Genomic DNA, 112,291 nt, shown 5'->3' with positions numbered 1-112,291 from the left:
CGGGACGGGCAGTCGGCGGGGAAGGCGACGTTGAAGAAGCTGTCACCGCATTCCCAGCCCTCGACGAAGCCGGGGTGGTCGCGGAACTCCTGGGCGCTCTGCAGGGGGCTGCCGACGACGTACCGCAGGCCCTTGGGGAAGGGCCGCACGCTGGTGTAGTCGGTGACGCCGGCCTTGTAGTAGATGGTCTGCGGACCGACCGGCAGCACCGGCTCGTCACCGTTGAACATGGTCGGCATCCAGTACCCCGACCGGTCGCCGGGGGCGCGGCACGTGGTGGGCCCCGCGTCGAGCGAGGCCGTCGTGCTGTACGCGTTCGTCGTGGTGTTGCCCATGAAGGTGTGGTCGTGGGACGTGCCGGGCTGCTGCGGGTAGACGATCGGATCGTCGGGCGCCGTGTGGGTCACCGAGCAGTTGGCCTGGAACTCGTGGAAGTAGCGGTGCGGCGGCTCCTTCGTGGACGGGCTGACGCCGGTGACCTGCGGGTTCGCGGGGATGTAGCCGTCGCCGTCCGGGTCCTCGGGCGAGGAGGCGGTCGAGGCGGCCATGGGGTGTCCGGCGCCGGCCCCATGGGCGTGCGCGGCCGGTGCCGGGGTGTCCGCGGCGACGGCGAGCGTGCCGACGCCGATCGAGGTCAGCAGTAACGCGCTCGCGACGAGGGTGCCGGACAGAACTTTCGATCTCCGTGGCATGGAGACCTCCTGGGAAGGTCGGTGGGATCTCGGAGAGCGCTCTCCCGACTGGGAGTGTTGGGGGCGCGACGGGAGGGTGTCAAGGGAACCGGCAGAAGGATCAACGGGCCCGACGTACGCACTGGTTGAACTCAATGCCACAGAACTGCCCGCAACCGTTGACGCGTTGTGCACGTGGATGAAGCATGCACAGCCGGAGAGCGCTCCCCCCGTCCCCACTACGTTCACTTCCCGAACAAGGAGGGCCGCCCCCCATACCCCCTTCTCCCACGCCCCCGCCGCGCCCGAGCCCTCCGGAGTACGTCGGCGAGTACGTCGTCGACGAGACCGGCGCGCCCACGTCCGCACCGTCGACCGTGCCGTCGACGGTGGTGTCGTACCCCTGACGGCGCCTGCCGGGGACGGTCCCCTCCCGCTCGGGGAGGGAACCGTCCGGTGCCCTACGGCACCCGGGTCACGGCCGGCGCCGGTGCGTAGCCGGTGGGCCGGGCGGTGAAGGTGCCGCGGCCCTGGGTACGGCTGCGCAGCCGGGTCGCGTAGCCGAACAGCTCGGCCAGCGGCACGGTGGCCGTGACGACCGCCGCACCGGCCCGCGTGTCGGAACCGGTGACCCGGCCGCGGCGGGCGGCCAGGTCACCGAGCACCCCGCCGACCGCGTCCTCGGGCACGGTGACCGTCACCTCCACGACCGGCTCCAGCAGGACCATCGCCGAGGCCCGCAGGGCGTCGCGCAGGCCCAGCCGCCCCGCGGTGCGGAAGGCCGTGTCCGAGGAGTCCTTCACATGGGTCCGGCCGTCGGTGAGCGTGACCCGCAGGCCGGTCACCGGGTGCCCGCCGAGCGGTCCCTCGGCCAGGGCGTCCCGGCAGCCGGCCTCGACGGCCCGGACGAACTCCTGCGGTACGTGCCCGCCGACGACCGCCGACCGGAACACGAAACCGCCCTCGTGCCACGGCTCGACGTCCAGCACGACATGCGCGAACTGCCCGGCACCGCCGTCCTGTTTGACGTGCCGGAAGACGAAACCGGCCACGCCTTCGCCGACCGTCTCGCGGTACGCCACACCCGGGCGGCCCACGGCGACCTCGATGCCGTGTTCGCGCCGGACGCGCTCCACCGCGACCTCCAGATGCAGTTCACCCATGCCGGACAGCACGGTCTGCCCGGTCTCCGGGTCGCTCCGCACGGCCAGCGAGGGGTCCTCGTCGGTGAGCCGGGCGAGCGCGGAGGCCAGCCGGTCGGTGTCGGCGGACCGACGTGCCTCGACGGCGACGTGCACGACCGGTTCGGCCACGCCGGGAGGTTCCAGGACGAGCGGGGCGCCCGGCGCGCACAGGGTGGAGCCGGCGCGGGCGGACTTCAGTCCGATCACGGCGACGATGTCCCCGGCGACCGCCCGCTCCAGCGGATCGTGCCGGTCGGCCCGCACCCGCAGGATGCGGCCGATCCGCTCGGTGCGGCGCGTGCCCGCGTCCCACACGGCGTCTCCCTTCTCGATCGTGCCCGAGTACACCCGCAGATACGTCAGCCGTCCCGTCGGGGTCGCGTTGACCTTGAACGCCAGGGCGGCCAGCGGCGCGGCCGGGTCGGCGGCCCGTTCCTGCTCCGTGCCGTCGTGCGTGCCGCGCACCGGGGGGACGTCCACCGGGGAGGGCAGGTAGGCCACCACGGCGTCCAGCAGCGGCTCGATGCCGCGGTTGCGGTAGGCCGAGCCGCACAGCACCACTACGGCGTCGCCGGCGCGGGTCAGGTCGCGCAGCGCCGCGGCGAGGGTGGCGGCGGTCAGCGTCTCCCGGTCGCAGAACTCCTCCAGCGCGGCCGGGTGGCGTTCGGCGACCGCCTCCTCCAGCACCCGTCGCCTGCGCGCCGCCTCCTCGCGCAGGGCGTCCGGCACCGGCTGCTCCTCGGGCGTCTCCGCGCCGTTCGCCCACACGAGCGCGCGCATGCGCAGCAGGTCGACGACGCCGGTGAAGCCGTCCTCCGCACCGATCGGCAGCTGCACGACGAGCGGCGCGGGGTGCAGCCGTTCGCGGAGGGAGGCGACGGCCGCGTCGAGGTCGGCGCCGGCCCGGTCCATCTTGTTGACGAACGCGATCCGCGGCACGCCGTGCCGGTCGGCCTGCCGCCACACGGACTCGCTCTGCGGTTCGACGCCCGCCACGGCGTCGAACACGGCGACCGCGCCGTCCAGCACGCGCAGCGACCGCTCGACCTCGTCGGCGAAGTCGACGTGGCCCGGTGTGTCGATCAGGTTGATCCGGTGGCCGTCCCAGGAACAGCTGACGGCCGCGGCGAAGATGGTGATGCCGCGGTCGCGCTCCTGCGGGTCGAAGTCGGTGACGGTCGTGCCGTCGTGGACCTCGCCGCGCTTGTAGGTGGTGCCGGTGGCGTAGAGGATCCGCTCGGTGACGGTGGTCTTGCCCGCGTCGACGTGGGCGAGGATGCCGAGGTTGCGGACGGTGGTGAGGGAGGTGCTGCGCATGGCCCCATGGCCTTTCGGATGGATGATCCGGAAACGGGCAGCGCGATTCCCCGGGACGCGCGCCGGGCGCGCGCCGTTCCCGCCGGCCCCCTCACGGAGGTCGACGGGATGCGGCGGAGCGTGGTTCAGGCGAACGTCACGGGCATCCGGTGCCGGCCGCGCAGCGGGCACCGGACAGACCGGGACACGAGGATCACCGTGTACCGGGAACGGGGAGCGATGACGGCGGTGCGGTCACGCACGGCGCTCTCCCCTCACTGGTCACGGGCACCCACGGTGAGCGCCCGTCTGCTTTCGTCCGGTGAGTGTAGGCAGTGAGGGAAGGGCGCAGCCACGGATTTTCCGCCGGCGGACGGCAGGGGCCGGAGTGCGCGAAAAGGACCCGGGCCGTCGGCCAGGGTCCTCATGTCGCTTCGTGCGAGTGTCCGAGGGGGGACTTGAACCCCCACGCCCGATAAAGGGCACTAGCACCTCAAGCTAGCGCGTCTGCCATTCCGCCACCCGGACAAGGTGTCTGTCGCTGTGCGGGGTGTTCCCCCCGCGGCGACATGGACAACCATACCAAGGTTTCGGAGTGCCTTTCACCTGCGTTTTCCCTCCCCGGGGCGGCGCTGCGGAGTGTGCGGGCGCGGTGCGCCTAGGGTCGCACCATGAGTGACTGGATGGTTGCGCAGGGCTCGGGCCGGGGGCGTCGGCCGCGGGCGTTGTCGCCGCTCAGGGAGCATCTGCGGGACACGTTCTGGTTCGCGCCCACCGCCGCCATGGTGGGTGTCTTCGCGGTGTGGCTGGTGGCACAGGAGTTCGATGCCACGCTCGTCCGTTCTCTTCGCGAGGACGGCGACTACGAGACCCTCACCGACCTGCTGCGGTTCGCGGACGACGCGAACACGGTGGTGTCGGCGGTCAGCTCGGCGATGATGACGTTCATCGGTGTGGTGTTCAGCATCTCGCTGGTCGCCGTGCAGATGGCGAGCGGGCAGTTCACGCCGCGGGTGGTGCGGCTCTTCGTCCGCAGCCGGATCACCAAGGCGACCTTCGCGGTCTTCCTCGCCACCTTCGTCCTGACGCTGCTCGTCCTGACCTCCCACGACAGTTCCACCGACCCCCGCGTCGTCTCGTCGGTCCCCCTGGTCCAGTCGATTCTCACGCTGGTGATGGTCGCGCTGAGCCTGCTGCTGTTCGTGGTGTACGTGAACGCCACGCTGCGGCTGATGCGGGTCAGCCATGTGATCGCGCGGATCGCCGGGGATGCCTTCCGGGTGGCCGCGGCGATGCCCGTTCCGGCGCCCGGTGAGGAGGCGCCGGCGCTCGGTCCGGTGACGTCGTGGGTGGCGCACGACGGGGCGGCCGGCGTGTTGCGGGACGTACATGTGGCACGACTGGTGCGGGTGGCGCGCAAGCACGGGGTGGTGCTGCGGCTGATCCCGCGAACGGGCGACTTCGTGGTGCCCGGTACTCCCGTACTGGCGGTGCACGGCGGGCCGGCTCCGCCGCGCCGGGTGCTGCGGTACGCCCTGTCCGTGGGGGTGGAGCGCACCTTCCACCAGGACCTGGGCTTCGGTCTGCGGCAGTTGTCCGACATCGCGCTGCGGGCCCTGTCCGACGCGATCAACGACCCGACGACCGCCGTGCACGCGCTGGACCGTGTCGTGCAGATCCTGGCCGCGCTGTGCCGGCGGCCGCTGGACGCCGTCGTGCACCGGGACCGGCACGGGGTGGTGCGGCTGGTGCAGCCCGTGCCGGGGTGGGCCGAGCTGGTGGATCTGGGGTTCACCGAGGTGCGGGGATGCGCGGCGGGGAAACCGCAGGTGACGCGGCGCATGCTGGCCGGGCTGGACGACCTGGTGCGGCTCGCCCCGCCGGAGCGGTGCGAGCCCCTCCTGCGCCACCGCGAACTGCTCCGGCAGGCGGTGGAACGCGTCACGCCGGCCCCGGCGGACCGGTCCTTCGCCCTCCGGCCGGACCGACAGGGCATCGGGTGACTTACAGCACGACTGCGGCACCCGCCCCTCCCCGCAACCGAGGTAACCCCAGGGGCAGCACGGGTGGGCGCTGGGGGTCTCCCCTCTGAGGGAGGCACCCGGCCCGCGACACCCACCCGCACCGGACACCGCCCTGCACGCCCGCCCCGACACCGACACCGACACCGACACCGACACCGACACCGACACCGACACATACCCTCACGGCATGAGATGACCGTCCGGGAAGTTCCCCGGCAGCCTCTCCCCCGCCCGCCCCTGTGTCACCGCGCGCACCAGCAGCTCGCCGCCCACGAAGGCCCCCCGCCAGGAGGCCCCGTGCCCGCCGAACAGCTCGTCGCGGTCGCCGCGCGAGCGCGGGACGCCGTGGCCGACCTTGAAGGCGCGGATCTGCGGCGCGAGCCTGTCGTAGGTCGCCCGGTCGTCCGTCGACAGCGTGGCGACCAGGGCGCCGTTGGAGGCGTTCATCGCGGCGAGCAGCTCGGCCTCGGTGTCGACCAGGACGATGGTGTCGACCGGGCCGAACGGTTCCGCGTGGTGCAGCGGTGAGGACGGGGGCGGGTTGAGGAGCGTGACCGGCTGGACGTAGGCCGAGGTGTCCTGGCCGGGCAGGAACCGCGCGTCGGCGGGGTCACCCCGGTGCAGCGGTACGGCACCGCGGTCGACGGCCTCGGCGACCTGGTCCCGGAGTTCCTTCGCCTTGGCCGCGTTGATCAGCGGCCCGAAGTCCAGTGCCGGGTACGGGTCGTCCGGGTGTTCGACGGCGAGCGGGTGACCGATGCGCAGGGAGCGGACCGCCGGGAGGTAGGCCGCGAGGAACGCGTCGAACCGCTCGCGCTGGACGACGAAGCGCGGGTAGGCCGTGCAGCGCTGCTTGCCGTAGTCGAAGAGCGCCGGGATCGCCGCCGTGAGCGCGTCCCAGTCCGTGAAGTTCCAGACGCCCCAGGTGTTGAGTCCCTCCTGTTCGAGGATGTGCCGTTTGCCGAGGTCGGCGACGGCGGTGGCGACGGCGGCGCCGGTGTCGCGGCCGCCGACGAAGGAGACGCAGCCGATCTCCGGCGCCCGCACCAGGGCGTGCGACAGCTCGCCTCCGCTGCCGCTGACGAGGGTGACCGGGACTCCCTCGCGGGCGGCGAGCGCGCAGGCCAGGGTGAGGCAGGCGACACCGCCGTCGGTCGGGGTCTTGGCGATGACCGCGTTGCCCGCCAGTGCCTGGACCAGCAGGGCGTGGACGAGCACGCTCATCGGGTAGTTCCAGCTCGCGATGTTGGACACCGGGCCGTCCAGCGGGGCCCGGCCCGCGGTCATCTCGTCGATGCGGTCGACGTACCAGCGCACGCCGTCGACGGCGCGGTCGACGTCGGCCTGTGCGAGCCGCCAGGGCTTGCCGATCTCCCAGACCAGCAGCAGGGCGAGGAGTTCGCGGTGCTGGGCGAGGGCGTCGAGGGTGGCGGCGACGCGGGCCCGGCGTTCGGGCAGGGGGAGGTGGCGCCAGGCCCGGTGCTGGTCGAGCGAGGCGCGTACGGCCTGGTGGGCGGTCCGGCGGTCCAGTCGCGGCGGGCCCGCGATCGGGGTGCCGTCGACGGGGCTGGCGGCGGGCAGGACGCGGCCGTCCGCCTGCCAGTTCGCATCCCAGAGGTTGAGCACGCGGTCGTCCCGGAACGCCTCGGGGGCCGCGGTGAGGCAGCGCTGCCAGGCGTCGGTCCAGGAGGTGCCGGCCTTCAGGGTGAGGGCGCCTTCGGTGGGTGTCATGTGAGCGCTCCGTCCCGTGCCTCGCCGCCGAGTACGGCGACGACGTGCCGTGCCGTCTCGGTGGGGGTGCTTCCGACCCGAACGCCGGCCGCTTCCAGCGCCTCCTTCTTGGCCCGCGCGGTGCCGGTGGAGCCGGACACGATGGCGCCCGCGTGTCCCATGGTCCGGCCCTCGGGTGCGGTGAAGCCGGCGATGTAGCCGACGACCGGCTTGGTGACGTGCTCGCGGATGTACGCCGCCGCGCGTTCCTCCGCGTCGCCGCCGATCTCGCCGATGAGGACGATCAGTTCGGTGTCGGGGTCGTCCTGGAAGGCGGTGAGGCAGTCGATGTGGCTCGTGCCGGCGACCGGGTCGCCGCCGATGCCGACGCAGGTCGAGAAGCCGATGTCGCGCAGCTCGTACATGAGCTGGTAGGTGAGGGTGCCCGACTTGGAGACCAGGCCGATCGGGCCGGGCTTGGCGATGTCCGCCGGGATGATGCCGGCGTTGGACTGGCCCGGGGTGATCAGGCCCGGGCAGTTGGGACCGATGACGCGGGTGCCCCTGGCGCGGGCGTACGCGGTGAAGGCGACGGAGTCGTGGACGGGGATGCCCTCGGTGATGACGACGGCGAGGCCGATGCCGGCGTCGGCGGCCTCGGTGACCGCTGCCCTGGCGAAGGCGGGCGGGACGAAGACGACGGTGACGTCCGCCCCGGTGGCCTCGATGCCCTCGCCCACCGAGCCGAAGACGGGTACGGCGCGCTCGTCGAAGTCCACGGTGCGGCCGGCCTTGCGCGGGTTGACGCCGCCGACCACGTTCGTCCCGGCCGCCAGCATGCGGCGGGTGTGCTTCATGCCCTCGCCCCCGGTCATGCCCTGGACGAGGACCTTGCTGTCCTTGGTGAGGTGAATGGCCATGTCGTCCTTCTCCTTATGCCGTGGTGGCGAGCCGGGCGGCACGGCGGGCGGCGTCGTCCATGGTGGTGGCCTGTTCGACCAGCGGGTGGGCGCGGGCGTCGAGCACGGCCCGCCCCCGGGCGGCGTTGTTGCCGTCGAGGCGCACGACGAGCGGTTTGGTCGGCCGGACCTCGTCCAGGGCCCGGACGATGCCGTCGGCGACCGCGTCGCAGGCGGTGATGCCGCCGAAGACGTTGACGAGGACGGATTTCACGTCCGGGTCGGAGAGGACGACCGAGAGTCCGTCGGCCATGATCTGCGCGGACGCGCCGCCCCCGATGTCGAGGAAGTTGGCCGGGCGGGCGCCGCAGCCGGCGACCACGTCGAGCGTCGACATGACCAGGCCGGCGCCGTTGCCGATGACGCCGACCTCGCCGTCCAGCTTGACGTAGTTCAGGCCCTTGGCCGCGGCCCGCGCCTCCAGCGGGTCGTCGGACGCCGCCTCCTCCTCACCCCAACGCGCCCGGCGGAAGCAGGCGTTGTCGTCGAGGGTGACCTTGCCGTCGAGGGCCACGATCCTGCCCTGGGCGGTCCTGACCAGCGGGTTGACCTCGACGAGCAGGGCGTCCTCGCGGACCAGTACCTGCCAGAGGCGGACCAGGACGTCGACGGCCTGCGGGGGCAGCCCGGCGGCCTGCGCGATCTGTGCCGCCCTCGCCGTGGTGACGCCCTCGGCGGGGTCGACGGGGATGCGTGCCACCGCCTCGGGCCGCTCGGCCGCGACCTCCTCGATCTCCATGCCGCCCTCGGCGGAGGCGATGGCGAGGAACCGGCCGGCCGCGCGGTCGAGGACGTAGGAGACGTAGAACTCCTGGTCGATGTCGACGGGTTCGGCGAGCATGACGGTGCCGACCGTGTGGCCCTTGATGTCCATGCCGAGGATCCGGCGTGCCGCCGCTTCCGCCGCGGCCGGGTCCGCGGCGAGCTTCACTCCGCCGGCCTTGCCCCGTCCGCCGGTCTTCACCTGTGCCTTGACGACGACGCGTCCGCCGAGCCGGCGGGCGATCTCGCGGGCCTTCGCGGGCGAGTCGGTGACCTCCGCCCGCGGCACCACGATGCCGTGTTCCTCGAAGAGTTCCCTTGCCTGGTGTTCGTACAGGTCCATCTCGGCTCCTGACTGAAAGTGCCGCACGCCCCCTGGACACCACCCACCGGATGCGGGATAACAAGCTTCATACAGTATTCGTCGACTGTATGCAATGTACCGCGAGAGCGCCCCAACCCCTCGTGAAGGGACAGGACTTCGCCATGCCCGACGACACCCAGGACGTCATTTCCGGCGGTCACCTCGTGGCCAAGGCCCTCAAGGCCGAGGGGGTCGACCGCATCTACACGCTGTGCGGCGGCCACATCATCGACATCTACGACGGCTGCGTCGATGAGGGCATCGAGGTCGTCGACGTGCGCCACGAGCAGGTCGCCGCGCACGCCGCCGACGGGTACGCCCGCATCACCGGCAAGCCCGGCTGCGCGGTGGTCACCGCCGGCCCGGGGACGACCGACGCCGTCACCGGTGTCGCCAACGCCTTCCGCGCCGAGTCACCGATGCTGCTGATCGGCGGCCAGGGCGCGCACACCCAGCACAAGATGGGCTCCCTCCAGGACCTGCCGCACGTCGACATGATGACGCCGATCACCAAGTTCGCGGCGACCGTGCCGGACACGGCGCGGGCGGCGGACATGGTGTCGATGGCGTTCCGCGAGTGCTACCACGGGGCACCCGGCCCCTCCTTCCTGGAGATCCCGCGCGACGTGCTGGACGCCAAGGTGCCGGCGGAGAAGGCGCGCGTGCCGAAGGCCGGGGCGTACCGCGCCTCGACCCGCTCGGCCGGCGACCCGGAGGCCGTGGAGAAGCTCGCCGACCTGCTGGTGCACGCCGAGAAGCCGGCCATCCTGCTCGGCAGCCAGGTGTGGACCACCCGCGCGACCGAGGCCGCCGTCGAGCTGGTCCGCACCCTCAACGTCCCGGCGTACATGAACGGCGCCGGCCGCGGCACCCTGCCGCCGGGCGACCCGCACCACTTCCAGCTCTCGCGCCGCTACGCCTTCTCCAACGCCGACGTGATCGTCATCGTCGGCACGCCCTTCGACTTCCGCATGGGCTACGGCAAGCGGCTCTCCCCGGACGCGACCGTCGTGCAGATCGACCTCGACTACCGCACCGTCGGCAAGAACCGCGACATCGACCTCGGCATCGTCGGCGACGCGGGGCTGGTGCTGAAGTCGGTCACCGAGGCCGCGTCCGGCCGGCTCAACGGCGGCGCGTCCCGGCGCAAGGAGTGGCTGGACGAGCTGCGCGCGGCCGAGCAGACGGCGCTGGACAAGCGGCTGCCGCAGCTCAGGTCGGACGCCTCCCCCATCCACCCGTACCGGCTGGTCAGCGAGATCAACGACTTCCTCACCGAGGACTCGGTCTACATCGGCGACGGCGGTGACATCGTCACCTTCTCCGGGCAGGTCGTACAGCCCAAGTCCCCGGGCCACTGGATGGACCCGGGCCCGCTGGGCACGCTCGGCGTCGGCGTCCCCTTCGTGCTGGCCGCCAAGCAGGCCCGTCCCGACAAGGAGGTCGTCGCCCTCTTCGGCGACGGCGCCTTCTCCCTCACCGGCTGGGACTTCGAGACCCTCGTCCGCTACGACCTGCCCTTCGTCGGCATCGTCGGCAACAACTCCTCCATGAACCAGATCCGCTACGGCCAGGCCGCCAAGTACGGCAAGGAACGCGAGCGGGTCGGCAACACCCTCGGCGACGTCCCGTACGACCGGTTCGCGCGGATGCTGGGCGGTCACGGCGAGGAGGTCCGCGACCCCGCCGACATCGGCCCCGCGCTGCGCCGGGCCCGCGAGTCCGGCAAGCCGTCCCTGATCAACGTCTGGGTCGACCCGGACGCGTACGCCCCCGGAACCATGAACCAGACGATGTACAAGTGAGGTGAAGGCCCATGACAGCCAAGGCTCTTGAGGGCATCCGCGTCCTGGACATGACGCACGTGCAGTCCGGGCCCTCGGCGACCCAGCTCCTCGCCTGGCTCGGCGCGGACGTCGTCAAGCTCGAGGCGCCGACCGGTGACATCACGCGGGGACAGCTGCGCGATCTGCCGGACGTCGACTCCCTCTACTTCACGATGCTCAACTGCAACAAGCGGAGCATCACCCTCAACACCAAGACCGAGCGCGGCAAGGAGATCCTCACCGAGCTGATCCGGCGCTCGGACGTCATGGTCGAGAACTTCGGACCGGGCGCGGTCGACCGGATGGGCTTCACCTGGGACCGCATCAAGGAGATCAATCCACGGATCGTCTACGCCTCCGTCAAGGGGTTCGGCGAGGGCCCGTACACCGCGTTCAAGGCGTACGAGGTCGTCGCGCAGGCCATGGGCGGATCGATGTCCACCACCGGATTCGAGGACGGGCCGCCGCTGGCGACGGGGGCCCAGATCGGGGACTCGGGCACGGGCGTCCACGTCGTGGCGGGCATCCTCGCCGCCCTCTACCAGCGGGAGCACACCGGACGCGGTCAGCGCGTGAACGTGGCCATGCAGCACGCGGTGCTCAACCTCTGCCGGGTGAAGCTGCGCGACCAGCAGCGCCTGGCCCACGGTCCCCTCGCCGAATATCCCAACGAGGACTTCGGCGACGAGGTTCCCCGCTCCGGGAACGCGTCCGGTGGCGGTCAGCCCGGCTGGGCGGTGAAGTGCGCGCCGGGCGGCCCCAACGACTACGTGTACGTCATCGTGCAGCCGGTCGGCTGGCGGCCGCTCAGCGAGCTCATCGGCCGGCCCGAGCTGGCCGACGACCCCGAGTGGGCGACGCCCCAGGCCCGGCTGCCGAGGCTGAACAAGATGTTCCAGCTGATCGAGGAGTGGTCGTCCACCCTCCCCAAGTGGGAGGTGCTGGAGCGGCTGAACGCCCACAACATCCCGTGCGGCCCGATCCTGTCCACCAAGGAGATCATCGAGGACCCGTCGCTGGCCGCCAACGAGATGATCGTCAAGGTCCCCCACCCCGAGCGGGGGGAGTTCGTGACCGTCGGCAGTCCGCTCAAGCTCTCCGACTCGCCGGTACGGGTCACCAGTTCGCCGCTGCTGGGCGAGCACAACGAAGAGGTCTACGTCGGCGAGCTGGGCCTCGGCGACGAGGAGCTGCGCCTGCTCAAGTCGAACGGGGTGATCTGACGTGATGGCCGAGGACCGGGTGCTGCGGGTGCGCCGGCTGCTGGACGCCGTGCGGGCCGAGGGGCGCACCGCCCTGACCGCGCCCGAGGGCAAGGTGCTCGCCGACGCCTACGGGATCGCCGTACCGGGCGAGGAGCTGGCGCGGGACGTGGACGAGGCGGTGGCGTGCGCGGCGCGCTTCGGCGGACCGGTCGTGATGAAGATCGTGTCGCCGGACATCCTGCACAAGACCGACGCCGGCGGTGTGGTCGTCGGGGTGGAGGGCGCGGCGGACGTACGGGCCGCGTTCTGCAAGATCATCGGCAACGCGCGCGCCTACGACGCGTCGGCGCGGATCGAGGGCGTGCAGATCCAGGAGCTGCTGCCGAGCGGGCAGGAGGTCATCGTCGGCGCGGTGACCGACCCGACCTTCGGGAAGGTGGTGGCGTTCGGGCTCGGCGGGGTGCTGGTCGAGGTGCTGAAGGACGTCACGTTCCGGCTGGCGCCCGTGGACGCGGACGAGGCCCTGTCCATGCTGGACTCGATCCGGGCCGCGGAGGTGCTGCGCGGGGTGCGCGGGCGGGCCGGCGTGGACCGGTGGGCGGTGGCGGAGCAGATCCGCCGGGTCTCCGAACTGGTGGCGGACTTCCCGGAGATCTCCGAGGTCGACCTCAACCCGGTGATCGCCACGCCCGAGGGCGCCGTCGCCGCCGACATCCGGGTGATCCTCGCGACCGAGGCGCCCAAGGAGCGCCGCCGGTACACGCGCGAGGAGATCCTCACCTCGATGCGCCGGCTGATGCAGCCCTCGTCGGTCGCCGTGATCGGCGCCTCCGACGAGGCCGGCAAGATCGGCAACTCGGTGATGCGCAACCTCGTCGACGGCGGTTTCGCGGGCGAGATCCACCCGGTGAACCCCAAGGCCGATGACATCGTGGGCCGCAAGGCGTACAAGAGTGTCACCGACGTTCCCGGTGAGGTGGATGTGGCGGTCTTCGCGATCCCCGCGAGGTTCGTGGCGGCGGCTCTGGAGGAGGTGGGGCGCAAGGGGATCCCCAACGCCGTCCTGATCCCCTCCGGGTTCGCCGAGACCGGTGAGCACGAGCTCCAGGACGAGATCGTGGCGGTCGCCGAACGGCACGGCGTCCGGCTGCTGGGCCCGAACATCTACGGCTACTACTCGACCTGGCAGGACCTGTGCGCCACGTTCTGCACCCCGTACGACGTCAAGGGCGGCGTGGCGCTGACCTCGCAGTCGGGCGGCATCGGCATGGCGATCCTGGGCTTCGCGCGGACCACGAAGACGGGTGTGTCGGCGATCGTGGGCCTCGGCAACAAGTCGGACCTGGACGAGGACGACCTGCTGACCTGGTTCGGCGAGGACCCGCACACCGAGTGCATCGCGATGCACCTGGAGGACCTCAAGGACGGCCGCGCGTTCGTCGAGGCCGCGCGGGCGACCGTGCCGAGGAAGCCGGTCGTGGTGCTCAAGGCGGGGCGCACGGCGGCCGGCGCGAAGGCCGCCGGGTCGCACACCGGGGCGCTCGCCGGTGACGACGCCGTGTACGACGACGTCCTCAGGCAGGCCGGTGTCATCCGGGCACCGGGGCTGAACGAGATGCTGGAGTACGCTCGCGCGTTGCCGGTGCTGCCCGCTCCCCAGGGGGACAACGTCGTGATCATCACCGGGGCCGGCGGCAGCGGCGTGCTGCTGTCCGACGCGGTGACGGACAACGGCCTGTCCCTGATGGAGATCCCGCCCGACCTGGACACGGCGTTCCGCGCGTTCATCCCGCCGTTCGGGGCCGCGGGCAATCCGGTCGACATCACCGGGGGCGAGCCGCCGTCGACGTACGAGGCGACGATCCGGCTCGGTCTGGAGGATCCGCGCATCCACGCGCTGGTCCTCGGCTACTGGCACACGATCGTCACTCCCCCCATGGTGTTCGCCGAGCTCACCGCGCGCGTGGTGGCCGAGTTCCGCGAGCGCGGGATCGAGAAGCCCGTGGTGGCCTCCCTCGCCGGGGACGTCGAGGTGGAGGAGGCCTGCCAGTACCTCTTCGAACGCGGGGTCGTGGCGTACCCGTACACGACCGAGAAGCCGGTGGCCGTCCTGGGCGCCAAGTACCGCTGGGCACGGGCCGCGGGGTTGCTGGGGGGCGGTTCATGAGCTGAGGGAGCACGGGACCGGCCGACGGTGCGCGTCGGCCGGCCCCAGGACCCGCGCGCGCACGAAAGGCATGGGACAGGGGGCGCTGGCCAGATCTTTCGAACGCAAGGGGTGCACACGACATGACAACCACCGATGTCACACGGGTCGCCGTCCACCGGGAGGTGACCGACAGGAACGGACGCGTCTATCGCGTGGGCGAGTCCGACATCGACATCATGGGGCGCAAGCGCAAGTGGATGGTGATCCTGCCCTGGATCGGCATGATGGGCATCTCTTCCGCCGAGTACGCGTTCGCGTCCGCCGAGGACACGCTCCACGAGGCCCACCACTGGTCCAGCGGCAGCATCTACTGGATGATGACCGCCTGGATCTTCTGCCAGGCCGCGGTCGCCTTTCCGGCGGGACGGCTGAGGGAGAACGGCAAACTGCCGGCGCGCTGGGCCATGATGCTGGGTTCGGTCGGCACACTGCTCGGCTATCTGTCACTGGCGTTCGCGCCGCATGTCTCGCTCGCCTTCATCGGGTTCGGCGTGTTCAGCGGCATGGGTGCCGGCATGGTGTACGCGACCTGCGTCAACATGGTCGGCAAGTGGTACCCGGAGCGCCGGGGCGGGAAGACCGGCTTCGTCAACGGCGGTTTCGCCTACGGCTCGGTGCCGTTCGTCTTCATCTTCCACGGCTACATGGACGGCTCCAACTTCCGCTGGGTGTTGGTCTGTGCGGGTGTCTTCCTCGCCGCGACGGTGGCTCTCGCCGGCTTCTACTTCCGGGACCCGCCGAAGAACTGGTGGCCGGACTCGATCGACCCGCTGAACCCGCCGGCCGACCCGCGGGCCCGGCGTTCGCTGGAGAAGAACCCCCCGGCCACCAAGCAGTACTCCCCGCTGGAGGCCTGGCGGACCGGCCGGGTGGCGCTGATGTGGTTCTGTCTCGCCTGCACCTCCGGCGTGAACATCTTCGGCATCGCCTTCCAGGTCGACATCGGCGAGGAGGCGGGCTTCGCGGCCGGGATCGTGGCCACCGCGATGTCGCTGAAGGCGATCGTCAACGGCACCGGGCGCGGTGTCATCGGCTGGCTCTCCGACCTCTACGGCCGCAAGCAGTGTCTGCTCTACGTGTGCGCCATCCTGGGCCTCGCCCAGTTCGGCATCATCTTCGCGGCCGAGATCAAGAACCTGCCGCTGTTCCTGCTCTTCTCCGCCGTCTCCGGTTTCGGCGGCGGTGCCATCTTCCCGATGTTCGCGGCGCTGACGGCGGACTACTTCGGCGAGAACAACAACGCCACCAACTACGGGATGGTCTACAGCTCCAAGCTCGTCTCCGGTCTGGGCGCGGGCATGGGCTCCGTGGTCGTCGGCGCCTGGGGCTACAACGGCGCCTTCGGCCTGGCGGGCTGCATCTCGATCTTCGCCGGGTTCGTGGCGCTCTTCCTGCAGCCGCCGGGTCGCTCGAAGGACAAGCGCATCACGCCCAACCCCCGGCCACTCGGTGAGGGATGACCGGACGAAACCTTCTTCGCACGGACCGGGCGGCCCCTCCCGCAGCACGCGGGAGGGGCCGCCCGGTCCGTGTCCGGGTCAGCGGCGGCGCTTGCGCAGGGCCGCGAGGTTGTCGTAGCTGATCTTGGCCTCGCGCAGCGACTGCGCGGGGTCGGTGGCGCTCGGCGAGTTGTCGTCCTCGATCATCGGGTTGTGGTAGTTGCGCTGCCCGACCCGTGAGAAGAACGTCGTGTAGTCGATGACTCCGGTGCCGAAGGGCACCATGTCGTAGCCCATGCCGTTGGTCGTGCTGACGACGCCGTCCTTGGCGTGGAACAGCGGGTAGCGCTTGTTGTTGCGGACGACGAGTCCGGCCGGGTCGAAGACGTTCTTGCGGGTGGAGCCGTCGTGGGCGGTGTAGGTGTGGAACTTGTACTGGGCGACGTGCGCCCAGAAGATGTCCATCTCCAGCCAGACCGCCCGCGGGTCGGTGATCTTGAGGAAGTACTCCAGCTTCCGGATGCCCGAGCTGCGGGTCGGTCGGCCCTGGTCGTCCAGCGGGCCGCCGTCGAGCAGGAAGCCGTACGCGCTGTCGTGGTTGTGGGTGTAGAGCTTGATGCCCTCGCGGCGGGCGATGGCACCGAGGGCGTTCCACTTGTCGGCGGCCACGTCCCAGTCGGCGCGGTAGGAGCTGCCGGTGGGGTCGCCACCGGTGCCCATGTGGTCCATGCCGAGGATGTTGGCGATCTCCAGGTGCTTCTTGAAGGTGTCCAGGTCCGCCGTGGTCAGCGGCCAGGAGGGCGGGATGAAGCCGTGGTTGCCCTGCGCCCGCAGGCCGTACTCGTCGAGCCATGAGCGCAGCAGCTTGGCGCCGGCCACGGATTCCAGGCTGGCTCCACCGGGCGCGTTCGCGTGCTGGTTGTACCCGGCGAACTCCACCTGGCGGTAGCCGTGCCGGGCCAGCTGCTTGAACACCTCGCGGAAGCCGGAGGGCAGGTCGGATGCGAGGGGGTCGCGGGCGGTGGCGTCGCGGACGGTGTAGAGGATGATGCCGCGCCTGTCCGCCGGGACGAGGACGTCACCGCCGTGGTCGTGGCCGTGGTCCCTGTCCCGGTCGCCGGCCAGGGCCGGGCCGGCGCCGAAGACGGGGGCCGCGACGGCACCGGCCGCGACGGCGGTGCAGGTGGTGAGGAAGCGGCGGCGGCCGACGCCGAGGGTGCGGCGCAGGGCCTCGCCGGGGGCGTCGGCGGAGGTCGTGTCGGTGCGGGACGGGTCGGGGAACGGGGTCACGGGTGCCTGCCTTCTGGGTCGTGGCCTGCGCCGATGCGGTCGGGACGGGCCGTTGTCAGTGCCGTGTGTTTCACTCTCGGTAGCTGGATCCCGGGTCTCGTACGCCGTGGTGCGCGGCCGTACGTCACCCGAGTCCGGCGAGCCGGAGCAGGAGTTGCTTGACGTCGGTGGCCGCGACGCGGTCGCCGACTGCGCGGGGGGTGGAGCAGATGAGGAGCGGACCTTCGTCGTCGCTCGCTGGGAGGCGGCCGTGGCTGCCGCGGATAGGTGAGGCGTCCAGGGGCACGACCGCCATGCGGTAGCGCATGCCGAGCTTCTTGCGGGCCACGGCGGTGGCCGCCTTGACCTTGACGTAGGGGTCGAGCGGGTCCATGAACAGCTCGACCGGGTCGTAGCCGGGTTTGCGGTGGATCTCGACGAGCTGCGCGAAGTCGGGCGCGCGGTCGTCGTCGAGCCAGTAGTAGTACGTGAACCAGGCGTCCGGCTCCGCGACGGCGACGAGTTCGCCGGCGCGGGGATGGTCGAGGTGGTGGGCCTTCTTGCCCTCGTCGTCGAGGAGTTGCTCGATGCCGGGCAGGCCGTCGAGGGCGGCGCGGGTGGCGTCGAGGTCCTCGGGGCGGCGGACGTACACGTGGGCGATCTGGTGGTCGGCGACCGCGAAGGCGCGGGAGGCCATCGGGTCGAGGTACTCCATGCCGTCCTGGGTGTGGACCTCCAGCAGTCCGGCGCGGCGCAGGGCGCGGTTGATGTCCACGGGCCGGTTCACGCGGGTGATGCCGTACTCGGACAGCGCGACGACGGTGCGGCCCTCGGCGCGGGCGTCGTCGAGGAGCGGGGCGAGCGCCGCGTCCAGGTCGGCGGCGGCCTTCAGGGAGCGCGGGTCGTCGGGGCCGAAGCGCTGCAGGTCGTAGTCGAGGTGAGGGAGGTAGCAGAGTGTGAGGTCGGGGTGGCGGGTGGCCATGATGTGCCGGGTGGCGTCGATGATCCACTGGCTGGACACCAGGTCGGCGCCGGGGCCCCAGAAGTGGAAGAGGGGGAAGGTGCCGAGTTTCTCGGTGAGTTCGTCGTGCAGGGCCGGCGGCCGGGTGTAGCAGTCGGGTTCCTTGCGGCCGTCGGCGTAGTAGACGGGACGGGGGGTGACGGTGATGTCGGTGTCGGCGCCCATGGCGTACCACCAGCAGATGTTGGCGACGGTGTAGCCGGGGTGGGCGCGGCGGGCGGCGTCCCAGAGTCTGTCGCCGGCGACCAGGCCGTTGTGCTGACGCCACAGCAGGACGTCGCCGAGTTCGCGGAAGTACCAGCCGTTGCCGACGATGCCGTGCTCGGAGGGGTGGGTGCCGGTGAGGAAGGTGGACTGGGCGGCGCAGGTGACGGCCGGCAGGACGGTGCCGAGCGGTGCGCGGGAGCCGGCTTGGCCGAGCGCCTTGAGGTGGGGCATGTGGTCGAGGAGACGGGGGGTGAGGCCGACGACGTCCAGGACGAGGAGCGGGGTCGGTCCGTCGGAGGGGGTCGGTGGGGTCATGGCAGTTCCTTGAGGCCGAGGTCCGTCAACAGGTCGCGGGCGAGGGTCAGCTCGGCGGCGATGCCGTCGGTGAGCTGGGCGCGGGCGCGGGGCCGCAGCTCGGGCGGGAGGGCCTGCCAGGTGTAGGTCTCGACCTCCAGGTGCCGGGTGAGCGGGTGCGGGCCGCCGACGAGCCGGGACAGCGCGGCCTTGAGCACGGGGAGGGTGGAGGTGAGGGGCGCGGCGGGGGCCGCGTGCAGCGGGACGTGGAAGTGGGCCCGCCAGGGCGCGGTGTCGGGCAGCGGACCGTCGGAGGCGAGGGCCTCGTCGAGGTCGTCGGTGCCGTGCAGCGGCACGGTCCCGGACCCGTCGGCGGTGCCGGCGCTGCGGGTCTGGTGCAGGAAGCGGGGTTCGGCGAAGGCCGCGAGTGCTTCGCGGACGTCGGGGAGACGGGGGTGTTCGGCGTGCAGGGCGGCGGAGAGCTGGGACTTGACGACGGGGACGCGGGCCTCGGTCAGGGCGTCCAGGGCGGTGTGCGGGTCTTCGAAGGAGGTCGCGAGGTGGCAGGTGTCGACGCAGATGCCGATGCGGTCGTGGGCGATCGCGGTGAGCGGGACGATGGCGTCGTGGGTGGTCTCCACCACGCAGCCGGGCTCGGGTTCGAGGCCGATGCGGATGGAGCGGCCGGTGAGTTCCTCGAGGGCGTCGAGACGTTCGGCGAGGGTGACGAGGGCGCCCCGGGCCTTGTCGGCGCGGGTCTCGTCGTAGGCGGTGCGCCAGGCCAGCGGCAGGGTGGAGATGGTGCCGTCGGTGACGTCGTCGGGCAGCAGGCCGGCGAGGACGCGGGCGAGGGAGGTGGTGTGGTCGAGGCGCTCGGGGTCGGCCCAGTCGGGCTTGTAGACGCGGTACTTGACCTCCTCGGCGCCGAAGCCCTCGTAGGGGAAGCCGTTGAGGGTGACGACCTCCAGGCCGCGCCGGTCGAGTTCGGTGCGCAGCCCGCGCAGTGCCGAGGGGTCGGTGACCAGGGCGTGGGCCGCGTCGCGGGCGAGCCACAGGCCGATGCCGAGGCGGTCGCGGCCCAGGCGTTTACGGACGGGTTCGCAGTGGTCGCGGAGCTGGGCGAGGACACCGTCGAGGGTCTCGGCGGGGTGGACGTTGGTGCAGTAGGCGAGGTGGACGGTGGAGCCGTCGGGGTGCCGGAAGCGCATCGCTCACTCCCCGCCGCGCAGGATGGAGTTGCCCTCGTGCGTGGCGTCGGACGGGGTCACGTCGAGGCTCAGGCGCCCGCTGAGCCCGTAGAAGGCGACGGGGTTGCGCCACAGCACCCGGTCCACGTCGTCCTCGGTGAATCCCTCGGCGAGCATCAGGTCGCCGACCTTGCGGGTCTTGAGCGGGTCGCTCCTGCCCCAGTCGGCGGCGGAGTTCACCAGGACCCGTTCCGGGCCGTACTCGCGCAGGAGGGCGACCATGCGGATCTCGTCCATCTTGGTGTCCGGATAGACGGAGAAGCCGAGCCAGGCGCCGCTGTCCTTGGCGTCCTTGACGGTGGTCTCGTTGAGGTGGTCGACCAGGACCCGGTCCGTGGGCAGGGCGGACTCGCGGACCACGTCGAGGGTGCGGCGCAGGCCGGCCAGCTTGTCACGGTGCGGGGTGTGCACGAGGGCGGGCAGGCCGTGGTCGGCGGCGAGCTGGAGCTGGGTGGCCAGGGCCGTGTCCTCCGCCGGGGTCATCGAGTCGTAGCCGATCTCGCCGACGGCGACGACGCGGTCCTTGACGAGATAGCGGGGCAGTTCGTCCAGGACGGGCAGGCAGCGCGGGTCGTTGGCCTCCTTGGGGTTGAGGGCGATCGTGCAGTGGTGGGCGATGCCGTACTGGGCGGCGCGGAAGGGCTCCCAGCCCAGGAGGGCGTCGAAGTAGTCGCGGAAGGAGTCGGGAGAGGTGCGGGGCTGGCCGAGCCAGAAGGAGGGCTCGACGACGGCGCGGACGCCCGCGGTGTACATGGCCTCGTAGTCGTCGGTGGTGCGGGAGGTCATGTGGATGTGGGGGTCGAAGATGCGCATCAGGACTCCTTGCCGTGGGGGTCGACCGTGCCGTGCGGGGAGCGCGGGGCGTCGGTCAGGGCCAGGACGCGGTGCAGGTCGTCGGGGACGGGACGGCCCGCGGCGGTGCGTTCGGCGGCGTAGTCGGCGAGCATGCGGGCGAGTTCGGCGTCCGCGCCGGCCCGCCGGTCCAGGTCCGCCACCTGGTCGACGGGGACTCCGGTGAACAGGCACTTCAGCACGGCGTGCCGCCACTGGTGGGCGTCCAGGTGCCGGGCGGCGTACGGGCCGAGGGCGGCGGCGACCAGCCGGGTGTCGTTGGTGCGCAGGGCGTCCTCGACGAGCGGGAGGGCGTCGGGGCCGGGCACGAGGTGGGGCAGCGCCTGCAGGACGGCGCGGCGTTCGTCGGCGGTGCCCTGCGCGTACACCCGGGCCAGGACGGTCGCGTCGGCGTGGGCCGCGTGCAGGATGAGGACGCGGGCGGCGTCGGCGTGGGCGGGGCCGCAGCGGCGCCCTGCCTCGGCGAGGCGCAGCTCCCAGACGGAGATCGGGCCGTGGGCGCCGGGGTGGGCGGCGGCCTCGTCCAGGGCCTGGTCGAGCCAGGCGCGGGCGGCTCCGTCGAGCCGGGAGGTGAGCGTGGCCCGCAGGTCGGCCGGCGCGATGTGGGCGGGGGTGGTGCCCTGGGCGGCCTGCTCGACGCGGGTGCCATCCGTGTCCTGGGTGCGGTGGGTGGCGTGGCTTCTGGTCATGAGGTGGCTCCCTTCAGAGGGTGGCGGACGGCTCGCCCCGGTGGTTCGTGGAGGTGGACGCCGCTGCCGCCGCCCGGCGGAGGAACGGGAGGGAGTGTTCGGCGAAGTGGGGGCCGGCGTGCGAGTGGCGGGGCAGTTCGACGACGGTGAGGCCCTGGTAGCCGGTGGCGGCGAGGGCCTCCAGGACGGGCGGGAAGTCGATCTCGCCGTCTCCGAAGGGGAGGTGTTCGTGGACGCCGCGGCGCATGTCCTCGATCTGCACGTGCCGCAGCCAGGGAGCGGCTTCGCGCACGCAGTCGGCGGGCGGGAGGGGTTCGAGGCACTGGCAGTGGCCGAGGTCCAGGGTGAGGCCGAGGTTCCGGGGGTCGCCGAGGGTGCGGCGCAGGACGTGGAAGTCGGCGAGGGTGGCCAGGAGGTGGCCGGGTTCGGGTTCGACGGCCAGGGGCACGCCGGCCTCGTCGGCGGCGTCCAGGACCGGGGCGAGGGACTCGGCCAGCCGCTTCCAGGCCGTGTCCTCGTCCGTGCCGGGCCGGGTGATGCCGCTGAAGCAGTGCACGGCGTGCGCACCGAGGTCGGCGGCGACCCGGACGGCCCGCACGAGGAGGTCGGTGCGGCGGGCGCGGTCCTCCGGGTCCGGGTCGAGGAGGGACGGGCCGTGCTTGCGGCGCGGGTCGAGCACATAGCGGGCGCCCGTCTCGACCGTGACGTCGAGCCCGAGTGCGTCCAGACGGTGCGCGACCCGGCGGGTGCGGGCGGCGAGGTCGGGGGCGAGCGGGTCGAGGTGCATGTGGTCGAGGGTCAGGCCGACGCCGTCGTAGCCGAGGTCGGCGAGGAGGGCGAGGGCGTCGTCGAGGCGGAGGTCGGTGAGGCCGTTGGTGCCGTAGCCGAAGCGGAGGGGGGACGCGGAGGCCCCGTCCGGCTCCGGCCGCGGGCCGGCGGTCACGGTCACGTCGGCGTTGCCGTTCGGCTTCTGATGCGGGTTCCGGGTCATGTGATGCTCACCTTCCTCATGCCGGCCCTCCTCGCGAAGAGCCGGCCGGCCGGGGCCAGGGCCGCGACCAGGAGGGACGTGGTGACCGCGCCGGAGCGGGCGGCGAGGGCCGCCTGGAGCGGGATCGTGGCCCGGATGCCGCCGCCGACGGCGCGCTGGGTGAGCGGGGGCGAGGGGTTGAGCGTGGCGTGGACGTAGGGGCGGGCGGCCGCGGCCGCGTAGGCGGCGCCCAGGGCGGTGGTGAGGACACCGTCGGCCCGGGGCCGGCGCCCGGCCGGGCCGGGGCCCGGCAGGCCGGGGGCGGCTGCTGCCCGCCGGCCTGCCGGGAGTCGGGTGCGGCGGTGGGTGACCAGCCGGGTCAGCGCCCCCGTCGTGGCGAGGGCCGCGAGCGGAGCCAGGACCGAACCGCCGGTGGTCTCGCGGCGGGAGACGGCCGTGACGGCGAGGGTGTGCGTGCCGAGCAGCGCGGCGGAGGGAAGCGCGGCGCGGGTGCCGCCGCCGGTCGCCGCGGCGCCCAGGAGCAGGTCCAGTCCGCGGGCGGCGGCCATCGCCGCGGGACCGGCGGGCGTGTGCTTCAGGGCGAGGTCGTAGGCCCAGACGGTCGCCGCCAGGGGCGCTGCCACCGCGAGGGCGGGCCGTCCCGCACCGGCGGCGAGCGCCAGCCCGGCGCCGGTCAGGGCACCGGCGGCGGCCAGGGCGGCGGCCGGGCGGACGCGGCCGGACGGGATCGGGCGGTGCGGGCGCTCCACGGCGTCCTCGGCACGGTCCGCCCAGTCGTTCAGGGCCATGCCGGCCTCGTACAGGCACAGGGAGGATCCGATGGCGAGCAGGGTGCGGGGCCCGGGGCGCGCACCGGCCGCGGCGGCGCCGGCCAGGGCGTCGCCGGGGACGGTGAACAGTGCGGGCAGGCGCAGCAGTTCGGCCCAGGCGCCCGCACGGCCGGAGCGGGAGCGTGAGGTGCCGGGCGTCGTGCCACCGGCGGCGGCCGAAGTGGCCGTCTCGGTGGTGGGGCCGCCGGCCGCCGTCGGTCCGGCGGGCGCGGACGCGCCCCGCGCCGTGGCGACCGTGCGGCTCATCGCTGTGCCTCTCGCTCGTCGGCGCCGTCCCGCAGCCGCCCGGCGAAGCGCCTCAGCTCCACGTACTGCTCGGCCAGTGACGACGGGCCGTCCCCGACCGGGTCCTTGAAGTAGAAGCCCAGTTCGCCCAGCGGGCCGGTCAGGCCCTTCTCCTGGGCGCGGACGGCCAGCCGGGCCAGGTCGAGGACGAGCGGGGCGGCGAGCGCCGAGTCGCAGCCCTGCCAGATGGTCTGCAGGATCATGCGGGAGCCGAGGAAGCCGTCGAAGGCGATGTGGTCCCAGGCCGTCTTCCAGTCGCCGAGCGCGGGGACGTCGTCGATGTGGACCTCGCCCTCGGGCGCCGCACCGAGGGTGTCGGCGAGGACGCGTTCCTTGCCGGCGTTCTTGGCGGCGGCGGCCGCGGGGTCGGCGAGGGCGGCGCCGTCGCCGCCGCCCAGCAGGTTGGTGCCGGACCAGGCGCGCACGGCGAGGGCGCGCTGCGTGAACATCGGGCCGAGCACGGAGCGCAGCAGGGTCTGCCCGGTCTTGCCGTCGCGGCCCGCGTACGGCACGCCGGAGGACGCGGCGAGCGGGGCCAGCGCCGGGTGGTGCAGGCCCGTGGAGGGGGTGAAGTTGACGTAGGGGCAGCCGGCGCGCAGGGCGGCCGCCGCGTAGAGGGAGCTGGGCGGCAGGGCGCCGTCGGTGGGCGCGGGCTCCGTGGAGGCGACGTTCACCACGACGGCGCCCGCGAGGCCCTGACGGTGCACGAAGTCGCGGATGTCGGCGGCGAACACGTCGATCCACTCGTCCTGGGTGCGGTCCGGGCCGCCGTCCGTGTCGCCGGGCAGGGGGCCGCCGGGCCTGATCTCCCGGTCGGCGGCGGCGAGTTCGGCGTGCACGGCGGACGGCAGGCCGTGCGGCAGGACACCGCCGGCGGCGAGGTGTTCGGCGCGCTTGGGCAGCGGGCAGTCGACGGTGTCGTGCCCCCCGAAGACGAGGGACGACAGCGGCGGCAGGCCGCACGAGGTGAAGTCGGGGGTCTCGGTGACCATGCCGGCCGGCGGGTGGAGCCCGGCGGCGACGGCGGCGCAGCCCGCGATCGCGGTCGTGGCGACGGATCCGCGCGCCCCGATGAGCCAGACGCCGAAGCGCGGGGCCGGGGAGGGGGTGGGCAAGGACGGTTCGGCGGACATGGGCAGCCTCCTTGTCGTACGCGAACCGGGTGGAAGTGCCGGAGGGGACGAGCGGGGTGCCGGGCGCGTGGCCCGGGGAGACGACGGGCGGAGATCCGGCGTCCTCCGCCCGCCGCCGTTCCGGTTGCCCTACTCGGGCAGTTCCTTCAGCTGGATGTTGCGGAAGGAGACCTGGTCGTCGGCACCGTGGTTCTGCAGGCCGATGTAGCCGTCGGTCAGGCTCCGCTCGGGGTCCTTGTTGGTGAAGTCGTTGATCTTGACTCCGTTGAGGAACACCTGGAGGCGTTCGCCCTGGACCTTGATCTCGTAGGAGTTCCACTGGCCGGGCGGCCGCAGGACCTGGTCACGGGCCTTGATGTTCGCCGCCTTGAACGTATAGACCGAGCCCGTCGTGCGGTCGGGCGCGTCCGTGGCGTCGATCTGGATCTCGTAGCCCTTGTTCACCGCGGACCAGGGGTCGTCGGAGGCCGGGAAGCCCACGAAGACACCGGAGTTGTCGTCGCCCTGCATCTTCCAGTCGAGCTTGAGCGAGTACGACTTCAGCTCCTTGGCCTGGTACCAGAGCAGGCCCATGCCGCCCTCGGACTCCAGGGTGCCGTCCTTGACGTTGAACGTGCCGGGGCCGGCCTGCTTCCAGCCGTCCAGGGTCTGGCCGTTGAAGATCTTCCGGTAGCCCTTGGCCGGCTTGCAGTCGGCCTTGACCTGGCCGGTGGCGTACCGGAGGCCGCCGAGCAGGTGGGCGCGGAACGTCTCGTCGGCGTAGGACTCCTTGGTGTGGCCGAGGCCGGTGTAGAAGGAGCGGCCGCCCTCGTAGGGCTGGCACCAGGCGATCGGGTGGTCGCCCTTCATGGTGCCGCCCTGGTAGGTGGTCTCGTCGAGGGTGGCGAGGACCTTGGCCTGCTCGCGCGGGTTGGTGCGGTAGTTGTACAGCTCGTCGGTGTGCTCCCAGGTGTCGCCCAGGTGCGCGGTGGCCGGGTGGTCGTGGTCCTCGACGCGCACGGTGGCCTTCTGGATGGCCGGGTGCGACTGGAAGTAGGCGCCGACGAGGCCGCCGTAGAACTTCCAGTCGTACTCGGTGTCGGCCGCGGCGTGGATGCCCATGTAGCCGCCGCCGTTCGCGACGTAGTTCTCGAACGCCTTCTGCTGGTCGGCGTTCAGGACGTCACCGGTGGTGGACAGGAAGGCCACCGCGTCGTACTTGGCGAGGTTGGCGGTGGTGAACTGCTTGGCCTCCTCGGTGGCGTCGACCGTGATGCCGGCCGGGGCGCCGAGCTCCTTCAGGGCGGCGATGCCGGCCGGGATGGAGTCGTGCCGGAAGCCCGCGGTCTTGGAGAAGACGAGGACCTTCTTGCCCTGCTTGAAGGGCTCCTTGGAGAACTCGAAGTCGTCCACGTCGTAGAGCGCGCCGTCGCCGCCCCGGAAGACCAGGTAGATGTCCGTGGTGCGCGCGGGCAGGGCCCGCAGCGGCACGTCGACGTTCTGGAAGGTCTCCCAGCTGCCGGTCGGCGGGATGTACGCCGAGCCGTGCAGCGGTCCGTCGGGCGAGCCGGTGCGCAGCTCGATGAAGCCGCCGGAGCCGCCGGAGGAGGCCCGTACGGTCATCTTCTTCTGCCCGTCGAACCTGTAGGGGCTGAAGGAGATCCAGTCGCCGTCGTGGATGTCGCCGACGGTCTTGCCGCCGTTGGCGCCGGCCTTGTCGATGGGCGACACGCCCTGCTGCGCCGTGAAGTGCTCGGCCTGGCGGTGCAGCGGCTGGACCACGGCGCGGGCGGTGCCGGTCAGGGCCTCCTGGCCGTTCGCCCCGCCGTCGGTGTAGCTCGCGCCGACGACGCCGTAGATGTTGGCGTTGGGGTCGTGACCGCCGTCCCCGGCGGGCGGCTTCAGGGTGCCCTCACAGCCCGTCGCGCTGGTCAGCTCGTGGGCGTGGGAGTCGTGACCGAGGCTGTAGGCGACCTTGACCTTGGAGCAGTCGACGGTCCCCTCGGGGTCGGTGACGGTCACCTTGAACGGGACGGGCTCGCCGAAGGCGGCCATGCTGCCGTTGCCCGGCACCTCGATCTTCACCTTGGGCTCGGTGTTGCCGACCACGATCCGGACGCTGGCGTGGCCGGTGTTGCCCTCGGGGTCCTTCGCGGTGAAGGTCGCGGAGTAGGTGCCGACCTTCTTGTACTGGTGCGTGGGCGTGAGCCCCTCGCCCTTGGTTCCGTCGCCGAAGTCCCAGCTGTAGGTGAGGTCCGGGGAGTCGGCGTCCTTGGCGGAGCCGGTGAAGGTGACCTTCAGGCCGGCGGCGCCGGACGTCTTGTTCGCGCTCACCTCGGCGATCGGGGAGAAGCCGTCCGAGGCGTTCTCGATCCGGTAGAGCGCGGAGTCCTTGTCGCCCTGGAACCAGGAGAGGCCGTAGTCGAGGACGTAGAGCGCGCCGTCGGGGCCGAACTCCATGTCCATGATCTGGGTGCCGGTCCACGGGAAGTCGTTGATCTTGGCGACCGAGCCGTCCTCGGTCTGCTCGATCCGCTTGATCCAGCGGCGGCCGAACTCGCCGGCGAAGAAGTCGCCGTCGTACTCCTCGGGGAACTTCACCGAGGATTCGAGGTCCGGGTCGTAGCGGTAGACCGGGCCGCCCATCGGGGACTCGGAGCCGCTGCCGAACTCGGGCACGGAGCCGCCGTCGTACGGGATCCAGGCGGCCTGCGCGGGCGGCAGGTCGACGAGGCCGGTGTTGTGCGGCGAGGTGTTCTTCGGGGCGGCGCAGTCGAACGTCTCGCCGGATGCCTTGGTGGCGAAGTCGTAGTCGACGTAGGGGTCGTTGTCGCCGGTGCAGAAGGGCCAGCCGAAGTTGGCGGCCTTGGTGACCTTGGCGAACTCGACCTGTCCGGCCGGGCCCCGCTTCGGGTCGGCGGCGCCGGCGTCGGGGCCGTAGTCACCGACGTAGACGGTGCCGGTCTTCTTGTCGACGCTGATGCGGAACGGGTTGCGGAAGCCCATCGCGTAGATCTCGGGACGGGTCTTCTCGGTGCCGGGGGCGAAGAGGTTGCCCTCGGGGATGGTGTACGAGCCGTCCTCGGCGACCTTGATGCGCAGGATCTTGCCGCGCAGGTCGTTGGTGTTGCCCGCGCTGCGGCGGGCGTCGAAGGCCGGGTTGCGGTCCGGGCGCTCGTCGATCGGCGTGTACCCGTCGGAGGCGAACGGGTTGGTGTCGTCGCCGGTCGACAGGTAGAGGTTGCCCTGGGCGTCGAAGGCGATGTCGCCGCCGACGTGGCAGCAGGTGCCGCGGGAGGCCGCGACGTCCAGGACCTTCTTCTCGCTGGCCATGTCCAGCGTGCCGTTGGGGTTGAGGACGAAGCGGGAGAGGCGGTTGACGCCGTCGAACTTCTTGAAGTCCTCGGCGGTGCCGGTCTCCGGGGCGTCGCCCGCGGGGGTGTCGAGCGGCGGGGCGTAGTAGAGGTAGATCGCCCGGTTGTTCTTGAAGTCCGGGTCGATGCCGACGCCCTGCAGGCCCTCCTCGTCGTGGTTGTAGACGGGGATCCTGCCGGCGACCTTGGTGACGCCGCCCTGGTCGGTGAGGCGCAGTGTGCCGTCGCGGGCGGTGTGCAGGACGCTGCGGTCGGGGAGGACGGCGAGCGACATCGGCTCGCCCATCTCGGGCTCGCCCTTGGCGAGCGGTACCTGCTGGAACTGCCCCTCGGCGGCCGCGGGGGCCGCCGCCTCGTCGAGTGCCGAGCCGCCGGGCTGGGCGCCGGCGACGGTCGCCGGGGTGGCCACCGCCAGTGCGAGGCCGGTGATCAGGGCGAGGGTGGTGCGAAGTCTGGGCCGCCTCGTGGTGTCGGTGCCGTTGAGTCTGCTTCTGTGCACGAAGTCCCTCCGGGAACGGAATGGGCCGTACGGAACGGGTGCGAAGGCGTGCGGTGCGGGCGCCGGGGTGCGCCGTCACCCCGGAGGCGTGTGTGTCCTGAACACTTCAGGGACGGTAGCTGTGTTTGTCCTGTGCGAACACCCCGTGGAACACGGGTAGTTGAACTTTTACCCGACACAGGACAAAGCCGTGTCCGGGCAGGTCGGACCGGGGGCCGGCGGATGTCCCGGCCCCCGTGCCGACCTGGCGTCGGACGCGTGGATCAGCTGTTGAACGCGGCGTCGAAGGACGCGCTGGGCGGCTCGAAGTCGAACGCCTTGAGCCGGGTCAGGGCCTCGGGAGCGCCCTGGAGCCGGTCCATGCCGGCGTCCTCCCACTCGACGGAGACCGGGCCCCCGTAGTCGATGGAGCGCAGCATGCGGAAGACGTCCTCCCAGGGGACGTCGCCGTGCCCGGCCGACACGAAGTCCCAGCCGCGCCGCGGGTCGCCCCACGGCAGGTGGGAGCCCAGGCGGCCGTTGCGGCCGTCGAGGCGCCTGCGGGCCTCCTTGCAGTCGACGTGGTAGATCCGGTCACGGAAGTCCCACAGGAAGCCGACCGGGTCGAGGTCCTGCCACACGAAGTGCGAGGGGTCGAAGTTGAGGCCGAACGCGGGCCGGTGGTCCACCGCCTCCAGGGCGCGCTGCGTGGTCCAGTAGTCGTAGGCGATCTCGCTGGGGTGGACCTCGTGCGCGAACCGCACGCCCTCGGCGTCGAAGACGTCCAGGATGGGGTTCCAGCGGTCCGCGAAGTCCTGGTAACCGCGTTCGATCATCGACTCGGGCGCCGGCGGGAACATGGCGACCAAGTGCCAGATGGCGGAGCCGGTGAAGCCGATGACGGTGTCGACGCCGAAGCGGGCGGCGGCGCGCGCGGTGTCCTTGATCTCCGCGGCGGCACGCTGCCGGACGCCCTCCGCGTCGCCGTCGCCCCAGATCCGGGCGGGCAGGATGGCCTGGTGGCGTTCGTCGATGATGGCGTCGCAGACGGCCTGCCCGACCAGGTGATTGGAGATCGCCCAGCACTTCAGGCCGTACTTGTCGAGCAACTGGTGGCGGGAGTCCACGTAGGACGGGTCCGCGAGGGCCTTGTCGACCTCGAAGTGGTCGCCCCAGCAGGCGAGTTCGAGGCCGTCGTAGCCGAAGTCGCGGGCGAGCCGGCAGACCTCCTCCAGGGGCAGGTCGGCCCACTGCCCGGTGAACAGCGTGAAGTTGCGCGGCATGCGCTTCTGGCCTCCTCAGACGACGGTCGACGTGATGGCGACGGGGGTGTAGACGGAGTTCTTCTCGGCGCTCTCCTCCACGGCCGCGAGCACACGCTGCACCTGCAGCCCGTCGGCGAAGGAGGGGTCGGGCCTGCGGCCCTCGGCGACCGCGTGGACGAGGTCGCGCGCCTGGTGGACGAAGGAGTGCTCGTAGCCCAGTCCGTGGCCCGGCGGCCACCAGGCGTCCAGGTAGGGGTGCTCGGGCTCGGTGACGAGGATGCGGCGGAAACCGGCGTGCTCCCCCGGCTCGGTGCCGTCGTGGTACGACAGCTCGTTGAGCCGCTCCAGGTCGAAGGCGAGCGAGCCGCGCTCGCCGTTGAGTTCGATGCGCAGGGCGTTCTTGCGGCCGGTGGCGTACCGGGTGGCCTCGAAGGAGGCGAGGGCGCCGGAGGTGAGGCGGCCGGTGAACACGGCGGCGTCGTCCACGGTGACCTCCCCCGTGCCGGCCGCCGACGTGGCGGACAGGCCCCGCGCCGCGCCGCCGGGCAGCGGACGCTCCCGCACGAAGGTCTCGGTGAGGGCGGAGACGCCGGCCAGCCGCTCTCCGGTCAGGTACTGGGCGAGGTCGATGATGTGCGCGCCCAGGTCGCCGAGCGAGCCGGAGCCGGCCAGCTCCTTGCGCAGCCGCCAGGTCAGCGGGGCCTGCGGGTCCACCAGCCAGTCCTGGAGGTACGTCACCCGCACGTGCCGCAGCCGGCCGATGCGGCCCTCGGCGACCATGCGCCGGGCCAGCGCGGTGGCGGGCACCCGGCGGTAGTTGAAGCCGACCATGGCCAGCTGCCCGCGCGCGCCCGCCTCCTCGGCGGCCCGGGTCATCGCCTCCGCCTCGGCGACGGTGTTGGCGAGGGGTTTCTCGCACAGGACGTGCTTGCCGGCGGCGAGCGCGGCCAGCGCGATCTCGGCGTGGCTGTCGCCGGGGGTGCAGATGTCGACGAGGTCGATGTCGTCCCGTTCCACCAGGGTCCGCCAGTCGGTCTCGGTGCTCGCCCAGCCGTGCCGGTCGGCCGCCGTGCGGACGGCGTCGGCGTCCCGGCCGCAGATGGCGGTCATGACCGGGTTCAGCGGCAGGTCGAAGACCCGGCCGGCGGTGCGCCAGCCCTGGGAGTGGGCTGCGCCCATGAAGGCGTAGCCGACCATGCCGACGCGCAGCGGCGGTCTGGTCGCGGATGCCCCCGTGGCCGTGTCGCCGGTACCGGCACCGGTACCGGTCGCTGCTGCGTCCGCCCCGGCCCCCTCGGGCTGCTGCGGCTGTCCCATGCGGATGTCCTCCTCGTCGTGGTGGCGCGGTGGGGGGTGGGCCCCGCCCCGGCCGGCTGGTCAGGCCGCTGCCGGGGCGGCGGGCCTCACTTGAAGCCGGTGGACATGTACTGGTCCACGTTCTCCTTGTCGACGACGGCCGAGTAGCAGGTGACCGTCGACGGGATCTCGAACTCGGCGAGTCCGCCGATCCCCTTGCCCTGGCCGAGCGCACGGGCCAGGTCGATCGCGGAGGCGGCCATGGTCGGCGGGTACAGCACGGTCGCCTTCAGGACGCCACTGTCCGCCTTGATGGCCTGGAAGGCGGACAGCGCCCCGGCGCCGCCGACCATCAGGAAGTCGTCGCGGCCCGCCTGCTCGATGGCGCGCAGCGCGCCCACGCCCTGGTCGTCGTCGTGGTTCCACAGCGCGTCGAACTGCGACTGTGCCTGGAGGAGCTGGGCCATCTTGGCCTGGCCGGACTCGACGGTGAACTCGGCGGCCTGGCGGGCCACCTTCTTGATGTTCGGGTAGTTCTTGAGGCCGTCGTCGAAGCCCTGGGTGCGCTGCTGGGTCAGCTCCAGGTTGTCCAGGCCCGCCAGCTCGATGACCTTGGCGTCCGGCTTGTCCTTGAGCTTCTCGCCGATGTAGTGGGCGGCGTTGAGGCCCATGCCGTAGTTGTCGCCGCCGATCCAGCAGCGGTAGGCCTGGGGGCTGTTGAAGATGCGGTCGAGGTTGACGACCGGGATGCCGGCGCGCATCGCCTTCAGTCCGACCTGGGTGAGTGCCTTGCCGTCGGCGGGCAGCACCACGAGGACGTCGACCTTCTTGTTGATCAGGGTCTCGATCTGGCCGATCTGGGCGGCCGTGTCGTTGGAGCCCTCGGTGACCTCGAGGGTGACGTCCGAGTACTTCTCGGCGCGCTTCTTGGCGTTGTCGTTGATGGCGTTGAGCCAGCCGTGGTCGGCCTGCGGGCCGGCGTAGCCGATGGTGACGGCCTTGCCCGGCTTGTCGTCGGCGGCCGGCTGGTCGTTCGCGGCCGGTTTCTCGTCGTCGCTGCTCTCGTTGCTCGTGCAGCCGGTGAGGAAGGCACCGGCGGAGACGGCGGCGGCTCCGAAGAGCAGTCCTCTGCGACTCGCGTTGAGTTGCTGCATGGTGGCGAACCCTTTCCTCAGGTCGTGCTCGCGGTACGGCGCTGGACCAGCACGGCGGCGACGATGATCGCTCCCTTGGCGATCTGCTGGACGTCGCTCTGCAGGTTGTTCAGGGCGAAGATGTTGGTGATCGTGGTGAAGATGAGGACGCCGAGCACGGAGCCGACGATGGTCCCGCGCCCTCCGGTGAGGAGCGTGCCGCCGATGATCGCGGCGGCGATGGCGTCGAGTTCGTAGAGGTTGCCGTTGGTGTTCTGGCCCGAGCCGGCCAGGACGATCAGGAGGAAGGCGGCGATGCCGCAGCACAGCCCGGACAGCAGGTAGAGGTAGAGCCGCTGGCGGCGGACGTCGATGCCGGCGAGCCGGGCGGCCTCCGCGTTGCCGCCGACGGCGACGGTGCGGCGGCCGAAGGTGGTCCGGTTGAGCAGCAGCCAGCCGATGACGGTGACGGCCGCGAACACCAGGACCAGCGGCGGGACGCCCAGTACATAGGAGTCGCGCTCGCCGAGGTCCAGCACGCTGGGCACGGTGACGACCTGGGTGCGGCCGTCGGTGATCTGCAACGCGAGGCCGCGTGCCGAGGCCAGCATGGCGAGGGTGGCGATGAACGGGACCATCGCGCCGTACGCGATGAGCACGCCGTTGACCAGCCCGCAGCCCACTCCGACGATGACGGCGGTGAACAGGATGCCGGCGAAGCCGTACTCCTGGGTGGCGACGGTGGTCGCCCACACCGACGACAGGGCGACGATGGCGCCGACGGACAGGTCGATGCCGCCGGAGACGATCACGAAGGTCATGCCGACGGTGACGACGCCGATCACGGACGCCTGGGTGAGCACCAGTTGCAGGTTGCGGGTGTCGAGGAACGAGTCGGGCTGGGTGATGCCGCCGATGAGGACCAGTACGGCGAGCACGCCGAGCAGGCTCAGGGTGCGCAGGTCGGCGCGGGCCGTCAGGCTCCGCCAGGCGGGCGGACCGTCCACCGGTGCCGCCTTGCCGGTGCCGCCCCGTGGCGGGGACACGTGCTGCGTCATGACGCCGGGCTTCCTTCCATCACGAGGTCGAGTACGCGGTGTTCGTCGAGTTCGCGGGCGGGGGCCTCGTGCACGACGCGGCCCTCGCGCAGCACCAGCACGCGGTCGGCGAGGCCGAGCACCTCGGGCACCTCGCTGGAGACCAGCAGGACGGCGAGGCCCTCGTCGGCGAGGCGGCGGATGACCGCGTAGAGCTCGGCTCGGGCGCCGACGTCGACGCCGCGGGTGGGTTCGTCCAGGAGCAGGACCCGGCAGCCGCGCAGCAGCCAGCGGGCGAGGACCGCCTTCTGCTGGTTGCCGCCGGACAGGGTGCGCACGGGCACGGACGGGTTGTCCGGCCTGAGCGACAGTTCGCGGGTGGCCGCGCGGGCCGCGCCCAGTTCGGCGCCGCGGTCGATCCAGCCGGCGCGGGAGAAGCGGGACATGGCGGAGACCGACACGTTGCGGGTGACGGACTCCAGCATCAGCAGGGCCTGCGCCTTGCGTTCCTCGGGGGCGAGCCCGAGTCCGGCGCGGACGGCGGCGCGCACGCTGCCGGGGCGCAGCGGGCGGCCCTCCACGAGGACCTGTCCGGCGCTCGCCCTGCGGGCCCCGTAGACCGTCTCCAGGATCTCGGAGCGGCCGGAGCCGACCAGCCCGGCCAGGCCGACGATCTCGCCGGGGCGGACGTCCAGGTCGAGCGGGGCGAACTCGCCGTCCCGGGCCAGCCCCCGCACGCTCAGTACGGGGTCCGCCGCCGGCGGCGAGGCCGGCCGCTCGGGGAAGACGTACTCGACGTTGCGTCCCGTCATCAGCGCGACCACGTCGCGGGTCGGGGTCGACTCGGCGGGCAGCCCGCCGGCGACGGCCCGGCCGTCCTTCAGGACGGTGACCCGGTCGCCGATGCGGCGGATCTCCTCCAGCCGGTGCGAGATGTAGACGACGGCGACGCCGTCGGCGGTGAGGTCGGCGACGATGCGGAAGAGGTTGTCGACCTCGTCCGGGTCGAGGGCGGCGGACGGCTCGTCCATCACGATCAGCCGAACGTCGTGGGAGAGCGCCCGCGCCATGGACACGATCTGCTGCTGTGCCGCCGACAGGTCACCGACCAGCCGCCCGGGGTCGACCTCGGGGTGTCCGAGCCGCTCCAGCAGCTGGGCGGTCGACGCCCGGGCCGCGCGCCCGCGGACGACGAATCCGGCGGTGGTCGGCTCGTGGCCGAGGTGGACGTTCTCGGCGACCGACAGGTGTTCCACCAGGTCGAGTTCCTGGTAGATGGTGGCGATGCCGAGGCGCATCGCCGCGATCGGCGAGCGCAGGGTGACGTCCTCGCCGCGCCAGCGGATGGTGCCGGTGTCGGGCTGGTGGGCGCCGGCGAGCACCTTGATGAGGGTGGACTTGCCGGCCCCGTTCTGGCCGAGCAGGCAGTGCACCTCGCCGGCCTGGACGTCGAGGTCGACGCCGTCGAGGGCCCGGACTCCGGGGAACGACTTGGTGATGCCGGACATGCTGAGCAGCGGTGGTTCTGGTGCCATGTGAGGTCCCCTCGGCGGGCATGCGGGCCGGTGTCAGGGCAGAGCAGGGCAGGGCAGGGCAGAGCGCTGTACTGGTGGAGCTCGGGAGGCGGGTGGTGCCTACGCGGGTGAGAAGAGGTGGTCGCTGATCAGCCGGGCCGCGCCGATGACGCCGGCGGTGGGGCCCAGCTCCCCGAGGACGATGGGCAGGTTGCCGGTCGCGAGCGGCAGCGACTGGCGGTAGACCTGCGTGCGGATCGCGGCGAGCAGGTTGTGCCCGAGGCCGGTCACCCCGCCGCCGATCACGACCAGACCGGGGTTGAAGAAGCTGACCAGGCCGGCGATGACCTGGCCGGTGCTGCGGCCGCCCTCCCGGATCAGGTCGAGTGCGGTGGCGTCGCCCGCGGCGGCCGCGGCGGCGACGTCGGCGGCGCTGAGGGCCCCGCCCGCCTCCAGCCGGGTCGCGAGTTCGGCGGACCGGCCCTGTTGGGCGGCCTCCGTGGCGTCGCGGGCCAGTGCGGCGCCGCTGAAGTGCGCCTCCAGGCAGCCCCGGTTGCCGCAGGCGCAGGGGCGTCCGTCGGGCACGGCCTGGATGTGGCCGATGTCGCCCGCGCTGCCGGTCGTCCCTCGGTAGACGTCACCGCCGACGACGATGCCGCAGCCGATGCCGGTGCCGATCTTGACGACGAGGAAGTCGGCGACGGTGCGGGCGACGCCCGCGTGCTGCTCCCCCAGCGCCATCAGGTTCACGTCGTTGTCGACCATGACCGGGCAGCCGAGTTCCTGGCTGAGCGCCTCCCGCACGGGGAAGCCGTCCCAGCCCGGCATGATCGGCGGCGCGACCGGCACGCCCTCGGGGAAGCGGACCGGTCCCGGGACGCCGATGCCGGCGCCGTCGAAGCCCTCGGCGAGCCCCGAGGCCCGCAGCTTGGCGGCCATGGACAGCACCTGCTCGAAGACCGCGACCGGTCCCTCGCGTACGTCCATGGGCTGGTTGATGTGCCCGAGGATCTCCAGCTCGGCGTTGGTGACCGCGAGGTCGATCGACGTCGCGCCGATGTCGACGCCGAGGAAGCGGAGTTCGGGGTTGAGGCGGACGTTGTGGGAACGGCGGCCGCCGCGCGAGGCGGCGAGTCCGTCGGCCACCACCAGCCCGGTCTCCAGCAGCCGGTCCACCTCGACCGCCAGCTTGGACCGGGACAGGTCGACCTGGTCGCCGAGCTGGGCGCGGGAGTTGGGGCCGCCGTCACGCAACAGCTGCAGCAGCCGGGCCTGATGGGCGTTCGCAGGTCGTGCCGTCATGCGTCTCACGAACCCCTCCCCGCCTCAATCGGCTTGAGTGTACCGGTTTTCCGGCCACATCCGTGGCTTGCTTTCGGAGGGAACGTAGCAGTGGGCGCCCGGTGTGGGAAGAAGTCGCGCATGAATTGCTGCCAACTTTCTCCACTGAGAGGACAAAGGCGTGCGGCGGGCCCGGTGGCCGGGCACGACGAGGCCGCCCGGTCGGTGCGCCGGGCGGCCTGGTGACGTCTGGGTCTTGGAGGCGGTCTCAGGAGGTGCGGTGCTCGTGGTACGAGCGCCGCGTGTGCTCCGTGTGCTCGCGCATCAGCCGTGTCGCCCGCTGTTCGTCGCGGTCGCCGATGGCGGCGATCAGCTCGCGGTGCTCGATCCAGGACTGCATGCCGCGCTGCCGGGCGACCGGTGTGTGGTACCAGCGGACCCGGCGGTCGACCTGCGCGGCGAGCTCGGCGAGCACGGTGTTGCAGGCCAGCTCCATGATCGTCGCGTGGAAGCGGGCGTTGAGGACGACGGTGGCGTCCACGTCGTCGGCGGCGACGGCCCGCTCCCCCTCCGCGCAGAGCTCCTCCAGCGCGGCCACGCCCGCCGTGCCGGCGTTGGCGGCGGCGAGCCGGGCGGCCTCGGCCTCCAGCAGCGTACGGACGGTCAGCAGCTGGTCGGCCTCCTCCTCGGTCGGCTCGTGCACGAACGCGCCCTGCGCGGGGCGCAGATCGACCCAGCCCTCGGTGTTGAGCCGCTGGAGTGCCTCCCGCACGGGCTGACGGGACACTCCGAGATGGCCGGCGAGCTCGCTCTCGACGAGATGCTGGCCGGGCTGGAGGGCACGCGTGGTGATGAGTTCGAGCAGTGCCTCGTAGACACGGTCGCGCAGCGGGCCGGGCCGTTCGAGCTTGGGCACCGCGCCCTGCGGCAGTCCTGCGGACAACATCGGTCCCCCTCGACGGACGGCACGAGCAGTACGCCAAGTATCGATTGTCTTTCGTCTACAGTCTACGGCGCACGGAGGCCGGGGCCGGGAGTGTCGGCCACGTCACACCGCGGCCTGAGCCGGCCCACGCCGCGTCACGGACAGCGGACGACCTGCCCGGCGTAGGAGAGGTTGCCGCCGAACCCGAAGAGCAGCACCGGGTCCCCGGCCGCGATGTCGCCGCGTTCGACGAGCTTGGAGAAGGCGAGGGGGATGCTCGCCGCCGAGGTGTTGCCGGACTCCACGACGTCCCGGGCGACGACCGCGTTGACGGCGCCGATCTTCGCGGCGAGGGGTTCGATGATGCGCAGGTTCGCCTGGTGCAGGACGACGGCGGCGAGGTCGGCGGGCTCGAGTCCGGAGCGTTCGCAGGCCCGGCGCGCGATGGCGGGCAGTTTGGTGGTCGCCCAGCGGTAGACGCTCTGCCCCTCCTGCGCGAACCGCGGGGGCGTGCCCTCGATGCGGACCGCGTTGCCCATCTCGGGCACCGAGCCCCACAGGACCGGGCCGATGCCCGCGTCCTCGCCCGGGGCGCAGGGCTCCACGACGGCGGCCCCCGCCCCGTCGCCGACGAGCACGCAGGTGGTGCGGTCGGTCCAGTCGGTCACCTCGGACATCTTGTCCGCGCCGATGACGAGGGCGCGGTTCGCCGAACCGGCCCGGACGGCGTGGTCGGCGGTGGCCAGGGCGTGGGTGAAGCCGGCGCAGACGACGTTGAGGTCCAGCACGGCGGGCCCGGGCATGCCGAGGCGGGCCGCCACCCGGGCCGCCATGTTCGGCGAGCGGTCGATGGCGGTGGAGGTGGCCACCAGCACCAGGTCCACGTCCGCGGGAGTCAGCCCGGCCGCGGCGAGCGCCTTCGCGGCGGCGTGGCCGGCCAGCTCGTCGACCGGCTCGTCGGGTCCGGCGATGCGGCGGGTACGGATGCCCACCCGGCTCCTGATCCACTCGTCGCTGGTGTCGACCATGCCCGCCAGGTCCTCGTTGGTGAGAGTCCCGGCGGGCTGGTAGTGGCCGACGGCGGTGATGCGCGAGCCGTGCATGGATGGAATCCTCGTTGCCTCGGGGACGGGATCCACCAGTGTGATGAGTGACCGGCGAGTACGTCGGCAGGTGATGCGACAGGAAACGGGCGCCCGCCTTGTCGGCTTCGGTCAGCATCCGGGGCGCCCTTCCCCTCATCCGGTGAACAGCTGGGTCGCCTTCCGGACGAGTTCGTACAGCCCGTAGGCGAGCGGCGCCCCTACCCAGAGCCAGGTGAACGCGATCAGCGGACGCCGGTCGGGCAGGTCAGGCGGACTCTGGCTGCTGTCGGGGGACATCGGCGGTCTCCTTCTGCACGGGGGCGGGCATGTGGTGGCGGGCGTGGACCGGGCGGATGAGTTCGTTGGCGGCGAAGCCGACGACCAGCAGTCCGATCATGATGACGAACGACAGCCCGTACAGGGACGGGCCGTGCCGCCCGGCCTCCTCCTGCCGGTCCGCGATCCAGTTGACGATCAGCGGCCCGAGGACGCCGGCCGTGGACCAGGCGGTGAGCAGCCGCCCGTGGATCGCGCCGACCTGGTAGGTGCCGAAGAGGTCCTTGAGGTAGGCGGGCGCGGTGGCGAAGCCGCCGCCGTAGAAGGAGAGGAGGACGAGGGCGCACAGGACGAACAAGGGCTTGGAGGTGTCGCCGAACAGGGCGACGAGCGTGTACATCAGCGCGCCGGCGCCCAGGTAGACGCGGTAGATGTTCTTGCGTCCGATCAGGTCGGAGGCCGTGGACCAGCCGAGCCGTCCCGCCATGTTGGCCGCCGACAGCAGCGCGACGAACCCGGCGGCGGCCGTGGCCGACACGGGGGTGGAGGTGTCGGCGAAGAAGTCCGTGATCATCGGCGCGGCCTTCTCCAGGATGCCGATACCGGCGGTGACGTTCATGCACAGCGCGACCCACAGCAGCCAGAACTGCGGGGTGCGCACCGCGTCGCGCGCCGAGACCTGCGCACCCCGGGCCCCGTCCGGGCCGCCGTCGGCGCCTTCCCTCGGGCGCGGCACCCGTACCAGCAGGACGCCCAGCAGCATGAAGACGGCGTACGTCAGACCGTGCACGAGGAAGGCCAGCGCGATGCCCGAGTTGTCGGCGCCGAAGGACTCCAGCATCTGGGCCGACCAGGGCGAGGCGATGAGCGCCCCGCCGCCGAAGCCCATGATGGCGATGCCGGTGGCCATGCCCGGCCGGTCGGGGAACCACTTGATCAGCGTGGAGACCGGCGAGATGTAGCCGATGCCGAGGCCGATCCCGCCGACGAAGCCGTAGCCGAGGACGATCAGCCAGTACTGCTCCACCGCGGCGCCGAGCGCGGAGAGCAGGAAGCCGGACGAGAAGCAGACCAGGGCGACGGTCATCGCCCAGCGCGGCCCGTGCCGTTCCACGAGGGTGCCGCCGAACGCGGCGGACAGGCCGAGCATGACGATGCCGAGCTGGAAGGGCAGCGCGCTCTGCGTGCCGCTGATGCCGAGCGCGGATTCGAGGGGCGGTTTGAACACGGACCAGGCGTAGGCCTGGCCGATGGAGAGGTGGACCGAGAGGGCGGCGGGGGGAACGAGCCAGCGGCTCCAGCCCTGGGGTGCCATGGGGGGACTCATGAGTCCCCAACCGTAGGCAGCCGAACCACGGTTGAGAAGACAGTTGAGGGGACAACCAACGTCGCTTGCACCAAGCCTTGCCCGGAGCCTTGCTGGGACAACCTCCATACTGTAGACAATATTTCGTCGACACAGGGCCGCCCGGCACGTCCCGGCCCGCAGTTCCTCGGTATCCCTCGACCGAACGGAGCTCCCCCGTCATGAAAGTCGCAGTCCTCGGCGCCGGGGCGATCGGCGCCTACGTCGGCGCCGCGCTCCACCGTGCGGGCGCCGACGTCCACCTCATCGCCCGTGGACCGCACCTGGCGGCCATGAGGCAGTACGGAGTACGGGTGCGCAGCCCGCGCGGCGACTTCACCGCGCATCCGCGTGCCACCGACGACCCGGCCGAAGTGGGCCCGGTCGACTACGTCTTCCTGGGTCTGAAGGCCAACTCGTACGCGGCGTGCGGGCCGCTGATCGAGCCGCTGCTGCACGACACCACGGCCGTCGTGGCCGCGCAGAACGGCATTCCCTGGTGGTACTTCCACCGGCACGGCGGCCCGTACGACGGGCGCCGCCTCGAGAGTGTGGACCCGGCCGGCGCGGTCAGTGCGGTGCTCGCGCCCGAACGGGCCGTCGGCTGCGTCGTCTACGCGGCCACCGAACTCGAACAGCCGGGCGTCGTCCGGCACGTCGAAGGCACCCGCTTCTCGATCGGGGAGCCCGGCCGCGGTGTCTCGGAGCGCTGCCTGGCGTTCAGCGAGGCGATGCGGTCGGGAGGGCTGAAGTGCCCGGTCGAGCCGGACCTGCGGGCCGACATCTGGCTGAAGCTGCTGGGCAACATCTCCTTCAACCCGATCAGCGCGCTGGCCCGCGCCACCATGCGGCAGATGTGCCTGCACGGCGGCACCCGGCAGGTCATCGAGACCATGATGACCGAGACGCTCGCGGTCGCCGCGGCCCTCGGCTGCGAGGTCGGCGTCTCCATCGAACGCCGGCTCGCGGGCGCCGAGAAGGTCGGCGACCACCGCACCTCCACGCTCCAGGACCTGGAGCGCGGCAAGCCGCTGGAACTCGACGTCCTGCTCGCGGCCGTCGTCGAACTGGCGGAGATCACCGGCGTCGAGGTGCCCACCCTGCGCACCGTGCACGCCCTGTCGGACCTGCTCGCGCTGAGGAGTGCCGCATGAGGAAAGCCGACCGCAAGGGGCGCGACCGCGGCCCGAGGACCTACACCCGCCTCACCCACCCGCTGGTGCGGGACTCCCGCGACCAGCCCTTCCGCCGGGCGACCTGGGACGAGGCCCTGGACCGGGCCGCCCGTGGCCTGGCGGCGGCGCGCGGCGCGTTCGGGATGTTCTCCTGCGCCCGGGCGACCAACGAGATGAACTACGTGGCGCAGAAGTTCGCCCGGGTCGTCATGGGCACCCACAACGTCGACTCCTGCAACCGCACCTGCCACGCGCCGAGCGTCGCGGGTCTGTCGGCCGCCTTCGGCTCCGGCGGCGGGACGTCCTCGTACGAGGAGATCGAGCACACGGACGTCATCGTGATGTGGGGTTCCAACGCCCGCTTCGCGCACCCGATCTTCTTCCAGCACGTACTGAAGGGCATCAGGAACGGCGCCCGCATGTACGCGGTCGACCCCCGGCGGACGAGCACCGCCGAATGGGCGGAGAGCTGGCTCGGCCCCAACGTCGGCACCGACATCCCGCTGGCGCACGCGGTGGGCCGCGAGATCATCCACGCCGGGCTGGTCAACGAGGCGTTCGTCGCCCGGGCGACCACCGGGTACGAGGAGTACAAGGCCCTCGTCGAGCCGTGGACGCTGTCCCTCGCCGAGAAGGTGACGGGCGTACCGGCCGCCGCCGTCCGCGAGCTGGCCCATGCCTACGCCCGCGCCGAGCGCGCCCAGCTGTGCTGGACGCTCGGCATCACCGAGCACCACAACGGCACCGACAACGTCCGTGCGCTGATCAACCTGTCCCTGCTGACCGGCCACGTCGGCCGCTACGGTTCCGGGCTGCAGCCCCTGCGCGGCCAGAACAACGTGCAGGGCGGCGGCGACATGGGCGCGATCCCCAACCGGCTGCCGGGCTTCCAGGACATCCTCGACGCGGACGTACGGCTCAAGTTCGAGTCGGCGTGGGACACGGTCGTCCAGCCGCACTACGGCATGACCCTGACGGAGATGTTCGAGGCGATGGAGGACGGCACGCTGAAGGCCGTCTACTGCATCGGCGAGAACCCCGCGCAGTCGGAGGCGGACAGCGAACAGGCGGTGCGCCGGCTGGGCGCGCTGGACTTCCTCGTCGTCCAGGACATCTTCCTGACGAAGACCGCCGAGCTGGCCGACGTGGTCCTCCCGGCGACCGCCGGCTGGGCGGAGACGGAGGGCACCACCACCAACAGCGAGCGGCGCGTGCAGCGCGTCCGCAGGGCCGTCACCCCGCCCGGCGAGGCCCGCGAGGACATCGACATCCTGTGCGCCCTGGCGGCGCGGCTCGGCCACGACTGGAAGTACCCGGACGCCGAGACGGTGTGGAACGAACTGCGCTCCCTCTCCCCGGACCACCACGGGATGACGTACGCGCGTCTGACGGAGCACCAGGGCATCCAGTGGCCGTGCCCGAGCACGGAGGAACTGGAACCGCCCTACCTGCACGGCAGGTTGTGGGACCCCGACCCGGCCCGGCGGGGCCCCCTCGCACCCTTCGGTATCGTCCGGCACGACCCGCCCGTGGACCTCACCGACGAGGAGTACCCGATCCGCCTGACCACGGGCCGGCGACTCGACTCCTACAACACCGGTGTGCAGAGCGGTAGTTACGCGTCTCCGCTGCGGCGCGGGGAGGCCGTCGAGCTGTGCCCGGAGGACGCGGAACGCTATGGGGTGGCGGTCGGCGAGGAGGTGCGGGTGACCTCGCGGCGCGGCTCGCTGATCGCGCCGGTCTGGGTCGACACCGCGCTGCGTCCCGGGCTCGCCTTCATGAGCTTCCACTTTCCCGACGAGGTGGACACCAACCAACTGACCATCGAGGCCAACTGCCCGATCGCGGGGACGGCGGAGTTCAAGGCCTCGGCGATCCGGATCGAGAAGGTGAGCACCAGTGGACCTGCACTTCGGTGACAGCAAGCCCACCGACGAGGAACGGGCGGCCGTCGACGCCCTGCTCGGCCCGCCCGAGTCCGCCTGGGAGGGCGCCGACCGCACCGACGCGGATCTCCGGTGGGCCCGCGGCGGACGCGAGGCCCGCGACCGGCGCGACCTGCTGCTGCCGGGACTGCACGCGCTCAACGACCGCGTCGGCTGGATCAGCGAGGGCGCCCTGGACTACCTGTGCCGGCGCCTGACGGTACCGCCGGCCGAGGCGTACGGCGTCGCCACCTTCTACGCGATGTTCTCCGTCCGCCCCCGCCCGGCGACGGTGCTCCACCTCTGCACCGACCTGGCGTGCACGGCGGCGGGGGCGACCGGGTTGTGCGCGGACGTGGAGGCGCGGCTGGGCCCGGAGAGCGGGGTGAAGGTCGAACGCAGCCCGTGCCTGGGCCTGTGCGAGCGGGCCCCGGCGGCGTTGGTGTTCCGGGCCGGCGTCCCAGCCCACGCCGGGGACATCTCAGCCCGTCCGGCGTGCGAGGACGAGGCCGTCCAGGCCGACAGCTGGGGTCCGGGGGCGGCAGCCCCCGGGAACGGGAACGGGAAGGGGAAGGGGCGGCGGGGGCGGAACACCCTCCACGCGACGGCGGTCTGCGCCCCCGCGACCCCGGACGCGGCAGTCCGAGCGGCCACCCACCCCGAATCGGCCCCCGCCGAACCCACCCCCGCGACGGCGGTCCCCCAGGCCGGCACCCCCACCCTCACCCTCCTCACCCGCATCGGCACCGTCGATCCCACCTCCCTCGACGACTACCGCGCCCACGGCGGCTACACCGCCCTGCGCCGCGCCTTCGCCCTCGGCCCGGCCGGTGTCATCCGCGAGGTCACCGACTCCGGCCTGCTCGGCCGCGGCGGCGCCGCCTTCCCCACCGGCCGCAAGTGGCAGGCCACCGCCGCCCAGCCCGACCACCCCCACTACGTCGTCTGCAACGCCGACGAGTCCGAGCCGGGCACCTTCAAGGACCGCGTCCTCATGGAGGGCGACCCGTACGCGCTCGTCGAGGCCTTGACGATCGCCGGGTACGCCACCGGCGCGCACAAGGGCTACCTCTACCTGCGCGGCGAGTACCCCCGCGCCCTGGCCCGCCTCACCCACGCGATCACGCAGGCCCGCGCCCGCGGACTGCTCGGCGACGACGTCCTCGGGCAGGGCTACGCCTTCGACATCGAGATCCGGCGGGGCGCGGGCGCCTACATCTGCGGCGAGGAGACGGCCCTGTTCAACTCCATCGAGGGCTACCGGGGCGAGCCGCGCTCCAAGCCGCCGTTCCCGGTGGAGAAGGGCCTGTTCGGCAAGCCCACGGTGGAGAACAACGTCGAGACCCTGGTCAACGTGCTGCCGATCCTCACCCTGGGCGCCCCGGCGTACGCGGCGATCGGCACGGCGACGTCCACCGGGCCGAAGCTGTTCTGCGTGTCGGGCAGCGTGGACCGCCCCGGCGTCTACGAGCTGCCGTTCGGCGCGACGCTGGGCGAGCTGCTCACCCTCGCCGGAGTGCGCGACGGACTGCGGGCGGTCCTGCTGGGCGGGGCCGCGGGCGGCTTCGTACGCCCCGACGAACTGGACGTCCCGCTCACCTTCGAGGGCACGCGCGAGGCGGGCACGACCCTCGGCTCGGGCGTCGTCATGGCTTTCGACGACACGGTGCCGCTCCCCCGCCTGCTGCTGCGCATCGCCGAGTTCTTCCGCGACGAGTCGTGCGGGCAGTGCGTGCCGTGCCGGGTCGGGACCGTGCGGCAGGAGGAGGCGCTGCGGCGGATCGTGGACCGCACGGGTGCCGGCGCCGCCGGCGACATCGCCCTGCTGCGGGACGTCGGCCGCGCGATGCGGGACGCCTCGATCTGCGGTCTGGGGCAGACCGCGTGGAACGCCGTCGAATCCGCCGTCGACCGTCTGGGGGCCTACAAGTGACCGCGATACCGCTGGGTGTGCCGCGCCGGCTGGTGGAGTTCACCGTCGACGGACAGGAGGCGCGGGTACCGGAGGGCTCCACCGTCCTCGACGCCTGCCGGGCCGCCGGGAAGGACGTGCCCACCCTGTGCGAGGGCGACACGCTCACCCCGAAGAACGCCTGCCGGGTGTGCGTGGTGGAGGTGGAGGGCTCCCGGCCCCTCGTTCCGGCCTGCTCGCGCGAGGCGGTGCCGGGCATGGTGGTCAGGACGGACACCGAGCGGGTCCGGCACAGCCGCAAGCTGGTCCTCGAACTGCTCGCGTCCTCCGTCGACCTGTCCACCACCCCCCGGGTGGCCGACTGGATCAAGGAGTACGAGGCGAAGCCGGACCGATTCGGCCCGGACGCGGCACGCGTCGACGAACAGCCGAGGATCGACAACGAGCTGTACGTGCGCGACTACGCCAAATGCATCCTCTGCTACAAGTGCGTGGACGCCTGCGGCGACCAGTGGCAGAACAGTTTCGCCATCTCCGTCTCGGGCCGGGGCTTCGACGCCCGCATCTCGGTCGAGCACGACGCCCCGCTGACGGACTCGGCCTGCGTCTACTGCGGCAACTGCATCGAGGTGTGCCCCACCGGGGCGCTGTCCTTCAAGTCGGAGTTCGACATGCGGGCGGCGGGTACCTGGGACGAGGCACGGCAGACGGAGACGACCACGGTGTGCGCGTACTGCGGTGTCGGCTGCAATCTGACCCTGCACGTGCAGGACAATGAGATCGTCAAGGTCACCTCGCCGCACGACAACCCGGTGACCCACGGCAACCTGTGCATCAAGGGCCGCTTCGGCTACCAGCACGTACAGAACCGGGACTGACCGGTACGAGGGGCACGGACATGGGACGAGTCACGGAACGACGCAAGGTGATCCGCATACGGGACGGGGCGGTCTCCACCCGCACGGACACGCTCGTGGCCGAGGAACCGCTGGAGATCCGGCTGAACGGCAAACCCCTCGCGATCACCATGCGCACACCGGGCGACGACTTCGCGCTGGCGGCCGGTTTCCTGGTCAGCGAGGGTGTACTGGCCGAGCGGGACGACCTCCAGAACATCGTGTACTGCGCGGGCGCCACCGTCGACGGCTCCAACACCTACAACGTGGTCGACGTGAAGACGGCCCCGGACGTGCCGGTCCCGGACATCACGCTGGAGCGCAACGTCTACACGACCTCGTCCTGCGGCCTGTGCGGCAAGGCCAGTCTGGACGCGGTGCGCACCACGGCCCGCTGGCCGATCGCCGACGCTCCCCCGGTGCGCGTCACTCCGGAGCTGCTGGCGAGCCTGCCCGACCGGCTGCGCGCAGCCCAGCGGGTCTTCGACCGCACCGGCGGCCTGCACGCGGCGGCCCTGTTCACCGAGGACGGTGAGCTGGTGGACGTGCGGGAGGACGTGGGCCGGCACAACGCGGTCGACAAGCTGGTCGGGCGCGCCCTGCAGAACGGGGACCTGCCGCTGTCCCGGTCCGTGCTGCTGGTGTCGGGCCGGGCCTCCTTCGAGCTGGCGCAGAAGGCCGTGATGGCGGGCATCCCGGTGCTCGCGGCGGTGTCGGCGCCGTCCTCGCTGGCGGTGGACCTGGCCGCCGAGACCGGGCTGACGCTGGTGGGCTTCCTGCGCGGCACCTCCATGAACGTGTACGCGGGCGAGGACCGCGTCGCCCTGCGGGCCGCGGCCGCCCAGGGCTGACCCACCTCTCCGCGGCACGGCGGCGGGGCCCCGAACGGCGGGGAGCGCCCCCTGCGCCGCAGGGGCCCCGCCTCATCCGGCCCACCCCCGCCCACACCCGGGCCCGGGCGCCGGCGGTCAGCCGTCGGCGTCGATGCCGGCGACCCGCCGGACCATGTCCAGCAACCGCGTCCGCTCCTGCGCCGTGAGCGGCGCGAGCAGCTCGTCGTTGGCCGCGCGGGCCGCCTTCTCGCACCGCGCGAGCACCCGGCCGCCCTCCTCGGTGAGGGACACCGCGTTCTTGCGGCGGTCGTCCGGGTCCGGGGCGCGGACGACGAGCTCGGCCGCCTGCAGATCGTTGAGGACGCCGACCAGGTCCTTCGGGTCGAGCCCGATGCCGCGGCCCAGGTCGGCCTGGGCGACGGGGGCGAGATCGCGGACGGCGGAGAGCACCACGTGGTGCCACATCTTCAGCCCCTCCGCGGCCAGCGCCTCGGCCACCAGGGCCCGGCCACGGGCGGCGGCCCTGCCCAGCTGCCAGCTGGGCAGCGAACGGATGTGGGGAAGCGGTGCGTCGGCCATGGGGCCATCCTATCCAAAAATCGTTGGACTTCCCCACGACTCTTCCCTATCGTTGGGACTCCCAACGACTTCGACGACTTCTGGAGGTGCGGCGATGCGCCGTGTCCGGTACGCGTCCGCCAAGGGCCCCTTGTTCCTGGAGGAGGCGCCCGTCCCGGAGCCGGGCCCGGGTGAGCTGCTGGTGCGCTGCGAGGCCGTCGGCGTCACCCTGCCGGTGGTCCGCAAGGTCACCGAGGCCGCCGAGCCGATCCCGCTCGGCGGCGAGGTCGCCGGGGAGGTGGTGGCCGCCGGGGAGGGCGTGACCGGCGTCCGGACGGGCGACCGGGTGACGGGGCTCTGCTTCGGGCACGGCTACGCCGACTTCGCGGTCCTGCGCCAGGAGATGGCCTCGCCGGTGCCCGACGGTGCCGGTGCGATCGACGCGGTCGCGCTGGTCCGCAGCGGTCTGGTGGCGCTCGGCGCCCTGTCGGCCGCCCAGCCCCGGCCGGGCGAGTCGGCGCTCGTGACGGCCGCGGCCAGTGGGGTCGGCCAGCTGGCCGTGCGGCTCGCGCGGACACGCGGCGCGGCCCGCGTCGTGGGCGCCGTCTCCGACCCGGCCAAGGCGGACTTCGTGCGCTCCCTGGGCGCCGACGACGTCGTGGTCTACGGCGACGACGACTGGGGCGAGCCCGTCGACTACGTCCTCGACGGGGTGGGCGGCCGCCTGCTCACCCCCGCCGTCGCCGCCCTCGCCCCGGGCGGCCGGCTGGTGGCGTACAGCTCGGGCGGCGGGACCGTCCGGGCGTACGACCTGCTGGTGGGCGCCAGGTCGGTGACGGGATTCCAGTTGGCGCGGATCGCCCGCGAGCAGCCGGAGCTGTACGAGACGTGGCGCCGGGAACTGTGGCGGCTGTTCGCCGAGGGGGTGCTCCGGCCCGCCGTGCACGGGAGGTTCCCACTGGAGGAGGCGACGAAGGCGCACGAGGCCGTCGAGTCGCGCAGCAACCTCGGGAAGGTCGTCCTCGTCCCCTGAGACGTCCTGCCGGACGCGGCTCAGCGGGAGCGTGCCCCCGTGCCGACGGCCGTCCGTGACGCGGTGGCCGGCTCGTCCGCAGCCGGGGCGTCGGGGTCGTGCGCACGGCGTTTGGCGATGACCGCGCACACCATCAGCTGCATCTGGTGGAAGAGCATCAGCGGCAGCACGGCCAGCGAGGCGTGCGCGCCGAACAGGACGCTCGCCATGGGCAGGCCGGAGGCGAGGGACTTCTTGGACCCGGCGAACTGGATGGCGATCCGGTCGGCCCGGCCGAAGCCCAGCGCCCTGGCCCCGTACCAGGTCAGCAGCAGCATCACGGCGAGCAGCACCGCCTCCACGACCAGCAGGCCGGCCAGCCGGACCGGGCTCACCTGGTGCCAGATGCCCTGCACCATGCCCTCACTGAACGCGGTGTAGACGACGAGGAGGATCGATCCGCGGTCGACGAGGCCGAGCACCTTCTTGTGCCGGGCGACGAACCCCCCGATCCAGCGGCGCAGCACCTGTCCGGCGACGAACGGCACCAGCAGTTGCAGCACGATCTCGACCACCGAGTCGGCGGAGAACCCGCCCCCGCCGCTGCCGAGCAGAGCCGCGGCCAGCAACGGTGTGACGACGATGCCCGCAAGCGAGGAGAAGGAGCCCGCGCAAATCGCGGCGGGCACGTTGCCGCGGGCGATGGAGGTGAAGGCGATCGACGACTGGATGGTGGAGGGGACCAGGGTGAGGAAGAGCAGCCCCTGGTAGAGGGGGTCGGTCAGGAAGACCGGGACGAGCCCGCGGGCCGCCAGGCCCAGCACCGGGAAGACGACGAAGGTGCAGGCCAGCACGGTGACGTGGAGCCGCCAGTGCCGCAGCCCGTCCATCGCCTCACGGGTGGAGAGCCGGGCGCCGTACAGGAAGAAGAGGAACGCGATCGCGACCGTGGAGGCCCCGGAGGCGACGTCGGCGCCCGCCCCGCGGGCCGGCAGCAGTGCCGCGAGGCCCACCGTTGCGAGCAGCAGCAGGATGTAGGGGTCGACCGGCATCCGACGCGGCCATCGCAGGCGTATCACGGTGCTCCACTTGCTCGTTCTCTTCTTGCTCCGGCGGGGTCACGGGTCCCCGCTCCATCCTGCTCCCCCACCCGGCGATCGGGAATCCGGTACACCGCTCTCACTGTCATCACGTACCACGATGACCGGGTACGGTGGGGCGCGTGTACGACCCCTCCCAGCTGCGGACCTTCCTGACCGTGGCCCAGACGCTGAGCTTCACGCAGGCCGCGCGGCGGCTCGGGCTGCGCCAGTCGACGGTGAGCCAGCACGTGCGGCGGCTGGAGGACGCCACCGGGCGGCAGTTGTTCACGCGGGACACGCACTCCGTGGAGCTGACCGAGGACGGTGAGGCGATGCTGGGCTTCGCGCGCCGCATCCTGGAGGTGCACGAGCAGGCGGCGGCCTTCTTCGCCGGCACCCGGCTGCGCGGACGGCTGCGCTTCGGGGCCTCCGAGGACTTCGTGCTGACCAGGCTGCCGGAGATCCTCGAGAGCTTCCGGCAGGACCACCCGGAGGTCGACCTGGAGCTGACCGTGGAACTGTCGGGCACGCTCCACGAACAGCTTGCCGCCGGGAAACTCGACCTGGTGCTGGCCAAGCGGCGCCCCGAGGACCCGCGCGGCGAGCCGGTCTGGCACGACCGGCTGGTGTGGATCGGCGCGGAGCGGCTGCGCCTCGACCCGGACCGCCCGGTGCCGCTCATCGTCTATCCGCCGCCGGGCATCACCCGCGCGCTCGCGCTGGACGCGCTGCAACGGCAGGGCCGCGAGTGGCGCATCGCCTGCACCAGCGGCAGCCTCAACGGGCTGATCGCGGCGGCCCGGGCGGGCCTCGGCGTGATGGCGCACTCGCGCGGACTCGTCCCGCCCGGCCTGGTGCGCGTGCCGGACCGGGCCGGGCTGCCGGAGCTGGGCCGCGTCGACTTCGTGCTGGTGCACGGGCGCCGCCACCCCTCGGCGCAGGGCGCCGCGGACGCCCTGGCGGCGGCGATCCTTGCGGGCGGCGACCGGCTGCACCCTTCCCGGCGCGCGGGTCCGGCACAGGTGTGACGGAATGCGGTGCGCCTGCGCTGAAGGAGGAGACGGCGGCTTCGCCGGCTTCCTACCGGCGGTAAGCGGGTCGTACAGATTCGGTGGAGATTACGGCACCGAAACTTACTCAACCGTCAGGAAAGTGTCCGACCCTTCCCCATGTGAGCGCATTTCCTCTCACCGACCAGCGCGGACATGAGCGCTGCTCGATTCCGACGGCCCTCCCGTCCCCGCCCCGCGTGGGGTAGCTTTCACCGCGCCGTGCGGGGCGTCACCAGGAGCGGGGAGCGGGTTTGCGCGAGTTCACCAACCCTCCGACGGCGTCGGCACCACCCGTGGGCGGTCTGGCCGACGTGGTCTTCCGGCATGCCCAGGAGGACCCGCAGCACATCGCCCTGGGCCGCAAGGACGAGGACGGGCAGTGGCGGGACGTGACCGCCGCCGCCTTCCGCGACGAGGTGCTGGCCCTCGCCAAGGGCCTGCTCGCCCAGGGCATCCGCTTCGGCGACCGGGTCGCCATCATGTCCCGCACCCGCTACGAGTGGACGCTCTTCGACTTCGCCCTGTGGACGATCGGTGCCCAGGTGGTGCCCGTCTACCCGACGTCCTCGGCCGAGCAGTGCCTGTGGATGCTGTACGACGCCGAGGTGACGGCGGCGGTCGTGGAGCACGAGGACCACGCGATGACGATCGCCACCGTCATCGACCGGCTGCCGCACCTGCGCGGCCTGTGGCAGCTCGACTCCGGCGCCGTCCAGCAGCTGTACGACGCGGGCGCCCACCTCGACGACGAGGTGGTGCACCGGCACCGGCAGGCGGTCACGCCCGACTCGGTCGCCACCGTCATCTACACCTCGGGCACCACGGGCCGCCCCAAGGGCTGCGTCATCTCGCACGGCAACCTCATGTACGAGGCGGACACCGTCATCAGACGCTGGGAGCCGGTGTTCCACTCCAAGAAGGGCGACGAGGCGTCGACCCTGCTGTTCCTGCCGCTCGCGCACGTCTTCGGACGGATGGTGGAGGTCGCGGCGATCCGGGGCCGGGTCCGCTTCGGCCACCAGCCGCAGCTGAACGCCGCCGCGCTGCTGCCCGACCTGGCCGCCTTCCGGCCGACGTTCATCCTGGCCGTGCCGTACATCTTCGAGAAGGTGTTCCACGCGGCCCGGCGCAAGGCCGACAAGGAGGGGAAGTCCGGCCCCTTCGAGAAGGCCGTCGACGTGGCGGTGAAGTACGCGGAGGCGGTGGAGGCCAAGGCCTGGGGCATCGGCCCGGGCCCCTCGGCGGGCCTGCGGATGCAGCACCAGCTGTTCGACAAACTCGTCTACACCAAGGTGCGGGCCGCGATGGGCGGACGCATCCGCAACGCCATGTCGGGCGGCTCGGCGATGGACCGGCGGCTCGGCCTGTTCTTCGCGGGCGCGGGCGTGCAGATCTACGAGGGCTACGGTCTGACCGAGTCCACGGCGGCGGCCACCGCCAACCCACCCGAGCGCACCCGCTACGGCACGGTCGGCCGCCCCATCCCGGGCGTCACCGTGCACATCGCGGACGACGGCGAGATCTGGCTGAACGGCGCCAACGTCTTCCAGGGCTACCTCAACAACCCGAAGGCCACCGACGAGACACTGCACGACGGCTGGCTGGCCACCGGTGACCTGGGCTCGCTGGACGAGGACGGCTACCTCACCATCACCGGCCGCAAGAAGGAGATCCTGGTGACCTCCGGCGGCAAGAGCGTCTCGCCGGGACTGCTGGAGGAGCGCGTCCGGGACCATCCGCTGGTCAACCAGTGCATCGTCGTCGGCAACGACCGCCCCTACATCGCCGCCCTGATCACCCTCGACCAGGAGGCGGTCGAACACTGGCTGACGATGCGCAACAAGCCCCGGATGTCCTCGGCCGAACTGGTGCACGACGCCGACCTGGAGACGGAGGTGCGGCGCGCGGTCGTCGCGGCCAACACGCTCGTCTCCCAGGCCGAGTCGATCCGCACCTTCCGCATCCTGGCCCAGCCGTTCACCGAGGAGCACGGGCTGCTGACCCCGTCGCTGAAGCTCAAGCGCAAGGCCATCGAGAACGCCTACGCCACCGAGGTCGAAGCCCTGTACCGGGCATGAGTTTCGCGGTCAGGAATGCACGGCGCCTCGTGATCGTTGACGATGGGAGTACCACCTGACCACAACCGAAGGATCAAGAGCTCGTGAGCAGCAAGGTCCCCCCGATCATCCTGAACAACGGCGTCGAGATGCCCCAGCTGGGCTTCGGCGTCTGGCAGGTGCCGGACGACGAGGCCGAGACGGCCGTCGCCACGGCCCTGGAGGCCGGGTACCACAGCATCGACACAGCGGCGATCTACGGCAATGAAGAGGGCACCGGCAAGGCCATCGCCGCTTCCGGCGTCGCCCGCGAGGACCTCTTCGTCACCACCAAGCTCTGGAACAGCGACCAGGGGTACGACTCCACCCTGCGCGCCTTCGACACGTCGCTGGCCAAGCTCGGCCTCGACTACGTGGACCTGTACCTGATCCACTGGCCGCTGCCGTCGAAGGACCGCTACGTCGACACGTACAAGGCGTTCGAGAAGCTGTACGCCGACGGCCGGGTCCGGGCCATCGGCGTCTCCAACTTCCTGCCGGAGCACCTGGAGCGGCTGATCGCCGAGACGTCGGTCGTCCCGGCCGTCAACCAGATCGAGCTGCACCCGCACCTCCAGCAGCACGCCGCCCGCGACATCCACGCGAAGCAGGGCATCGCCACCGAGGCCTGGTCCCCGCTCGGCTCGGGCAAGGGCATCCTGGAGATCCCGGCGATCGTGGCGATCGCCCAGAAGCACAACCGCACCCCGGCCCAGGTCGTGCTGCGCTGGCACCTCCAGCTCGGCAACGTCGTGATCCCGAAGTCCGTGACGCCGTCGCGGATCGAGGAGAACATCGACGTGTTCGGCTTCTCCCTGGACACCGAGGACCTCGCGGCGATCAGCGCGCTGAACGAGGACCGGCGCCTGGGCCCGGACCCGGCGGAGTTCGACGTCGCCTGACCCGCACGCGCACCGAGGGGCCCGGTCCGGACGGACCGGGCCCCTCCTGCCTGTGCGGTCCGGTTCCCCGCCGTCAGTCGGCGGGCCGCACCGCCGTGTAGACCGTGTGCGCCAGCAGGACGAACACGTCGGGCCGCCGGTGCACGCTCGCGGCGTCCTCGGGGTCGAGCAGGCGGTCGAGGGTGGCCCGGTCCTCGGCGTCGAGGCCCTCGCCGAAGCGCTCCCGCACCCGGGACAGGGAGGCGGCGACGTACGCGCGCGCCTCGTCGGAGACGGGCGCGGGCAGGTCCAGCAGGAAGCTTCGGGTGCCGGTGTGCTTCAGGCCCGCCGCGGACAGCAGCGCCGGCCAGTCCTCGGCCTCGGCCACGGAGCCGGGAAGGCTCGCGCGCATCTCGGCGAACGCGTCCTCCTCGGCGGCGTGCAGCCGGGCCTGCAGCCCCGGGCGCCCGATGCCGATGTCCCGGGGCAGGAAGCGGGCGGGCAGCCCGCCCTCCAGGATCGCCAGGGTGCCGCCGGGGGCGAGGTGTCCGGCGAGCGCGGCGAGGGCGGCGCGCTGGTCGCCCAGGTGGTGCAGGCTCTGGCTCGCCCACAGCAGGTCGGCCGGGTAGTCGAGCTCGCCCAGGACGCCCGGCAGTTCACCGGTGAGGGTGCCGAAGCGGTCGGCGACGCCGAGCCGGGCGGCCCGGTCGCGGGCCCGCTCCAGGAGGGGGCCGGCCCCGTCGACGGCAACGACCCGGGCGTCCGGGAAGGCGTCGGCGAACAGACAGGAGACGACGCCGGGTCCGCTGCCCACGTCGGCGATGAGTCCCGGCTCGGTCACCTCCCGGGCCAGCCAGGCCATCGCCCGCCGGTACAGGGGCGTGAACAGCTCCGCCTGCGCCTCCAGCAGCGGGGCCATCGCGGCCCAGTCGATGTCGTGGTCGTGGTCGTGGTGATGACCGGGCTCGTGCCGGTGGTCACGCTTGTCAGGGTGGTCGTGCTGGTGGTCGTGGTCGTGCGCCATGCCGGTCAGCCTTCCGTTCGCGGGCCGTCAGGGTGCGACGACTCACCGCGCCGGGGCAAGTTCTGTTGCCGCAATCGCAAAACGACCGTGCGGGGTCCGGCCGTGGGAGGCCGGACCCCGACGGTGTCTACCTACACCCGGGCCCGCTCACGACAGGGGCGGGTAGGCGTTCTTCATCAGCTCCTGGAACTGCGCGGAGAACCACTGCCCGGAGAGCGGGGCGTCCGGGAGGGCGCCGGACATGCTGTTGCCGTTGCGGGCGTTGCCGGTGTACGTCGGGTCGCACATCCGGTCGAAGCCCTTGCCCTCGTTGTTCGGGATCTCCTTGCTCGCGCCGTCCGACTCACCCGGCGGCTTCATCCACACGTAGGCGTCGATGCCCGGCTCGGGGTTGGCCTTCGGCCGTTCGCCGAGGCCCGCGCCGGACTGGTTGCACCAGTTGCCGAGGTGGATGCGGCGGTCGTAGCGGCCGCCGTTGACGTAGGTGTCGACGCTGGTGGTGGCGCCGGGACCGGTGGGCCGCTGGGTGCCGCCCCAGCCGTTGCGGGAGGTGTCGATGAGCATGCCGATCTTCTGGTCGAAGCCGATCGAGACCAGCTTGTCGCGCATGGCCTGGGCGTAGGAGAGCTCGTCGGTGTAGCGGTTCCAGTCGACCCACTTCGACTGGCGCACGGACGTGCCGTTCACACTGTCCGTGATCTTGAAGTTGTTCTCCTTCAGCGCGCTGTAGTTGGCGGTGTTGACGATGAAGCCATGGACGTCGTTCACGGTCGCGCCCTCGGTGGTGGCGGCCGTCTTGAACATGTCGGCCGAGGGGCCGAAGTTGTCGTCCCAGCCGAGCCAGCCGTGGTGGCCGGCGTCGATGTAGTTGTAGACGTTACCGATGTCACCGAGCTTGTTCAGGGCGTAGCCGACGCCCTTCTGGTAGTTGCCGTTGGCCTTCATCACGTCGCAGTTGGGCGTGGCGGTCGGCCGGCCCGAGACGTTGGTGACGAGGTTGGGCAGCGAGTCGATCTCGACCGTGGTGACGATCCGCAGCGAGGCGTACTTCGGGTCGGCGAGGATCGCGGCGATCGGGTCGATGTACTGCGTCTTGTACTTGTCGATCTCCGTCGGACCCAGCTCGCCGTTGGAGGCCAGGGCCGAGCAGTCACGTCCGGGCAGGTTGTAGATGACGAGCTGGACGTACAGCTCGCCGGAGCCCTTCTGCTTCAGCGCCTCGTCGAGGTGGTCGCGCAGGCCCATGCCACCGTTGACGCCGTTGATGGCCGCGATCCGGTCCAGCCAGACACCGGTGGGCTGGTTGGCGACCCGGCTGCCGCCGGGCTCGGCCGCCGCCTTCGCGGACCACTCCGGGTTCACGTACCCCTTGGCGCCGGCGTAGGGGTTGTCCACCCGGCCGGACGGCCCGGGGTCGGTCGGGTCCGTGGGATCGGTCGGGTCGGTGGGGTCGGTCGGCCCGCCGTCGACGTTGCAGGTCACGCCGTTGAGGGTGAAGGTGGCCGGGATCGCGTTGCTGCCGCTGTAGGTGCCCTGGAAACCGAAGCTCGCCGAACCGCCGGTGGCGAGCGTCCCGTTGTAGGACTCGTTGGCCGCCGTGACGGCGGCACCGCTCTGGCTGACCTTCGCGTTCCAGCTGTTGGTCACCTTCTGGCTGCCGGCGTACGTCCACCCCAGCGACCAACTGGAGGTGGCGGCGCCGTTGTTGGTGACGGTCACGGCGGCGGTGAAGCCGCTGCCCCAGTCGTTCTGCACCTTGTAGTCGACGGTACAGGCGGCGGCCGCCGCTCCGGCGCTCGCGGAGTGGGCGGCGAGGGCCGTGCCGGAGGCGCCGGCGACCAGCGTCAGGGCGGCGAGCATCGCGGTTCTGGTCCGGGTCATGAGTGGGGGTTCCTTCTTTCGTCGGGGTGCGGGTGCGGTCGTACGGGGCCACGCGCATGCCGGGCGCGGGCCGCTGCCGGACGGCACGGGGGCGCCGCCTCGGTCGGAGGCCGGGAGCGGCCCGCGGGCAGCGGCAGGCAGCCCGCGGGGGGAGCTGTGCACCGGTACATCGGACGATCGCGCGTCGGACCGGCCGCAACGGCGGCTAAAAGTCCTGAACGCGGGAGGTGGAGCGGGGGGTGTCGCACGAGCGACTCCTTGCAGTTCGGGCGCGCCGTGACGGACGCGTCGACTGATGGAACCGCTCCCACTGGTGCAGCGAAGGTAGCGCCAAGTGACGGCAAAGAACAGAGGAGTTACCGACTTTCCGTCCGCGCCATCTGTCGAATCTTTTCGACTCTTCACACACCTTGACCGCTCGGGACCCTCTCCGCACTATGGGAGCGCTCCCACTGGTTCAAGGCTTGTCGCTCCTCCCCCACTCCCCCTCTTCGAGCCGCAGGAGGAACCAGCACATGCATCCCCGACGCAGACGCAGACGCCATGGCACGCGGCGCCTGTGGACGGCCGCGGCGGCGGCCCTCGCACTTCCCCTGACCATGGTCGGAACCGGTTCGACCCCCGCTCAGGCCGCGGCACTTCAGTGCAGCGTGGACTACCGGACCAACGACTGGGGCTCCGGCTTCACCGCCGACCTGACCCTGACCAACCGCGGCGCCGACGCCATCGACGGCTGGACGCTGACCTACGCCTACACGGGCGACCAGAAGCTGACGAACGGCTGGAACGGCACCTGGTCCCAGTCCGGCCGGACGGTCACCGTGAAGAACGCCTCGTACAACGGGCGGGTCGCGGCCGGCGCCGCCGTCTCCACCGGCGGGCAGTTCACCTACAGCGGCACCAACACCGCGCCGACGAATTTCGCGGTCAACGGCACCCCGTGCACCGGCGCGCACCAGCCGCCGATCACCGTGCTGACCAGCCCGGAGGCGGGCGCCGTGTACTCGCAGGGTGAGGCGGTGCCCCTGGCGGCCACGGCTGCCGCCGCGGACAGCGCCACGATCAGCAAGGTGGAGTTCTACGACGACACCACCCTGCTCGGCACCGACACCAGCGCGCCCTACACCTACTCGGCCTCTGGCTTGACCGTGGGCAGTCATTCCCTGGTGGCGAAGGCGTACGACAGCACGGGCGCCTCCGCGGACTCCACCCCGGTCGGCATCACCATCGCCTCGGGACCGGTCGTGGTCGCCACGCCCGGCCAACTCGGCGTCCAGCAGGGCGAGTCGGGCACGTACGAGGTGAAGCTGTCCAAGCAGCCGGCCGCGAACGTGACCGTGACGACCGCGCGGGCGAGCGGCAACAGCGGCCTGTCCGTCACCGGCGGGGCGAGCCTCACCTTCACCCCGTCGAACTGGGGGACCGCGCAGAAGGTGACCGTGGCCGCCGACGCCTCCGGTACCGGCTCGGCGGTCTTCGAGTCGACGGCCCCGGGGCACGGCAAGGCCGCGGTGACGGTGACGCAGCTGGCGGCGGCGAAGGACTACGACGCCCGCTTCCTGGAGCTCTACGGCAAGATCACCGACCCGGCGAGCGGCTACTTCTCCCCGGAGGGCATCCCGTACCACTCGGTCGAGACACTCATCGTCGAGGCACCGGACCACGGCCACGAGACCACGTCCGAGGCGTACAGCTATCTGCTGTGGCTCCAGGCGATGTACGGCAAGGTGACCGGCGACTGGTCCAAGTTCAACAACGCCTGGGGAATCATGGAGAAGTACATGATCCCCACGCACGCCGACCAGCCGACGAACTCCTCGTACAACGCCTCCAAGCCGGCCACCTACGCCCCCGAGCTGGACACGCCGGAGGAGTACCCGGCGAAGCTCGACGGCACGGTGCCGGCCGGCCCCGACCCGATCGCCGGTGAGCTGAAGTCGGCGTACGGCACGGACGACGTGTACGGCATGCACTGGCTGCAGGACGTCGACAACGTCTACGGCTACGGCAACTCGCCCGGCAAGTGCGAGGCGGGTCCGTCCGACACCGGCCCGTCGTACATCAACACCTTCCAGCGCGGCGCGCAGGAGTCGGTGTGGGAGACGGTGCCGCAGCCGACCTGCGACGCCTTCAAGTACGGCGGCAAGAACGGGTACCTGGACCTGTTCACCGGCGACGCGTCCTACGCCAAGCAGTGGAAGTTCACCAACGCCCCGGACGCGGACGCGCGGGCCGTGCAGGCCGCGTACTGGGCGGACATCTGGGCGAAGGGCCAGGGCAAGGGCGCGGAGGTCTCCGGGACCGTCGCCAAGGCCGCCAAGATGGGCGACTACCTGCGCTACGCGATGTACGACAAGTACTTCAAGAAGGTGGGCAACTGCGTGGGGCCGGCGAGCTGCCCGGCCGGCACCGGCAAGGACTCCTCGCACTACCTGCTGTCCTGGTACTACGCCTGGGGCGGTGCCACCGACACCTCGGCGGGCTGGGCCTGGCGCATCGGTTCCAGCCACGCCCACGGCGGCTACCAGAACCCGCTGGCCGCGTACGCCCTGAGCAGCTACGCCGATCTGAAGCCCAAGTCGGCGACGGGCGCGGCGGACTGGGCCAAGTCCCTCGACCGGCAGCTGGAGTTCTACCGCTGGCTGCAGTCCGACGAGGGGGCCATCGCGGGCGGCGCGACCAACAGCTGGGCGGGCCGGTACGCGACGCCGCCGGCCGGTACGCCGACCTTCTACGGCATGTACTACGACGAGAAGCCGGTGTACCACGACCCGCCGTCCAACCAGTGGTTCGGCTTCCAGGCGTGGTCCATGGAACGGGTCGCCGAGTACTACCAGCAGAGCGGTGACGCGGACGCCAAGGCGGTCCTGGACAAGTGGGTCGACTGGGCGCTGTCGGAGACGACGGTCAACCCGGACGGCAGTTTCCGGATCCCGTCGACGCTGCGGTGGTCGGGCAAGCCCGACACCTGGAACGCCGCGTCCCCGGGTGACAACGGCGACCTGCACGTCACGGTCGCCGACTACACCGACGACGTCGGTGTGGCGGCCGCGTACGCCAAGACCCTGACGTACTACGCCGACCGCTCGGGCGACACGGAGGCGGCCGCGACCGCCAAGGCGCTGCTCGACGGCATGTGGGCGAACAACCAGGACGCGCTCGGCATCGCCGTCCCGGAGACCCGCGCCGACTACAACCGCTTCGACGACGGCGTCCACGTCCCGGACGGCTGGACCGGCACCATGCCGAACGGCGACACGATCGGCGCGTCGTCGACGTTCTCCTCGATCCGCTCCTTCTACCAGGACGACCCGGCCTGGTCGAAGATCGAGAGCTATCTCGCGGGCGGTGCCGCGCCCACGTTCACGTACCACCGGTTCTGGGCGCAGGCGGACATCGCCCTCGCCATGGGTTCGTACGCGGAGCTGCTCGAATAGTCCCCGCGAGGCGCTCCGCGGGTGGGGCGGGATGTTCGACTGCGGGCCGTGTGTGGCTGGTCGCGCAGTTCCCCGCGCCCCTTCGGGGCGCCTGACGGCTCCGTGTGCTCGGCCCCGTCACCGGACGACGGGACCAACCTGCCGGGCGTCCCTCGTCCACGCCGAGGGACGCCCGGCCCTCGCACGTCCCTTGCCGCGCCCTACTTGATCTCGCCCGTGAAGATCGCGGTGTCGGATTCGTAGTCCGGGACGACCTCGATCTGGACGAGCTTCTCGCCCTTGGGGAGTGTGCAGCCCCACGGCACGTTGATAGACCGTCCGGCGAGAAGCTGGGTGTCGGGACCGCCGTTCAGTCCGGTGGCGCTGTCGAAGACGGCCTCGCTGCTGTGACCGTCCTTGCCGTAGGAGCAGTTGACGGAGAGCGCGGTGGCGTCGAGCGTCTCGCTGCCGCCGTTGTCGACCTTGACGGTGAACCGCACGTACGGCGTGCTCTCGGGCATGGCGGTGTCGGTGGACACCGCCCGCTTGAAGCCGGAGAGGCCGACCCGGACCTCACCGTCGTAGGTGACCGTGTCGCCGAGCGCGTACACCCCGTCGTCCGAGGCCTCGGGGGCGGGTTCGGTCTCCTCGTCGGCCGCGGTGGTGTCCCCGGCGCCCACGGTCTCCGTCACGGTGACCGTGGGCGCCGGCTCGGCCTCGTCGTCGCCGGTGACGCCGACGGTGACCGCGGCCGTGACCGCCGCGGCGACGACGGCCGCGGCGACCGCGATGAGCGCGGTCCGGTTCTGCTTCGGGGGCTGCGGAGGCACCGGCGGCCAATAGGGCGGCGCGGGCGGCGGCGTGGTGTGGTTGCTCATGGTTCTTCCCCCGGAGGCGATGTGGTTGCGTGCTACATCATCCCCCGGAAACGCGCCGCGTGAAGATCTCGTGACGGAATCGTGTCGACGCAACGGCGTGCCCCGGCGCGTGCGTCAGGGGGTGAACACCGCCGGTCTCGGGGCCGTTGCCATTTTGGCGCCGATGAAGAAGCTCGGGTGGGGCGGCTGGTTGTAGGCCGTGTTCTGCCAGGCCAGGGCCGTGCGGTACTGGGTGTCGTGGAGCAGGGTCGTGATGCGGGTGTCCGCGTCGTACGGCGTGGAGTGGATGCGCAGGGCCCTGTTGTCGCTGGTCCGCCAGACGACCTCCTCGCGCCAGTCGCCGAGGATGTCGCCGGAGAGGACCGGCGTGGCCTTCGTGCCGTTGTTCGACGCCACCCCGGAGCCGGTGAGCAGGCGGGTGTCGCCGGACGTGCCGTACTTGTCGATGCGGGTGCCGTCGAGGAGTTCGCGGACGGGGTCGCCGTCCCACCAGGACAGGAAGTTGGCGCTGGAGGGCTTGCGGCTGTGGACGACCGTGCCCTTGGGATTGCGGATACCGCTCTCGGCGGACGACCAGGACTCGGCGCCCGCGCTGCCGGACCAGATGTCGGCCGAGACGCCCCGGCCGTTGTCGCCGCTCGCGGGAGTGGACCAGATGACCTGGCCCGTGCGCGCGTCCGCCATCCAGGACGAGGGCTTCGAGCCGTCCTCGTCCACCTTGAACTCCTCCAGGCCCGCGCGGCCCGGGTCGAGGTCACCGACGTGCATGGCGTCGCCGTGGCCGTTGCGCGTGGTCCACAGGGCGTTGCCGTTGTCGTCGACGGCCATGGCGCCGTAGACGATCTCGTCCCTGCCGTCGCCGTCGACGTCCGCGACGGACAACTGGTGGTTGCCCTGGCCGTCGTAGCCCTTGCCGCTGTTGGTGGAGGAGTTGGTGTCGAAGGTCCAGCGTCGGGTGAAGGCGCCGCCGCGCCAGTCCCAGGCGGCGATGACCGTGCGCGTGTAGTAGCCGCGGGCCATGACCAGGGAGGGTCGGGAGCCGTCCAGGTACGCCGTTCCGGCCAGGAAGCGGTCGACGCGGTTGCCGTAGGAGTCGCCCCAGGACGAGACGGTGCCCCGGGCGGGGACGTAGTCGACGGTGCCCATGGCCTTGCCGGTCTGCCCGTCGAACATCGTCAGGTACTCGGGGCCGGACAGGACGTAGCCGGAGGAGTTGCGGTGGTCCGCGGACGGGCTCCCGATGACCGCGCCGGTGCCGTCCTCGGTGCCGTCGGCGGTTTTCATGGCGACCTCGGCCCTGCCGTCGCCGTCGTAGTCGTACACCTGGAACTGGGTGTAGTGGGCGCCGGAACGGATGTTGCGGCCCAGGTCGACGCGCCACAGGCGGGTGCCGTCGAGCCTGATGCCGTCGACGACGGTGTTGCCGGTGTAGCCGGACTGGGAGTTGTCCTTGGCGTTGGTGGGCTGCCACTTGAGGACGATGTCGAGCGCGCCGTCGCCGTCGAGGTCGCCGACGGAGGCGTCGTTGGCCTCGTAGGTGTAGGCGACGCCGTCGGGGGTGGTGCCGCCGGCGGGCGGGCTGATCGGGACGTCCTTGTAGCCGGACCGGAACTGGATCGCGTGGACCGAGTCGCCCTGCTCGGTGCCGTTGACCACGGCGCGGACCGTGTAGTCGGCCTGGGAGGGTGCGCCGGCGTGGAAGTAGGTGGTGGAGCCGGTGACCGGGCTGGAGTTGACCTTCGTGCCGGCCCGGTAGACGTTGAACGCGACGTCGTCCGGGTCGGTGGCGAGCCAGCGCCAGCCGACCAGGTTGCCGTCACCGGTGTGGACGCTGACCACGCCCCGGTCGAGGGCCTCGACCTGGCGTGCGGTGGCGGCCTCGGCGGTGCCCGGGGCCAGTGTCGTCAGACCCGCGCCGACGAGGCCGGCGGCGAGCGCTGCGGCCAGGACGAGGGGGCGTCTGCGGTGCTTGCGGGGGTGCCTCACGTGACGAACCTCCTGGAGGACGGATGCATTCCGCCTCTCGGTCGCCACCGGGGGCGCCGGGGTTGCCGCCCGGCGCCTACGCTTTCGCGAACGCCCTCAGGGTGAACACCGGGTCCGGCCGGGGCCGTTCCTGGTCCGGCAGCGCCTCCAGCCGAGTGGCGAAGCGTTCGGCGAGCTCCCCGCCCGGCGGTAGCGTGACGAACCAGCCCCGCCGCAGGTCGGCCACCGTACGACGGGGGCTGCGGCCCTGGCCGTGGCCGGTGAAGCGGGCCTCGCCGGCCGGTGTCAGGCCGTGGGCGCGGGCGTACGACTCGACCACCTCGGCGGCGTCGCGTGCGGTGCTGGGCGGGCGGGTGGCGAGCACGGCGTCGATGTCGCTGCCCACGTTGTGCGCGGCGCCCTTGTCGACCGTCGTCACATACACCCCGCCGGGCCGCAGCACGCGGGCGCACTCGCCGACGATGGTGCGCACGTCCTCGGCGCCGGGGGCCAGGTGCAGCAGCCACACGCTGCTCACGGCGTCGAACTCACCGTCCCGGAAGGGCAGCCGGCGGCTGTCGGCCAGCACGACGGCGCCGGGCAGCCGGGCGGCGGCCCGGCGGGCCATCGCGGGGGCGAGGTCGGCGCCGGTCACGCGCAGGCCCGCCCGTCCGGCCGCGAGCCGTCCGGTGACGATACCGGTGCCGCAGGCGACGTCGAGCAGGCCGCGGGCGTGCGGGGGAACGAGGCTCAGGACCGCCCGGGCGGCGGCTTCGGCGCGGGGCTCTCCGCCGCGCAGGGCGTCGTAGCGTTCCGCTTCTTCGTCGTAGTCGAGCACACCGTCAGTGTGCCCCGTGGCTCCCGGCCAGGTCCTCCACCCTGCGGGCGAGCTCGACGTCCTTCTCGGTGACGACGCCGCCCGCGCTGTGGGTGCTGACCGCCAGGGTCACCGTGTTGTAGCCGAGGGTCAGGTCGGAGTGGTGGTCGAGTTCCTCCTGCACCTGCGCGACGTGCACGACCATCGCGGTCGCCGCGAAGTGCGAGTCGAGCCGGTAGGCGCGGGTGAGGCGGTCCCCGTCGAGGGACCAGCCCGGCAGCTCGGCCAGGCGCTCCTCGATCTCCTTCTGCGACAGCGGTTCCACGGGCATGGGCTGCGCTCCTCGTCTGCTGGGGTGCGGGCACGGTGCCGTACCCTCGACAGCCTGCCACAGCGGGGCCGCCGTGGCCCTGGCCCGCGACGCCGGACGCGCCGGGCCCGCGGTCGACTACCGTTCCGCGTATGACCGCACTCATGTCCGGTACCACCCCCACCGCCCAGGGCGTGGGCCCGCTGCTGCGGGCCTGGCGGGAACGGCGGCGGATCAGCCAGCTGGAGCTGTCGCTGCGCGCCGATTCCTCCGCCCGGCACATCAGCTTCATCGAGACGGGGCGTTCCCGGCCGAGCGAGGAGATGGTGCTGCGGCTCGCCGACCGGCTCGACGTCCCCATGCGGGAGCGCAACGCGCTGCTCCTCGCGGCGGGCTACGCCCCGCACTACCCGGAGACCCCGCTGGACGACCCGGCGCTGGACGCCCTGCGCGCGGGCATGGAGCGCCTGATCAGGGGCTACGAGCCCTATCCCGCGCTGGTGGTCGACGCGCGGTACGAGGTGCTGGCCGCCAACCGGGGCATCGCGATGCTGATGGACGGCCTCCCCGAGCACCTGCTCGCGCCCCGGCCGAACGCGATGCGGCTGGCCCTGCACCCCGAGGGCCTGGCGCCGCGCATCCGCAACCTGCGCGAGTGGCGCGGGCACCTGCTGGAGCAGATGCAGCGGCAGATCGCCCTGGACCGCTCACAGGCCCTGCGGGCGCTGTACGAGGAGGTCGCGGCGTACCCGGTGCCGGACGACGCCCACGACGAGGAACCGGACGAGCCGGTGCCGTACTTCGCGCTGCCGTTGCGGATCGAGCACGAGGGCCGGACGCTGTCGTTCATCTCGTCCATCTCCACCTTCAACACGCCGATGGACGTGACGGTCGCCGAGCTGGCCATCGAGACGCTGCTCCCGGCCGACCCGGCGACGGTCAAGTACCTTCAGACGCTCGTGTCCTGACGCTGCCTCAGTGCCGCGTACTGGAGCAGCGCGAATCCCGTGACGACCAGCGCCTGGAGCACCGTCCACACCGCGCCGGCCGTGGTGGGCGAGAGCCAGAGGGCCAGGGCGGCGAGACTCAGCGCCGACCAGGCCAGGTTGGCCTCCACGACGGCCCGCACCGCGAGGGCCGGCGGGTGCCGGCGTGCGGCCACCAGACCCACGGCGGCCGTGTACACGGCGAGGAACGCGCCGATGCCGAGCAGCAGCCCGGAGCCGGCCCCGAGGAAGCGGCCCAGCGGCCCGGACAGGGCGAGGTAGGCGAGCGCGTTGGTGCCGGTCACGACCGCGTCCAGGGCCAGGAAGCGGCGGAGCATCAGCTGCGGCTCGAGGGTGCGGGCGAGTGCGGCGAGCTGGTTCGTGGACATGGCGGGTCACCCTCCGTCGGGATCGGGCAAGGCTGCGGGGAACCGGGGGCCGGGCCGGAGTGCGCCGGTCCGGCCCCCGGTGTGTCTCCACGATCCCGTCCGGACGGGAATCGGTCGATTACCCGAGGGGTAATGCGGTCGCCGCCCCTGAGCCCCTGTGGGGCCGGTGGCGGAACATGACAGACTGCGGGGGGACTTGGGCGCGTTGGGGAGGCGTGGCGTGAGTGAGCGGCGGGTGGCACCCACCGTGGGTCAGGTGGTGCTGGGCAAGCGGCTCCAGGAGCTGCGCGAGCGGGCGGGCCTCAAGCGCGAGGAGGCCGCCAAGGTGCTCCGGGTGGCCCCGGCGACCGTACGCCGCATGGAAACGGCCGAGGTCGCGCTGAAAATACCGTATGTCCAGATCCTGTTGACGGCGTTCGGGGTGCCCGAGGAAGAGGTCGCGGCGTTCGTCACGCTGGCCGAGGAGGCGAACCGGCCGGGCTGGTGGCAGCGCTACACCGACGTGCTGCCGGACTGGTTCAGCCTGTACGTGAGCCTGGAGGGCGCGGCACGGATCGTCCGCTCCTACGAGCCGCACTTCGTGCCCGGCCTGCTCCAGACCGAGGACTACGCCCGTGCGGTCCTGGACGCCGGGACGATAGGGACCGCGGGCCAGGAGGCGGTCGAACGGCACGTGTCCCTGCGCATGGAACGGCAGCGCCTGCTGGACCGGCCGGACCCGCCGCACCTGTGGGTGATCATGGACGAGACGGTGCTGCGGCGCCCGGTGAGCGTCCACGGCCGGGTGATGCGCGAACAGCTCGACCGGCTGCTGGAGTTCGCCGTCCGGGACCGGGTGACCCTCCAGGTCGCCGAGTTCGAGGACGGTCCGCACCCGGGGACGTACGCCCCGTTCACCCTGTTCCGTTTCGCCGAGCCGGAGCTGCCCGACATGGTCTTCACCGAGTACCTGACCGGCGCGCTCTACCTCGACTCCCGCGCGGAGGTCTCCACCCACCTGGAGGTCCTGGACCACATGACGGCACGCGCCGCCTCCACCCAGCGCACCGAGAAGATCCTGCGGGAGTACCGCGAGAACTACTGACCCGGCCACCCGTCAGCACCATCCCTGAGGGAGAACACACCGCATGACCGGATCCGACGCCGCGTCCACCCCCATCGACACCAGCCGGCCGCATCCGGCCCGCGTCTACGACTGGTGGCTGGGCGGCAAGGACAACTACCCCGTGGACGAGGAACTGGCCCGGAAGATCCTGGCCGTGGACGACACGGCGGTGCGCGGGGCGCGTGCCAACCGCCGGTTCATGCAGCGGGCGGTCCGTACGGTCGCCGACGCCGGGATCCGCCAGTTCCTGGACATTGGCACGGGCATCCCCACCGAGCCGAACCTGCACCAGGTGGCCCAGGGCGTGGCACCGGAGGCGCGGGTGGTGTACGCCGACAACGACCCGATCGTGCTCCGGCACGCCGAGGCGCTGCTGCACGGCTCGGCGGAGGGCGGCACCGAGTACGTCCACGCGGATGTCCGGGACCCGGACACCATCCTGCGGCTGGCCGGCGAGTGCCTGGACTTCGAGCGGCCGGTCGCCCTGTCGCTGGTGGCCCTGACGCACTACCTCGGGGACGCGGCGGACGGCGACGACGTGCACGGGCTGCTGAAGCGGTACGTCGACGCCCTGGCGCCGGGCAGCTTCCTGATCCTCTCGCAGGTCACGCCCGACCTGAACCCGGAGGCGGTCGGCCGGGCCGCCAATCTGTTCGCCCGCAGCGGCACGCCGTTCCACCCGCGCTCGCTCGCCGAGTTCGCACGTTTCTTCGACGGCCTGGAGCTGCTGGGCCCCGGCGTCATCCCGGTGACCGGTTGGCGGCCGGACCCCGAGGACGTGGCGGCCCAGACGGAGGGCATCGTCCCGGTGTACGCGGGGGTGGCGCGCAAGTCCTGAACCGTCCCGGCACCGCGCGCCCTGACCCGTACGGGCGCCGCGGACAGGTGGGCGATCCCTGCGGCCCCTAGGTTCGGAGCCAGGCGAGCAAGGGAGCGCACGTGACCGACACGCGGACACCGCCCACCGAGCCGGGCGCGGCGCTGCTGCGCGCGGGCCGGTTCTTCCGGCCCGGCACCGCCGCCCCCGACCTGCACAGCATCGGGCTGGTCGGCGGGCGGGAGTCGGACGCGTTCTACCGGGACCGCTGGAGCCACGACAAGGTCGTGACCTCCACGCACGGCGTGAACTGCACGGGCTCCTGCCGCTGGAACGTGTTCGTCAAGGACGGCATCATCACCTGGGAGACCCAGGCGACGGACTATCCGTCGGTCGGCCCGGACCGTCCGGAGTACGAGCCGCGCGGCTGTCCCCGGGGCGCCGCGTTCTCCTGGTACACGTACTCGCCGACCCGCGTGCGCCACCCGTACGTGCGCGGGGTGCTGCTGGACATGTACCGCGAGGCCCGGGCCCGGCTCGGGGACCCGGTGCTGGCCTGGGCCGACATCCAGGGCGATCCGGAGCGCCGGCGGCGCTACCAGCGGGCGCGGGGCAAGGGCGGGCTGGTCCGGGCGAGCTGGGACGACGCGGTGGAGATGGTCGCCGCGGCCCACGTCCACACCATCCGGCACCAGGGACCGGACCGGATCGCCGGGTTCTCCCCCATCCCGGCGATGTCGATGGTGTCGCACGCGGCCGGGGCCCGCTTCCACTCCCTCATCGGCGCCCCGATGCTGTCGTTCTACGACTGGTACGCCGACCTGCCGGTGGCCTCCCCGCAGGTCTTCGGCGACCAGACGGACGTGCCCGAGTCGGGCGACTGGTGGGACGCGGCGTATCTGATCATGTGGGGCTCCAACGTCCCGGTGACCCGCACGCCGGACGCGCACTGGATGGCGGAGGCCCGCTACCGGGGTCAGAAGGTGGTCGTCGTCGCGCCCGACTACGCCGACAACGCCAAGTTCGCCGACCAGTGGCTGCACCCGCACCCGGGCACGGACGCGGCGCTGGCGCTGGCGATGGGGCACGTGGTCCTCAAGGAGTTCTTCGTCGACCGGGTCACGCCCTTCTTCGACGACTACGTGCGGCGCTTCACCGACCTGCCGTTCCTGGTGACGCTGACCGAGCGGGACGGGGCGTACGTGCCGGCGAAGTTCCTGCGCGCCGCCGACCTCGGGCAGGAGGGCCGGGACGCGGAGTGGAAGACGGTCGTGCTGGACGAGGTGACGGGCCGCGCGGTGGTGCCGGGCGGGTCGCTGGGCTTCCGCTGGAACGAGGCGGACCGGGGGAAGTGGAACCTGGACCTCGGTGACGTGCGCCCCCGGCTGAGCCTGTACGGCCACGAGGCGGCGGCGGGCGTCGAGGTGCTCCTCCCCCGCTTCGACACCGAGGGCGGCGCACACGGCCAGGGCCGGGGGGACGTCGTCCGGCGGGGCGTGCCCGCCACCCGGCTGGGCGGACCGGGCGGGCCGCTGGTGACGACCGTGTTCGACCTGCTGCTGGCGCAGTACGGCGTGGCCCGGGCCGGGGTGCCGGGCGACTGGCCGGCGTCGTACGAGGACGCGGGCGCGCCCGGCACCCCCGCGTGGCAGCAGACGCACACCTCGGTCCCGGCGGCGGCCTGTGTGCGGATCGCCCGCGAGTTCGCGCGGACCGCCGAGAGGTCCAAGGGCCGCTGCATGATCCTGATGGGCGCGGGCACCAACCACTGGTTCCACTCGGAGACGATCTACCGGGCCTTCCTCGCGCTGCTCCAGCTGACCGGCTGCCAGGGCCGCAACGGCGGCGGCTGGGCGCACTACGTGGGCCAGGAGAAGTGCCGCCCGGTGACCGGCTGGGCGTCGCTGGCCGCCGCGACGGACTGGTCCCGGCCGCCGCGCCAGATGATCGGCACGGCGTACTGGTACCTGAACACCGACCAGTTCCGCTACGACCGGTTCGGTGCGGACGTGCTGGCCTCGCCCCTCGGTGAGGGGCGGCTCGCGGGGATGACGGCCGCGGACTGCCTGGCGCTGTCGGCGCGCACGGGGTGGATGCCGTCGTACCCGACCTTCGACCGCAACCCGCTGGAGCTGGGCGAGACCCCCGGCGACCCGGTGGCGAACGCCGTGGCCGAACTGCGCGCGGGCACGCTGAAGTTCGCCTGCGAGGACCCGGACGCCCCGGAGAACTGGCCGCGGATCGTGACGCTGTGGCGGGCCAACCTGCTGGGCTCGTCGGCGAAGGGCGCCGAGTACTTCACCAAGCACCTGCTGGGCACGCACTCGTCGCTGCGCGCCCAGGAGGCGTCGCCCGAGGAGCGGCCCCGCGATGTGGTGTGGCACGAGGAGGCGCCCGAGGGGAAGGTCGACCTGCTGCTGTCGCTGGACTTCCGGCACACCTCCTCGACGCTGCTGTCCGACGTGGTGCTGCCGGCCGCGACCTGGTACGAGAAGCACGACCTGTCCAGCACCGACATGCACCCCTACGTCCACGCGTTCTCCCCGGCCGTGGACCCGCCCTGGCAGGCCCGCACCGACTTCGACACGTTCAAGGCGCTGGCCGAGAAGCTGAGCGAGCTGGCCGTCGGCCGTCTCGGCGTCCGCAGGGACCTGGTGGCGGCGCCGCTCCAGCACGACACCCCGGGCGAGATCGCCCAGCCCGGCGGGGTCGTGCGGGACTGGAAGCGCGGGGAGTGCGACCCGGAGCCGGGCAGGACCTTGCCGAACCTGACCGTCGTGGAGCGGGACTACACGGCGGTCGGCGCCAAGTTCGCGGCGCTGGGACCGCTGGTGGAGACCAAGGGGCTGCCCGCCAAGGGCATCACCCTGAGACCGGACGAGGAGGTCGAGCTGCTGCGGCGGACGAACGGCGCGGTGCGCGGCGGCCCGGCCGACGGGCGCCCCGCGCTGGACACCGCGGTGAAGGCCGCCAACACCATCCTCGCCCTGTCCGGCACCACCAACGGCCGCCTCGCCACGCAGGGTTTCCGCACCCTGGAGGCGAAGACCGGGCAGGAGATGGCCCACCTGGCCGCCGAGCACGAGGGCAAGCGGATCACGTACGCGGACACGCAGGCGGCGCCCGTGCCGGTGATCACCTCGCCGGAGTGGTCGGGCAGCGAGGCCGGCGGGCGGCGGTACACGGCGTTCACCCTGAACACCGAGCACCTCAAGCCCTGGCACACCCTCACCGGCCGCCAGCACTTCTTCCTCGACCACGACTGGATGCACGAGCTGGGCGAGGCGCTGCCGGTGTACCGGCCGCCGCTGGACATGAGCAGGCTGTTCGGCGAGCCGCAGCTCGGCCCGGACGGACACCGCGAGGTGACGGTCCGCTACCTCACCCCGCACAACAAGTGGTCCATCCACTCCGAGTACCAGGACAACCTGTTCATGCTGGCGCTGTCCCGGGGCGGGCAGACCATCTGGATGGCGCCCCAGGACGCGGACGCGATCGGCGTGTCCGACGACGACTGGATCGAGGCGGTCAACCGCAACGGCGTGGTCGTGGCCCGCGCCATCGTCTCGCACCGCATGCCGCCCGGCACGGTCTACATGCACCACGCCCAGGAACGCACGGTCAACGTGCCGCTCGCCGAAACGACCGGGAAGCGCGGCGGCATCCACAACTCGCTCACCCGGCTGCTCCTCAAGCCGACCCATCTCATCGGCGGTTACGCCCAGTTGTCCTGGGCGTTCAACTACCTGGGGCCGACGGGCAACCAGCGCGACGAGGTGACGGTGATCCGCCGCCGTGCCCAGGAGGTCGAGTACTGATGCGCCCGATGGCCCAGATCGCGATGGTCATGAACCTCGACAAGTGCATCGGCTGCCACACCTGCTCGGTCACCTGCAAACAGGCGTGGACCAACCGGCGGGGCATGGAGTACGTCTGGTTCAACAACGTCGAGACCCGCCCCGGCCAGGGCTACCCCCGCCGCTACGAGGACCAGGAGAAGTGGCGGGGCGGCTGGGAGCTGAACCGGCGGGGCGCGCTGCGTCTCAAGGCGGGCGGGCGGCTGAAGAAGCTCGCCGGTATCTTCTCCAACCCGCGGCTGCCCGAGATCAAGGACTACTACGAGCCCTGGACGTACGACTACAAGAACCTCACCGACGCCCCGCTGGGCGACGACTACCCGGTGGCGCGGCCCGTCTCGCAGCTCGACGGCAAGCCGATGAAGATCGGCTGGTCGTCCAACTGGGACGACAACCTGGGCGGCGCCCCCGCCTACGGCGACCTGGACCCGATGGTGGAGCGCACCCGCCGGGAGGCCTCGGACAAGGTGCGGTTCGCCTACGAGCAGACCTTCATGTTCTATCTGCCGCGCATCTGCGAGCACTGCCTCAACCCGTCGTGCGTGGCGTCCTGCCCGTCCGGGGCGATGTACAAGCGGTCGGAGGACGGTGTCGTCCTGGTCGACCAGGACCGCTGCCGGGGCTGGCGGATGTGCGTGACCGGGTGCCCGTACAAGAAGGTGTACTTCAACCACCGCACCGGCAAGGCCGAGAAGTGCACGCTGTGCTATCCGCGCATCGAGGTGGGCCTGCCGACGGTCTGCTCGGAGACCTGCGTGGGGCGGCTGCGGTATCTCGGGGTCGTGCTGTACGACGCCGACAAGGTGACCGAGGCGGCGTCCACACCGAACGAACGGGACCTGTACGAAGCCCAGTTGGGCGTCTTCCTCGACCCCGAGGACCCCGAGGTGCGCCGGGCCTGCGAGGCCGCGGGGATCCCGCACGACTGGCTGGAGGCGGCCCGGCGCTCCCCCGTGCACGCGCTGGTCAGCAGGTACCGGGTGGCGCTCCCGTTGCATCCCGAGTTCCGCACCCTGCCGATGGTCTGGTACATCCCGCCGCTGTCGCCGGTGGTGGACGCGCTGACGGAGACCGGGCACGACGGCGAGGACGCGGACAACCTGTTCGGCGCGATCGACACGCTGCGCATTCCGCTGGAGTACCTGGCGGAGCTGTTCACCGCGGGCGACGTAGCCCCGGTGCGAGCCTGTCTGGAGAAACTGGCCGCGATGCGCTCCCACATGCGGGCGGTCAACCTCGGCGAGGAGACCGACCCGTCGGTCGCGGCCGCCGCCGGCCTGACGCCGACCGCGATCGAGGACATGTACCGGCTGCTGGCGATCGCCAAGTACGAGGAGCGGTACGTCATCCCCACGGCCGCCGTCGGGGACGCGCGGCGGCTGGAGGAGTCCGCGCTTCCGGACACGTGCAGCCTGGACGTCGACGGCGGCCCCGGCATGGGCGGCGACGGCCCGTTCGGCCAGGACTCGGGACGCAGGCGGCTGCCGCTGGTGCCGGTGGAGAACTTCCACATCCTGCGCCGGCGGCAGACCGCGGACGACGAGAGGGAGGTGTGATGCCCGGCTTCGAGGTCCTGTACCAGGCGGCGGCGCTCTGCCTGACCTACCCCGACGACGACTTCCGCGCCCGGCTGCCCCTGCTGCGCGAGGCCGCGCCGCAGCTGCGGGAGTTCACCGACCATGCGGCGGTGACACCGCAGGGCGCACTCCAGGCACACTACGTGGAGGTCTTCGACTTCAAGAACCGGCACAGCCTGTACCTGAGCTGGTGGAGCGACGGCGACACCCGGCGGCGCGGGATGTCGCTGGTCCGCTTCAAGGAGCTCTACCGCGCCCACGGCCTGGAGTTCACCGGCGAGGAGCTGCCCGACTTCCTGCCGGCCGTCCTGGAGTTCACGTCGCGCACCGGCGACCTGGGCCTGCTGGTCGAGCACCGCGACGCCCTCGGCGAGCTCCGGTCCCGGCTCACCGCCGCGGGCACGCCGTACGCGTGCGTCCTGGCCGCCGTGTGCGCCACCCTGCCGCCCGCACCGACCGGAGCACGCCGATGACCGTTTTCCTCTGGAGCGTCCTGCCCTACGCCGCGTTCGTCCTGCTCGTCGCCGGGCTGGTCTGGCGGCACCGCTACGACCGGTTCGGCTGGACCACCCGCTCCTCCCAGGTCTACGAGTCGAAGCTGCTGAACATCGCCTCACCGGTGTTCCACTACGGCATCCTGTTCGTGCTCGTCGGCCACCTCATCGGGCTGTTCGTCCCCGCGTCGTGGACGCGTTCGGCCGGCGTCAGCGAGCACGCGTACCACCTGTTCTCGCTGTACGGCGGCACCCTCGCCGGGGTGCTGACGGTCGCCGGGATCGGGCTGCTGATCTACCGGCGCCGCACCAACGCGCCGGTCTTCCGCGCCACCACGGCCAACGACAAGGTCATGTACGTCTTCCTGCTCGGTGCCATCGTGCTCGGCATGGTCGCGAAGCTGTCCGACACCTCCGGCAACGGCTACGACTACCGCACCACCATCGCCCCCTGGGCGCGCAGCCTGTTCACCCTGCACCCGAAGACGGGGCTGATGGAGGGGGTGCCGGTGCTCTACCACGTGCACGCGGTGATCGGCATGGTGCTGATCGCGCTGGTGCCCTACACCCGGCTGGTGCACATGTTCAGCGCCCCGCTGCAGTACGTGTTCCGCCCGTACGTGGTCTACCGGTCGCGCGACCCCAGACAACTGGGGCCGCGCCCGGACCGGCCGGGGTGGGAGCGGGCGGGCTCCTAGCCGGCTAGGCCAGCTTGGCCGTCAGGGTGATGGTCGTGCCGGTGAGGGCCTGGCTGACCGGGCAGTTCTTCTTGGCGTCCTCGGCGGCGGCGACGAACGCGTCGTTGTCGATGCCCGGGACGGTGCCCTCCACGGTGAGGTGGATGCCCTTGATGCCCTCACCCGGCTGGAAGGTGACGTCGGCGGAGGTGGTGAGCTTGGTGGGCGGGGTGCCGGCGCCGGCCAGGCCGTGCGACAGCGCCATGGAGAAGCAGCTGGAGTGGGCGGCGGCGATCAGCTCTTCGGGGCTGGTCTTGCCGTTCGCCTTCTCGGCGCGCGACGGCCACGACACCGGCTGCTCGCCGATGCCGGACGAGTCGAAGGTGACGACGCCGCTGCCCTCGAGCAGGTTGCCTTCCCAGACGGTGTGTGCGGAGCGCGTGGTTGCCACGACGAGTCCTTTCCGGATTCCCTTGCGGTACTGGGGCGGTGGGAGCCCGTGCCCGGGTTCCCACCCCCATCCGATCACACTCCGGCTCAGCTCACCCGGAAGACCGGTCCCTGTGCGGTGAACGGCAGCCGTGCGCCCTGTGGGATCAGGTAGGCGTGCTCGCGCCGTATCCGCAGCACGTCGCACCAGCCGTCGGTGATCACGAGGACCGGCGCGGCCGGCGGGAAGTCCTCGGCGCGCAGCAGCAGATCGACGCCGGGCTGGAGCACGGTGCCGCCGCGGCCGTGCACGCGCACCCGCCCGGCGATGTCCGTCACGGGCAGGTATCCGGCGTCGTGAGGTGCCGCGTCGCAGAACACGACGCGGGCGGCGGGCACGTCCCGTGCCTCGGCGTAGGACGCGATGGCACCGAGCGCCTTGCCGAGCAGGGTGCGGTCCATGGAACCGGAGGTGTCCAGGACCACGCCGAAGGTGCAGCGGGCGACCTCCTCGGGCGGGAAGTACCGCCCGGCGCGCGGGATGTCGGGAGTGGCGGCCTGCCGCCGGCCCGGGCGCGCGTACGAACGTACGGGCTCGGGACGGGGCACGAACTCGTCGAACCAGCGGGCGAGGCGGGCGTCCCAGGGCAGCGGCGGGTGGCTGAGGGCGCGGATCTCCTCGACCAGGCCGCCCGGGAGGAAGCCACGTTCCTGCTGCCGGTGCAGGTCCAGGCCCTGGGCCAGGCCGCGCCGGTAGAAGCCGTCGAGGTCGACGCGGTCGCGGGGCGGGCCGAGCGGGGCGCCGAGGACGTCGCCGACGCCCTTGCCGCGCAGGGTGGACAGGCGGCGCATGCGGCGCAGGTCGCCGGTGATGCGGTCGTAGACCTCCTCGGCGGACAGTCCGGCCAGCTCCGGGTCGTGCAGCAGTCCCTCGGGCATGGTGCCGACCTGCATCTCGACGAGCCAGCCGTTGACGACGTAGTCGCAGGCGACGTTGAAGAGGTACGGGTCGCGGGTGCCGCACCGATCGCCGTGGCGCAGGGCGGCGTGCAGCATCTCGTGGGCGAGGACGAACCGCCACTCCTCGTCGTCGTACCGGCGCAGCGGGTTGACGTAGATCTCGCCGGCCTCGGCGTTGACGGCGGCGACCGCGATGCCGTGGGCGCGGGCGAGTTCGGCATCGGCGACGAGGGTGATGCCGGCCGCGATGCCGCCGAGGAGGGGGTAGGAGGAGACGAACCAGCTCAGGGCCCGGTGCCAGGGGCTCAGGCGGGTGGGGCCGCCGAGCATGTCGTCGCGCCGGCCGCCCGCGAGGTCCAGGGCGGTGGACACGGTGCGGGTCAGCGCGTGGGCGAAGGCGAGCTGCCAGTCCGGAACCTGCCCGTTCCAGCCGTCCCAGGGCACGAGCAGCTGGTCGGGTTCGCCGCCGGCGGTGCCGCAGCGCTCGAAGGCGGCCGGGACGCCGCCCTCACGGCGCCATGCGGCGGCGATGCGCTCCTCGTCGCCGTCGGGATAGGCGGCCGGCAGGTCGTCCGGGGTGCGGCCGACCGGGAAGGTCATGAGGAAGCGGTTGACGACGACGCAGCGGGCGGCGAGGTCGTAGCGGTCGGGCGGGACGCGCTCACCGGTGGCGGCGGGCACGTGGCCGAAGCCCAGGTGGATCAGGCCGTGGGCGATGGCCCAGGCCCACTCGGCGGGCTCGGCACGGCGGACGGGGTTCAGGTGCAGCCGGCCGTTCGACGTGACCCGGACGAGTCCCTGCCGCGGGGCGACCCGGCACTCCTCCTCGCGGCACAGCTTGACCTCCAACGCCGCCAGTGCCGGGTTGGCCCACGCCAACTGCACACCCTTGGCGCAGTCCTCGGCGGCCGGGTCCTTCCTGGCCTCCTGCTGCCTGCGCGCGCGGCTCATCGCCGGGCCTGCACCAGACGCGGCATGTCGCGTGCCGCCTCCACCAGGAACCACGCGGGCAGCACGGGGTTGCCGTCGGCGCCGGAGGCGATGACTCCCTGGGCGACCTCGACGGAGATCTCGGCGAGCTGTACGAGCAGCGATTTGGCGCGGTAGGCGGTCTGGCGGCCGTGCGCCGACATGTGCTCCTTGCTCGCGGGCAGTTCCTTGACCAGTCGGCCGCGGAAGGACTCGGCGAGGTAGTACAGCAGGTCGCGGTCCTCGGGGCGGTGCGGCCAGCGGGCCTCGCCCCTGAGGATCGCCTCGATGCCGAAGCGGCTGCGGACGATCTTGACGTAGCCGCAGAAGGCGGTGGCGTGGGCGGGGGTCAGCGTGCCGTGCGCGAGGACCTTCAGGGTGTCCTCGTCCAGGTCGCGGCCGAAGGAGTGCAGGGCGTCGGAGAGCATGTGCCAGGAGCGCGGGGTGGAGAACGGCTCCTCGGTCTTGGGCGGCTTGGACCACAGGTGGTCGGGCCGGTCGGTGAGGTGGTCCGTGATCCAGGGGTGGATGCCGTGCTCGGCGGCCCAGGCCAGCCAGTCCTTCGGGGAGGCGTCCAGGTGGACGTGGGCGAGGCGGTTGACCAGCGCGGAGGCGAGGGGGCGGGCGAGGGCGTTGTCGGTGGCGCGGTTTCCGGCGCCGATGACGACGGAGCCCTTGGGCAGCTCGTAGTTCCCGATGCGGCGGTCCAGGATGAGGGAGTAGAAGGCCTTCTGCACATCGGGGCCGGCCGCGTTCAGCTCGTCCAGGAACAGGCAGTACGGCTCGTCGCGGGCGATGGACTCCGGCGGGCAGAACACCGACCGGCCGTCCCGGATCTGCGGTACGCCGATCAGGTCCTCGGGAGCGAGCTGGGTACCGAGCAGGCTCACGCACTCCAGGCCCAGCGAGTCGGCGAAGTCCCGCACGAGGGAGGACTTGCCGATGCCGGGTGCGCCCCACAGGAACACCGGCCGCACGGTGGCGATGCCGAGCAGCAGTTCCGGGAGACGGGCGGGGGTGACGGTGACGGCTGCCTGCACGCAGGGGCTCCTCGGTGGAGGGTCGGGAGGTGACCCGCACCAGTGTGTGACCCGCGGCGCGCCCGCGCAGCCGAATTACCGTGCGGCCGGACCGGCCTGCCGCTGCCGCCGGGCCGCCATCACCGCGTAGACCAGGACGCCCGCGAACAGGAACAGGACGCCCTGGTAGACCGCCGCGTAGCCGGCGCCCGCGACCAGCCACAGGGAGAACGCCGCCGCCGCGGAGGCGATCACGGCGTCGCGCACCAGCCGGGCGCGGTTCACGCGCTCGTGCTGCCCGGAGACCAGGTGGAAGAGCTGCGCCGCGGTGGCCAGCAGGTAGGGCACGGTCGCCGTGAAGGTGGTGACGAGGACCAGGACCTCGAAGACCTTGGCCGAGCCGGACGTGTAGTTGTAGACGGTGAGCAGGGAGGCCAGGACCACGGTGACGCCGACGCCGACCGTGGGGACACCGCGCCGCTTGCGGGCGAAGGCCGCGGGGAACAGTCCGTCGCGGGCCGCCGCGTACGGGGTCTGCGCGCTGAGCAGGGTCCAGCCGTTGAGGCAGCCGGTCATCGACACCAGCGCGGCGAGCGCGACGGCCCAGCCGCCCCAGGCGCCGCCGAACATGGCGTTCACGGCGTCGGAGAAGGGGGCTGTGGAGTCGACCAGGCGGTCGTGGGCGACGGTGCCGAAGACGGAGAGGGTGCCGAGCAGGTAGACGAGCGCGGCGCCGGCGGTGCCGATGACGGTGGCCCGGCCGACCGTGCGGCGCGGGTCCTTGACCTCGCCCGCGCTGACCGCGGCGGACTCCACACCGAGGTAGGAGAAGAGCAGGATCGCGGCGGCGGCCGAGACCGCGCCGATGCCGCTGCCGCCGCTCGGGTTGAAGGGGCCGAGGTTGTCCGGGTCGAAGAAGAACAGTCCGCCGACCGCGACGAGCAGCAGCGGCGCGAACTTCAGCACCGTGGACACCAGTTGGACGGCGCCCACGTAGCGGGTGCCGGCGAAGTTGGCGAGCGCGGGCAGCCACTGGATGACGAGCGCGGCCAGGCACGCGGTCCAGCGGTGCCCGTTCACCGGGATCAGGACGTCGAGGTAGCCGACGGCGGCGACGGCGAGCGCTGCGTTGGACACCCAGGTGGTGATCCAGTACGCCCAGGCGGCGAGGAAGCCGGCGAAGTCGCCGAAGGCCTCGCGGGCGTAGACGTAGGGGCCGCCGGTGCGCGGGTCGCGGGCGGCGAGCCGGCCGAAGACCAGGGCGAGGGCGATGGCGCCGACCGTGAGCACGCCGAAGGCGAGCAGGCTGATCGTGCCGAACGGGGCGACGGAGGCGGGGAGCAGGAAGATGCCGCCGCCGATGATGTTGCCCATGACCAGGGCGGTGGCGACGGGCAGCCCGAAGCGGCGGGCGTGCTTGGTGCCGTGGGATGCCGGGCTGGGGTCTGCGGGGGTCTCCCGCGGAGCCGGAGCCGGTGGGGGGACGGTCCCGGTGACGTGCATGGGGTGGTACGCCTTCCTTGGAACTGGTGCCCGGGATCGCCGGGACGGCGTCCATGGTCCGGCACGGCCGCGCAGGGCTCCAAATCAGGCGGTTTTGTCCTGTGCGAGTCCGTCCGGGACCGCAAAAGGTGCGCCGTCGAGGCCCTGTGACCGGGAATCGTCCAGGGGCACCTGCGGGCCGTTGGACTCGCGCAGCCAGCGGCGCAGGATCCGGTGGACGTGCTCGGCGCCGACGATGTCCGCCCCCTCGCCGTCCGGCGCGGACAGGACGGCGGGCGACAGCAGGAAGGCCCGCGACTGGGCGCCGCCGAGTCCGCCGTGGGAGCCGATCTGCTCCTCGAAGGCGAGGACCTCGCCGTCGGCCGGGTCGTGGAAGGAGTTGACCATGATGTCGGCGGTGTGCGGGAAGGAGTGCGTGCGGCGCACGGCGTCCGCGGCGCCGGGGCCGAACGGCGCGAGCGGGCCGGGGTCCTCGTCGAGCCGGTCCAGGGGGATCTCCGCGCCGCGGGCGCCGAGGACCACACCGCCGTGCTCCTCGCTGCGCACGAGCAGGAAACCGACGCCGGGGTGGTTGGCGAGGGTGGGCAGCAGCGCGGGGTGGCGGGCGTCGATCTCCTCGCGGGTCATCCGGTGCGGCACGTCCGGGAAGGAGACGAGGCCGAGGTTGCCGGAGGCCAGCACGACCGGCTCCGAGTGGCGGTCGGCGGGCCGGCGCTGTTCCTCGCCCTCCTCGACCGGCCGGTGCAGGGCGGCCCGTACGGCGGTGCGCGCCTCGGCGCCGCTGCGGGTGCGCCGCGCCCGGCGTGGCACGGGCAGTCCGCAGCCGGCCCGCACCAGGTCGGCGAGGGTGAGGCCGTAGCGGGAGCGGAAGGTCTCGCCGGGGCTCTGGCCGTGGTCGGACAGGACGACGATCCGGTACCGGCGGGGCGCGTGTTCGGCGACCTTCTCGATCAGCGCGAGGGACCGGTCGAGCCGCTGGAGGACCTTCGCGGCGTCCCGGCTGCGCGGCCCGGAGTGGTGCGCGACCTCGTCGTAGGCGACGAGGTCGGCGTAGACGGCGGTGCGTCCGGCGAGCATGTCGCCCATCACGGCGGCGACGACGACGTCCCGCTCGACGACGGTCGCGAAGGCGCGGACGAACGGGTAGAGGCCGCCGCGGGAGACGCGCGGGCGGACCTTGCGGACGCGGGCCCGGGTCGACTGGCCGATCTCGCGGCCCACCTCGGCGACGAAGGACATGGCGGTGCGGACCGCGTTGGCGGGGTCGGAGAAGTAGGCGAAGTAACCGGACCGGGACCGGTTCTCCCGGCTGCGGCGGCGGGTGGCTATCGACAGCACGAGGGCCTGTTCGTCGGCGCCGCCGCTGAACAGGTTGCCGCGGCTGGCGCCGTCGAAGGTGAGCAGTCCGCCGTCGCCGGTGTGCTCGATGGCCCGTCGCTGGAGGTCGGCGGCGCTGGTGGGGCGGTTGCAGACGACCACTTCGCCGCTGTCCTTCTCGTACCAGCGGAACGCCGGGACGTCGTGGTTGCTGCCGTGCAGGATGCCGAGCTGGCTTGCGCCCGTCTGGCTGGACCAGTCGGTGCGCCACGGGGCGAGCCGGTGGGTCGCGGAGGAGCCGTCGCGGCCGAGCCAGCGGGCGACGGTGGGCATCAGGCCCTCGTCGACCGCGTCCATCAGCACGTCGTGGCCGACGCCGTCCAGTTGCAGGAAGACGGTGCCGGGGCCGGTCGGGCAGGGCGGGCCGGACCTGCGGCGGCGGTCGGCGAGCCGGTAGAGCCTGCGCCGGTAGGCGTCGTCGTCGCGGACGGCCAGGGCGCCGCCGGTGGCCGAGGCCACGGCGGACATCACGGCGGCCACCACCACGGCGGTCTCCGGGGCGACGCCGCCGCGCGCGGTCGGGTTCACGTCCAGTGCGAGGAGCAGCAGCCCGCCGTTGAGGAAGAAGACCAGCAGCCCGAGGACGAGCGCCGGCACCAGCAGCAGCAGCCGGACCAGCAGCGGCCACACCAGGGCCGACAGCAGGCCGAACGCGCCGGCGCCGACCGCGGCGGTGACGGCGATGTCGGTCGCGCTGTCACCGTCCGGGGACTGGAGCCGGAAGTCCGGGAGGATCCCGGCGAGCACCAGCATGGTGACCGTGGAGACGGCCCACACCGCGATGCTCCGCCCGATCTGACTGGCGCCCCGCCGCCAACGCCCTCCACCCACGCTCCGCACACCTCACGTCCCGGCCCGTCGTCCGCGCGGGCCCTCCCCACCCTGCCACAACGCTCCGGAACGCCTGTTTGTCCCCCCTGGCCCCGTTCACCCGGGACACGCCCGGTATCCCGGTGGACCAGCGGTCAGCGGCCGTCGTATCCCGCCGTCGGCATCGACAGTCTGCGGTGCACACACGCCTTCATCCGGGCGTCGTACGACGGCTCCTCGTGTCCGACCGTCTCCACCCGCACCCCGCGCCGCGCGCACTCCGCGGTGAACTCGGCCACGGACGACAGGGCGCTCTCCAGCACCCGGTGGCTGGGCGCCACGAACAGGTCCTGCCCGGGGCACACGCCGTCCCACAGGGCGTCGTGGTCGGGCCGCAGTCCGCGGACCAGCAGTTCCCGGGTGACGACGTAGCCCTGCTCGGCGGCCCAGCGTGCGCACATGGCGTGCTGGCTGCGGGAGTCGACGAGGAACGGATCGTCGTCCAGTTGCTCCAGCGGCGTCAGACTCGCGATCGCCGTCACGCGTAGCGGCCTCATGGTGTCCCCCTCACCTCCCGTTTTCGCCGCCGACCCTACTCCTGGACGTAGGCTTCGGGGAGTCGCGCGAAGGAGGCAAAGAGGTGCCGGTGGAGCTCACGTGGTGGGGTCACGCCACCTGCACGGTCGAGGACTCGGACATACGTGTGCTCACCGACCCGCTGTTCGCCCGCAGACTCGCCCATCTGCGCCGCAGGCGGGGCCCGGTGCCACCGTCGGACGCCTGGCGCGCGGACGTGACGCTGGTGTCCCACCTGCACGCCGACCATCTGCACGTGCCGTCGCTCGCGCGGCTCGCGCCGGGCACGCGCCTGCTCGTACCCCGGGGCGCACGACGGGCGGTGCCGGGACTGCGCCGGCTCGGGCACCTGAAGCTGACCGAGGTCGCGCCCGGCGACGAGACGGTGGTCGGCGACCTGCTGATACGGGCGGTGCCCGCGCGCCACGACGGGCGGCGGCTGCCGCTCGGCCCGCACCGCTCCCCCGCGCTCGGCTACGTCGTGGAGGGTGAGGGCCGTACGTACTTCGCCGGGGACACCGGCCTTTTCGACGGGATGGAGAAGGAGGTCGGGCCGGTCGACGCGGCGCTGCTGCCGGTCGGCGGCTGGGGACCGTACCTGGGGCCCGACCACCTGGACGCGGGACGAGCCGCCGAGGCGCTGGCCCGGCTGGCGCCGGCCACGGCGGTGCCGGTGCACTACGGGACGTACTGGCCGATCGGGATGGACGCCGTGCGCCCCCACGAGTTCCACACGCCGGGCGACGAGTTCGTGCGCCTGTCGGCGCTGCGCGCGCCGGACGTCGCGGTGCACCGGCTGGGGCACGGCGAGAGCGTGCGGGTGGAGGTCGCGAGGTGACCTGGCTGGGCACCGCCGTGACGAGCATCCCGACCGAGCCGACGCAACAGGCGCTGGGCTATCCGTCGTTGTTCCTGCTGGTGCTGATCGGGGCGCTGGTGCCGGTGGTGCCGACGGGCGTACTGGTGAGTTCGGCGGCCGTGGTGGCGATGCACCAGACACTGCCGTTCTCGCTGCTGATGGTGTTCGTGACGGCGTCGCTGGCCGCGTTCTGCGGGGACATGGCGCTGTACTGGCTGGGGCGGCGCGGGGTCGGCTCGAAGAACGGCTCGCGCTGGCTGGAGGTCATCCGGTCCCGGGCGCCCGAGGACCGGCTGGAGCAGGCGCAGGAGAAGCTCGCCGAGCACGATGTCGCGGTGCTCGTGCTGTCCCGGCTGGTGCCGGCCGGCCGGATACCGGTGATGCTGGCCTGCCTGCTGGCCGAGTGGCCCTCGCGCCGCTTCGCCCGGGGCAACCTGCCGGCCTGCCTGGCCTGGGCGGTGACGTACCAGCTGATCGGCATCCTGAGCGGCTCGCTGTTCAGCAAGCCGTGGGAGGGCGTGGCCGCGGCGATCGCGCTCACGGTACTGGTGAGCGCGGCGCCGAGCGCCTGGCGCCGGCTGCGGGGGCCGGCGAAGGCGTAGGCGCCGAGGGGGAGCAGCGCGAGGCCGTTCACTCGTCGCCCAGCAGGCGGGAGCCGCCGACCGGCAGGTCCCACAGGTCCTCCCGGGGCAGGCCCGCGCGCTGCCAGGCGGCGCGTACACGGGTCAGCGGTTCCATGACCGGCTCCGCCGACAGCACGAAGGTGCCCCAGTGCATCGGCGCCATCCGCCGGGCGCCGAGGTCCTGGGCGGCCCGGACCGCCTCCTCCGGGTCGCAGTGCACGTCGCTGAGCCACCAGCGCGGGTCGTAGGCGCCGATGGGGAGCAGCGCGAGGTCGATGCCGGGGTAGCGGCGGCCGATGCGGGAGAACCAGTGGCCGTAACCGGTGTCGCCGGCGAAGTACACGCGCCGGCCGCCGGCGTCGGTGAGGACCCAGCCGCCCCACAGGGTGCGGCAGGTGTCGGTGAGGCTGCGCTTGGACCAGTGGTGGGCCGGTACGAAGTCGAAGCGGACGGTGCCCAGTCGGGCCCCCTCCCACCAGTCCAGCTCGGTGACCCGGGTGAACCGGCGCCGCTGGAACCAGCGGCCGAGCCCGGCCGGGACGAACACCGGGGTGTCGCGCGGGAGCCTGCGCAGCGTCGGGGCGTCCAGGTGGTCGTAGTGGTTGTGGCTGATGACGACCGCGTCGACCCGCGGCAGGTCGCTCCAGGCGACGCCGACGGGGGTGATGCGCGCCGGGGTGCCGAGGATGCGGCGGGACCAGACCGGGTCGGTGAGCACCGTGAGCCCGCCGATGCTCAGCACCCAGCTGGCGTGTCCCGCCCAGGTGACGGCGACGGTGCGGGCGTCCACGCGGGGCAGCGGTCCGGGGGCGTACGGCAGCCTGGGGATGTCGGCGAGGCCCTCGGGGCCGGGTCTGACCGCGCCCTCGCGGGCGAATCTGGCGAAGGCCTTCAGACCGGGCAGCGGTGCGGTCAGCCGGTCGTGGAAGGTCCGCGGCCACACCCGGCGTTCGGCGAGCGGGCGGGGCTCCGCGAGCGGCGGGAAGGGGGAGGCCGTGACCGGTGGGGCGTCGGTGTCCTGGTCCTGGACGGGCGCGGTGGTGCTCGTGGTCGACCGGGGCTGCTGCGTCATCGAGGAGACTCCCATCGCTGAGCGTCGCGGAGATCGCCGAAGACCGACTTCAGACCGGTCAACGCGGCGTGCACGTGCGGCAGTTCCAACGGGTCGGGAGAGGCGAGGCATTCCGCGCGCCGCTCGTCGGTGTCTCCCAGCAACGGGCCGGTGGACAACCGGACGCGCAGCGCGAGGAGGTCGTCGCCGAAGCGGTGGCCGCCGGGGGCGGGCATGCCGAGCCGGGTGGTGAGGAAGTCCTCCAGTTCCTGGGCGTCGCCGACACCGTGGGCGCCGAGCGCGTCGCGCAGCGGGCCGAGGTCGGCGTACAGGTGGCGCCCGGCCTGCGGGGGCCGGGCGGTGGCGCCCGCGGCGACGACCGCGGCGTGCACGGCGGCGGCCACGCGCGCGTGCAGGCGTACGGCGGCCGACCGGCGGGCGGTGACCGGCTCCGGTTCGGCGAGCGCGTACCCGGCCGCGGCGGCGAGGGGGGCGGCGACGCGGGCGCCGAGTGCGGTGAGCACGTCCAGCACGCGGGCGTGCAGGCCGTTCCCGGCGGCGGAGGCGGGGAAGCGGGCGACCGCGGCCGGCCAGCCGGGCGGCAGCAGGGCGCCGGCCAGGTCGGTGACGACGGTGACGTGGTCGGGCAGCATCTCGGCGGGGCTGAGCAGCACGGTGGCGTGCGGGTCGTGCAGGGTGTCGCGCCAGGTCTCGTCGCTGACCAGGTGCAGTCCCTCTTCGGCGGCGGCCTCGACGGTCTCGTGCAGCAGCTCGGGCGGCGCGACGGTGCCGGTGGGGTCGTCGGCGACGGACAGCACGAGCAGCCGCGGATCGCCGCCCTCGGCGCGGATGCGGCGCACGGTCTCCAGGAGGGCGTACGGATCGGGGACGCCGCCGGACTCGGCGGGCGTGGGGACGTGGAAGACGGGTCTGCCCAGCAGTCGCGCGTACGGCGCCCACCAGGCGGCGCAGGGGCGCGGCACCAGGATGTCGCCGCCGAGCGCGGCGGTCAGCGCGAGCAGCAGGGCGTTGGCGCCGGGGGCGGCGGCCACGTGGTCCGGGTCGGTGGGCAGGCCGCGCCGGTTCCAGTAGCCGCAGGCGGCGTCCAGCAGCGCCGGGGCGCCACCGGCAGGCTCCTCGTGCCCGCGGCCCGCGGCGGCGGCGAGGACGGCGGACAGCTCGGGCAGCACGGGCAGCCCGTCCCCGGGAAGGTGCGGCCCACGACGAACGGCCCCGTGACCGTCGGCACCGTGACCGTCGGCGGCGTGGCCTCCGGGGTGCTGCCCTCCGAGCGCGGGGTCTGCGGGCGCGCGGCCCACGAGGTCATCGCCTCCGGGATCGCCGCCCCCGGGCGTGGGACCTCCGGAGTGCTGCCCCCCGGCCGCACGGCCTGCGGGACCGTTGTCCCCGAGCGCGGGGCGTCCGGGGGCGTCGCCTCCGAGACCGTTGGCCCCGAGCGCGGGGCCTCCGGGCTGCTGCCCTCGGGGCGCGTGACTTCCGGACGAGCGGCCTATGGGGTCATCTGCCCCGAGCGCAGCACGTCCGGGGTCCTGCGGTCCCGGGTGCGGTCCACCGGGCGCGCGGCCTCCGGGGGCGTGGTCGGCGGGAGCCCCGTCTCCGGGTGGCGCGTGGCGTTCGGGGGTGGTGTCTTCGGGGTCCGTCCGCCGCATGGGTGCCTCCGTCGTGCCGAGTCCTGTGGCCGCCGGGCCCTGGTCCTCTTCCTCGCTCGTGCTCCGGTCGTGCACCAAGTACCCACCGGGCCGCCCGGCCATGGCTCCGGTCCGCGTCGCGTCGATCACCACCCCGACCGGACGGACGGGCACGGGTCAGTGGTCCCGGCTCTCCCCGCGCAGCCGCAGCCGCAGCCGGTACGCGGCCCCGCCGAACGCGCCCGCGATCAGGACACCGCCGGCGGCCAGCGCGGGCACCGAGTCGGTGAAGGACCCTCCCGTACCGGCCTGCACCCCGTGCTCCGCCTTCCCGCCGCCGCAGGACGCGCCCCACGCGGTGGGCTCGGGGCACGGCGGCTTGGTCGTGCAGGGCACGCCGTGCGTGCCGGAGCCGCCGGGCCCGGCGGTGTGGCCGGTGGGAGCGGCCTGGCCGGAGAGGGCGGGCTGGTCGTACGGGGCGGTCTCGTCGTACGGAACGGGCTCCTCGTCGGGAAGGGACGTGTCGCCCGGGACCTCCTCGTCCGGCACCACCTCGTCGCCCGGGACGGCGGGCTCGGCGTACGGCACGGTCTCGTCGCGTGCCGTCGGTTCACCGCCGGGGACGACGGGCTCCTCCGGCGGGACCACGGGTTCGTCGCGAGGCACGACCGGCTCGTCGCGCGGAGCGGCGGACGGGCGGCAGGAGGGCTCGGGGGAGGCACTCCCCCAGGAGCGTCCAGGTTCGGCGGTCCCGCTCGCCGGGGAGGACACCGTCACCGCCGCGCTCCACGGCCGGCCCTCGCCGCCGGATGCCGTCGGGCAGGTGCCGTCGACGGTCCACGGCGAGGCCGGCCCCGTCGCGTCCGGGTCGCCCTCGAGGTTCCCGGCGGAGGCTATGCGCGCGGTACCGCGGTAGGCGGCCCCGGTGGTCCTGTCGTCGGCGCCGGCCACCTTCAGGAGCGCGACGGTGCCCCCGTCGAAGGCCGGGGAGGCCGCGTCGAGGGCGTCGGGCGCGGCCTGACCGGCCCGGTCGCAGGTGACCGAGACGGTGACGGTGCCTCCCGGGCCGACGTCGGCCGGGCTGACCTCGGCGGAGGGTCCGCCTGCGCCGGCGGGCCGTGGGGTGCCGCCCGGGTCCGCCGAGCCGGACCCGGCGAAGACGCCCAGGGCGGCACTGGCCAGTACGGCGACGGACAGGACACGGGAGGTGCGGCGCATGGGTGCGGGCTCCTTCGAGCGACGGCTGCGGGGGCACGGCACTCGCGCCCTCGGCCATCACAGCCCGCCCGGCCCGGTGGCGCGCGCCGCCGTGCGCCGTTCGCGGGACCGGGGCGCCCGTGTGGGTGAGGAACAGGTTTCGGACCGCCCGCCGCGTCGGGTCAGGCGGCCGGATCCCGCAGCACCTGTTCCCGCACCCGGTCGCAGCACCGGCTGATCAGCCGGGAGACGTGCATCTGGGAGATGCCGAGCTGCTCGGCGATGCGGCTCTGGGTCATGTCGTCGAAGAACCGCATGTACAGGATGGCGCGCTCCCTCTCGGGCAGGGCGGCCAGCCGTTCCTTGACGGCCTCGCGGTCGACGACGGTGTCGAGGGCCGGATCGGGGGCGCCGAGGCCGTCGACGAGCGAGTGGCCGTCGTCGCTGCCGGGGACTTCGGCGTCCAGGGACAGGGCCGTGAAGCTCTCCAGTGCCTCCATGCCCTCCCGGACCTCCTCCTCGCTGAGATCGGCGCGCTCGGCGATCTCGGCGACGGTGGGCCTGCGGCCGGGGGTGGCCCGGGCCAGGTCCTGAGCGGCGAAGCGGACGCGGTTGCGCAGTTCCTGGACCCGGCGCGGCACGTGCAGGGTCCACATGTGGTCACGGAAGTGGCGTTTGATCTCGCCGGTGACGGTGGGCACGGCGTAGCTCTCGAACGCGCTGCCGCGGGCGGGGTCGTACCGGTCTACGGCCTTGACGAGGCCGAGGGCCGCGACCTGCCGCAGGTCCTCGAAGCTCTCGCCGCGGCTACGGAAACGTCCGGCGAGCCGTTCGGCCATGGGCAGCCAGGCCTCGACGATCCGGTCCCGGACCGCGTCGCGCTCCGGGCCCTCGGGAAGGGTGGCGAGGCGGCGGAAGGCGTCCGCGGTGTCGGGGGCGTCGTCGTGCGGGTGCTTGGCTCCGGCTCGGATCGACATGGTGCGTCGCAACTCCCTCGGAGTGCGGGGTCCTGTCGTGGCGCCGGGCAGGTGCCCGGCCGGCACGGGCCGGCACCGGGCCTCGCGGAGCTCTCCGGGGGCGCGGGACGGGCGCCGGCGGTGCGACGACACGGCCCTGGGTTCGGGCGGTCACCGTGGGAGGGCGTCCGGGAGCCGGACGGACGCGTCCGTGCGGCGTCACGCCGCTCCCACGGACGTGCCTCCTGTCCGAAGCACTGCCCCTGCGCCTGCCCCCGCGCGCCGCTGTCAAACACCCGGGCCGTCAGCGCGCCGACGGCAGTTCCGGCGCCGCGGCCGGTTCGGGATCGCCGGACGGCGGTGGGGTGCCCGGCAGCACCAGATCCTCGTACCTGCCCAGGGCCAGCACCACGCCGAGCATGAGGACCGGGATGAACACAGCGAGCAGCACCGCCATGATCCGTCCTTCCCTGAAAGGGGTGGGCGTGGGGGGTGGTGCCCGGGGCGGGTTCCCCGCGGGCGCCGGGCAAACCCACGGTGCACGCGGCCGTACGCTCCGTGGCCGGGCAAATCGGGGCGGACCCGTCCGGGTGAATCCGTGTCGGCCGTCGGTGGCCGGGTACGCGGTCGGCACCCCCTGAGGATGTGGAGGGAGACACATGCAGCGAGGCAGTGACCGGATGAGCGTCCACCGCGACGACGAGATGAAGCACGAACTGCAGGGTCTGCTCAGGTCCGGGCACCCCACCCGCAGCGAGGAGTGGAACGACCCGGAACCCATCGCCGAGGACGACCCGGACGTCATGTACGGGCCGGTGACCCCGGGCCGCGGACCGACGTACCTGGAGGCGCTCCGGCTGGAGCTGGCCAGGAACCTGACGCGCGGCACCTTTCCCGCGGGTCCCCGGGAGCTGGGCCGCGCCCTGCGCCGCGGCAACGCGCCCGACGCCCTCGTCGAGGGTCTGCAACGGCTGCCCGACAAGGCGCGCTACGACAACGTCCAGGAACTGGCCGTGGCCCTGACCGAGAGCGGTGGGCCACAGGGCGCGTAGGCGCCGGAAGGGCGGGCCGTGATGGCCGAGTACGTGAGGGACGTCATGACTCCGGGTGTGGTCGCCGTCCGCCCGGACTCCTCCCTCGTCGAGGCGGCGCAGTTGATGCGCACGCAGAACATCGGCGATGTGGTGGTCGCGGACGGCCAGGACGTCGTGGGCGTGCTGACCGACCGGGACATCACGGTGCGGGCCGTGGCGGACGGCACCGACCCCATGGCGGTGAGCGTCCGCACAGTCTGCACCCCCGATCCGCTGACGGTCTCCCCCGGTGATCCGGTGGCGGACGCGGTCACGCTGATGCGTGAGCACGCCGTGCGCCGGCTGCCGGTCGTGGAGGACGGGCTGCCGGTGGGGATGGTGAGTCTCGGCGATCTGGCCGAGGCCCGGGATCCCGACTCGGCGCTCGCCGACATCAGCCGCGCGGAACCGGACGCCGTGGACGGCGTCTGACGGCGCCCCGCGGGGGCCGCGGTGCCCGCGGGGCCGTGGCCTCGCGGCCGAACGAGACGCGCGCGCCGGGCGGTGACGGCCGCCGGCGTGCCGGAAAGGAATCCGAACCACATGCGCATCGCATTTCTGACCGCGCCCGAGGGCGTGGAGCAGGTCGAGCTGACCGAGCCGTGGCAGGCGGCGAAGGACGCGGGCCACGAGCCCGTGCTCGTCTCCACGCAGTCCGGTGAGATCCAGGCCTTCGACCACCTCGACAAGGCGGACACGTTCCCCGTGGACGAGGTGGTGGGCGAGACGTCGGCCGACTCGTTCGGCGGGCTGGTCCTGCCGGGTGGCGTGGCCAACCCGGACTTCCTGCGGATGGACGAGAAGGCCGTGGCGTTCGTCCGGGACTTCTTCGAGCAGGGCCGGCCGGTGGCCGCGATCTGCCACGCCCCGTGGACGCTCGTCGAGGCCGACGTCGTACGCGGCCGCGTCGTGACCTCGTGGCCGAGCCTGCGGACCGACCTGCGCAACGCGGGCGCCACCTGGGTCGACGAACAGGTGAAGGTCTGCGACCACGGCGACAACACCCTGGTCACCAGCCGGAAGCCGGACGATCTCAAGGCGTTCTGCGAGACCTTCCTCGCCGAGTTCGCCAAGGCCGGCTGAGCCCCGCGGGGCGCCCCGCGGGGCGGCCCCCCACGTCACCGGGCCCGGTCGGCGGCGCGTACCGTACGCGCCGCCGACCGGGCCCGTGTGCGGGCGTCACACGCGGGCGGTACACCCTGTCGGTCGCGGCGGTCAGGCGCCGGGGGCGGCGTTCTCCCCGGAGCTCCGCTCCCGGGCGCCCTCGCGGGTGCGGCCCGAGGCGACCGAGCGCCGGGGATTGCGGCGCAGCCATTCGCCCTCCAGCTGAGCCATGCGCCCGTTGTGGGCCCGCAGCGCGTCGTTCGAGCCGTACAGCAGGGTGTCGTGGCGCGTGCGGTGGATGGTCTCCAGCTCCTTCATGAGCTGCTGGTCGTCCAGGCGGCCCGGGTCCACCCCGGTCGCGGTGTCGTCCCGCGTGTCGTGTTCGTTCATGCGGTCCGGGTACCCGCCCCGGAAGCACTACCACCCCCGAGCGGCATCCGGGAGGGAGCCATGGAACTCGCCTTTCTGCATCCACTCTACGAACATCAGGGGCCCTGGGCCTCCGTGTACGTCGACCTCTCCCAGCACACGGAGGACACCCCCCACGAACGTGAGCTGACGGCCGCCGCGGTGGCCCGGGAGCTGGCTGCGCAGGGCGCGGACGACGCGACCTGCCGGGCGGTGCGGGAGGCCCTGGACGGGATGCGCCACTCCACCGACCCACACGGGCGGGCGCTCTTCGCCCGGGCCGGGCAGGTGATCCTCGACCCGCCGCTGGCACGCGCCCCGCAGGGCGGCACCGAGGCCCGCTGGGCACCGCTGCCGCACGTGGCGCCGCTGCTGGAGCTGGCGGGCGAGGACCCGGTGTGCGTCGTGGCGTACATCGACCGCAAGGGTGCCGACTTCGAGCTGCGCAGCGCGCTGGGCAGCCGGGACGCGGGCTCGGTGACCGGACGGCAGTGGCCCGTGCACCGCACGAGCACCGTCGACTGGTCGGAGCGCCACTTCCAGCTGCGGGTGGAGAACACCTGGGAGCACAACGCGGCGGAGATCGCGGACGCGCTCGCCGTGTGCCAGGAGGAGACGGGCGCCGACCTGCTGATCCTGGTGGGTGACGACCGCGAGCGGCGGGCCGTGCACGAGCGGATGCCCAAGCGGCTGCAGGACCGGATCGTGGAGGCCGCGCACGGCGCGGGCAGCCGGCTGCTGGACGGTGACGTGGAGCGGCTGCGCGACGATCACGTGCGCGCGCGGGCGCGGGACGACCTGGACAGGTTCCTGGCCGCCCGCGCGCCCGACGGCGAGGGCCGGGCCGCCGCGGCGGAGGGCGTGCCGGCGCTGATCGAGGCCGCCCGGGAGCACCGCATCGACGAGTTGCTGATCATCCCGGACGGGCCGGACACCCACCGCGAGGTGTGGATCGGCGAGGACGCGGACCAGTTGGCGATGCGCCGTACGGAGCTGAAGACACTCGGCGAGCAGAACTCCTGGTCGGCCCGCGCGGACGACGCGCTGCTGCGCTCGGCGGTGATGACCGGTGCCCCGGCGATCTCGGTGACACCGGCCCTGCCGCGGGAGGCGGCGGACGACGCGCCGGTGGGCGGTCTCGGCGCCCTGCTGCGCTGGCGCTGAGCGCTCCCCCGCCGCCCTCGGCGTGGTGCCCGGCGGCCGGCTACCGGGCCCGCTCGACCCGCCGTTCGTCCCAGACCGGCTCCGGCGTCTCGCGGACGCGGCCGTCGCTGCCGAAGACGAGGTAGCGGTCGAAGGAGCGGGCGAACCAGCGGTCGTGGGTGACCGCGAGGACCGTGCCCTCGAAGCCCTCCAGGCCTTCCTGGAGGGCTTCGGCCGATTCCAGGTCGAGGTTGTCGGTCGGCTCGTCGAGCAGCAGGGCGGTGACGCCCTCCAGTTCCAGCAGGAGGATCTGGAAGCGGGCCTGCTGACCGCCGGAGAGCCTCTCGAAGGTCTGCTCGGCCTGCTGGGTCAGCTCGTAGCGGCGCAGCCGGGACATGGCGGCGCCCCGGTCCTGGGAGTGCTCGCTCCACAGGATGTCCAGGAGGGTGCGTCCCATCAGCTCGGGGTGGGCGTGGGTCTGGGCGAAGTGACCCGGCACCACGCGCGCGCCGAGCTTCCAGTTCCCGGTGTGCGCCACCTCCTCGCCGGCGAGCAGCCGCAGGAAGTGCGACTTGCCGGAGCCGTTGGAGCCGAGGACGGCGACCCGTTCCCCGTAGAAGACCTCCAGGTCGAACGGCTTCATCAGGCCGGTGAGCTCAAGGCCCTCGCAGGTGACGGCGCGGACGCCGGTCCGGCCGCCCTTGAGGCGCATCCTGATGTCCTGCTCGCGGGGCGGCTCGGGCGGCGGCCCGGCCTCCTCGAACTTGCGCAGCCGGGTCTGGGCCGCCGCGTAGCGCGAGGCCATCTCGTGGCTGACGGCGGCGGCCTGACGCAGCGCCAGCACCAGCTTCTTGAGCTGGGCATGCTTCTCGTCCCAGCGGCGGCGCAGCTCCTCGAAGCGGGCGAAGCGCTCGCGGCGGGCCTCGTGGAAGGTGGCGAAGCCGCCGCCGTGCACCCAGGCGTCGGCGCCGGCGGGGCCGGGTTCGAGGGAGACGATCTTCTGGGCGGCGCGGGCGAGGAGTTCGCGGTCGTGGGAGACGAAGAGGACTGTCTTGCGGGTCTCCCTCAGCCGCTCCTCCAGCCAGCGCTTGCCGGGCACGTCGAGATAGTTGTCCGGCTCGTCGAGCAGCAGCACCTCGTCGGTGCCGCGCAGCAGTGCCTCCAGGACGAGGCGTTTCTGCTCGCCGCCGGAGAGCGTGCGCACCTGCCGCCACTGGGCCTTGTCGTAGGGGACGCCGAGCGCGGCCGTGGTGCAGATGTCCCACAGCGTCTCGGCCTCGTACCCCTGGACCTCGGCCCAGTCGGCGAGGGCCTGCGCGTAGCGCATCTGGGCGGCCTCGTCGTCGACCGTCATGATGGCGTGCTCGGCGGCGTCGACGGCGCGCGCGGCCTCGCGGATGCGGGGCGGCGCGACGGACACCAGCAGGTCCCGCACGGTCGTCTCGTCGCGCACGGAGCCCACGAACTGGCGCATGACCCCGAGGCCGCCGCCCACGGTGACGGTCCCGCCGTGCGGCTTGAGCTCCCCGGACAGCAGGCGCAGCAGGGTGGTCTTGCCGGCCCCGTTGGGTCCGACGAGGGCCACGACGGCGCCCTCGCCCACTCGGAAGGAGGCATCGCCGAGCAGCGCCCTCCCGTCGGGGAGGTAGTACTCCAGGTGCGCGGCTTCGAGATGACCCATGGGCCGGATTCTGCGGCCCCGGACGCCGTGCGGGCAAATGCTTTCCCCTGGTGCGGGCCGGGCCGGGGCAGGTGCGGCACGCCACCCGCAGGAAACCCCGTCCGCCGGGTAGGCGTGAGGAATGAGCCCCGACGTAGACCTCACCGCCCCGACGCCCGGCCCGCATCCGGTCCGCGACGGCCTGCTGCGACTGGACCAGCGTGTGTTCGAGTCGGTCGCCGCCCGGCACTGGCCCGGCGCCGACCACCTGCTGCCCCGGCTCAGCCGCAGCGCCAACCACGGCGTGCTGTGGTTCGCGGCGGCCGCCGCGCTGGCCGCGGCCCGCACCCCGCGGTCCCGTCGCGCCGCCGTCCGGGGCCTCGCCTCGCTGAGTCTGGCCTCCTTGACGATCAACACGCTCGGCAAGCGCTCGGTCCGCCGCCCCCGTCCCGTGCTGGACCCGGTGCCGGTGGTCCGGCAGCTGAAGCGGCAGCCGATCACCACGTCCTTCCCGTCGGGACACGCCGCGTCGGCCGCCGCGTTCGCGACCGGCGTCGCGCTGGAGTCACCGGCGTGGGGCGCCGCGGTGGCGCCGGTGGCCGCCGCGGTGGCCCTCTCGCGGGTCTACACGGGTGTGCACTTCCCGAGCGACGTGCTCGCCGGGGCGGCGCTGGGGGCGGGCGCCGCGTTCGCCGTACGGGGCATGGTGCCCACGCGCGCACAGCTCGTCCCGCCGGCCAGGCCGCGCGCCGACGTCCCGGCGCTGCCCCGGGGCGAGGGCCTGGTGATGGTGGCGAACATCGCCTCGGGCACCGCGGACCGGGTGCGCGCGCTGTGCGACGCGCTGCCCGGGGCCGAGGTCGTCGAGTGCGAGCCGGGGGACGTCGGCGCCGAGCTGGAGAAGGCCGCGGAACGCGCCCGGGTGCTCGGCGTCTGCGGCGGCGACGGCACCGTGAACGCCGCCGCGGAGATCGCGCTGCGCCACGGCCTGCCGCTGGCGGTGCTGCCGGGCGGCACGCTCAACCACTTCGCCTACGACCTGGGCGTGGAGGACGTCAAGGATCTGTGCCGGGCGCTGGAGGGCGGGGAGGGCGTGCGGGTGGACGTCGGCCGGTTCGTCTCCGGTGAGCAGCGCGGCATCTTCCTGAACACCTTCAGTCTCGGCGTGTACCCGGAGCTGGTGCGCGAGCGGGAGCACTGGTCGCCCCGGATCGGCGGCTGGCCGGCCGGGGTGCTCGCGGCGGTGCGGGTGCTGCGCGCCGACCGGCATCCGCTGGAGGCCGAGGTGCAGGGGCGCAGGCGCCCGCTGTGGATGCTGTTCGCGGGCAACGGCACGTACCACCGGATGGGTCTGGCACCCGGCCGCCGGCTGGACCTGGCGGACGGGCAGCTGGACATCCGGGTGGTGCACGGTGGCCGCCGGCCGGCCCTGCGGCTGCTCTCCGCGGCGCTCGCCGGGCCGTTGACCCGCTCCCCCGCCCACGCGGCGGTGCAGGTGGGGCGGCTGCGGCTGACCGGTGTAGCGCCGGGCACCCTGCTGGCGTACGACGGCGAGATCACCGAGGCGCAGGGCGAGCTGACGTTGGAGAAGCTGCCCGAGGCGCTCACCGTCTACCGGCCGCTGACCGGCAGCCACATTCCCCGAAAGGCTTCCTGACCGTCGGACACTCCTTTTTCCTGACACTCCGTCAGTCCACATAGCAAAACGCCGGTCTCATCATGTGGCGCGCGGGCGTACGGTGATCCTGCTGCCGGGCGGGGTCGCCGCACCCCGCGCACCGGTGCGTCGCGCAGTCGCAACGAGGGGATCGGCCATGCCAGGACACCAGGAGACCGCCGTCTACACGCACGGACACCACGAGTCCGTACTGCGCTCGCACACCTGGCGCACCGCCGCCAACTCGGCCGCGTACCTGCTCGGCTCGCTGAAGCCGCACATGAGGATCCTGGACATCGGCTGCGGCCCCGGCACCATCACCGCGGACCTGGCGGAACTGGTGCCCGACGGGCACGTGACCGGAGTGGACCGGGCGCCGGAGATCGTGGAGCGGGCCCGCGCCACCGCCGCCGAGCGCGGCCTGTCCCACACCGACTTCGCGGTCGCGGACGTACACGCCCTGGACTACCCGGACGACACGTTCTGCGTGGTCCACGCGCACCAGGTGCTCCAGCACGTGGGCGACCCGGTGCAGGCGCTGCGCGAGATGAAGCGGGTGGCGAAGCCGAACGGATTCATCGCCGTCCGCGACTCGGACTACGGCGCCATGACCTGGTACCCCGCCTCCCCGGGCATGGACGGCTGGCTGGATCTGTACCGCAGAGTGGCCCGCGCCAACGGAGGCGAGCCGGACGCCGGACGCCGGCTGAAGGCCTGGGCACTGGAGGCCGGGTTCACGGACATCACGGCGACCTCGGCCACCTGGACCTTCTCCACACCGGACGAGCGGGATTGGTGGAGCGGCCTGTGGGCGGACCGCACCCTGGCCTCGGCCTACGCCGAGCGGGCCACGGAGGGCGGCCACGCGACAGCGGAGGAGCTGGGGGCCGTGTCGGCGGCCTGGCGGGAGTGGGGCCGGCGGCCGGAAGCCTGGTTCAGCGTCCTGCACGGGGAGATTCTGTGCCGAAAGAGAATCTGAACGACGCCTGATCGGTGAATTACGGGAAACCAGTACGACAGGAGGTACACATTATGGTTCCGCTTCTGCTCGTGCTGCTTCTCGCGCTCATTCTGTTCGGCGCCGGATTCGCGTTGAAGGTGCTCTGGTGGATCGCTCTGGTGGTCATCGTCCTGTGGCTGCTGGGATTCCTGGTTCGCGGGACGACCGCAGGCGGCGGCCGAGGCCGCTGGTACAGGTGGTGAACAACAGGCGGTGAGGCTACTGCCCCGGGAGACTCACTCCCGGGGCAGCAGCGGTCCCAGCGGCCCGAGGTCCAGGTTCAGGTCCTCGGGCCGCAGTCCGTAGCGGTCGCGCAGCTCGGTCATGCGGTCGTCGAGCAGCATCAGGGTGAGCCCGATGCGCTCCTCCTGCTCCTCGCTCAGGTCGCCCTCGTCGACGCGGCGCAGCGCCTGGCGCTCCATGAGCTGGCGCAGCAGCTCCACGACGGTCAGCACCAGCTTGACCAGGTCGCGCTCGACCGTGTCGGGATCCAGGTCGAGGTGCTTGCGGCGGTCGGGGTTCTCGGTCACGTCAGTCCCCGAACGGTGACGGCACATTGCGGTTGACCGAGCTGATCAACGCGTTGAGGTCGATACGGACCAGGTCGACGTCCGCGATGCGCAGCGTGATGTCACCGGTGATGACCACTCCGCCGGCCAACAGCCGGTCGAGCAGGTCCACGAGGGCGATCTCACGGCGTTCGACGACGGTCATGAATCCTCCCCCGCCGTCTCGCCCGCCGCATTCCCGCCGGAGGTTTCCTCACCCGCGAACGAATAGGCTGCCCACGGCCCGGTGAGTTCCACGCGCATACCGGGAGTGTCGTCCTTCGTCCGGTCCACCATTTCCACGAATTCCTCGGAAACGTCCCGCGGCACCAGATAGGCGGCGTTGAGAACGTTCCGTCCGGCGGCGCCGGAGAGCGTGGGGTTCTGCGGTGCGTGCAGCCGCGCGTCGTCGGCCCGCGAGGACAGGTTCGCGTGCAGTCGCGTAGCGAACTCCTCGGCCCTGAACCACAGGTCCTCGTGCGCTCGCGTCTGCATGCGCCGCTGGCGCAGGTAGTCACGGCCGGTGGCGGGCTTCGGCGCGGGCTCCGCAGGACGCTCCGGCCGCCCGGGCTCCGCCTCGACGTACACCTTCACCCCCCACTCCACCCGGCCCTCCAGCCGGTCGAGGGTGCGCCGGAAGTCGTCCTCCCGCTCCTCCATCATCACGCGGACGCCGCTGTCGTCCCGGAAGACGGTGGCCAGCCGGAGCGGCAACGGCGTGGTGACGACGGTGAGCGCGTCGACGACCTGCTGGTGGGCGCGGGCGGTCCCGGCGAGCCAGTCCAGGTCCTCCAGGTGGGCCCGCAGCGACTCCTCCGAGAAGTCGGCCTCGGGCACGTGGCTGACCACGGCGACCAGACCGTGGTGGGTCAGCAGTCTGGGCGGGTCGCCCGCCACCCCGGTCAGCTGGGACTGGAGGGGGACGTCGAAAGGCCGGCAGACGGCGTAGACGTACCGCAGTCCCGTCATCGTTCCTCCCTCGGTACGCGGCCCGACTCCAGCTCTCTCAGGCGCTCACGCAGCTCCGCGTTCTCCCGGGTCAGTTCGTCGCGGCGTGCGCGCGAGGAGAGCGCCGGGTCGCTCTCCCACCAGTCGATGCCCATTTCCTTGGCCTTGTCGACGGAGGCGACGATGAGCCGCAGCTTGATCGTGAGCAGCTCGATGTCGAGCAGGTTGATGCGGATGTCGCCCGCGATGACGACACCCTTGTCGAGCACCCGCTCCAGGATGTCGGCGAGATTGGCGCTCTGTCCCTGGCCGTAGGGATCGGGCAGCCGGCTGGGAGTGGTCATCGACGGCTCCCGCCGTCGGCGTACTCGTCCTCGTCCGCGTACTCCCCGCGGGACGCGTACTCGTCCTCGGCGTCGGCGCCGTCTTCCTCCTCCTCGTACTCTGCCTCGGGCTCCTCCTCGTCCTCGGGCTCGTCGGACTCCTCGGGCTCCTCCTCCGTCTCCTCCTCCGTCTCCTCCTCCTCCTCGGCGTACGGAGCGTCCTCGTCCTCCTCCTCGTCCTCGTAGGCGTCCTCCGCCTCGTCGGACTCCTCGTGCTCGTCGTGCTCGTCGCCGTCCCGGGCCTCCGGCTCCTCGCCCTCGTGGTCCTCCTCGCCCTCCTGGTTCTCCTGCTCCTCCTCCGCCACCGCGTCCTCGTGGCTGCGGACGACCTCGCCGTCGCGGATCTCGCCGCGCCAGCCGTCGTCGGCCTCGCCCTTGAGGGTGATGTGGCGGACGTAGTTCTTCAGGTCGAGGCGGGCCCGGCGGCCCTGGGCGCGCCAGATGTTGCCGGTCTTCTCGAACAGACCGCTGGGGTAGTACTCGATGACCAGGATGACGCGGGTCAGGTTGTCGGCGAGCTTGTGGAAGCTGACGACGCCCTTGGTGGTGCCCTTGGCACCCTCCGACGTCCAGGAGATCCGGTCGTCGGGCACCTGCTCGGTGGTCTTCGCCTTCCAGCTGCGGTTGGACCAGAAGACCTTCAGCTGCCAGTCGGAGGACGTGTCGTCGGCGCGGCTCGCGCTCTTGACGCCCTTGGCGAAGGTGCTGAAGTCCTGGTACTGGGTCCACTGGTCGTAGGCCGTGCGCAGGGGCACGCCGACGTCGACGTACTCGATGATGACGGTCGGCTTCTGGCCGCCGCCGCCCTTCTTCTTGCCCTTGCCGCCGCCGAGGAGGTTCTTGAAGGCCCCGGTCACGTTGTCCTTCACCTTGCCGGCGCCGACCTCGACCGCGGCCCGCAGCGGGCTCTTGCCCTCGGCGAGCTTGCGTCCACCGTCGAGGGCGAGCTTGGCGAAGCCGGGGCTGTTGCCCTCGGCTATGTCGTTCAGCTTGCCGGTGGTCTCGCCGAGCTTGGTGCCGACACCGGTCAGCAGCCGCGTGACCTGCGCGGCGAGGTAGTCCTGCACCTCCGCCTTCAGGCGGTCGGCCGCCTCGCTCTGCGCCACGTCGGCGAGCGGGTTCTTCTTCGCGGCCTTGCCTGCCGTGGAGGCCGCGGAACCGGTGTCGGTCATCGCTCACCACCGCCCTTCGACTGCCGGGACCCGGCGCCGCGGGCCGGGGCCGTCTTCTTGCCGGCCGCCTTCTTGGCGGGCTGTGCCCGCTTGGCGGCCGTCTTCCCCGTGGGCGCCTTCGCGGCGGCCTTCTTCGCCGGCCGCTTCGCGGGTGCCTTCTTGGCGGCTCCACGCGCCGCCTCGGACGTCTTCTTCGCGGGCCGCTCGCGGCGCTGCTCGGGCTCCTGCGGCTCGTCGGACTCGTCCGACTCGTCCCGCGGCTCCTCGTCCTCGTACTCCGAGTCCTCCGAGTCCTCGGAGTCGCGGGAGTCGTCGGAGCCCACGCCCGGCGCCGCCGAGGCCACGCCGGAGAGCTGGTCGCGGACCTGCGCGGTGCGCCCGTGGAGGCGGTCGGCGAGCGCGTCGATCTGCCGCTCGACCATGGCCCCCGACGCGGCCTTGCCCACACCCCGCAGGTCCGTGCGCAGCTGATCCCCGATCTCCTTGAACTGCGGGTTGTTCTGCAGCTGCGTGGAGACCAGTTCCGCGATGCCCTTCGGGGTCAGGTTCAGCTTCTTGCCGGCCACCATGGTGCCCACGGCGACCGCCATCTTCAGTTTCTTCGTGCGTCCCAGCAGATAGCCGGCCCCTACGGCGAGGCCGAGTCCCACTCGATTCATGACGCCGTCCCGTTGCCCAATCCCGCGCTGTGGCGCGTAGCGATCTCCAGCCGGTCCAGGAGCACGTCCTCCTCCTGGTCGAACTCCTCCTCGGTGATCTCCCCGGCCTCCAACCGCTCCTCCAGGCGGGCAAGTTCGGCCCGGACCGTGGAGGGGTCGTAGTAGATGCGCTCGGCCTCGGCGAGCACCTGTCTGATGGCCCAGCCGCCGCCGCGCGCCGGGGCGAGCGGCAGCAGGAGGATCTCCGAGATGAGTCCCACGGTCGTCACCCCGCTCCGGCGTCCGCGCCACCGGCCGCGGTGCCCGCGGGCTCGGCCGGGCCGGGCTCGACGAAGCTGTACGGCGGCAGCGGTCCGTTCACACGCACCTCCAGGTGCGGCATCTCCCTGCGGGCCCGCTCCACGGCGGCCAGGAACTCCTCGGCCGTCTCCCGCTTCACCAGGAACGAGACGTTGGCGAGCCAGCCGGTGGACTCGGGGCCCACGCTCACGGCGTCGGCGGCCGGCTCCAGGGCGCGCTCCAGCGCCGTGCCGTCCTCGGACTCCTTGTCCTTGACGGCGGCGGCGACCATCTCGCCGAGCCGGATCTTGTCCTCGTAGCTACCGCCGCCCGACTGCCGGTTGGACTCCGCGAGGGCACGGATCTCCGGGTTCTCGGCCATCACGTGGTGCAGTACGGCCTCTTCGACGTGGTTGGCCTTGATGTTGTACTCGACGCGGTCGTCCAGAGCCCGCAGTCGCTCCTGGTAGTGCTCGGCGCGCTCCGCGAGGACGCCGGTGACCGCGCTGTCGTCCGGGGCGACGCTGCCGAAGCGCATGGGCAGCACGCAGCCCTCGGCGCCCGCCTCGCTGAGCACGTTCTGGTGGGCGAGCAGTTCCCTGCGCTTGGGGCGCAGGTCCTCGGGGGCATCGCTGACGATCGCCGCCAGGTCGCCCTCGTGGAGAACCCGCACCTCACTCGGCGGGTTGCCGACCCCCGTCAGCCCTTCCGGGAGCGAGGGGTGGGACCCGGCGGTGATGCCGTAGACGTACGTGCTCACTCCTGCTCCTCCTTACGACGCGAGGACGCGGCCTTGCGGGCACGCGGACGCGAGGCGGTCTCCCGCTCGGATCCGCTCTCGTCACGGGCCTGCTTGAACGCGTCCGATATGGTGTCGGCGGCGCCGGACAGCGCCCCCTTGGACTTGCCGCGGGCGCCGGACTCGGTCATCTCTCCGACCAGGTCGGGCAGGCCCGGGTCCTTGCGCGGCCCGGCCTCCAGGTCGAGCCGGTTGCACGCCTCGGCGAAGCGCAGATAGGTGTCGACACTCGCGACGACGACACGTACGTCGATCTTCAGGATCTCGATGCCGACCAGGGAGACGCGCACGAATGCGTCAATGACGAGCCCCCTGTCCAGTACGAGCTCGAGAACGTCGTAGAGGCCGCTGCTGCCGCCTCCGCCGCCGGTCTGTTGTGCCGGTACGACAGTCATTCCGGCTGTCCCTCCATCTATTCCGTGGGTATGTGTCCGTGGGTGTCCGACAGGCGCCTCAGCGTCCGCCGCGGGCGTCGGCCCGGCCGCGCTCGTAGCGCCTGACCCTCCGGTAGCCGGTCAGCTGCCCGTCCGGGTCGAGTTCCACCACGTAGCTGCCCATCAGGCTCATCGTGTCGGGCACCCGCTCGAGCTCGAGCACCTCGACCTCCAGTGACCAGCCGTCCTCCGTCTGTTCGAAGGACGACACCGATTCCGCGGTCATTCCGGTGAGTTCCGCCAGTTGGGCACGCGCTTCGCGGAGCACCTCCATCGGCCGGGGCCGACGCGCCTTCGGTGCTGGTTGTGTTTCCTGCGAGTCCTGTGACTTCTGGGAATTCTGTGATTTGCGTGAACTCTGCTGTGGGGTCTGTGATTCGGACGTGTTGTTCGTGTTCGACATGGCCACCTCTCCTCCCCGTGTGGCCGCAAGTGTGTTCGCCAAACCTCCACGGGCGGATGCATGTGCCACGCGTCTGCGCAACCGGAGCGGCGGCGTACGGGCCCTGCGGCGGTCAGCCGCGCAGAGCGTTCAGCCGCCGCCGGGCGGGTGCCAGCGTCCGCGCGCGGCTCATGATCCCGCCCCAGGGCCGGGTGCGTGCCTGCTCGACGGCGTCCGCGACGGTCCAGCGGCGGGCGTGCAGGCCGGGGTCGTCCAGCTGATCCCAGGACAGGGGGGTCGCCACCGGCGCGCCGGGCAGGGCGCGGACGGAGTAGGGCGCCACCGCGGTCTGCGCGTAGGCGTTGCGCTGGATGTCGAGATAGAGCCGGTCGCCGCGGTCCTTCTTGCGGGCGGCGGTGGTGAGCCGGTCCGGGTGGGACACGGCCAGCGTGTCGGCGACGTCCCGCGCGAACGCCCGCACCTCGTCGAAGTCCTGGTGGCCCTTCAGGGGAACGATCACATGCAGGCCGCGCGAGCCGGTGGTCATGAGGGCCGAGGGGAGCCCCAGCTCGTCGAGCAGTTCGCCCAGCAGCACGGCCGCCTCGCGGACCCGGGGGAAGTCGTCACCGGACGGATCGAGGTCGAAGACCAACCGGTCCGGCCGGTCGGCCTGCCCGGCCCGGGACAGCCACCGGTGCAGGGTGAGGGCCGCCTGGTCGGCCAGGTACAGGAGGGTGGCGGTGTCGTCACAGACGGTGTGCCAGACGGTACCGCCCTCCTTGGCCAGCTCCACGCGGGAGATCCAGTCCGGGTAGTGCTCCGGGGTGTTCTTCTGCATGAACCGGGGGCCGTCCACGCCGTCCGGATGCCGCTCCAGCATGAGCGGGCGGCCCCGCAGGTGCGGCAGCATGAACGGCGCGACGGCCCGGTAGTAGTCGACGAGTTCGCCCTTGGTGTACTCCTCGGCGCCGCCGTTCCCGTCCCGGCCGCTCCCGGCGGGGAACAGCACCTTGTCGGGCCGGTGGACCTCCACGGTGTGCCGGCCGGCCCGGACGGTCCGTACGGCGTCATGGCTCACGCGACGACCGCCTCCCCGACCAGCAGCCGGCCGGCCGCCGCGATGGAGTCGGCGTCGATGCCCGCGGCGCGCAGCTGCTCCTCGGGCGACGCCGAGCCGGGCATCGTCCGTACGGCGAGCCGGACCAGGCGCGGCACCGGCCGCCCGTCGGTGAAGGCGTCGAGGATCGCGTCGCCGATGCCGCCCTCCTCCCGGTGGTCCTCCACGGACAGCAGGCAGCCGGTCTCCTCGGCCGCCCGCCGCAGCGTGTCCCGGTCCACGGGCTTGACCGAGTAGAGGTCGATCACCCGGACCGCGATGTCCTCCCCGGCGAGGGCGTCGGCCGCGGCCAGCGCCTCGTGCACGGTGTCGCCCGCCGCGACGACGGTCAGCCGGTCCCGGTCCGAGGAGCGCAGCACCTTGCTGCCGCCGACGGGGAACTCCTCGTCGGGCCCGTAGATCACCTTGGTCCCGCCGCGGGAGGTGCGCAGATAGCGGATGCCCTCCAGCCCGGCCATCTCGGCGACGAGGCGGGCGGTCTGGTTGGCGTCGCACGGGCAGAGCACGGTGGAGCCGTGGACGGCCCGCATCATGGCCAGGTCCTCCAGACCCATCTGGCTGGGCCCGTCCTGGCCGATGGCGACGCCCGAGTGGGAGCCGACGAGGTTGAGGCCGGAGCCGCTGATCGCCGCCATGCGGAGGAAGTCGTAGGCACGGGTGAGGAAGGCCGCGAACGTCGTGGCGTACGGCACCCAGCCGCGCGCCGCCATGCCGACGGCGGCGGCGACCATCTGCTGCTCGGCGATGTAGCACTCGAAGTAGCGCTCAGGGTGCTTCTCGGCGAAGAACTCGGCGCGGGTGGAGTCGCCGACCTCGCCGTCGAGGGCGACGACATCGCCGCGGGCGGTGCCGAGTGCGGCCAGCGCCTCGCCGAAGGCGTTGCGGGTGGCCAGCTCGTCGCCGATCTTGTAGCGGGGCAGTTCGAGCTGCCCGGAGCCGGCCGAGTGCAGGGCTCGGGCGGACGGCGGCTCGTGCACCCGGACGGTGAGGTCGCGCGGGCCGCCGAGTTCGGCGATCGCCTCGTCGGCGTCCGGCACCGGCTTGCCGTGCTGGCCCTCACGGTCCTCCACGGCCCGGACGCCCTTGCCCTTGAGGGTGCGGGCGATGATCGCGGTGGGCTGGCCCCTGGTGGACAGGGCCTCGCCGTAGGCGCGGTCGACGGCGTCGACGTCGTGGCCGTCGATCTCGATCGTGTGCCAGTCGAACGCCCGGAAGCGGCGGGCGTAGGCGTCGAGGTCGTGGCCGTGCCGGGTCGGTCCACGCTGGCCGAGCCGGTTGACGTCCACGATCACGGTGAGGTTGTCGAGGCGCTCGTGTCCGGCGTGCTCGGCGGCCTCCCACACCGATCCCTCGGCCATCTCGCTGTCGCCGCACAGCACCCACACCCGGTAGTCGGCGTGGTCCAGCCGCTTGCCGGACAGGGCGATGCCGACGCCGACGGGCAGGCCCTGGCCGAGCGAGCCGGTGGCCGTCTCGACCCACGGCAGCCGCTGCGGCGTGGGGTGACCCTCCAGACGGCTGCCCAGCTTGCGGAAGGTGAGCAGTTCCTCGTCGTCGATGGCACCGGCCGCCTTGTAGGCGGAGTACAGCAGGGGCGAGGCGTGTCCCTTGGAGAGGACGAAGCGGTCGTTGCCGGGGTGGGCGGGGCGCTGGAAGTCGTAGCGGAGGTGGTTGGCGAGCAGGACCGCCATCAGGTCCGCGGCGGACATCGAGGACGTCGGGTGCCCGGAGCCCGCTGCGGCGGCGGCACGCACGCTGTCCACGCGCAGCTGCTGGCCGAGTTCGACGAGTTCACCGGTGTTCATGAGTCTCCTTCGAGGGGTCCGTCGGTACGCCTGACGGGACCGGGGGCGATGCCGGGGCCGGGCGGCGGCTGGTCGGCCGGCGGTTCGGGTCCGGGGTCGGCGGGACCGCGGGCGGAACGGGTCGGGGCGGAGGTACCGGCGGACGACGGCTTGGCACGGGCCCCGGCGGCGGGCCGGGCCTTTCCCCCGGCGCCGGCCGGCCCAGGCTCGGCCCGACCGCCCGAAGGTGCCGGCTTGGCCTGACCTGCGCCCGCACCGGGCTTGCCACGGGCGCCCGCCGGACCGGGCTCGGGCGGACCGGGCTTGGGCGGCGCGTCCGGGGGGCGGCGCTTCGCGGGTTCGGGGCCGGGCCGGGTTTTCGCCGGTTCGGGGCCCGGCTGGTTCTTCGCGGGTTCGGGGCTGCGCCGGCTCTTCGCCGGCTCACCGCCAGGCTGGTTCTTCGCCGGTTCGGGGCCCGGCTGGTTCTTCGCCGGCTCACCGCCGGACTGGTTCTTCGCCGGTTCGCCACCGGGCTGGTTCTTCGCGGGCTCACCGCCAGGCTGGGTCTCGGCCGGCTCGCCGCCACGTCGGCTCTTCGGCGGCTCACCACCCGGCCGGGGCTCCGCGGGGTGTCCCGTGGTCCCGGGGCCGGCCGGTCGGCTCACCGCGGTGTCGTCGCGCTGCGCGGCCGGCGCGGGGCCGGTGTCCGGCCGGGCCGTTGCCTCCCGGGACCCGAGGCCGGCCGATGTGCCCTCCGTCCGCTCAGGCGCCGCCCCCGCCGGGACCCGTGCCAGCTCCGGGGACGCCGACTCCAGCGGCACCGACCAGGACCGTACGAGGCCCAGCTGCACGGCCTGCCGGGGCAGCACCGCGTCCAGCAGCCAGTCCGCCGCGACCCGGACGCGGTTGCCCGGCATCGCCGCGAGGTGGTAGCCGCGGGTGACCGCGCCCGCCGCCGGACCGGACAACGGGACGCCGAGCGGGTTGGCCGCGGCCTTGGTGCCACCGAGGTCCACGACGAAGCCCAGGTCGCGGTGCCGGTAGGGCCGCCGCTCTCCCCCGAGGCCGAGCGACGCGGCAACGTTGTGGGCGCAGACCTTGCCGTGCCGCCAGGCGTGCTGCGCGGTCATCGGCGTGTACGCGCCGGGGTTGTTCAGATCGGGCACCGCCGCCACGTCGCCGCACGCGAACAGCTCGGGGCGCCCCGGCACCTGGAGGTGGGGGTCGACGAGCAGCCGGCCGCGTTCCATGGGCAGCGCGAGGGACTCCACGAGCGGGTCGGGCCGCACGCCCACGCACCACACCAGCGTGCGCGTGTCGACGGTCGTGCCGTCGGTCAGCACGACCCCGTCGTGGGTGGCCTCCTTCACCGAGGTGCCCATCCGCACGCCGACGCCCCGCTGCCGCAGCACCCGCTCGGCGGTGCGGGAAAGCCGTTCGTCCATCTCCGGCAGGACGCGCGGCGCCACGTCCAGCAGCATCCAGCGGGGTCGCATGCCCGTGCGCATCGGGTGCTTGCGGACCTGCGCGTCGGTGTACATCTGGCCGTGCGCGGCGACCTCCGTGCCGGTGTATCCGGCGCCGACCACGACGAAGGTGCACCGTGCGGCGCACTCCGCGCGGTCCCGGGCCGAAGCGGCCAGCTCCACCTGCCGGGTCACGTGGTCGCGCAGATACAGCGCCTCGGGCAGCCCGCGGAAACCGTGGGCGTGCTCGGCGACGCCGGGAATCGGCAGCAGCTTGTTGACGCTGCCCGCGGCGAGCACCAGCCGGTCGAAGGTCAGGGTGCCCTCGCCGCCCTCCGGGTCCGTGTAGTGCACGGCGTGCCCGTCGAGGTCGATGCCGTCGGCCTCGCCGAGCACCAGCCGGACGCGCGGCAGGGTCCCGGACAGGGACACGCTGACCCGGCGCGGTTCGAGAATGCCGGCGGCGACCTGGGGCAGCAGGGGCAGGTAGAGGAAGTAGTCGGTCGGGTTGAGCAGGGTGATGTCGGCCTGGTGCCGGGTGAGCCGGGACAGGGTGCGGGCCGTCCGGTACCCGGCGAAGCCGGCACCGACGATCACGATGCGGGGTCGGCTCACGGTTCGCCTCCGGGCTGTCGCGTACCTCGTGAGCCTTCCGCGTCCCCTCCGCCGGGGCACCCAAACGTCTCCGACGGGCCGCCGGGGCCCGCACCGCCGGTTTCCGCACCGGCGCCCGGGTACCCGGGCCGGGACCCACCCGCCCCACGTCCCGGAGGCAGTCCATGCCCGAGTACGGCTATTTCCTCTCCTGCGAGCAGTATCCCAAAGCACACACACGTCAGCAGTGTCTCTACCTGCAGTGATGAGTACGGACATGCCGCGGCCCCGGTCTGGTCTTTGCGGAGACGAGAGACCGGGGCCGCGCCTGTCACCTATCCCAGTGTGGGGCACGGGAACGGTGACGGCGTACCGCTCCTGTGCGGTGGGAGCGGAGTCATAGTCCCCACTTGACTGATGTTCAGTAAATGCGTGGGGCATATTCGTCACGGGACTGTTACACGCCGTTCGATTGGTTAACGCTGCGTGAAACCCGCCGGTCGGCGGGCACACGCACTGCAACCAAGATCACAAAAGGCGCACTGTCACCGCGCTGACACAGGATCGGGCACCGCTCAGCGTTTGTCGAATGCACGCCCCACACCTGACCGATGACGAGATCGACCACGAGACCCAGCGCATCGGCAGGCGCATCCGCGACGTACGCGAGCATCGGAACCTGACGCAAGAGACTGTGTTCCTGGCAGTACCCATGAGTCGCCGTCACTTCCAGGACATCGAGGGTGGCCGGGCGAACCCGACCCTGCGGACCCTGATCCGCATCGCCCACGCGATCGGCGTGCCCGTGCGCGATCTGATGGGCTGAACGGCCCGCCCCCGACGGGGGGCAGGGACGGGCCGCGGGGTCTACTTCCGGCTCGATCGGCGCGACGCGAGTCGGGAGTAGACCGTCTCGGGGCCCGTTCCGTACGGGGTCGAGTGCTCGCCGCTGTGACCGGGGCGCCGGCAGCAGTGCAGCTGCCGAGGGCCGAACATCACCCAGCAGTACCCAGCGGCGCGGCCGGCTTCCAGGTGCATCAGCAGTGTCCTTCCGCGGTCGATGCGGTCTGAGTGGTGGCCGCGCAGCCGCGACCCGGGCGGCACCGGTAGACGTCGACGTCCAGCCGGAATGCCCCTACGTGCCCGAGGGCCCGGCCGGCGAGCACGCCACCCTGAGCAAGGGACTCGCCGCACACGACGCAGGCCCACCCGGAGTAGACGGCACGGGTGAGGTAAGCCGCGTCGGGCAGCTCGGGGCTCACTGGTCCTCGGAGGGGGTGAGCTTGAAGATACGGACGCAGTGGACGCAGGCATAGTGCGTGTCGCCGCTGCTGAGGCGGATGAGCCGCACGTCGTCGGAGAACCTCTGATGCCAAGAGCAGTAGCCGCCGATCGAAGGGGTGCCCTCGGCGGTCCGGCCCTGCGTACTCTCTTCCATGTCGACTCCAACCAGTCGGCCACGCCCCCGGCCGGTAGCACGGCGCGGGGGTCTTCTCTTGCCCCGACGCTACTCCGCTTGTCAGGTGTTGTCAGGTCACGTCACCCGACGAGAAGCACTGTCGTATGTCTCCTACGGTCGAAATATGACCGTGGACCTGGACGGACCCGACCCTCTGTACGAACAGATCGCGACGGTGCTCGCTGCCCGTATCGCCGACGGCACGTACCCGCCGCGCCGACGCATCCCGTCCGAGGCTGCCATCTGTGACGAGTTCTCCGTGTCGCGGCCGACCGCGCGAGCCGCCGTGCAGCTCCTCGTAGAGCGCGGGCTCGTCCGTACCGTCCGGGGCAAGGGCTCCTATGTCGTTGACGAGCCACCCCGAGCATGACTCCGAGTGAGCAGTGCAGCCGGTAGCCTCCCGGCATGGACGACGCCGCCGCGCAGCAGCCGTACATCGATCCCGACTCCGACCACGACGACCGGCCCGTATGCGGGATCTGCCCGTCGCTCCGCTTCCCGCGCGACGCCTTCGTCATCTACTCGCGCCCGTCCTGGGAGTGCCCGTTCGACCCTGACGACGGGCACCGTTACACGCTCGACGGCCGGGTACCTGCGTGCGTCCACCCGCACAAGATCGGGCTGGACCCAGACAGGCAGGCCCCGCCCCCCAAACCGCTGGAGACGGAGCCTGCTGGCCAGTCGGCTACACCGCGGCGTAGTCGATGGTGGAGGCCATCCCGCGTTCGGTGATGCCGATGGACGCGTACTTCTCGTCGAGGATCTGTCGGCGCCGCTCGGCCTCCGGCTCGTCGATCCAGTACCGGCTGTCGATCGGCCCGAACGCGCCGCGGTATGCCTGGTGGGTGTAGTCGCCGAGCCGCCACGCGCGGCCGGCCTCGTGCTCCCGGACGGTGCTGTGCACGAACAGCCGGCCGGTGCGCTGCTGGACCCGGGACAGGGCGGTGAACTGAGCGCACAGGGCGTGCACGGCGGTGTCGACCGGGACCGGGACCGGCAGCTCGGCCGCGAGCTCGTCGCCGTCGGTCATCTCGTACACCGCCGACTTGAGCGCCATGACGCGCAGCGCGTCGTCGATGAGCGGCGGGGCGTCGCGCTCGACGTTGTACTCGGGGATGAGTACCTGGCCGTAGTCGTCGGTCCAGTCGGACGAGTAGCGCTTGCATCCGTCGAGGACGGCAGGCATCTCCGGGTCTGCCAGCCATGCGGCGTGGATCTCGCGGGCCCGCTCGGCAACCTTCTCCGGTGCGGGTCGGGTGAGGGTGAGTGTCACTGCTGCCTCCCTTGTAGGGGGTTGCTGGTGACCGTCATGGTGGATCGCCGGTTGGGACGGTTGTACTGACAGACGGGGGCCATTCGGGACGCCACGCGCTACCGTCCGAAGTGGCCCAAACGTCCCTGGGGGTTGCCTTGCATCAGGATCTGCAGCGCGCTATCGAGAGCGCCGGATTATCCCGTTCACGGTTGGCTCGTAGAGTCGGGGTGAGCGTCAAGACGGTGGATCGCTGGGTATCTGATCCGAGTCGCGTCCCGCATCCACGGACGCGGGACGAGGTGGCGAGCGCGTTAGGAGTGGACGCAGACATGCTGTGGCCCAAGATTCGGGGAGTAGCTGCCAGCCCCGACCGGGAGATCGTGGCGACGTACCCGTACCGCAACGCGTGCCCAACCGCGTTGTGGGAGCGTCTCCTCGACGACGCGAAGCGGCAGGTGACCTACGCCGGATATACCAACTATTTCATCTGGCAGGAGCAGCCGCGCGTCGGGGAGCGGCTCGCCGCCAAAGCCGCCGCGGGCTGTTCGGTCCGGTTCCTCGTTGGCGACCCCGAGTCCGAGGTGACGCGCCGGCGGGAGCAGATCGAAGCGGTCCCGCTCACGGTGTCAACGCGGATCCGTATCACCCTGGACGCGCTGAGCCGGATCGATGGGGACGGTGTGGAAGCACGCCTGTCGGACGGTCACATCGCCCTTTCCGTCTTTCGGTTCGATGACGAGATGCTGGTGACGCCGCACCTGGCGAATCTCCTCGGGCATGACTCGCCGCTGCTGCACCTGCGGCGCCGGGGCGGTGGTGGTCTGTTCGATCGGTTTGCCGAGCACGTGGAAGCACTGTGGAGTGGGGCTCGGCCGGTGCCGGCCACCACCTGAGCCCAGACACGACGAAAACGCCCCCGTCCGACCGTGAGGCCAGACGGGGGCGGTGTCTTTCATCCCCGCGGGTGCGGGGACCACTGCAAGTAGCAAGCAGGAACACCCCCGCATCGGCGGGGAAGGGTTGCCCGTCATCATGTGCATCAGGGCCATCCCCGCATCGGCGGGGAGCAGCCGCCGGTTCCCCGGCGGCGCAGCCACTATGGCACAACCCACCGGCCGCGCTCGACCGAAACGACGAAAGTGCCTCTGTTCGGCCGGTGTCGGCCAGACGGCGGCGCAGGGTCACACACCGGTGCGGTAGAACTGCTCGATCTCCTCGGGCGGCGGGTCGGCGACGCCGCCGAGGTGCTCGACCTGCTCGCCACGCCGGTTCGCCCACCCGACCGCAGCCCACAGCACCGTGCGCAGCCGCACGATCTGCTGCCGCATCTCGCTGTGTTCCTTTTCGAGCCGGTCGACGCTCGCCTGCAGTACCGACAGATCGACTTGTCGCTGCTGCGGGGCGGCCGCGGCCCGGGAACCGCGGACGGAGAACCAGCCGGCGACGACAGCGGCGATCACGGCCGCTATCGCGCCGGCGCTGGTGACGAATGCGTTCACCCGGGGCCCCTTGCTGCCCCCGGGCGGGCGGTCGATCTGTAGGGCGTCTCCTCCCGGACCTTTGATGCCCAGACGATCAACGCAACGTGGTGCGTCATGTAGAACACGAACGGGAAGAAACCGCGGCCGTAGACGCCGGACAGGAACCCGACCGCGTACGCGGTCGCCCATACGGTCGGCGGTGCTTGTGCGGCGACGAACCCCCATTTGTCGCGGCCCGCGGGCAGGATCGCCGAGCTGCCGGTGATGATGCCGGCCACGATCCACAGCCACGCCCAAGACTGCAGCGGCCCCATAGCGGTGAGCATCTCTAGCCCGCGGTCGGGTGGGGGGTCGACCATGTAGCCGATCCCCCACACCACCTTGCCGATGCCGAGGATGATCAGCACCTCGCCGCGGCGACCCAGCGTCTTACGTGCCCGCCGGACCGCCCGGCACATCAGCGGGCCGCCGGGCCGCTCGGCAGCGCCGCGGTAGCCGGCCGCGCCACGGTTTCGGTGACACCGGGGCCGTCGGTGCCGCCGCTCGTCGCGATCGCGGTGAGCACGGCGAGGGCGGCGGCGAGCCCGCCGATCCCAAGCGCGTCGCCCCAGTCGACGTCGAGCAGCCCGAGCCCGTCGGCGCTCACGGCGCCGAGGGTGCCCTGCGCGAAGGTGCGCACCGTGCGCTCGGCGGTGGCCTTCCAGAATGCTCCGCTGGTCAGACTCATGTGCTTGTCCTGTCTGTGAGTTGGGACGGGTGTGCCGGTCAGGCGACGACGGTGAACCCGTGTGCCTTACCGAGCCGCTTCAGCGACGTCATGCCAGGGATGCCGTCGGCGTCGGCGCCGCTGTAGCCGTAGCGGCGCTGCAGCAGCGCGTACGCGCTCTTCGTGGCGGTGCCGGCGTGCCCGTCCGCGTAGTTGCGGGCGAGCAGCCCCTCGGCGACGAGCGCATCCTCGACGTACCGCGTCGGCTCGTACGAGACGGGCGTGCCCGACTTGGGGGCGTCCCGCTTGAATGCGGCGACGAGCTGCTTCAGGCTCACGACCTTCTGCACGGGCTTGGCGGCCGCGGGCAGCTTCAGCTTCCGGCCGGCGCCGACCTTGTTCGGGTCGGTGATGCCGTTGAGCGACGCGAGTGCCTTCGTCGTCGTGCCGTGCGCGGCCGCGATCTCGGAGAGCGTGTCACCGGCCTTGACGGTGTACGTGCCGCTCGTCGACGTCGACGAGCCGGTGCTGCTCGCGGCGGCGGTGTACTTGGGGCGGCCGAATCCGGCGATGTCCCCGACGACGCGAACGCGGCGGGCGCAGACGTTCGCGCTGTTGCCCTCGATCGTGTACACGTACTTGTGGTCGGACGAGACGCCGGTGACGATCCCGACGTGATCGATCTTGCCGATCTCGGACGAGCCGCCCCAGTCGAAAAAGATGATGTCGCCGCGGCGGATCCCCGAGTTCTTGATCCCGTTGGTCATCGCGGTCCACTGTCCGGCCGTCTTGAACCGCTGCGCGTGCGCGACGGTGTACGCGTAGTCGGTGCCGAACAGCACCGCGTCGCGTTCGCCCGCCATGGTCGCCCAGTAGGTCACCGCGGCGTCGCACCACGGGAAGTTGTAGGTGTACGCGGCGCCGTTGCGCTGCCGGTACCACTGCTGTATCGCGTTCGGCTCGCCGAGCCCGATACTCTTCTCGGCCTGCGCGATCATCCCCTCCATGCTCATGCGCCCTCGCCGCCCTTCGCGGTGTCGTCGGTGGCGGGCTGCTCGTCGGCCGGGTCGGGCTCGTCGTCCTGGTCGGCGACGGGCTCGGGCCGCGAGTAGTTGCCGGCCATGTCCGGGGCGCCGTGCACCTCGGCGAGCAGCTGCTGCTCGTCGTCGACGGTCGGCCCGTTGCCGGTGCGCGTCAGGTGCGCGGCCTGCTCTTCCTGGTCGCCGAGCCGCTCGGGGATCGGTCGTTCTGTGTCACCCATGGGTGAGCCTCCTGAGTGCGTGCATGAGAAACGCCCCGGGCCGGTTCGGCTCGGGGCGTCGGGTGTGGGTCGGTCAGACGACGGTCACTTTCGACCAGCGGGTTTTCGTGTCGCGCACGCCGAAGTGGGGGTAGAGCGCGTTGCGGTACGTGGTGTCGTTGACCGTGAGCGCGTTCGGGGCGGCGATGTTCGTCCGGGTGATGATGATCTGTGTGCCGGTCATCTGCACCCGCAGGTGTTGTGTCGTGCCCGCCGTGATCGCCGCGGTGGCGAGTGTCCCGATCGACGTCGGCGCGTTGTCGACGACGCGGTACACGTCGATCGTGCCGTTCGAGCGGATCAAAATGTTGTAGCCGTTCTGCCGGGCCACGGTGCCGGTGACTTCGTCGTCGTACTGCCCGTCGGACACGGTGAACGCGACCTGCAGTGAGGCTGTCGCATAGTCGGCGACGTCGATCACGTAATCGAAAT

Annotated in this window: 101 protein-coding genes, 1 tRNA gene and 1 pseudogene (2 of these 103 running past the window's edge); 35 read left to right on the top strand and 68 right to left on the bottom strand. The window is 72.3% G+C overall.

The window, feature by feature from the left end; translation table 11 throughout:
- From IEZ05_RS24935 to IEZ05_RS24925, 3 genes are all read right to left on the bottom strand, one after another.
- Positions 1-692, bottom strand: the 5' portion of a protein-coding gene (locus IEZ05_RS24935; protein WP_189232470.1) for a DUF1996 domain-containing protein. It extends 391 nt beyond the left edge of the window; the window shows 692 of its 1,083 coding nt (coding positions 1-692); it begins with the start codon at positions 690-692; its stop codon lies off the left edge, out of view.
- Between the two features lie 440 nt (positions 693-1,132).
- Positions 1,133-3,172, bottom strand: coding sequence for an elongation factor G (gene fusA, locus IEZ05_RS24930; protein ID WP_189232469.1), 2,040 nt, complete (start codon positions 3,170-3,172; stop codon positions 1,133-1,135).
- Between the two features lie 422 nt (positions 3,173-3,594).
- A tRNA-Leu gene (locus tag IEZ05_RS24925) sits at positions 3,595-3,679 on the bottom strand.
- Between the two features lie 143 nt (positions 3,680-3,822).
- Here IEZ05_RS24925 and IEZ05_RS24920 point away from each other — a divergent pair.
- Positions 3,823-5,154 (top strand): DUF2254 domain-containing protein, encoded by a 1,332-nt coding sequence (locus IEZ05_RS24920; protein WP_189232468.1) that lies wholly within the window; start codon positions 3,823-3,825, stop codon positions 5,152-5,154.
- 201 nt (positions 5,155-5,355) lie between these two features.
- On the opposite strand, the gene IEZ05_RS24915 is transcribed toward IEZ05_RS24920, so the two are convergent.
- The 3 genes from IEZ05_RS24915 to sucC are packed head-to-tail and all read right to left on the bottom strand — an operon-like array spanning position 5,356 to position 8,949.
- Positions 5,356-6,906 carry an aldehyde dehydrogenase family protein gene (locus tag IEZ05_RS24915; protein WP_189232467.1) on the bottom strand — a complete coding sequence of 517 codons (1,551 nt, stop codon included), beginning with the start codon at positions 6,904-6,906 and terminating at the stop codon, positions 5,356-5,358.
- Entirely contained in the window at positions 6,903-7,805 is a 903-nt protein-coding gene (gene sucD, locus IEZ05_RS24910) for a succinate--CoA ligase subunit alpha (protein WP_189232466.1), read from the bottom strand. The genes IEZ05_RS24915 and sucD overlap by 4 nt, the downstream gene beginning before the upstream one ends.
- Positions 7,806-7,818: 13 nt before the next feature.
- On the bottom strand, positions 7,819-8,949 hold the full coding sequence (gene sucC, locus IEZ05_RS24905) for an ADP-forming succinate--CoA ligase subunit beta (RefSeq protein WP_189232465.1): 1,131 nt from the start codon (positions 8,947-8,949) through the stop codon (positions 7,819-7,821).
- Positions 8,950-9,092: 143 nt separating this feature from the next.
- Here sucC and IEZ05_RS24900 point away from each other — a divergent pair, with 143 nt between their 5' ends.
- From IEZ05_RS24900 to IEZ05_RS24885, 4 genes are all read left to right on the top strand, one after another.
- Positions 9,093-10,775 carry a thiamine pyrophosphate-binding protein gene (locus IEZ05_RS24900; protein ID WP_189232464.1) on the top strand — a complete coding sequence of 561 codons (1,683 nt, stop codon included), beginning with the start codon at positions 9,093-9,095 and terminating at the stop codon, positions 10,773-10,775.
- Positions 10,776-10,786: 11 nt separating this feature from the next.
- Positions 10,787-12,019, top strand: coding sequence for a formyl-CoA transferase (gene frc / locus IEZ05_RS24895; protein WP_189232463.1), 1,233 nt, complete (start codon positions 10,787-10,789; stop codon positions 12,017-12,019).
- Between the two features lie 4 nt (positions 12,020-12,023).
- Positions 12,024-14,168, top strand: coding sequence for an acetate--CoA ligase family protein (locus IEZ05_RS24890; RefSeq protein WP_189232462.1), 2,145 nt, complete (start codon positions 12,024-12,026; stop codon positions 14,166-14,168).
- Positions 14,169-14,290: 122 nt separating this feature from the next.
- Entirely contained in the window at positions 14,291-15,670 is a 1,380-nt protein-coding gene (locus IEZ05_RS24885) for an OFA family MFS transporter (protein ID WP_189232461.1), read from the top strand.
- Positions 15,671-15,748: 78 nt separating this feature from the next.
- Here IEZ05_RS24885 and IEZ05_RS24880 read toward each other — a convergent pair whose 3' ends face one another.
- From IEZ05_RS24880 to IEZ05_RS24790, 19 genes are all read right to left on the bottom strand, one after another.
- Positions 15,749-16,939 carry a sugar phosphate isomerase/epimerase family protein gene (locus IEZ05_RS24880; RefSeq protein ID WP_189232460.1) on the bottom strand — a complete coding sequence of 397 codons (1,191 nt, stop codon included), beginning with the start codon at positions 16,937-16,939 and terminating at the stop codon, positions 15,749-15,751.
- Between the two features lie 124 nt (positions 16,940-17,063).
- Positions 17,064-18,461, bottom strand: coding sequence for a nucleotide pyrophosphatase/phosphodiesterase family protein (locus tag IEZ05_RS24875; protein WP_189232459.1), 1,398 nt, complete (start codon positions 18,459-18,461; stop codon positions 17,064-17,066).
- Positions 18,458-19,648, bottom strand: coding sequence for a metabolite traffic protein EboE (eboE, locus tag IEZ05_RS24870; protein ID WP_189232458.1), 1,191 nt, complete (start codon positions 19,646-19,648; stop codon positions 18,458-18,460). Before eboE ends, IEZ05_RS24875 begins: the two co-directional genes overlap by 4 nt.
- A gap of 3 nt (positions 19,649-19,651) precedes the next feature.
- Positions 19,652-20,500 (bottom strand): TatD family hydrolase, encoded by an 849-nt coding sequence (locus tag IEZ05_RS24865; RefSeq protein WP_189232457.1) that lies wholly within the window; start codon positions 20,498-20,500, stop codon positions 19,652-19,654.
- Positions 20,500-21,228 carry an EboA domain-containing protein gene (locus IEZ05_RS24860; RefSeq protein WP_189232456.1) on the bottom strand — a complete coding sequence of 243 codons (729 nt, stop codon included), beginning with the start codon at positions 21,226-21,228 and terminating at the stop codon, positions 20,500-20,502. Before IEZ05_RS24860 ends, IEZ05_RS24865 begins: the two co-directional genes overlap by 1 nt.
- 13 nt (positions 21,229-21,241) lie before the next feature.
- Positions 21,242-22,219, bottom strand: coding sequence for a sugar phosphate isomerase/epimerase family protein (locus tag IEZ05_RS24855; protein ID WP_189232455.1), 978 nt, complete (start codon positions 22,217-22,219; stop codon positions 21,242-21,244).
- The gene (locus IEZ05_RS24850) at positions 22,216-23,295 is read right to left on the bottom strand and encodes an SCO3242 family prenyltransferase (protein WP_189232454.1); all 1,080 of its coding nucleotides are present in this window, start codon (positions 23,293-23,295) and stop codon (positions 22,216-22,218) included. The genes IEZ05_RS24855 and IEZ05_RS24850 overlap by 4 nt, the downstream gene beginning before the upstream one ends.
- Positions 23,292-24,467 carry an inositol-3-phosphate synthase gene (locus IEZ05_RS24845; protein ID WP_189232453.1) on the bottom strand — a complete coding sequence of 392 codons (1,176 nt, stop codon included), beginning with the start codon at positions 24,465-24,467 and terminating at the stop codon, positions 23,292-23,294. Before IEZ05_RS24845 ends, IEZ05_RS24850 begins: the two co-directional genes overlap by 4 nt.
- Positions 24,468-24,596: 129 nt before the next feature.
- A complete protein-coding gene (locus IEZ05_RS24840; protein WP_189232452.1) occupies positions 24,597-28,319 on the bottom strand; it encodes a ThuA domain-containing protein in 3,723 nt (1,240 codons plus the stop codon).
- A gap of 263 nt (positions 28,320-28,582) precedes the next feature.
- Positions 28,583-29,581, bottom strand: coding sequence for a sugar phosphate isomerase/epimerase family protein (locus tag IEZ05_RS24835; RefSeq protein WP_189232451.1), 999 nt, complete (start codon positions 29,579-29,581; stop codon positions 28,583-28,585).
- Between the two features lie 15 nt (positions 29,582-29,596).
- Positions 29,597-30,880 carry a Gfo/Idh/MocA family protein gene (locus IEZ05_RS24830; RefSeq protein ID WP_189232450.1) on the bottom strand — a complete coding sequence of 428 codons (1,284 nt, stop codon included), beginning with the start codon at positions 30,878-30,880 and terminating at the stop codon, positions 29,597-29,599.
- An 86-nt stretch (positions 30,881-30,966) separates the two neighbouring features.
- Positions 30,967-32,013 carry a substrate-binding domain-containing protein gene (locus IEZ05_RS24825; protein ID WP_189232449.1) on the bottom strand — a complete coding sequence of 349 codons (1,047 nt, stop codon included), beginning with the start codon at positions 32,011-32,013 and terminating at the stop codon, positions 30,967-30,969.
- Between the two features lie 17 nt (positions 32,014-32,030).
- On the bottom strand, positions 32,031-33,050 hold the full coding sequence (locus tag IEZ05_RS24820; protein WP_189232448.1) for an ABC transporter permease: 1,020 nt from the start codon (positions 33,048-33,050) through the stop codon (positions 32,031-32,033).
- On the bottom strand, positions 33,047-34,564 hold the full coding sequence (locus IEZ05_RS24815) for a sugar ABC transporter ATP-binding protein (protein ID WP_189232447.1): 1,518 nt from the start codon (positions 34,562-34,564) through the stop codon (positions 33,047-33,049). Before IEZ05_RS24815 ends, IEZ05_RS24820 begins: the two co-directional genes overlap by 4 nt.
- A 99-nt stretch (positions 34,565-34,663) precedes the next feature.
- Positions 34,664-35,845, bottom strand: a complete 1,182-nt coding sequence (locus tag IEZ05_RS24810) for an ROK family transcriptional regulator (protein WP_189232446.1) — start codon at positions 35,843-35,845, stop codon at positions 34,664-34,666.
- A gap of 247 nt (positions 35,846-36,092) precedes the next feature.
- Positions 36,093-36,770: a GntR family transcriptional regulator gene (locus IEZ05_RS24805; protein ID WP_189232445.1), complete on the bottom strand. Its 678-nt coding sequence runs from the start codon at positions 36,768-36,770 to the stop codon at positions 36,093-36,095.
- Positions 36,771-36,904: 134 nt separating this feature from the next.
- A complete protein-coding gene (locus IEZ05_RS24800; protein WP_189232444.1) occupies positions 36,905-37,852 on the bottom strand; it encodes a beta-ketoacyl-ACP synthase III in 948 nt (315 codons plus the stop codon).
- Between the two features lie 135 nt (positions 37,853-37,987).
- Positions 37,988-38,131 carry an MFS transporter small subunit gene (locus IEZ05_RS24795; protein WP_189232443.1) on the bottom strand — a complete coding sequence of 48 codons (144 nt, stop codon included), beginning with the start codon at positions 38,129-38,131 and terminating at the stop codon, positions 37,988-37,990.
- The gene (locus IEZ05_RS24790) at positions 38,100-39,437 is read right to left on the bottom strand and encodes an OFA family MFS transporter (protein ID WP_189232442.1); all 1,338 of its coding nucleotides are present in this window, start codon (positions 39,435-39,437) and stop codon (positions 38,100-38,102) included. Before IEZ05_RS24790 ends, IEZ05_RS24795 begins: the two co-directional genes overlap by 32 nt.
- Before the next feature lie 200 nt (positions 39,438-39,637).
- Between IEZ05_RS24790 and IEZ05_RS24785 the strand changes: the two genes are divergently transcribed.
- From IEZ05_RS24785 to fdhD, 5 genes are read left to right on the top strand one after another with little or no spacing between them, the layout of a single operon-like run.
- Complete coding sequence (locus IEZ05_RS24785) at positions 39,638-40,609, top strand: 2-dehydropantoate 2-reductase (RefSeq protein WP_189232441.1); 972 nt, start codon at positions 39,638-39,640, stop codon at positions 40,607-40,609.
- Complete coding sequence (locus tag IEZ05_RS24780) at positions 40,606-42,549, top strand: molybdopterin oxidoreductase family protein (RefSeq protein WP_189232440.1); 1,944 nt, start codon at positions 40,606-40,608, stop codon at positions 42,547-42,549. The genes IEZ05_RS24785 and IEZ05_RS24780 overlap by 4 nt, the downstream gene beginning before the upstream one ends.
- Complete coding sequence (locus IEZ05_RS24775; RefSeq protein ID WP_189232439.1) at positions 42,530-44,488, top strand: NADH-ubiquinone oxidoreductase-F iron-sulfur binding region domain-containing protein; 1,959 nt, start codon at positions 42,530-42,532, stop codon at positions 44,486-44,488. Before IEZ05_RS24780 ends, IEZ05_RS24775 begins: the two co-directional genes overlap by 20 nt.
- Positions 44,485-45,345: a 2Fe-2S iron-sulfur cluster-binding protein gene (locus IEZ05_RS24770; RefSeq protein WP_189232438.1), complete on the top strand. Its 861-nt coding sequence runs from the start codon at positions 44,485-44,487 to the stop codon at positions 45,343-45,345. The genes IEZ05_RS24775 and IEZ05_RS24770 overlap by 4 nt, the downstream gene beginning before the upstream one ends.
- A gap of 20 nt (positions 45,346-45,365) precedes the next feature.
- The gene (gene fdhD / locus IEZ05_RS24765; protein WP_189232437.1) at positions 45,366-46,214 is read left to right on the top strand and encodes a formate dehydrogenase accessory sulfurtransferase FdhD; all 849 of its coding nucleotides are present in this window, start codon (positions 45,366-45,368) and stop codon (positions 46,212-46,214) included.
- A 117-nt stretch (positions 46,215-46,331) separates the two neighbouring features.
- On the opposite strand, the gene IEZ05_RS24760 is transcribed toward fdhD, so the two are convergent.
- On the bottom strand, positions 46,332-46,775 hold the full coding sequence (locus IEZ05_RS24760; protein ID WP_189232436.1) for a MarR family winged helix-turn-helix transcriptional regulator: 444 nt from the start codon (positions 46,773-46,775) through the stop codon (positions 46,332-46,334).
- A gap of 94 nt (positions 46,776-46,869) precedes the next feature.
- Between IEZ05_RS24760 and IEZ05_RS24755 the strand changes: the two genes are divergently transcribed.
- Positions 46,870-47,787, top strand: a complete 918-nt coding sequence (locus IEZ05_RS24755; protein ID WP_189232435.1) for a quinone oxidoreductase family protein — start codon at positions 46,870-46,872, stop codon at positions 47,785-47,787.
- 20 nt (positions 47,788-47,807) lie between these two features.
- Here IEZ05_RS24755 and IEZ05_RS24750 read toward each other — a convergent pair whose 3' ends face one another.
- Positions 47,808-48,818 (bottom strand): bile acid:sodium symporter family protein, encoded by a 1,011-nt coding sequence (locus tag IEZ05_RS24750; protein ID WP_373298844.1) that lies wholly within the window; start codon positions 48,816-48,818, stop codon positions 47,808-47,810.
- Between the two features lie 170 nt (positions 48,819-48,988).
- Between IEZ05_RS24750 and IEZ05_RS24745 the strand changes: the two genes are divergently transcribed.
- The 3 genes from IEZ05_RS24745 to IEZ05_RS24735 all read left to right on the top strand — a co-directional run bounded on the left by IEZ05_RS24745 (position 48,989) and on the right by IEZ05_RS24735 (position 52,898).
- Positions 48,989-49,876: a LysR substrate-binding domain-containing protein gene (locus IEZ05_RS24745; protein WP_189232433.1), complete on the top strand. Its 888-nt coding sequence runs from the start codon at positions 48,989-48,991 to the stop codon at positions 49,874-49,876.
- A 275-nt stretch (positions 49,877-50,151) separates the two neighbouring features.
- On the top strand, positions 50,152-51,978 hold the full coding sequence (locus IEZ05_RS24740) for an AMP-dependent synthetase/ligase (protein WP_189232432.1): 1,827 nt from the start codon (positions 50,152-50,154) through the stop codon (positions 51,976-51,978).
- A gap of 83 nt (positions 51,979-52,061) precedes the next feature.
- On the top strand, positions 52,062-52,898 hold the full coding sequence (locus tag IEZ05_RS24735) for an aldo/keto reductase (RefSeq protein WP_189232431.1): 837 nt from the start codon (positions 52,062-52,064) through the stop codon (positions 52,896-52,898).
- 73 nt (positions 52,899-52,971) lie between these two features.
- Here IEZ05_RS24735 and IEZ05_RS24730 read toward each other — a convergent pair whose 3' ends face one another.
- Positions 52,972-53,901: a class I SAM-dependent methyltransferase gene (locus tag IEZ05_RS24730; protein WP_189232430.1), complete on the bottom strand. Its 930-nt coding sequence runs from the start codon at positions 53,899-53,901 to the stop codon at positions 52,972-52,974.
- Positions 53,902-54,048: 147 nt separating this feature from the next.
- Entirely contained in the window at positions 54,049-55,782 is a 1,734-nt protein-coding gene (locus IEZ05_RS24725) for a glycoside hydrolase family 6 protein (RefSeq protein ID WP_189232429.1), read from the bottom strand.
- A 515-nt stretch (positions 55,783-56,297) separates the two neighbouring features.
- Here IEZ05_RS24725 and IEZ05_RS24720 point away from each other — a divergent pair.
- Positions 56,298-59,219, top strand: coding sequence for a glycoside hydrolase family 48 protein (locus IEZ05_RS24720; protein WP_189232428.1), 2,922 nt, complete (start codon positions 56,298-56,300; stop codon positions 59,217-59,219).
- 200 nt (positions 59,220-59,419) lie between these two features.
- Here IEZ05_RS24720 and IEZ05_RS24715 read toward each other — a convergent pair whose 3' ends face one another.
- The 4 genes from IEZ05_RS24715 to IEZ05_RS24700 form a co-directional block, all read right to left on the bottom strand.
- Entirely contained in the window at positions 59,420-60,076 is a 657-nt protein-coding gene (locus IEZ05_RS24715) for a hypothetical protein (RefSeq protein WP_189232427.1), read from the bottom strand.
- Positions 60,077-60,190: 114 nt separating this feature from the next.
- A complete protein-coding gene (locus IEZ05_RS24710; protein WP_189232426.1) occupies positions 60,191-62,062 on the bottom strand; it encodes a rhamnogalacturonan lyase in 1,872 nt (623 codons plus the stop codon).
- 76 nt (positions 62,063-62,138) lie between these two features.
- The gene (locus tag IEZ05_RS24705; protein WP_189232425.1) at positions 62,139-62,879 is read right to left on the bottom strand and encodes a class I SAM-dependent methyltransferase; all 741 of its coding nucleotides are present in this window, start codon (positions 62,877-62,879) and stop codon (positions 62,139-62,141) included.
- 4 nt (positions 62,880-62,883) lie between these two features.
- Positions 62,884-63,189 carry a 4a-hydroxytetrahydrobiopterin dehydratase gene (locus tag IEZ05_RS24700; protein ID WP_189232424.1) on the bottom strand — a complete coding sequence of 102 codons (306 nt, stop codon included), beginning with the start codon at positions 63,187-63,189 and terminating at the stop codon, positions 62,884-62,886.
- A 131-nt stretch (positions 63,190-63,320) separates the two neighbouring features.
- On the opposite strand from IEZ05_RS24700, the gene IEZ05_RS24695 reads away from it, so the two are divergent.
- Positions 63,321-64,136, top strand: a complete 816-nt coding sequence (locus IEZ05_RS24695; protein ID WP_189232423.1) for a helix-turn-helix domain-containing protein — start codon at positions 63,321-63,323, stop codon at positions 64,134-64,136.
- Here the strand turns inward: IEZ05_RS24695 and IEZ05_RS24690 are convergent.
- Positions 64,118-64,543, bottom strand: coding sequence for a hypothetical protein (locus tag IEZ05_RS24690; protein ID WP_189232422.1), 426 nt, complete (start codon positions 64,541-64,543; stop codon positions 64,118-64,120). The two genes, IEZ05_RS24695 and IEZ05_RS24690, sit on opposite strands and share 19 nt — an antisense overlap.
- Positions 64,544-64,763: 220 nt before the next feature.
- On the opposite strand from IEZ05_RS24690, the gene IEZ05_RS24685 reads away from it, so the two are divergent.
- The 6 genes from IEZ05_RS24685 to narI all read left to right on the top strand — a co-directional run bounded on the left by IEZ05_RS24685 (position 64,764) and on the right by narI (position 73,091).
- Positions 64,764-65,627, top strand: a complete 864-nt coding sequence (locus IEZ05_RS24685) for a helix-turn-helix domain-containing protein (RefSeq protein ID WP_189232421.1) — start codon at positions 64,764-64,766, stop codon at positions 65,625-65,627.
- 43 nt (positions 65,628-65,670) lie between these two features.
- Positions 65,671-66,486 (top strand): SAM-dependent methyltransferase, encoded by an 816-nt coding sequence (locus IEZ05_RS24680; RefSeq protein ID WP_189232420.1) that lies wholly within the window; start codon positions 65,671-65,673, stop codon positions 66,484-66,486.
- Between the two features lie 101 nt (positions 66,487-66,587).
- Positions 66,588-70,283, top strand: coding sequence for a nitrate reductase subunit alpha (locus IEZ05_RS24675; RefSeq protein ID WP_189232419.1), 3,696 nt, complete (start codon positions 66,588-66,590; stop codon positions 70,281-70,283).
- A complete protein-coding gene (gene narH / locus IEZ05_RS24670) occupies positions 70,283-71,878 on the top strand; it encodes a nitrate reductase subunit beta (protein WP_189232418.1) in 1,596 nt (531 codons plus the stop codon). The genes IEZ05_RS24675 and narH overlap by 1 nt, the downstream gene beginning before the upstream one ends.
- Positions 71,878-72,372, top strand: a complete 495-nt coding sequence (narJ, locus tag IEZ05_RS24665; RefSeq protein ID WP_189232417.1) for a nitrate reductase molybdenum cofactor assembly chaperone — start codon at positions 71,878-71,880, stop codon at positions 72,370-72,372. Before narH ends, narJ begins: the two co-directional genes overlap by 1 nt.
- Positions 72,369-73,091 (top strand): respiratory nitrate reductase subunit gamma, encoded by a 723-nt coding sequence (narI, locus tag IEZ05_RS24660; RefSeq protein ID WP_189232416.1) that lies wholly within the window; start codon positions 72,369-72,371, stop codon positions 73,089-73,091. Before narJ ends, narI begins: the two co-directional genes overlap by 4 nt.
- A 4-nt stretch (positions 73,092-73,095) precedes the next feature.
- Here the strand turns inward: narI and IEZ05_RS24655 are convergent, their stop codons facing one another.
- The 6 genes from IEZ05_RS24655 to IEZ05_RS24630 form a co-directional block, all read right to left on the bottom strand.
- Entirely contained in the window at positions 73,096-73,521 is a 426-nt protein-coding gene (locus IEZ05_RS24655) for an OsmC family protein (protein WP_189232415.1), read from the bottom strand.
- Between the two features lie 86 nt (positions 73,522-73,607).
- Positions 73,608-75,410, bottom strand: a complete 1,803-nt coding sequence (locus IEZ05_RS24650; RefSeq protein ID WP_189232414.1) for a vWA domain-containing protein — start codon at positions 75,408-75,410, stop codon at positions 73,608-73,610.
- The gene (locus IEZ05_RS24645) at positions 75,407-76,468 is read right to left on the bottom strand and encodes an ATP-binding protein (RefSeq protein ID WP_189232413.1); all 1,062 of its coding nucleotides are present in this window, start codon (positions 76,466-76,468) and stop codon (positions 75,407-75,409) included. The genes IEZ05_RS24650 and IEZ05_RS24645 overlap by 4 nt, the downstream gene beginning before the upstream one ends.
- A 75-nt stretch (positions 76,469-76,543) precedes the next feature.
- Positions 76,544-77,950, bottom strand: coding sequence for an amino acid permease (locus tag IEZ05_RS24640; protein WP_189232412.1), 1,407 nt, complete (start codon positions 77,948-77,950; stop codon positions 76,544-76,546).
- A gap of 84 nt (positions 77,951-78,034) precedes the next feature.
- Positions 78,035-80,167, bottom strand: coding sequence for a phage holin family protein (locus tag IEZ05_RS24635; RefSeq protein ID WP_189232411.1), 2,133 nt, complete (start codon positions 80,165-80,167; stop codon positions 78,035-78,037).
- Positions 80,168-80,292: 125 nt separating this feature from the next.
- Entirely contained in the window at positions 80,293-80,694 is a 402-nt protein-coding gene (locus IEZ05_RS24630; RefSeq protein WP_189232410.1) for a hypothetical protein, read from the bottom strand.
- Between the two features lie 83 nt (positions 80,695-80,777).
- On the opposite strand from IEZ05_RS24630, the gene IEZ05_RS24625 reads away from it, so the two are divergent.
- Together IEZ05_RS24625 and IEZ05_RS24620 are read left to right on the top strand one after the other, a co-directional pair.
- Positions 80,778-81,551 (top strand): MBL fold metallo-hydrolase, encoded by a 774-nt coding sequence (locus IEZ05_RS24625; RefSeq protein WP_189232409.1) that lies wholly within the window; start codon positions 80,778-80,780, stop codon positions 81,549-81,551.
- Entirely contained in the window at positions 81,548-82,174 is a 627-nt protein-coding gene (locus tag IEZ05_RS24620) for a DedA family protein (RefSeq protein WP_189232408.1), read from the top strand. The genes IEZ05_RS24625 and IEZ05_RS24620 overlap by 4 nt, the downstream gene beginning before the upstream one ends.
- Positions 82,175-82,202: 28 nt before the next feature.
- Here IEZ05_RS24620 and IEZ05_RS24615 read toward each other — a convergent pair whose 3' ends face one another.
- From IEZ05_RS24615 to IEZ05_RS24595, 5 genes are all read right to left on the bottom strand, one after another.
- Positions 82,203-83,267 (bottom strand): MBL fold metallo-hydrolase, encoded by a 1,065-nt coding sequence (locus tag IEZ05_RS24615; protein WP_189232407.1) that lies wholly within the window; start codon positions 83,265-83,267, stop codon positions 82,203-82,205.
- Positions 83,264-84,565: an aminotransferase class I/II-fold pyridoxal phosphate-dependent enzyme gene (locus tag IEZ05_RS24610; RefSeq protein WP_189232406.1), complete on the bottom strand. Its 1,302-nt coding sequence runs from the start codon at positions 84,563-84,565 to the stop codon at positions 83,264-83,266. The genes IEZ05_RS24615 and IEZ05_RS24610 overlap by 4 nt, the downstream gene beginning before the upstream one ends.
- 507 nt (positions 84,566-85,072) lie before the next feature.
- Positions 85,073-86,113, bottom strand: coding sequence for a hypothetical protein (locus IEZ05_RS36470; RefSeq protein ID WP_229869842.1), 1,041 nt, complete (start codon positions 86,111-86,113; stop codon positions 85,073-85,075).
- A 161-nt stretch (positions 86,114-86,274) separates the two neighbouring features.
- A complete protein-coding gene (locus tag IEZ05_RS24600; RefSeq protein ID WP_189232405.1) occupies positions 86,275-87,069 on the bottom strand; it encodes an RNA polymerase sigma factor SigF in 795 nt (264 codons plus the stop codon).
- Positions 87,070-87,352: 283 nt separating this feature from the next.
- The gene (locus IEZ05_RS24595) at positions 87,353-87,505 is read right to left on the bottom strand and encodes a hypothetical protein (protein WP_189232404.1); all 153 of its coding nucleotides are present in this window, start codon (positions 87,503-87,505) and stop codon (positions 87,353-87,355) included.
- 202 nt (positions 87,506-87,707) lie between these two features.
- Between IEZ05_RS24595 and IEZ05_RS24590 the strand changes: the two genes are divergently transcribed.
- From IEZ05_RS24590 to IEZ05_RS24580, 3 genes are all read left to right on the top strand, one after another.
- Positions 87,708-88,100 (top strand): DUF2795 domain-containing protein, encoded by a 393-nt coding sequence (locus IEZ05_RS24590; RefSeq protein ID WP_189232403.1) that lies wholly within the window; start codon positions 87,708-87,710, stop codon positions 88,098-88,100.
- 21 nt (positions 88,101-88,121) lie between these two features.
- Entirely contained in the window at positions 88,122-88,553 is a 432-nt protein-coding gene (locus IEZ05_RS24585) for a CBS domain-containing protein (RefSeq protein WP_189232402.1), read from the top strand.
- Positions 88,554-88,664: 111 nt separating this feature from the next.
- Complete coding sequence (locus tag IEZ05_RS24580) at positions 88,665-89,204, top strand: type 1 glutamine amidotransferase domain-containing protein (RefSeq protein WP_189232401.1); 540 nt, start codon at positions 88,665-88,667, stop codon at positions 89,202-89,204.
- Between the two features lie 132 nt (positions 89,205-89,336).
- Here IEZ05_RS24580 and IEZ05_RS24575 read toward each other — a convergent pair whose 3' ends face one another.
- Entirely contained in the window at positions 89,337-89,615 is a 279-nt protein-coding gene (locus IEZ05_RS24575; RefSeq protein ID WP_189232400.1) for a DUF6158 family protein, read from the bottom strand.
- Between the two features lie 60 nt (positions 89,616-89,675).
- Here IEZ05_RS24575 and IEZ05_RS24570 point away from each other — a divergent pair, with 60 nt between their 5' ends.
- On the top strand, positions 89,676-90,797 hold the full coding sequence (locus tag IEZ05_RS24570) for a baeRF2 domain-containing protein (RefSeq protein WP_189232399.1): 1,122 nt from the start codon (positions 89,676-89,678) through the stop codon (positions 90,795-90,797).
- Between the two features lie 40 nt (positions 90,798-90,837).
- Here the strand turns inward: IEZ05_RS24570 and IEZ05_RS24565 are convergent, their stop codons facing one another.
- On the bottom strand, positions 90,838-92,457 hold the full coding sequence (locus tag IEZ05_RS24565) for an ABC-F family ATP-binding cassette domain-containing protein (protein WP_189232398.1): 1,620 nt from the start codon (positions 92,455-92,457) through the stop codon (positions 90,838-90,840).
- 121 nt (positions 92,458-92,578) lie between these two features.
- Between IEZ05_RS24565 and IEZ05_RS24560 the strand changes: the two genes are divergently transcribed.
- The 3 genes from IEZ05_RS24560 to IEZ05_RS24550 all read left to right on the top strand — a co-directional run bounded on the left by IEZ05_RS24560 (position 92,579) and on the right by IEZ05_RS24550 (position 95,296).
- The gene (locus IEZ05_RS24560) at positions 92,579-94,093 is read left to right on the top strand and encodes a bifunctional phosphatase PAP2/diacylglycerol kinase family protein (protein WP_189232397.1); all 1,515 of its coding nucleotides are present in this window, start codon (positions 92,579-92,581) and stop codon (positions 94,091-94,093) included.
- A gap of 157 nt (positions 94,094-94,250) precedes the next feature.
- On the top strand, positions 94,251-95,072 hold the full coding sequence (locus IEZ05_RS24555) for a class I SAM-dependent methyltransferase (protein ID WP_189232396.1): 822 nt from the start codon (positions 94,251-94,253) through the stop codon (positions 95,070-95,072).
- Positions 95,073-95,125: 53 nt separating this feature from the next.
- Complete coding sequence (locus tag IEZ05_RS24550) at positions 95,126-95,296, top strand: hydrophobic protein (RefSeq protein ID WP_161165812.1); 171 nt, start codon at positions 95,126-95,128, stop codon at positions 95,294-95,296.
- A 33-nt stretch (positions 95,297-95,329) separates the two neighbouring features.
- On the opposite strand, the gene IEZ05_RS24545 is transcribed toward IEZ05_RS24550, so the two are convergent.
- From IEZ05_RS24545 to IEZ05_RS24485, 13 genes are all read right to left on the bottom strand, one after another.
- Positions 95,330-95,650 (bottom strand): gas vesicle protein K, encoded by a 321-nt coding sequence (locus IEZ05_RS24545; protein ID WP_373298842.1) that lies wholly within the window; start codon positions 95,648-95,650, stop codon positions 95,330-95,332.
- Positions 95,625-95,807 (bottom strand): gas vesicle protein, encoded by a 183-nt coding sequence (locus tag IEZ05_RS24540; RefSeq protein ID WP_077799359.1) that lies wholly within the window; start codon positions 95,805-95,807, stop codon positions 95,625-95,627. The genes IEZ05_RS24545 and IEZ05_RS24540 overlap by 26 nt, the downstream gene beginning before the upstream one ends.
- A complete protein-coding gene (locus tag IEZ05_RS24535) occupies positions 95,804-96,610 on the bottom strand; it encodes a GvpL/GvpF family gas vesicle protein (RefSeq protein ID WP_189232394.1) in 807 nt (268 codons plus the stop codon). The genes IEZ05_RS24540 and IEZ05_RS24535 overlap by 4 nt, the downstream gene beginning before the upstream one ends.
- The gene (locus IEZ05_RS24530) at positions 96,607-96,933 is read right to left on the bottom strand and encodes a gas vesicle protein (protein WP_161165809.1); all 327 of its coding nucleotides are present in this window, start codon (positions 96,931-96,933) and stop codon (positions 96,607-96,609) included. The genes IEZ05_RS24535 and IEZ05_RS24530 overlap by 4 nt, the downstream gene beginning before the upstream one ends.
- Positions 96,930-98,144, bottom strand: coding sequence for an SRPBCC family protein (locus tag IEZ05_RS24525; protein WP_189232393.1), 1,215 nt, complete (start codon positions 98,142-98,144; stop codon positions 96,930-96,932). Before IEZ05_RS24525 ends, IEZ05_RS24530 begins: the two co-directional genes overlap by 4 nt.
- Complete coding sequence (locus IEZ05_RS24520) at positions 98,141-98,803, bottom strand: DNA primase (protein ID WP_189232392.1); 663 nt, start codon at positions 98,801-98,803, stop codon at positions 98,141-98,143. Before IEZ05_RS24520 ends, IEZ05_RS24525 begins: the two co-directional genes overlap by 4 nt.
- Positions 98,800-99,063 carry a gas vesicle protein GvpG gene (locus IEZ05_RS24515; RefSeq protein WP_189232391.1) on the bottom strand — a complete coding sequence of 88 codons (264 nt, stop codon included), beginning with the start codon at positions 99,061-99,063 and terminating at the stop codon, positions 98,800-98,802. The genes IEZ05_RS24520 and IEZ05_RS24515 overlap by 4 nt, the downstream gene beginning before the upstream one ends.
- Before the next feature lie 5 nt (positions 99,064-99,068).
- On the bottom strand, positions 99,069-99,842 hold the full coding sequence (locus IEZ05_RS24510; protein ID WP_189232390.1) for a GvpL/GvpF family gas vesicle protein: 774 nt from the start codon (positions 99,840-99,842) through the stop codon (positions 99,069-99,071).
- Positions 99,839-100,276, bottom strand: coding sequence for a gas vesicle structural protein GvpA (locus IEZ05_RS24505; protein ID WP_189232389.1), 438 nt, complete (start codon positions 100,274-100,276; stop codon positions 99,839-99,841). Before IEZ05_RS24505 ends, IEZ05_RS24510 begins: the two co-directional genes overlap by 4 nt.
- 58 nt (positions 100,277-100,334) lie before the next feature.
- A complete protein-coding gene (locus IEZ05_RS24500; RefSeq protein ID WP_189232388.1) occupies positions 100,335-100,718 on the bottom strand; it encodes a gas vesicle protein GvpO in 384 nt (127 codons plus the stop codon).
- Between the two features lie 112 nt (positions 100,719-100,830).
- The gene (gene ligD, locus IEZ05_RS24495; RefSeq protein ID WP_189232387.1) at positions 100,831-101,775 is read right to left on the bottom strand and encodes a non-homologous end-joining DNA ligase; all 945 of its coding nucleotides are present in this window, start codon (positions 101,773-101,775) and stop codon (positions 100,831-100,833) included.
- Entirely contained in the window at positions 101,772-103,619 is a 1,848-nt protein-coding gene (locus tag IEZ05_RS24490) for a transketolase (protein ID WP_189232386.1), read from the bottom strand. Before IEZ05_RS24490 ends, ligD begins: the two co-directional genes overlap by 4 nt.
- Complete coding sequence (locus tag IEZ05_RS24485; protein WP_229869841.1) at positions 103,616-105,679, bottom strand: NAD(P)/FAD-dependent oxidoreductase; 2,064 nt, start codon at positions 105,677-105,679, stop codon at positions 103,616-103,618. The genes IEZ05_RS24490 and IEZ05_RS24485 overlap by 4 nt, the downstream gene beginning before the upstream one ends.
- Positions 105,680-106,247: 568 nt before the next feature.
- On the opposite strand from IEZ05_RS24485, the gene IEZ05_RS24480 reads away from it, so the two are divergent.
- Positions 106,248-106,484, top strand: coding sequence for a helix-turn-helix domain-containing protein (locus IEZ05_RS24480; protein WP_189232385.1), 237 nt, complete (start codon positions 106,248-106,250; stop codon positions 106,482-106,484).
- Between the two features lie 432 nt (positions 106,485-106,916).
- Here the strand turns inward: IEZ05_RS24480 and IEZ05_RS24475 are convergent, their stop codons facing one another.
- Positions 106,917-107,096: a hypothetical protein gene (locus tag IEZ05_RS24475; RefSeq protein ID WP_189232384.1), complete on the bottom strand. Its 180-nt coding sequence runs from the start codon at positions 107,094-107,096 to the stop codon at positions 106,917-106,919.
- A gap of 145 nt (positions 107,097-107,241) precedes the next feature.
- On the opposite strand from IEZ05_RS24475, the gene IEZ05_RS24470 reads away from it, so the two are divergent.
- Positions 107,242-107,487 carry a GntR family transcriptional regulator gene (locus tag IEZ05_RS24470; protein ID WP_189232383.1) on the top strand — a complete coding sequence of 82 codons (246 nt, stop codon included), beginning with the start codon at positions 107,242-107,244 and terminating at the stop codon, positions 107,485-107,487.
- A 315-nt stretch (positions 107,488-107,802) separates the two neighbouring features.
- On the opposite strand, the gene IEZ05_RS24465 is transcribed toward IEZ05_RS24470, so the two are convergent.
- Positions 107,803-108,390 carry a hypothetical protein gene (locus IEZ05_RS24465; RefSeq protein ID WP_189232382.1) on the bottom strand — a complete coding sequence of 196 codons (588 nt, stop codon included), beginning with the start codon at positions 108,388-108,390 and terminating at the stop codon, positions 107,803-107,805.
- Between the two features lie 110 nt (positions 108,391-108,500).
- Here IEZ05_RS24465 and IEZ05_RS36970 point away from each other — a divergent pair.
- Together IEZ05_RS36970 and IEZ05_RS24460 are read left to right on the top strand one after the other, a co-directional pair.
- A pseudogene (locus tag IEZ05_RS36970) lies at positions 108,501-108,641 on the top strand (helix-turn-helix domain-containing protein); the annotation flags it as partial.
- A gap of 60 nt (positions 108,642-108,701) precedes the next feature.
- Positions 108,702-109,265, top strand: a complete 564-nt coding sequence (locus tag IEZ05_RS24460) for a DUF5919 domain-containing protein (protein ID WP_229869845.1) — start codon at positions 108,702-108,704, stop codon at positions 109,263-109,265.
- Between the two features lie 288 nt (positions 109,266-109,553).
- Here IEZ05_RS24460 and IEZ05_RS24455 read toward each other — a convergent pair whose 3' ends face one another.
- The 6 genes from IEZ05_RS24455 to IEZ05_RS24430 all read right to left on the bottom strand — a co-directional run.
- Positions 109,554-109,871 carry a hypothetical protein gene (locus IEZ05_RS24455; RefSeq protein WP_189232380.1) on the bottom strand — a complete coding sequence of 106 codons (318 nt, stop codon included), beginning with the start codon at positions 109,869-109,871 and terminating at the stop codon, positions 109,554-109,556.
- Positions 109,868-110,260, bottom strand: coding sequence for a hypothetical protein (locus tag IEZ05_RS24450; RefSeq protein WP_229869840.1), 393 nt, complete (start codon positions 110,258-110,260; stop codon positions 109,868-109,870). Before IEZ05_RS24450 ends, IEZ05_RS24455 begins: the two co-directional genes overlap by 4 nt.
- 50 nt (positions 110,261-110,310) lie before the next feature.
- Positions 110,311-110,580, bottom strand: coding sequence for a holin (locus IEZ05_RS24445; RefSeq protein WP_189232378.1), 270 nt, complete (start codon positions 110,578-110,580; stop codon positions 110,311-110,313).
- Positions 110,581-110,618: 38 nt separating this feature from the next.
- The gene (locus tag IEZ05_RS24440; protein ID WP_189232377.1) at positions 110,619-111,572 is read right to left on the bottom strand and encodes a LysM peptidoglycan-binding domain-containing protein; all 954 of its coding nucleotides are present in this window, start codon (positions 111,570-111,572) and stop codon (positions 110,619-110,621) included.
- Positions 111,569-111,820: a hypothetical protein gene (locus tag IEZ05_RS24435; RefSeq protein WP_189232376.1), complete on the bottom strand. Its 252-nt coding sequence runs from the start codon at positions 111,818-111,820 to the stop codon at positions 111,569-111,571. Before IEZ05_RS24435 ends, IEZ05_RS24440 begins: the two co-directional genes overlap by 4 nt.
- 73 nt (positions 111,821-111,893) lie before the next feature.
- A protein-coding gene (locus IEZ05_RS24430) for a glycerophosphodiester phosphodiesterase (protein ID WP_189232375.1) crosses the window boundary here: on the bottom strand, positions 111,894-112,291 show its end. The gene runs 1,369 nt beyond the window's last position; 398 of the gene's 1,767 nt are visible here — the last part of the coding sequence; its start codon lies beyond the right edge, outside the window; it ends in the stop codon at positions 111,894-111,896.

It is taken from the genome of Streptomyces flaveolus, from assembly GCF_014648815.1.
Lineage (GTDB): Bacteria > Actinomycetota > Actinomycetes > Streptomycetales > Streptomycetaceae > Streptomyces > Streptomyces flaveolus.
This window is presented reverse-complemented; position numbering and strand designations above follow the sequence as displayed.

What these genes read in the sequence shown, in the direction of transcription:
- IEZ05_RS24875 (WP_189232459.1), bottom strand. Translation starts at nt 18,461, where the DNA reads ATGACCCCACCGACCCCCTCCGACGGACCGACCCCGCTCCTCGTCCTG.
- IEZ05_RS24580 (WP_189232401.1), top strand. Translation starts at nt 88,665, where the DNA reads ATGCGCATCGCATTTCTGACCGCGCCCGAGGGCGTGGAGCAGGTCGAG.
- IEZ05_RS24915 (WP_189232467.1), bottom strand. Translation starts at nt 6,906, where the DNA reads ATGACACCCACCGAAGGCGCCCTCACCCTGAAGGCCGGCACCTCCTGG.
- IEZ05_RS24480 (WP_189232385.1), top strand. Translation starts at nt 106,248, where the DNA reads ATGCACGCCCCACACCTGACCGATGACGAGATCGACCACGAGACCCAG.
- IEZ05_RS24555 (WP_189232396.1), top strand. Translation starts at nt 94,251, where the DNA reads ATGCCAGGACACCAGGAGACCGCCGTCTACACGCACGGACACCACGAG.
- fusA (WP_189232469.1), bottom strand. Translation starts at nt 3,172, where the DNA reads ATGCGCAGCACCTCCCTCACCACCGTCCGCAACCTCGGCATCCTCGCC.
- IEZ05_RS24600 (WP_189232405.1), bottom strand. Translation starts at nt 87,069, where the DNA reads ATGTCGATCCGAGCCGGAGCCAAGCACCCGCACGACGACGCCCCCGAC.
- IEZ05_RS24820 (WP_189232448.1), bottom strand. Translation starts at nt 33,050, where the DNA reads ATGACGCAGCACGTGTCCCCGCCACGGGGCGGCACCGGCAAGGCGGCA.
- sucC (WP_189232465.1), bottom strand. Translation starts at nt 8,949, where the DNA reads ATGGACCTGTACGAACACCAGGCAAGGGAACTCTTCGAGGAACACGGC.
- IEZ05_RS24785 (WP_189232441.1), top strand. Translation starts at nt 39,638, where the DNA reads ATGAAAGTCGCAGTCCTCGGCGCCGGGGCGATCGGCGCCTACGTCGGC.
- IEZ05_RS24590 (WP_189232403.1), top strand. Translation starts at nt 87,708, where the DNA reads ATGCAGCGAGGCAGTGACCGGATGAGCGTCCACCGCGACGACGAGATG.
- IEZ05_RS24810 (WP_189232446.1), bottom strand. Translation starts at nt 35,845, where the DNA reads ATGACGGCACGACCTGCGAACGCCCATCAGGCCCGGCTGCTGCAGCTG.
- IEZ05_RS24490 (WP_189232386.1), bottom strand. Translation starts at nt 103,619, where the DNA reads ATGAACACCGGTGAACTCGTCGAACTCGGCCAGCAGCTGCGCGTGGAC.
- narH (WP_189232418.1), top strand. Translation starts at nt 70,283, where the DNA reads ATGCGCCCGATGGCCCAGATCGCGATGGTCATGAACCTCGACAAGTGC.
- IEZ05_RS24750 (WP_373298844.1), bottom strand. Translation starts at nt 48,818, where the DNA reads ATGCCGGTCGACCCCTACATCCTGCTGCTGCTCGCAACGGTGGGCCTC.
- IEZ05_RS24470 (WP_189232383.1), top strand. Translation starts at nt 107,242, where the DNA reads ATGACCGTGGACCTGGACGGACCCGACCCTCTGTACGAACAGATCGCG.
- IEZ05_RS24460 (WP_229869845.1), top strand. Translation starts at nt 108,702, where the DNA reads ATGCTGTGGCCCAAGATTCGGGGAGTAGCTGCCAGCCCCGACCGGGAG.
- IEZ05_RS24535 (WP_189232394.1), bottom strand. Translation starts at nt 96,610, where the DNA reads ATGACGGGACTGCGGTACGTCTACGCCGTCTGCCGGCCTTTCGACGTC.
- IEZ05_RS24690 (WP_189232422.1), bottom strand. Translation starts at nt 64,543, where the DNA reads ATGTCCACGAACCAGCTCGCCGCACTCGCCCGCACCCTCGAGCCGCAG.
- IEZ05_RS24730 (WP_189232430.1), bottom strand. Translation starts at nt 53,901, where the DNA reads ATGGCGCACGACCACGACCACCAGCACGACCACCCTGACAAGCGTGAC.
- IEZ05_RS24715 (WP_189232427.1), bottom strand. Translation starts at nt 60,076, where the DNA reads ATGAGCAACCACACCACGCCGCCGCCCGCGCCGCCCTATTGGCCGCCG.
- IEZ05_RS24505 (WP_189232389.1), bottom strand. Translation starts at nt 100,276, where the DNA reads ATGACTGTCGTACCGGCACAACAGACCGGCGGCGGAGGCGGCAGCAGC.
- IEZ05_RS24445 (WP_189232378.1), bottom strand. Translation starts at nt 110,580, where the DNA reads ATGAGTCTGACCAGCGGAGCATTCTGGAAGGCCACCGCCGAGCGCACG.
- frc (WP_189232463.1), top strand. Translation starts at nt 10,787, where the DNA reads ATGACAGCCAAGGCTCTTGAGGGCATCCGCGTCCTGGACATGACGCAC.
- IEZ05_RS24780 (WP_189232440.1), top strand. Translation starts at nt 40,606, where the DNA reads ATGAGGAAAGCCGACCGCAAGGGGCGCGACCGCGGCCCGAGGACCTAC.
- IEZ05_RS24800 (WP_189232444.1), bottom strand. Translation starts at nt 37,852, where the DNA reads ATGCACGGCTCGCGCATCACCGCCGTCGGCCACTACCAGCCCGCCGGG.
- IEZ05_RS24795 (WP_189232443.1), bottom strand. Translation starts at nt 38,131, where the DNA reads ATGTCCCCCGACAGCAGCCAGAGTCCGCCTGACCTGCCCGACCGGCGT.
- IEZ05_RS24920 (WP_189232468.1), top strand. Translation starts at nt 3,823, where the DNA reads ATGAGTGACTGGATGGTTGCGCAGGGCTCGGGCCGGGGGCGTCGGCCG.
- IEZ05_RS24885 (WP_189232461.1), top strand. Translation starts at nt 14,291, where the DNA reads ATGACAACCACCGATGTCACACGGGTCGCCGTCCACCGGGAGGTGACC.
- IEZ05_RS24550 (WP_161165812.1), top strand. Translation starts at nt 95,126, where the DNA reads ATGGTTCCGCTTCTGCTCGTGCTGCTTCTCGCGCTCATTCTGTTCGGC.
- IEZ05_RS24595 (WP_189232404.1), bottom strand. Translation starts at nt 87,505, where the DNA reads ATGGCGGTGCTGCTCGCTGTGTTCATCCCGGTCCTCATGCTCGGCGTG.
- fdhD (WP_189232437.1), top strand. Translation starts at nt 45,366, where the DNA reads ATGGGACGAGTCACGGAACGACGCAAGGTGATCCGCATACGGGACGGG.
- IEZ05_RS24440 (WP_189232377.1), bottom strand. Translation starts at nt 111,572, where the DNA reads ATGAGCATGGAGGGGATGATCGCGCAGGCCGAGAAGAGTATCGGGCTC.
- IEZ05_RS24865 (WP_189232457.1), bottom strand. Translation starts at nt 20,500, where the DNA reads ATGCGCATCTTCGACCCCCACATCCACATGACCTCCCGCACCACCGAC.
- IEZ05_RS24700 (WP_189232424.1), bottom strand. Translation starts at nt 63,189, where the DNA reads ATGCCCGTGGAACCGCTGTCGCAGAAGGAGATCGAGGAGCGCCTGGCC.
- narJ (WP_189232417.1), top strand. Translation starts at nt 71,878, where the DNA reads ATGCCCGGCTTCGAGGTCCTGTACCAGGCGGCGGCGCTCTGCCTGACC.
- IEZ05_RS24650 (WP_189232414.1), bottom strand. Translation starts at nt 75,410, where the DNA reads ATGAGCCGCGCGCGCAGGCAGCAGGAGGCCAGGAAGGACCCGGCCGCC.
- IEZ05_RS24565 (WP_189232398.1), bottom strand. Translation starts at nt 92,457, where the DNA reads ATGGGTCATCTCGAAGCCGCGCACCTGGAGTACTACCTCCCCGACGGG.
- IEZ05_RS24585 (WP_189232402.1), top strand. Translation starts at nt 88,122, where the DNA reads ATGGCCGAGTACGTGAGGGACGTCATGACTCCGGGTGTGGTCGCCGTC.
- IEZ05_RS24850 (WP_189232454.1), bottom strand. Translation starts at nt 23,295, where the DNA reads ATGAGCCGCACGGTCGCCACGGCGCGGGGCGCGTCCGCGCCCGCCGGA.
- IEZ05_RS24540 (WP_077799359.1), bottom strand. Translation starts at nt 95,807, where the DNA reads ATGACCGTCGTCGAACGCCGTGAGATCGCCCTCGTGGACCTGCTCGAC.
- IEZ05_RS24725 (WP_189232429.1), bottom strand. Translation starts at nt 55,782, where the DNA reads ATGACCCGGACCAGAACCGCGATGCTCGCCGCCCTGACGCTGGTCGCC.
- IEZ05_RS24520 (WP_189232392.1), bottom strand. Translation starts at nt 98,803, where the DNA reads ATGAATCGAGTGGGACTCGGCCTCGCCGTAGGGGCCGGCTATCTGCTG.
- IEZ05_RS24900 (WP_189232464.1), top strand. Translation starts at nt 9,093, where the DNA reads ATGCCCGACGACACCCAGGACGTCATTTCCGGCGGTCACCTCGTGGCC.
- IEZ05_RS24825 (WP_189232449.1), bottom strand. Translation starts at nt 32,013, where the DNA reads ATGCAGCAACTCAACGCGAGTCGCAGAGGACTGCTCTTCGGAGCCGCC.
- IEZ05_RS24890 (WP_189232462.1), top strand. Translation starts at nt 12,024, where the DNA reads ATGGCCGAGGACCGGGTGCTGCGGGTGCGCCGGCTGCTGGACGCCGTG.
- IEZ05_RS24530 (WP_161165809.1), bottom strand. Translation starts at nt 96,933, where the DNA reads ATGACCACTCCCAGCCGGCTGCCCGATCCCTACGGCCAGGGACAGAGC.
- IEZ05_RS24755 (WP_189232435.1), top strand. Translation starts at nt 46,870, where the DNA reads ATGCGCCGTGTCCGGTACGCGTCCGCCAAGGGCCCCTTGTTCCTGGAG.
- IEZ05_RS24860 (WP_189232456.1), bottom strand. Translation starts at nt 21,228, where the DNA reads ATGACCAGAAGCCACGCCACCCACCGCACCCAGGACACGGATGGCACC.
- IEZ05_RS24805 (WP_189232445.1), bottom strand. Translation starts at nt 36,770, where the DNA reads ATGTTGTCCGCAGGACTGCCGCAGGGCGCGGTGCCCAAGCTCGAACGG.
- IEZ05_RS24790 (WP_189232442.1), bottom strand. Translation starts at nt 39,437, where the DNA reads ATGAGTCCCCCCATGGCACCCCAGGGCTGGAGCCGCTGGCTCGTTCCC.
- IEZ05_RS24570 (WP_189232399.1), top strand. Translation starts at nt 89,676, where the DNA reads ATGGAACTCGCCTTTCTGCATCCACTCTACGAACATCAGGGGCCCTGG.
- sucD (WP_189232466.1), bottom strand. Translation starts at nt 7,805, where the DNA reads ATGGCCATTCACCTCACCAAGGACAGCAAGGTCCTCGTCCAGGGCATG.
- IEZ05_RS24630 (WP_189232410.1), bottom strand. Translation starts at nt 80,694, where the DNA reads ATGAGGCCGCTACGCGTGACGGCGATCGCGAGTCTGACGCCGCTGGAG.
- IEZ05_RS24720 (WP_189232428.1), top strand. Translation starts at nt 56,298, where the DNA reads ATGCATCCCCGACGCAGACGCAGACGCCATGGCACGCGGCGCCTGTGG.
- IEZ05_RS24525 (WP_189232393.1), bottom strand. Translation starts at nt 98,144, where the DNA reads ATGACCGACACCGGTTCCGCGGCCTCCACGGCAGGCAAGGCCGCGAAG.
- IEZ05_RS24435 (WP_189232376.1), bottom strand. Translation starts at nt 111,820, where the DNA reads ATGGGTGACACAGAACGACCGATCCCCGAGCGGCTCGGCGACCAGGAA.
- IEZ05_RS24695 (WP_189232423.1), top strand. Translation starts at nt 63,321, where the DNA reads ATGACCGCACTCATGTCCGGTACCACCCCCACCGCCCAGGGCGTGGGC.
- IEZ05_RS24760 (WP_189232436.1), bottom strand. Translation starts at nt 46,775, where the DNA reads ATGGCCGACGCACCGCTTCCCCACATCCGTTCGCTGCCCAGCTGGCAG.
- IEZ05_RS24640 (WP_189232412.1), bottom strand. Translation starts at nt 77,950, where the DNA reads ATGCACGTCACCGGGACCGTCCCCCCACCGGCTCCGGCTCCGCGGGAG.
- IEZ05_RS24815 (WP_189232447.1), bottom strand. Translation starts at nt 34,564, where the DNA reads ATGGCACCAGAACCACCGCTGCTCAGCATGTCCGGCATCACCAAGTCG.
- narI (WP_189232416.1), top strand. Translation starts at nt 72,369, where the DNA reads ATGACCGTTTTCCTCTGGAGCGTCCTGCCCTACGCCGCGTTCGTCCTG.
- IEZ05_RS24475 (WP_189232384.1), bottom strand. Translation starts at nt 107,096, where the DNA reads ATGGAAGAGAGTACGCAGGGCCGGACCGCCGAGGGCACCCCTTCGATC.
- IEZ05_RS24845 (WP_189232453.1), bottom strand. Translation starts at nt 24,467, where the DNA reads ATGTCCGCCGAACCGTCCTTGCCCACCCCCTCCCCGGCCCCGCGCTTC.
- IEZ05_RS24500 (WP_189232388.1), bottom strand. Translation starts at nt 100,718, where the DNA reads ATGTCGAACACGAACAACACGTCCGAATCACAGACCCCACAGCAGAGT.
- IEZ05_RS24560 (WP_189232397.1), top strand. Translation starts at nt 92,579, where the DNA reads ATGAGCCCCGACGTAGACCTCACCGCCCCGACGCCCGGCCCGCATCCG.
- IEZ05_RS24855 (WP_189232455.1), bottom strand. Translation starts at nt 22,219, where the DNA reads ATGACCCGGAACCCGCATCAGAAGCCGAACGGCAACGCCGACGTGACC.
- IEZ05_RS24835 (WP_189232451.1), bottom strand. Translation starts at nt 29,581, where the DNA reads ATGCCGCGCAACTTCACGCTGTTCACCGGGCAGTGGGCCGACCTGCCC.
- IEZ05_RS36470 (WP_229869842.1), bottom strand. Translation starts at nt 86,113, where the DNA reads ATGCGCCGCACCTCCCGTGTCCTGTCCGTCGCCGTACTGGCCAGTGCC.
- IEZ05_RS24830 (WP_189232450.1), bottom strand. Translation starts at nt 30,880, where the DNA reads ATGGGACAGCCGCAGCAGCCCGAGGGGGCCGGGGCGGACGCAGCAGCG.
- IEZ05_RS24575 (WP_189232400.1), bottom strand. Translation starts at nt 89,615, where the DNA reads ATGAACGAACACGACACGCGGGACGACACCGCGACCGGGGTGGACCCG.
- eboE (WP_189232458.1), bottom strand. Translation starts at nt 19,648, where the DNA reads ATGCGCTTCCGGCACCCCGACGGCTCCACCGTCCACCTCGCCTACTGC.
- IEZ05_RS24545 (WP_373298842.1), bottom strand. Translation starts at nt 95,650, where the DNA reads ATGTGCCGTCACCGTTCGGGGACTGACGTGACCGAGAACCCCGACCGC.
- IEZ05_RS24680 (WP_189232420.1), top strand. Translation starts at nt 65,671, where the DNA reads ATGACCGGATCCGACGCCGCGTCCACCCCCATCGACACCAGCCGGCCG.
- IEZ05_RS24615 (WP_189232407.1), bottom strand. Translation starts at nt 83,267, where the DNA reads ATGACGCAGCAGCCCCGGTCGACCACGAGCACCACCGCGCCCGTCCAG.